The 90,912-nt window shown below is 48.5% G+C and carries 98 protein-coding genes and 5 pseudogenes; 43 read left to right on the top strand and 60 right to left on the bottom strand.

The genetic code is table 11. From position 1 onward, the window contains the following. Positions 1-103 precede the first annotated feature (103 nt). The 9 genes from B5F77_RS08315 to B5F77_RS08270 all read left to right on the top strand — a co-directional run bounded on the left by B5F77_RS08315 (position 104) and on the right by B5F77_RS08270 (position 5,346). Complete coding sequence (locus B5F77_RS08315) at positions 104-868, top strand: Abi family protein (protein ID WP_087329717.1); 765 nt, start codon at positions 104-106, stop codon at positions 866-868. A gap of 940 nt (positions 869-1,808) precedes the next feature. Continuing rightward, positions 1,809-2,102 (top strand): hypothetical protein, encoded by a 294-nt coding sequence (locus B5F77_RS08310; RefSeq protein WP_005807229.1) that lies wholly within the window; start codon positions 1,809-1,811, stop codon positions 2,100-2,102. Between the two features lie 5 nt (positions 2,103-2,107). Further along, positions 2,108-2,290 carry a hypothetical protein gene (locus B5F77_RS08305; RefSeq protein WP_005807227.1) on the top strand — a complete coding sequence of 61 codons (183 nt, stop codon included), beginning with the start codon at positions 2,108-2,110 and terminating at the stop codon, positions 2,288-2,290. A gap of 5 nt (positions 2,291-2,295) precedes the next feature. Further along, positions 2,296-2,628: a hypothetical protein gene (locus tag B5F77_RS08300; RefSeq protein ID WP_005807225.1), complete on the top strand. Its 333-nt coding sequence runs from the start codon at positions 2,296-2,298 to the stop codon at positions 2,626-2,628. A 12-nt stretch (positions 2,629-2,640) separates the two neighbouring features. Continuing rightward, positions 2,641-2,943 carry a hypothetical protein gene (locus tag B5F77_RS08295; RefSeq protein WP_007215944.1) on the top strand — a complete coding sequence of 101 codons (303 nt, stop codon included), beginning with the start codon at positions 2,641-2,643 and terminating at the stop codon, positions 2,941-2,943. Continuing rightward, the gene (locus tag B5F77_RS08290; RefSeq protein ID WP_087329715.1) at positions 2,927-3,184 is read left to right on the top strand and encodes a hypothetical protein; all 258 of its coding nucleotides are present in this window, start codon (positions 2,927-2,929) and stop codon (positions 3,182-3,184) included. The genes B5F77_RS08295 and B5F77_RS08290 overlap by 17 nt, the downstream gene beginning before the upstream one ends. Before the next feature lie 788 nt (positions 3,185-3,972). Continuing rightward, a complete protein-coding gene (locus B5F77_RS08285; protein WP_005807219.1) occupies positions 3,973-4,356 on the top strand; it encodes a single-stranded DNA-binding protein in 384 nt (127 codons plus the stop codon). A 356-nt stretch (positions 4,357-4,712) separates the two neighbouring features. Next, a complete protein-coding gene (locus B5F77_RS08275) occupies positions 4,713-5,027 on the top strand; it encodes a hypothetical protein (protein WP_005807217.1) in 315 nt (104 codons plus the stop codon). 28 nt (positions 5,028-5,055) lie between these two features. Beyond that, the gene (locus tag B5F77_RS08270; protein WP_008781644.1) at positions 5,056-5,346 is read left to right on the top strand and encodes an LPD11 domain-containing protein; all 291 of its coding nucleotides are present in this window, start codon (positions 5,056-5,058) and stop codon (positions 5,344-5,346) included. A 111-nt stretch (positions 5,347-5,457) separates the two neighbouring features. On the opposite strand, the gene B5F77_RS08265 is transcribed toward B5F77_RS08270, so the two are convergent. Together B5F77_RS08265 and B5F77_RS08260 are read right to left on the bottom strand one after the other, a co-directional pair. Beyond that, positions 5,458-5,964: an HXXEE domain-containing protein gene (locus B5F77_RS08265; protein ID WP_087329713.1), complete on the bottom strand. Its 507-nt coding sequence runs from the start codon at positions 5,962-5,964 to the stop codon at positions 5,458-5,460. Positions 5,965-6,284: 320 nt separating this feature from the next. Then, positions 6,285-6,899, bottom strand: a complete 615-nt coding sequence (locus B5F77_RS08260; RefSeq protein ID WP_008781633.1) for a recombinase family protein — start codon at positions 6,897-6,899, stop codon at positions 6,285-6,287. 238 nt (positions 6,900-7,137) lie between these two features. On the opposite strand from B5F77_RS08260, the gene B5F77_RS08250 reads away from it, so the two are divergent. From B5F77_RS08250 to B5F77_RS08220, 7 genes are all read left to right on the top strand, one after another. Continuing rightward, positions 7,138-8,178, top strand: a complete 1,041-nt coding sequence (locus B5F77_RS08250; protein WP_087329709.1) for a hypothetical protein — start codon at positions 7,138-7,140, stop codon at positions 8,176-8,178. Positions 8,179-8,196: 18 nt separating this feature from the next. Further along, positions 8,197-8,643 carry a hypothetical protein gene (locus B5F77_RS08245; RefSeq protein ID WP_005815981.1) on the top strand — a complete coding sequence of 149 codons (447 nt, stop codon included), beginning with the start codon at positions 8,197-8,199 and terminating at the stop codon, positions 8,641-8,643. A gap of 13 nt (positions 8,644-8,656) precedes the next feature. Next, entirely contained in the window at positions 8,657-9,058 is a 402-nt protein-coding gene (locus B5F77_RS08240; RefSeq protein WP_032529415.1) for a hypothetical protein, read from the top strand. A 74-nt stretch (positions 9,059-9,132) separates the two neighbouring features. Then, positions 9,133-9,627 (top strand): hypothetical protein, encoded by a 495-nt coding sequence (locus B5F77_RS08235; protein WP_225678910.1) that lies wholly within the window; start codon positions 9,133-9,135, stop codon positions 9,625-9,627. Position 9,628: 1 nt separating this feature from the next. Then, complete coding sequence (locus B5F77_RS08230; RefSeq protein ID WP_005807210.1) at positions 9,629-10,474, top strand: hypothetical protein; 846 nt, start codon at positions 9,629-9,631, stop codon at positions 10,472-10,474. Between the two features lie 219 nt (positions 10,475-10,693). Next, complete coding sequence (gene mobV, locus B5F77_RS08225; RefSeq protein WP_087329707.1) at positions 10,694-12,151, top strand: MobV family relaxase; 1,458 nt, start codon at positions 10,694-10,696, stop codon at positions 12,149-12,151. Positions 12,152-12,203: 52 nt separating this feature from the next. Further along, positions 12,204-13,628 carry an OmpA family protein gene (locus B5F77_RS08220; RefSeq protein WP_087329705.1) on the top strand — a complete coding sequence of 475 codons (1,425 nt, stop codon included), beginning with the start codon at positions 12,204-12,206 and terminating at the stop codon, positions 13,626-13,628. A gap of 93 nt (positions 13,629-13,721) precedes the next feature. On the opposite strand, the gene B5F77_RS08215 is transcribed toward B5F77_RS08220, so the two are convergent. Continuing rightward, entirely contained in the window at positions 13,722-13,895 is a 174-nt protein-coding gene (locus B5F77_RS08215; RefSeq protein WP_005807207.1) for a histone H1, read from the bottom strand. A 425-nt stretch (positions 13,896-14,320) separates the two neighbouring features. Here B5F77_RS08215 and B5F77_RS08205 point away from each other — a divergent pair, with 425 nt between their 5' ends. Next, positions 14,321-14,902 carry a hypothetical protein gene (locus B5F77_RS08205; RefSeq protein WP_005807206.1) on the top strand — a complete coding sequence of 194 codons (582 nt, stop codon included), beginning with the start codon at positions 14,321-14,323 and terminating at the stop codon, positions 14,900-14,902. 58 nt (positions 14,903-14,960) lie between these two features. Here B5F77_RS08205 and B5F77_RS08200 read toward each other — a convergent pair. The 6 genes and pseudogenes from B5F77_RS08200 to mef(A) all read right to left on the bottom strand — a co-directional run. Continuing rightward, positions 14,961-15,248, bottom strand: a pseudogene (locus B5F77_RS08200) (hypothetical protein); the annotation flags it as partial. After that, positions 15,248-17,173 (bottom strand): tetracycline resistance ribosomal protection protein Tet(Q), encoded by a 1,926-nt coding sequence (tet(Q), locus tag B5F77_RS08195; protein WP_004291466.1) that lies wholly within the window; start codon positions 17,171-17,173, stop codon positions 15,248-15,250. The pseudogene B5F77_RS08200 and the gene tet(Q), both read right to left, overlap by 1 nt. Before the next feature lie 197 nt (positions 17,174-17,370). Beyond that, positions 17,371-17,601: pseudogene (locus B5F77_RS08190) on the bottom strand (methyltransferase domain-containing protein); the annotation flags it as partial. Next, a pseudogene (locus tag B5F77_RS08185) lies at positions 17,582-17,791 on the bottom strand (nucleotidyltransferase domain-containing protein); the annotation flags it as partial. The pseudogenes B5F77_RS08190 and B5F77_RS08185, both read right to left, overlap by 20 nt. Positions 17,792-18,021: 230 nt before the next feature. Next, positions 18,022-18,615 (bottom strand): annotated as a pseudogene (locus B5F77_RS08180) (aminoglycoside adenylyltransferase domain-containing protein); the annotation flags it as partial. A gap of 35 nt (positions 18,616-18,650) precedes the next feature. After that, complete coding sequence (gene mef(A), locus B5F77_RS08175) at positions 18,651-19,868, bottom strand: macrolide efflux MFS transporter Mef(A) (protein ID WP_074560477.1); 1,218 nt, start codon at positions 19,866-19,868, stop codon at positions 18,651-18,653. 127 nt (positions 19,869-19,995) lie between these two features. Here mef(A) and B5F77_RS08170 point away from each other — a divergent pair, with 127 nt between their 5' ends. The 4 genes from B5F77_RS08170 to B5F77_RS08150 all read left to right on the top strand — a co-directional run bounded on the left by B5F77_RS08170 (position 19,996) and on the right by B5F77_RS08150 (position 22,942). After that, positions 19,996-21,297: an IS1380-like element IS612 family transposase gene (locus B5F77_RS08170; protein ID WP_140392842.1), complete on the top strand. Its 1,302-nt coding sequence runs from the start codon at positions 19,996-19,998 to the stop codon at positions 21,295-21,297. A gap of 544 nt (positions 21,298-21,841) precedes the next feature. Further along, positions 21,842-22,327 carry a hypothetical protein gene (locus B5F77_RS08160; protein WP_005807200.1) on the top strand — a complete coding sequence of 162 codons (486 nt, stop codon included), beginning with the start codon at positions 21,842-21,844 and terminating at the stop codon, positions 22,325-22,327. 85 nt (positions 22,328-22,412) lie between these two features. Beyond that, a complete protein-coding gene (locus tag B5F77_RS15980; RefSeq protein WP_008781618.1) occupies positions 22,413-22,607 on the top strand; it encodes a hypothetical protein in 195 nt (64 codons plus the stop codon). A gap of 44 nt (positions 22,608-22,651) precedes the next feature. Next, positions 22,652-22,942, top strand: a complete 291-nt coding sequence (locus tag B5F77_RS08150; protein ID WP_005807198.1) for a hypothetical protein — start codon at positions 22,652-22,654, stop codon at positions 22,940-22,942. 40 nt (positions 22,943-22,982) lie between these two features. Here B5F77_RS08150 and B5F77_RS08145 read toward each other — a convergent pair whose 3' ends face one another. The 16 genes from B5F77_RS08145 to B5F77_RS08070 form a co-directional block, all read right to left on the bottom strand. Beyond that, a complete protein-coding gene (locus B5F77_RS08145) occupies positions 22,983-24,671 on the bottom strand; it encodes a zincin-like metallopeptidase domain-containing protein (RefSeq protein WP_071148965.1) in 1,689 nt (562 codons plus the stop codon). A gap of 5 nt (positions 24,672-24,676) precedes the next feature. Beyond that, a complete protein-coding gene (locus B5F77_RS08140; RefSeq protein ID WP_071148964.1) occupies positions 24,677-25,288 on the bottom strand; it encodes a hypothetical protein in 612 nt (203 codons plus the stop codon). A gap of 79 nt (positions 25,289-25,367) precedes the next feature. Further along, positions 25,368-25,559, bottom strand: a complete 192-nt coding sequence (locus B5F77_RS08135) for a hypothetical protein (RefSeq protein ID WP_005815998.1) — start codon at positions 25,557-25,559, stop codon at positions 25,368-25,370. Further along, on the bottom strand, positions 25,556-27,106 hold the full coding sequence (locus B5F77_RS08130; RefSeq protein ID WP_071148963.1) for a glucosaminidase domain-containing protein: 1,551 nt from the start codon (positions 27,104-27,106) through the stop codon (positions 25,556-25,558). Before B5F77_RS08130 ends, B5F77_RS08135 begins: the two co-directional genes overlap by 4 nt. Positions 27,107-27,110: 4 nt before the next feature. Next, positions 27,111-29,495 carry a zincin-like metallopeptidase domain-containing protein gene (locus B5F77_RS08125; protein ID WP_005816000.1) on the bottom strand — a complete coding sequence of 795 codons (2,385 nt, stop codon included), beginning with the start codon at positions 29,493-29,495 and terminating at the stop codon, positions 27,111-27,113. A gap of 25 nt (positions 29,496-29,520) precedes the next feature. Further along, entirely contained in the window at positions 29,521-31,317 is a 1,797-nt protein-coding gene (locus tag B5F77_RS08120) for a hypothetical protein (RefSeq protein WP_087329702.1), read from the bottom strand. Positions 31,318-31,324: 7 nt separating this feature from the next. After that, positions 31,325-31,609 carry a hypothetical protein gene (locus B5F77_RS08115; RefSeq protein ID WP_025068803.1) on the bottom strand — a complete coding sequence of 95 codons (285 nt, stop codon included), beginning with the start codon at positions 31,607-31,609 and terminating at the stop codon, positions 31,325-31,327. Between the two features lie 23 nt (positions 31,610-31,632). Further along, positions 31,633-32,463: a M23 family metallopeptidase gene (locus B5F77_RS08110; RefSeq protein WP_018666025.1), complete on the bottom strand. Its 831-nt coding sequence runs from the start codon at positions 32,461-32,463 to the stop codon at positions 31,633-31,635. Between the two features lie 24 nt (positions 32,464-32,487). Beyond that, positions 32,488-33,153 (bottom strand): hypothetical protein, encoded by a 666-nt coding sequence (locus tag B5F77_RS08105; RefSeq protein ID WP_087329700.1) that lies wholly within the window; start codon positions 33,151-33,153, stop codon positions 32,488-32,490. Between the two features lie 12 nt (positions 33,154-33,165). After that, positions 33,166-33,849 carry a hypothetical protein gene (locus tag B5F77_RS08100; protein WP_005816003.1) on the bottom strand — a complete coding sequence of 228 codons (684 nt, stop codon included), beginning with the start codon at positions 33,847-33,849 and terminating at the stop codon, positions 33,166-33,168. An 11-nt stretch (positions 33,850-33,860) separates the two neighbouring features. Beyond that, on the bottom strand, positions 33,861-34,556 hold the full coding sequence (locus tag B5F77_RS08095) for a hypothetical protein (RefSeq protein WP_005807186.1): 696 nt from the start codon (positions 34,554-34,556) through the stop codon (positions 33,861-33,863). Then, the gene (locus B5F77_RS08090; protein ID WP_005816004.1) at positions 34,537-35,025 is read right to left on the bottom strand and encodes a PH domain-containing protein; all 489 of its coding nucleotides are present in this window, start codon (positions 35,023-35,025) and stop codon (positions 34,537-34,539) included. The genes B5F77_RS08095 and B5F77_RS08090 overlap by 20 nt, the downstream gene beginning before the upstream one ends. 12 nt (positions 35,026-35,037) lie before the next feature. Continuing rightward, positions 35,038-36,189, bottom strand: a complete 1,152-nt coding sequence (locus B5F77_RS08085) for a toprim domain-containing protein (RefSeq protein WP_087329698.1) — start codon at positions 36,187-36,189, stop codon at positions 35,038-35,040. 4 nt (positions 36,190-36,193) lie between these two features. After that, complete coding sequence (locus tag B5F77_RS08080; protein WP_087329696.1) at positions 36,194-37,693, bottom strand: hypothetical protein; 1,500 nt, start codon at positions 37,691-37,693, stop codon at positions 36,194-36,196. Between the two features lie 25 nt (positions 37,694-37,718). Then, positions 37,719-37,943, bottom strand: a complete 225-nt coding sequence (locus B5F77_RS08075) for a hypothetical protein (RefSeq protein WP_087329693.1) — start codon at positions 37,941-37,943, stop codon at positions 37,719-37,721. 12 nt (positions 37,944-37,955) lie between these two features. Next, positions 37,956-38,714 carry a DUF4099 domain-containing protein gene (locus B5F77_RS08070; protein WP_087329691.1) on the bottom strand — a complete coding sequence of 253 codons (759 nt, stop codon included), beginning with the start codon at positions 38,712-38,714 and terminating at the stop codon, positions 37,956-37,958. 218 nt (positions 38,715-38,932) lie between these two features. Between B5F77_RS08070 and B5F77_RS08065 the strand changes: the two genes are divergently transcribed. Continuing rightward, entirely contained in the window at positions 38,933-39,601 is a 669-nt protein-coding gene (locus tag B5F77_RS08065) for a M23 family metallopeptidase (protein ID WP_185151334.1), read from the top strand. Here the strand turns inward: B5F77_RS08065 and B5F77_RS08060 are convergent. Next, positions 39,596-40,435, bottom strand: a complete 840-nt coding sequence (locus tag B5F77_RS08060; RefSeq protein WP_087329687.1) for a phosphoribosyltransferase family protein — start codon at positions 40,433-40,435, stop codon at positions 39,596-39,598. The genes B5F77_RS08065 and B5F77_RS08060 overlap by 6 nt on opposite strands. 363 nt (positions 40,436-40,798) lie before the next feature. On the opposite strand from B5F77_RS08060, the gene B5F77_RS08055 reads away from it, so the two are divergent. The 18 genes from B5F77_RS08055 to B5F77_RS07955 all read left to right on the top strand — a co-directional run bounded on the left by B5F77_RS08055 (position 40,799) and on the right by B5F77_RS07955 (position 57,370). Continuing rightward, positions 40,799-41,023, top strand: a complete 225-nt coding sequence (locus B5F77_RS08055) for a hypothetical protein (protein WP_005807178.1) — start codon at positions 40,799-40,801, stop codon at positions 41,021-41,023. Positions 41,024-41,122: 99 nt separating this feature from the next. Next, positions 41,123-41,764, top strand: coding sequence for a hypothetical protein (locus B5F77_RS08050; RefSeq protein WP_087329685.1), 642 nt, complete (start codon positions 41,123-41,125; stop codon positions 41,762-41,764). Between the two features lie 425 nt (positions 41,765-42,189). Beyond that, complete coding sequence (locus B5F77_RS08040; RefSeq protein ID WP_087329682.1) at positions 42,190-47,175, top strand: N-6 DNA methylase; 4,986 nt, start codon at positions 42,190-42,192, stop codon at positions 47,173-47,175. A gap of 428 nt (positions 47,176-47,603) precedes the next feature. Further along, positions 47,604-48,017: a DUF4313 domain-containing protein gene (locus B5F77_RS08030; RefSeq protein ID WP_087329680.1), complete on the top strand. Its 414-nt coding sequence runs from the start codon at positions 47,604-47,606 to the stop codon at positions 48,015-48,017. Between the two features lie 125 nt (positions 48,018-48,142). Next, positions 48,143-48,361 (top strand): hypothetical protein, encoded by a 219-nt coding sequence (locus B5F77_RS08025; protein ID WP_140392841.1) that lies wholly within the window; start codon positions 48,143-48,145, stop codon positions 48,359-48,361. A gap of 461 nt (positions 48,362-48,822) precedes the next feature. Continuing rightward, positions 48,823-49,236 (top strand): single-stranded DNA-binding protein, encoded by a 414-nt coding sequence (locus B5F77_RS08020; protein ID WP_087329676.1) that lies wholly within the window; start codon positions 48,823-48,825, stop codon positions 49,234-49,236. 234 nt (positions 49,237-49,470) lie between these two features. Beyond that, positions 49,471-50,226 carry a ParA family protein gene (locus B5F77_RS08015; protein WP_087329674.1) on the top strand — a complete coding sequence of 252 codons (756 nt, stop codon included), beginning with the start codon at positions 49,471-49,473 and terminating at the stop codon, positions 50,224-50,226. Positions 50,227-50,233: 7 nt separating this feature from the next. Continuing rightward, on the top strand, positions 50,234-50,488 hold the full coding sequence (locus B5F77_RS08010; protein WP_007215995.1) for a hypothetical protein: 255 nt from the start codon (positions 50,234-50,236) through the stop codon (positions 50,486-50,488). A gap of 22 nt (positions 50,489-50,510) precedes the next feature. After that, positions 50,511-51,131: a CatA-like O-acetyltransferase, family 2 gene (locus tag B5F77_RS08005; RefSeq protein ID WP_005807135.1), complete on the top strand. Its 621-nt coding sequence runs from the start codon at positions 50,511-50,513 to the stop codon at positions 51,129-51,131. A gap of 2 nt (positions 51,132-51,133) precedes the next feature. Further along, entirely contained in the window at positions 51,134-51,673 is a 540-nt protein-coding gene (locus tag B5F77_RS08000; protein ID WP_005807134.1) for a GNAT family N-acetyltransferase, read from the top strand. 20 nt (positions 51,674-51,693) lie between these two features. After that, positions 51,694-52,092 (top strand): SRPBCC family protein, encoded by a 399-nt coding sequence (locus tag B5F77_RS07995; protein ID WP_007215998.1) that lies wholly within the window; start codon positions 51,694-51,696, stop codon positions 52,090-52,092. Next, positions 52,089-52,586, top strand: a complete 498-nt coding sequence (locus B5F77_RS07990) for a GNAT family N-acetyltransferase (protein ID WP_005807130.1) — start codon at positions 52,089-52,091, stop codon at positions 52,584-52,586. Before B5F77_RS07995 ends, B5F77_RS07990 begins: the two co-directional genes overlap by 4 nt. Before the next feature lie 392 nt (positions 52,587-52,978). Further along, complete coding sequence (locus tag B5F77_RS07980) at positions 52,979-53,236, top strand: hypothetical protein (protein ID WP_005807128.1); 258 nt, start codon at positions 52,979-52,981, stop codon at positions 53,234-53,236. 45 nt (positions 53,237-53,281) lie between these two features. Next, the gene (locus tag B5F77_RS07975) at positions 53,282-55,012 is read left to right on the top strand and encodes a ParB/RepB/Spo0J family partition protein (protein WP_008781600.1); all 1,731 of its coding nucleotides are present in this window, start codon (positions 53,282-53,284) and stop codon (positions 55,010-55,012) included. A gap of 422 nt (positions 55,013-55,434) precedes the next feature. After that, positions 55,435-55,878, top strand: coding sequence for a JAB domain-containing protein (locus tag B5F77_RS07970; RefSeq protein ID WP_005807125.1), 444 nt, complete (start codon positions 55,435-55,437; stop codon positions 55,876-55,878). Positions 55,879-56,409: 531 nt separating this feature from the next. Beyond that, positions 56,410-56,688 carry a hypothetical protein gene (locus tag B5F77_RS07965; protein WP_005807124.1) on the top strand — a complete coding sequence of 93 codons (279 nt, stop codon included), beginning with the start codon at positions 56,410-56,412 and terminating at the stop codon, positions 56,686-56,688. A gap of 7 nt (positions 56,689-56,695) precedes the next feature. After that, the gene (locus tag B5F77_RS07960) at positions 56,696-56,968 is read left to right on the top strand and encodes a hypothetical protein (RefSeq protein ID WP_005807122.1); all 273 of its coding nucleotides are present in this window, start codon (positions 56,696-56,698) and stop codon (positions 56,966-56,968) included. 33 nt (positions 56,969-57,001) lie between these two features. Beyond that, on the top strand, positions 57,002-57,370 hold the full coding sequence (locus tag B5F77_RS07955; RefSeq protein ID WP_005807120.1) for a hypothetical protein: 369 nt from the start codon (positions 57,002-57,004) through the stop codon (positions 57,368-57,370). Between the two features lie 65 nt (positions 57,371-57,435). Here the strand turns inward: B5F77_RS07955 and B5F77_RS07950 are convergent, their stop codons facing one another. The 3 genes from B5F77_RS07950 to B5F77_RS07935 form a co-directional block, all read right to left on the bottom strand. Then, a complete protein-coding gene (locus tag B5F77_RS07950; RefSeq protein ID WP_005807119.1) occupies positions 57,436-57,930 on the bottom strand; it encodes a WG repeat-containing protein in 495 nt (164 codons plus the stop codon). Between the two features lie 214 nt (positions 57,931-58,144). Then, positions 58,145-58,678 carry a hypothetical protein gene (locus tag B5F77_RS07940; protein WP_005807116.1) on the bottom strand — a complete coding sequence of 178 codons (534 nt, stop codon included), beginning with the start codon at positions 58,676-58,678 and terminating at the stop codon, positions 58,145-58,147. Further along, entirely contained in the window at positions 58,675-60,861 is a 2,187-nt protein-coding gene (locus tag B5F77_RS07935) for a type IV secretory system conjugative DNA transfer family protein (protein ID WP_005807115.1), read from the bottom strand. Before B5F77_RS07935 ends, B5F77_RS07940 begins: the two co-directional genes overlap by 4 nt. Before the next feature lie 151 nt (positions 60,862-61,012). Between B5F77_RS07935 and B5F77_RS07930 the strand changes: the two genes are divergently transcribed. Both B5F77_RS07930 and B5F77_RS07925 read left to right on the top strand, forming a co-directional pair. Beyond that, complete coding sequence (locus tag B5F77_RS07930; RefSeq protein ID WP_005816027.1) at positions 61,013-61,732, top strand: DUF6088 family protein; 720 nt, start codon at positions 61,013-61,015, stop codon at positions 61,730-61,732. Further along, positions 61,729-62,721 (top strand): nucleotidyl transferase AbiEii/AbiGii toxin family protein, encoded by a 993-nt coding sequence (locus B5F77_RS07925; RefSeq protein WP_005807111.1) that lies wholly within the window; start codon positions 61,729-61,731, stop codon positions 62,719-62,721. Before B5F77_RS07930 ends, B5F77_RS07925 begins: the two co-directional genes overlap by 4 nt. A 48-nt stretch (positions 62,722-62,769) precedes the next feature. Here the strand turns inward: B5F77_RS07925 and B5F77_RS07920 are convergent, their stop codons facing one another. The 15 genes and pseudogenes from B5F77_RS07920 to B5F77_RS07850 all read right to left on the bottom strand — a co-directional run. Beyond that, a complete protein-coding gene (locus B5F77_RS07920) occupies positions 62,770-63,441 on the bottom strand; it encodes a DUF1566 domain-containing protein (RefSeq protein ID WP_005807109.1) in 672 nt (223 codons plus the stop codon). An 8-nt stretch (positions 63,442-63,449) separates the two neighbouring features. Next, positions 63,450-63,962 (bottom strand): hypothetical protein, encoded by a 513-nt coding sequence (locus B5F77_RS07915; RefSeq protein ID WP_005807106.1) that lies wholly within the window; start codon positions 63,960-63,962, stop codon positions 63,450-63,452. Further along, positions 63,959-64,810, bottom strand: coding sequence for a conjugative transposon protein TraN (gene traN / locus B5F77_RS07910; RefSeq protein WP_032534606.1), 852 nt, complete (start codon positions 64,808-64,810; stop codon positions 63,959-63,961). The genes B5F77_RS07915 and traN overlap by 4 nt, the downstream gene beginning before the upstream one ends. Positions 64,811-64,856: 46 nt before the next feature. Next, positions 64,857-65,636: a site-specific DNA-methyltransferase gene (locus B5F77_RS07905; protein WP_005807102.1), complete on the bottom strand. Its 780-nt coding sequence runs from the start codon at positions 65,634-65,636 to the stop codon at positions 64,857-64,859. After that, on the bottom strand, positions 65,633-65,986 hold the full coding sequence (locus B5F77_RS07900) for a hypothetical protein (RefSeq protein ID WP_008781599.1): 354 nt from the start codon (positions 65,984-65,986) through the stop codon (positions 65,633-65,635). Before B5F77_RS07900 ends, B5F77_RS07905 begins: the two co-directional genes overlap by 4 nt. A 14-nt stretch (positions 65,987-66,000) precedes the next feature. Then, positions 66,001-67,146, bottom strand: coding sequence for a conjugative transposon protein TraM (traM, locus tag B5F77_RS07895; RefSeq protein WP_005807097.1), 1,146 nt, complete (start codon positions 67,144-67,146; stop codon positions 66,001-66,003). Beyond that, positions 67,143-67,532, bottom strand: coding sequence for a hypothetical protein (locus B5F77_RS07890; protein WP_005807095.1), 390 nt, complete (start codon positions 67,530-67,532; stop codon positions 67,143-67,145). Before B5F77_RS07890 ends, traM begins: the two co-directional genes overlap by 4 nt. 12 nt (positions 67,533-67,544) lie before the next feature. Continuing rightward, complete coding sequence (gene traK / locus B5F77_RS07885; protein WP_007216015.1) at positions 67,545-68,159, bottom strand: conjugative transposon protein TraK; 615 nt, start codon at positions 68,157-68,159, stop codon at positions 67,545-67,547. Between the two features lie 6 nt (positions 68,160-68,165). After that, positions 68,166-68,561 (bottom strand): hypothetical protein, encoded by a 396-nt coding sequence (locus tag B5F77_RS07880; protein ID WP_008781598.1) that lies wholly within the window; start codon positions 68,559-68,561, stop codon positions 68,166-68,168. 42 nt (positions 68,562-68,603) lie between these two features. Next, positions 68,604-69,737 carry a hypothetical protein gene (locus tag B5F77_RS07875; protein WP_005807089.1) on the bottom strand — a complete coding sequence of 378 codons (1,134 nt, stop codon included), beginning with the start codon at positions 69,735-69,737 and terminating at the stop codon, positions 68,604-68,606. A 21-nt stretch (positions 69,738-69,758) separates the two neighbouring features. Further along, the gene (locus tag B5F77_RS07870; RefSeq protein ID WP_008781597.1) at positions 69,759-70,517 is read right to left on the bottom strand and encodes a DUF5045 domain-containing protein; all 759 of its coding nucleotides are present in this window, start codon (positions 70,515-70,517) and stop codon (positions 69,759-69,761) included. Positions 70,518-70,535: 18 nt separating this feature from the next. Continuing rightward, entirely contained in the window at positions 70,536-71,261 is a 726-nt protein-coding gene (locus B5F77_RS07865) for a hypothetical protein (RefSeq protein ID WP_005807085.1), read from the bottom strand. Next, positions 71,258-73,789, bottom strand: a complete 2,532-nt coding sequence (locus B5F77_RS07860) for a hypothetical protein (RefSeq protein WP_008781596.1) — start codon at positions 73,787-73,789, stop codon at positions 71,258-71,260. The genes B5F77_RS07865 and B5F77_RS07860 overlap by 4 nt, the downstream gene beginning before the upstream one ends. Positions 73,790-73,800: 11 nt before the next feature. Next, positions 73,801-74,280, bottom strand: a complete 480-nt coding sequence (locus B5F77_RS07855) for a hypothetical protein (protein WP_008781595.1) — start codon at positions 74,278-74,280, stop codon at positions 73,801-73,803. Positions 74,281-74,291: 11 nt separating this feature from the next. Then, positions 74,292-75,638 (bottom strand): annotated as a pseudogene (locus tag B5F77_RS07850) (conjugal transfer protein TraG); the annotation flags it as partial. Between the two features lie 499 nt (positions 75,639-76,137). Here B5F77_RS07850 and B5F77_RS07845 point away from each other — a divergent pair. After that, a complete protein-coding gene (locus B5F77_RS07845) occupies positions 76,138-76,827 on the top strand; it encodes an SIMPL domain-containing protein (RefSeq protein ID WP_087329672.1) in 690 nt (229 codons plus the stop codon). 50 nt (positions 76,828-76,877) lie between these two features. Here the strand turns inward: B5F77_RS07845 and B5F77_RS07840 are convergent, their stop codons facing one another. The 16 genes from B5F77_RS07840 to B5F77_RS07765 form a co-directional block, all read right to left on the bottom strand. Next, entirely contained in the window at positions 76,878-78,404 is a 1,527-nt protein-coding gene (locus B5F77_RS07840; RefSeq protein ID WP_087329670.1) for a mobilization protein, read from the bottom strand. Positions 78,405-78,740: 336 nt separating this feature from the next. Then, a complete protein-coding gene (locus B5F77_RS07835; protein WP_087329668.1) occupies positions 78,741-79,451 on the bottom strand; it encodes a hypothetical protein in 711 nt (236 codons plus the stop codon). 34 nt (positions 79,452-79,485) lie between these two features. Then, positions 79,486-79,833: a hypothetical protein gene (locus B5F77_RS07830; protein WP_087329666.1), complete on the bottom strand. Its 348-nt coding sequence runs from the start codon at positions 79,831-79,833 to the stop codon at positions 79,486-79,488. Then, positions 79,830-80,225 carry a helix-turn-helix domain-containing protein gene (locus B5F77_RS07825; protein WP_087329664.1) on the bottom strand — a complete coding sequence of 132 codons (396 nt, stop codon included), beginning with the start codon at positions 80,223-80,225 and terminating at the stop codon, positions 79,830-79,832. Before B5F77_RS07825 ends, B5F77_RS07830 begins: the two co-directional genes overlap by 4 nt. Before the next feature lie 34 nt (positions 80,226-80,259). Beyond that, positions 80,260-81,366: a site-specific integrase gene (locus B5F77_RS07820; RefSeq protein ID WP_087329662.1), complete on the bottom strand. Its 1,107-nt coding sequence runs from the start codon at positions 81,364-81,366 to the stop codon at positions 80,260-80,262. Positions 81,367-81,399: 33 nt separating this feature from the next. Then, on the bottom strand, positions 81,400-82,221 hold the full coding sequence (locus B5F77_RS07815) for a helix-turn-helix domain-containing protein (protein ID WP_087329719.1): 822 nt from the start codon (positions 82,219-82,221) through the stop codon (positions 81,400-81,402). Positions 82,222-82,389: 168 nt separating this feature from the next. Further along, a complete protein-coding gene (locus B5F77_RS07810) occupies positions 82,390-83,817 on the bottom strand; it encodes an ATPase (RefSeq protein WP_087329660.1) in 1,428 nt (475 codons plus the stop codon). Positions 83,818-83,921: 104 nt separating this feature from the next. Continuing rightward, positions 83,922-84,218 (bottom strand): hypothetical protein, encoded by a 297-nt coding sequence (locus B5F77_RS07805; RefSeq protein ID WP_005807076.1) that lies wholly within the window; start codon positions 84,216-84,218, stop codon positions 83,922-83,924. A gap of 12 nt (positions 84,219-84,230) precedes the next feature. Further along, the gene (locus B5F77_RS07800; RefSeq protein ID WP_005807074.1) at positions 84,231-84,608 is read right to left on the bottom strand and encodes a DUF4134 domain-containing protein; all 378 of its coding nucleotides are present in this window, start codon (positions 84,606-84,608) and stop codon (positions 84,231-84,233) included. Positions 84,609-84,657: 49 nt separating this feature from the next. Further along, positions 84,658-84,981, bottom strand: a complete 324-nt coding sequence (locus B5F77_RS07795) for a DUF4134 domain-containing protein (RefSeq protein WP_005807072.1) — start codon at positions 84,979-84,981, stop codon at positions 84,658-84,660. 1 nt (position 84,982) lies between these two features. Next, positions 84,983-85,438, bottom strand: coding sequence for a hypothetical protein (locus tag B5F77_RS07790; protein ID WP_005807070.1), 456 nt, complete (start codon positions 85,436-85,438; stop codon positions 84,983-84,985). 246 nt (positions 85,439-85,684) lie between these two features. Beyond that, positions 85,685-86,572, bottom strand: coding sequence for a toprim domain-containing protein (locus tag B5F77_RS07785; RefSeq protein WP_005807068.1), 888 nt, complete (start codon positions 86,570-86,572; stop codon positions 85,685-85,687). 105 nt (positions 86,573-86,677) lie between these two features. Continuing rightward, positions 86,678-87,778: an AAA family ATPase gene (locus tag B5F77_RS07780; protein WP_005807066.1), complete on the bottom strand. Its 1,101-nt coding sequence runs from the start codon at positions 87,776-87,778 to the stop codon at positions 86,678-86,680. Beyond that, positions 87,756-88,151, bottom strand: a complete 396-nt coding sequence (locus B5F77_RS07775; RefSeq protein WP_005807064.1) for a helix-turn-helix domain-containing protein — start codon at positions 88,149-88,151, stop codon at positions 87,756-87,758. Before B5F77_RS07775 ends, B5F77_RS07780 begins: the two co-directional genes overlap by 23 nt. Before the next feature lie 179 nt (positions 88,152-88,330). Beyond that, entirely contained in the window at positions 88,331-89,023 is a 693-nt protein-coding gene (locus B5F77_RS07770) for a hypothetical protein (RefSeq protein ID WP_008781591.1), read from the bottom strand. A gap of 205 nt (positions 89,024-89,228) precedes the next feature. Beyond that, on the bottom strand, positions 89,229-90,362 hold the full coding sequence (locus tag B5F77_RS07765; RefSeq protein ID WP_005807062.1) for a site-specific integrase: 1,134 nt from the start codon (positions 90,360-90,362) through the stop codon (positions 89,229-89,231). Positions 90,363-90,912: the final 550 nt, after the last annotated feature.

Below are 90,912 nucleotides of genomic sequence, written 5' to 3'. Positions count from 1 at the left end.
AGTATTCCAATATCTGGGCTGGGAGTACAATACCGGCAAGTATGTTCAAATAATCGTTTTCCATACTGCAAAATAAAGGTTTGTTCTTCATGCTAACAAATTTATCCCCACTAAATTTCTACTGAGCCAAAAGGAGAACCATTCGTTTCGCCCTAATAGCCATTTTGAGGAAGTTGTCCGGTTATATCTATTTGATAAACGATTAAGAAGTTTGATGTTTGCGGCCATTCAAGACTTGGAAGTGGCATTGCGTACTCGCATCATTCAGTCTTTTTCATTTCCATACGGGGCATTTTGGTTTATGGATGATACATTATTTAAAGACAAAGTTATTTATTTGTCGTGTCTTGAATGTATACGCAAAGAAGTTTACCGTTCGAATGAAGACTTTATAAAAGAACATTTTATGCGCTATGATGAACCTTCATTACCTCCCGTGTGGAAAACCATGGAAGTTGTTTCGTTTGGAGTCCTTTCTAAATTGTATTGCAATTTTCGGGATGTGCAATTAAAAAAGTATGTAGCGAGCAGCTTTGGATTACCTCAATATACCTATTTGGAAAGTTGGATGAAATGCGCAACGGTTTTACGCAATTACTGTGCCCATCATGCAAGACTATGGAACAGACGTTTCCCGTGGAAACCGCAATTGCCTGAACGTCTTCCGCTAAAATGGGTTCGGACATTACCACTACGGCCCTACAAGCTCTATGCCCAACTTTGCTATTTGTCCTATTTAGAACAGAATATTACGCCCTGTTCTCGTTTGAATGAAAAATTATCGGCTTTACTTGAAGGCGCGTCGCCTGCCTTTCTAAAAGCGATGGGATTTCCAGAAAGATGGAAAGAGGAAGAGCTGTTTCGTTGAAACATGGTTTCATCCTCCAAACCCTGGGGTTTCGTCCCTGAATCCCCCACTTTCGGATAAGAACTCAAAATTTTTTCTTTAAATCTCTTGCTATTTCATTTTTCCTCCTTACCTTTGCATCGATTCCGCAGTGGAGAGCGTTCCGCCTTTGGGAATCATCGAAATATTGACAAGCATTTTACGAAGATTATTCCTCTTCTGAAATCTGGTAAATTTAATATACAACTATTTAACCATTTGCAAATGAGTAGTTTATAAATTTTGTTTCTGAAACAAGAAACAAATCAGGAACAAAAATGGTTTTTTAGGTAAATCCTCGTTTTTTTGTTTGCATTACTTTTCATTCCTTTCACTTGCTTGCAATCAAAGCACCAATCCAAGCTATTACTATGCTTTCTCATCCTGATTCAATATATGTTTTTTCATATATCCAGGAATTCGCAGCGAAAAGAGAAAAGTATTGTTTTCAATGATCGATATCAATATGTGCAAAGTTAAAAATAATCATCCAAGCAATCAAATATTTGTCTATTTTTAGTTTACTTTAGTTTAGCATATATATAGGCTAATGGACTAAACTAAACTGTTTTTGCTCACTCTGCCACTCCCTTTTTAGACAGCAGAAAGTGGACTCCCTTTGACTCCGTCCTTTCTCTTTTCGCTGCAATATATTCCTTTATAAGTTTACGAGTAAATATTTGTCCCTATAAGCATTCGACTTCGGGCTATTTGATGAATTGTGCCGCAAAGGTATTTGTCATGTCTTTCTTGTATGCAAGGTATCCTTGAGGTTCACAACAAAATCTCCACCTTAGCGGTAGTATTTGGTCGTGAAACCTTGCATAAAGAGCCATGACACCTTATGAAGCGACATAATTAATCAAGCCTGAAGTAGTAAATGCTACATGAGGGAAAAAAAGAAAACTTAAAATAGAATTATATGGCAAATTATGCGACAAACATTTTCTACGCAAGTACGGAAAACCAAAATGACCTCAATAAGATAGAGGCTTTCTTGGATGACAATTTCAGTTGTTATGCAAACAAGTATGGCAATTCTGTTGATGCAGAATTTCCTTCCCGGTGGGAATATCCAGAAAAAGAAATGGACCAATTGGTTGCCTCACTGGAAGCAAAAGATAAAGTCTATATTAAAATTCTAACTTATGAATTTGAAAATGAATATGTGAGTTTTAGAATCTTCTCTCAAGGCAAGTGGGAAATAAAAATATAATAGTGATGAGCAACAGAACATTTGATAACGAAAGCGATATTATAGGTTTATCCTGTACTTTATCCACGGCTTATAAAGGCTACACGGAAGGTGTAATTGTGGACGACTATGGCACTACCATAGTTGTCCGCCTTGAAAGCGGCAAAGAGATTTCAGTATTCCGAGATGAAATTATTATTCATGATTAAGCAATATGGCACAGATAGCAACAAAATTCGTTCAATGGGATGTTCCGGAGCTGGCAACATTACAAGGCAGCCGAGTGTATAAGTTGCGGGAACATCTGAATAATGGCGGCAAACTCAATAGAGAAGACAAGAATTGGATTACTCGCAACGTGAGCGAAAGCACCTATTTCAAACGGGGGATTGCCTTGAGCGGTTATCATTTTGATTTTTCCGATGTTCTCAAGCGGTATTTCGTCAAACAATACGGGCATATCCAAGAATATTATGCCATAGACAAAACCGCATTACGCTCAATACTGTATGGCAGGATTGAGGATATAGTTGAAGTAGTACGTTAGAAGACATGGCTTATGGGAAAATTTGAATTTTATCAAGACTGTAAAGTCACAAGTTGGGAAAGAGACTATTTCACTGTGGAAGCCAACAGTTATGAGGAAGCAGAGGCAATCGTCCGGTCCTGGCGTTGCAAAGATGTTTCGAATATCATTGACAGCCGTCTTTCTCATGGAAGAAGTGAGGCTTTGCGTGATACTTCCGAGCTTTTGTTTCCCGAAGAAAACGATGGTTACTCGACTATTGAGATTTTCAACCAGGAAGGAGAATCTATCATGACTAATGCACTAAACGAAGACAATTATGAACGTAACGATTGAACACCCTTTTTGCCCTTACTGCAGCGAAGTGACAAATCTATATTTCAGAATTATTAACACGCTTCTTTTTTCAAAAGACGAAAACGAACTTCGCACAAGCATGGAGAGTCTAAAGAAAGAGATCCGGCTTGACGAGTATTTCACGTTCGGCTATGGGGCACACCATCTTTGGATATGCCAACGAAAACCGAGCGACAAAAACAAAATCTTTCCACACCGCATCATGATGATCCAATTCTGACATGGAGCCTCTGTACTATACGGACTGGAGTTGAATATTCAGTTTCAGCCCGTAACTTCATTTACCGCAATAACCTTTTATATCCAAAACTTCATTGAGACGCAGATGGCCATTGGCCGGACAATGATTTTTGCCGGATTATCCATTTATATTCTCTTTTGGCTGCGCCATATCCCTTTATAAAATAGAAGCTGAAACTCGCATAACGCGCCCGTTCCGCTTTGTCTCCCAATCGGGCTTCAGCCCTTTTTTCATTTTGCCTTCTTTTCCCTCATTTCTCTTGCCGGATAAAGGCTGCAACACCGATACGCCAGCACCCCTTTGCCAATTCTTCGTCTTACGGCCTTTCCCACGCCGCAGCTTATACGCTTACTGCCAGTACGGCATATCATCCTTGCCGCTTCAAATCATGAGACATGGTGCTGTTTCCCGCCAGAAGCTCTTCTTCCTATGCCAGCCGAGAGTTGAAACCAATTCGTGCCCATTGACAGCACCGTCCGTCTTTATTATTCCTTTAACCAGTTGCCAATTGTTTTTCCTCTTCTTTTTCGTGACTGCTTTCTATTGAAGTCGCCATATCGTTTTTCGTTGCAAAGTTAGTATGCAGCCGGGCGCGACCCATGGTCTTGACCAATGGCGTAACAGTACAAATCTTCCTTTATCAAGCCTCCGGTTTGGGAGAACCCCAAAATAAAGAGTATTTATACGTTATCCTTGGTGCATCCCTTTACTGCACCTACTTTTTATGCACCGTAAAACTGATTTATTAACTTCAAAAAGCAATCGAAATGAAAAAGTACGAGAACAATTTCGCAGTAACCGGTTATGTCGCAAAAGACGCCGAGGTTTATCAATTCACCAACACAAGTGTTGCACGTTTCCCTCTGGCTGTTGCCCGCCAGGAGAAGATCGGCGAAGAAACCAAGCGCATATCCGCTTTCATGAACATTGAAGCGTGGCGCAAGAATGAAAATTCCGGGTCGTTTGACCAGCTTACCAAAGGTACGCTGCTGACCGTGGAAGGCTACTTCAAGCCTGAAGAATGGACTGACAAAGATGGAGTGCAGCACAACCGCATCGTGACGGTTGCAGTCAAATTCTATCCGGCTGTCGAGAAGGAGGAAGAAGTTCCTTCGAAACCGGCAAAAGAAGCGAAAAAGGGCAAGAAGTAATCCCTGTTTTCCTGACAAAGCGGCTTTCGGGCCGCTTTTGTTTTGCTCGAAGCCTTCCGTAATATAGCCTTTTGTATTTCACGTTTTCCCCTTTTATTGCAATGCCTGAAATTCCCTACACGCCTATTTCGAAAGCCCGGTTATTTATTCTGCAAAGTTTGATTGCCGGTTGTTTGTCCTGTCAAGGAACGCTTATGCTTGCTGCTGAAAAATCTTCCTTTCCGACATGTCGGAAAGAGTATTTTTCGCATCCTCCTTGCCTGACAGACCGCCAATCTTGTGGGCAGAAAAATAATCAACCTTCCGATACAGGATGTATCAGAGGGAAATAAAAAACAACTAAAAATTTTAATGATATGACATTCAGAGCATTTATGGCAGAGAACGGGTATAACGTACAGACTACTTTTTGGGAAGATTTTTCAGCGGCCGACATTTTCGGGTTATCGGCTATTCAGGACACTTTCAACCGGGCCTTTGAAGAGTGGAAAGGCAACTGCAAGTACCTTACGGAATTGGTGTTGGTATTGAATCACAAGATATGGCAGCACTATAAAACGAAACCGAATGTGGCGGCGTTGTATGATGCACTCTGGAGACAGGCAGACCAGTATGCGGTTGAGAATCTGAAGGACGAAGAGTTAAGCTATTATTATGACGTAACGGACTGATTGTATAACAAGTTAATGTAAATTGAGTATGAACACGAATAACAAGCCAAGCACAGCAGGAAGGACAACGGCTGATGATATATTGCAACGAGACGCACGGTTCAGATATATGCTGTTAGCCAGGATGCAGTCAGATTGTGAGTATTATTTGGATTACGGAGGCAGAGACCCCAAACGCCTGTGGGCAGGTGATGAAGAACGGCAAATCGATTTAATGATAAAGTTGCACGACAGCTTCAAGGAAGGAGAAAAGCCGCAGTGGCTGACAATGGACAAGATTTTGGAATACAAAAAGGAAATGATGGTGATGGTTGAGTAATTTGCGATATTTTACTTATTGTTATCATTTGAGAGCAAATTACTTTGCTCTCATTCTATTTGCCCCCATTTTAGCATTATGACACCTCAGAATAATTATTTACTTGCTTGATTATTGTCCTTTTTTATACCAATTGAATGCAAATCTATGCATAACCAAAAGATTTACAGCACCGATTATAATGCCTACAACAGCATAGATGAATAATTCCTTAAATGTTAAAATATAACTGGCTTTTTCAATTGCAAATATGCAATAAGGGATACACAGAATGGTCGTTATAATTGCCGGTATGTATTTTTTCCAAATTACAAATTGAAGAAAATGTATGATAAGATGAATGCTAAATGCAGTCAAAATACAGTACCAATAAATAATATTATTGGTCAACACACTTGTTATGGTCAGTATCGACACAATAAAAAACTCTTCTGCAACAATGATAGAAAAATTCCGTGTGTCAATATCCATAAATTTATTCATACGTTGTGCTATCCTTGGAAATCGCCTATCAAAATCGGAACGGTTCTTATTCATCCATTTCTCAATCATGATTATTTCTTCAAATTCATGTATCATGAAAATGATGGGAAAAAGAAGTAGTATAAATTTATCCATAACATAATTTATCCATCACGAAATAGTCCATTATTTTTAGGACCATATCCAGTTTTCATACTTTTTTACTGTTCCCATGCGTGAACAGTTGGCTGCAATGATTATTTATCATGACGGAAGCTGCTTTTGCTGAATCCGCCGAATATGCCCTTCACGATTTTGCAAAAGACATAAAGTACCAATACTACGACTATAATTTCTCCCATATCCTTTTTTATATTTAGCGTTACAAATTTCCAATAAGGGTCAGAGGCTTCCCTAAATATACTTAAACTGACAGGCAAATCCGTCACTAATATGGTATCGGTTGCCTTGACTTCCTATTTCCGATTTCCAGGTACGCGGCCAGGTTTCCTGCTGAGTGCCACATTGTACTTGCCTAAAATTTGGTACACAGTACTTTTGCTCTTGACATTGCAATGCGCCATGATTTCATTGACTGAATACCCGTTGTTGTACATGTCCACAGCTATTTTATCCCGCTCGGTCTTGCTCAACATTTTGCTCGTCTTCACCGGTACACTGATACTCTGTTGCAGGCGTATCACCCGGTCAGATGACTTGCGTAATACAGCCACTTCTTCCGGAAGAGATCCGAACATGGTCAGCACCTCCGCCGCCGTCGTGTCCGGAAACAATTCACCACGGGAGTCAATCTTGTCATGGATGGAAATAATGCGGACCACTTTGATCCGGCATAACTCTATCAATGCGGCCAACTCCCTCAAACCGCGCACGGCGTTACTGAATTTCGAGACAACCAGTTCGTCCCCTCTCTCAAGATTTGTCATGAGCTGTTTCCAGCGAGGTCTGAGCGTCTCGTGCTGGACTGATTCCTCTATCACTTGTACACAACCGTACTGGCACATCCATTCCTTGTCCGCATCATATTCATCATACGAATTTGCCTTAAATATATAACCAACTTTTGCCATGTCAATATCCAATACAAATGATAACAAGTGCAAATATACAAGTTTTATTTGAGTGGCCAAATCAAACCATTATAAAAATCGAACTATTTATTTTTTCGTCCTTTTTCCTTTCACTTGTTTTCATTGATAATCATACTATTAAGTACGATATTGAAAAATGCACAAAATACAGTTCCAATGGTGTTAAGTATAGAAAATTATATATAGTTTTGCGTGAAATAGTACGAAAACATATAGTATGAAAATTCAAAAAACGAACCTTAAAGCATCAAGTTTTTTACACATGATAGCTGCCGCTTCAATCACGGTATGCATGTTCACATCATGTAATGGCGGATTGACTGAACAGTCCGAAAGCGATCCTGCCGGTACATACAGAAATTATCTGCTCGAAGTAAGGAAGATGAAATCTGTTTCATTTGAAGAGCTGTCAGAAAACCTTTGCCAATGGCAAGCCATAAGAGATTCCGTTTTTAACCATGTCCGGCAGGACACGGTTGGGATCCATGGTCAAGACCTTCGTAAGACATGCGAAGGCATACATGATTCCCTACGCCTGGAGTTCTCGCGTCTGGCTTTGTCAAGGCCACGTTCCTATCAGGAGTTATTCCTATTGAAAAGAAAACTTTCATCTAATGACAAAGACAATGGATTAATCCGGACCGTGGAAAAGATCCGTCCATTCTTTGAGTCATTAGATAAACGCCCAATCCATAAGGGAGACAGGAAGCAAATCATTTCGGATTATCGTACTTTGCTGGCCAACACTCTCCGAAATGGCATACACGGGACAGATGACATGACAGAGTTCATCGGAAAAGAGGATGCTATTTTTCGGGCGTTCTTGCCATATCTGTGCAGCATTGGTGATGAAGACATTTCCGATATAACGCGTGATACGGAAAGATGCTGTTTGCAGATTTTGTTTGCCGCCGAACGTAAAGAGATACCTCACCAGGATGCCCTCGTTTACCTGGCCATGCGAACCAATCGCAGACTGATACTTAATACCGGAACCTGCATCAATGACATTCATAATCAAAAGGTCCAAACAAAAGCACAAGCCTACGCATATATCTGGATGCTTATGCGCCCATACGTTTCTATGGACAGTTTCCACCTGTCGATGCTTTCTTCCAAAGACCAGGAACAGCTTGAACGGTTTGCCGTACAGACTCCGGCCATATTTGAGACTTTGTGCCGAATCTTGAACTCGGGAGACAACCGCCTGGATGAATTACCCGGAATGCTTATGGAGATTTACATTCACACGCTATAAACATAAAATCAAATGAATATGCTACGACACTTTCTGAAAGACTTTATGACGTTTGTCCCCCTTCAGTTGCCACAGCTGCTCGATGTAACCACTATGGAGGAGCCGCAGTTTTACGGGGACTATGTCCTGCTGACTTTTCCATTGCATGATCCTTATGACCTGGAAGAAGTGATGGATATGCTGGAGGATGATATGGAACTGATTGTGCTTTATCATCACATTCCTATGCAAGACGAACCGTTCGGCCATAGTACATGCGCTTACTCCAATCCATCTTTCGGCCAAATGTTCAAGGTGAACGCAAAGACTGATTCCGATGGCAAGGTCCATACCGTCCTTGTAACCATATATGATTCACTTGAACAAATGTACGGGGATCTCTGCCTTGACTTGCAACTCCATTCTAAAAGCGGAAAGCTGAAATACCAGAAGAACAAGGAGGACATACTTATTGACTTTTTATAAAAACAACAACATCCTGAGAAATACATTATACAGGCAGATGGTCTATTGGATCAATGCCCACCGAACATGGATAGAGGTCGCAGACGACAACCTCTATAAAGAACATATCATCTCAAGAAGTGACAGGACGGACTACCTTGTCTCCCGAACTTTGGTCCTGCGGGCGTTCAAGACAAACGGAACACACCTCGAAGGTACCACATGGGCCATCCCTGAACATGAACTGAACAAAGCTTTGGCTATCTATCGCAAACAGGACCGGTCATTCAAGCAGCGAATCAAAAAAGCTGCAATGAACCTCACGGCCGTGGATGCCGAAACCATTATCCGCTTGGCAACTTATGATATTGTCCACTTGGAACTCAGAGCAACACCTATACACGTACCCGAAAAACCATATTACTTATGTTACTGAAAATATTGCAACTCATCTTTTGCGTGACCCCTCTTGTACTGTCATTGATATTGTACAAAAAGCCATACCGGTTTATGGCAAAGTTTCACGCTTCCATGAAACAAAACATCAGAGCCCGCAAACTTTATACACGGGTGATTCTGTTCCTGCTACTGCTTTTCCACTATGTCTATGCAAGTGGACATGCTGGTGAATTCGGCATCCTGGTATCAACCGTTATCTGTGCCGCTATGTTCTCGTTCAAGCTGGCGGACAGGTGTCTGAGCCGTTTGCATGATTCCATGGGTCTGTTTGCCGGCATCAGTGCTATAACATTGGTCAGCTGCTTTGAACCGTATCTGTACACTACTACCGTAACTGCGTACTATATTCTTTTGGCAGCCCTGTTCTATCCCTCTGCTCCGGTCACAGCCGAATGCGATGATGAAGAAAAGGCTGAAGGAACGACAACGCATCCTGAAACGATATCCGAAAAGAAACACGATAATCATCACGCGATGGTGTCTTTGAAGCGGACAAAGGCAGCATTTCAGAAACTCCGCACTGTAATAATCATTAAAACAAAGTAAAATGGAAAATAGTCAAGAGAATACGACCTTTATATTGGCAGATGTCAAGGTGTTCGATTTCCTGAAGGAGAAAGCCGGAGACCGTAAAACGAAGACGGAAGCGTATTGGGACTTGCTGGACAGATCAATGGCAGGTTTTGTTTCTCCATTTGTAAGAAAAGTGGAGCGAAAACTTCTTCCCAACCAATGTCATGTGACAATCTCCGATCTTGCGGAATTCTGGCATTGGCATCGTGCCACTGTCCGAACCTTTCTGGATGCTCTGGAATCTTTCGGGCTACTTGAACGCACAAAACTTAATAAAAGCGTCATTATCACCATGACCGTGCAGTCTGGAAAAAATGCAATAGCCGGAACTGAACAGGAAGAGCCGGACTTTGCCACACGAATCGGCAGTATATTGTCCGAATGGGTCATCGGCAAGAAGACATCGGAGGATGCCGGTCATTCATGTGGTCAGGCTCTTTGCCAGGCATTAGCCGCCATTGCCGGTAAAGATAATTCTCAGGCTTCCGGCAATGGCACCGATACGGTATCGGCAGAAGTCGTCAGACAGGAAGAAAAACTAAGGGAAACAATATTAGAGTGTATTGCCAATGCCGCTCTCCAGCGTGTGTTGCGTAAGTCAAGATTCGATAACAGTTCACAACTGTCGCAGTTCTTCACCCTTGACCTCGGCGGTGAATGGGGCGCGTTTATCGAGACCGCCAAAGAGCTTGCGGAGCTTGTATTTAATCCCGAAACATCCGGCGCAGGTGTTGATATGGACAGGAACAAAGAACTCCTTAAATCGTTCCGTATTCCCTTTTTATCGCTTGCGGCAAAAGCCCAGACATTGTCGGACTGAACCGGGAAACGAAAATGAATTGTATAACCAGGAACAATCCATCCCTATCTCAGTCCTGACATCCTTCCAGTTTTATGAGGCAAGTGGGCTTGCCCACATGCCACGAAACAGAGGGAGTGGGTAGCCTAATACCCCTGCCGACTAACGTCGCAGGGAGGCATGTCCGAACAAGCAGCAAGCTGGGACATGATGGATTGTACAAAACAAAACGGAAACAATATGGCAAATGCAAAACAGGTACTTGACGTACATGTATCCAAAGGGATAACAATGGCTCAGAGTAATGAACATATGCGCAATTGGACAGAGAAAGGTTGGAAAAGGGCAACTGACCTTGGTAATTATGACCCGACACGTGAACACCTGAATTTTGAAGTCGTATCAGGAGGTAAGATCCGTCCTATCGACAAAGGCCGGAGCATTCCTGAGCGAATGGCTGAACTGTTGCATAAACGAGGCATAAAGGATCCCAATGAAGGTTTGGAAGAACCGAGATTCCGTACAGTCGTAAATATCATTTTTGGGGGCTCTCGCACACGGATGCAGGAACTCGCATTTGGCAAGCAGGAAGTCGATTTTGAAAAAGGTGCGGACAATAGACACATAAAAAGGAAGAGTGAGATTGAACGTTGGGCAAAGGATGTCTATTCATTTGTCTGCGGCAGATATGGTGAACAGAATATTGCCGCATTCATTGTACATCTGGATGAGTTGAATCCACATGTGCATTGTACTTTGCTGCCAATCAAAGATGGGAAGTTTGCGTACAAGGAGATATTTGCCGGTAAGGACAAATATGAATTCAGCGAGCGCATGAAACAGCTTCATACGGACTTTTATGCAGAAGTCAATAGCAAATGGGGCATGTCCAGAGGCTCAAGTGTTTCCGAAACGGGAAAGAAGCATCGCAGTACAGAAGAATACCGTCGTATGCTGTCAGAGGAATGCTCTACAATAGAAGAGAATATCAGCCGCCATCAGCAAGTCCTTTCCTCTCTCCATTCGGACATCCGGATGGCAGAGCGCAGGGTCAAGGGCTTGACTTCAATGGTGGAAAACTTGAAAAAGGAGCAGGCCGAAAAAGAAGCCCAATTGTCGGCACTCAAAAATGATATGGAAGCCCGGAAAGGTGATGCACAGACTTTATCTGCCGAGAAAGAAAAGCTCGAAAATGAGCTGGCCGCTATCCAGAATAAATTGGCAGACAAACAGGAGAAGCTACAGACCGCTGACCGACAACTTTCCGAGCTCAAGGAAAATATGGATGCCATTCAGGAGCGGACAGAAGAACTGAAGGAAGAAGCATACAAATACTCGCGTGATGTACATTCCAAAGTGGACAGTCTGCTCAAGGATGCCATGTTGGAGAATATGGTCAATGAGTGGCGGGAAATGTCGGCGCAGATGAAGCCTTCCGAACGGCAACAGTTCGATGACACGCTCCTGTGTTCCGTGGCGGAACGGGGGACGGAAGTCATGCGCTGTGCGACAATGCTGTTTCTTGGAATGGTCGATGATGCCACAACATTTGCCGAAACACATGGCGGCGGAGGTGGCGGAAATGACCTCAAGTGGGGACGTGATGAAGACGAGGACAACCGTGCCTGGGCTCTCCGGTGCATGAAGATGGCAAGTCGCATGATGCGTCCTTCCAGTGGCAAAAAAGCCAAACGATAAATGGCAGAAATGTATTACAATCAAAGTTATAACAAATAAAAATCATTTGAATATGACAAAACAAATCATTCTTATCTTTGCCGTTCTCTGCTCCGTGCAGGTACAGGCAAATTCACGATATACAGAAAGAGATACTGTACAACATGAGTTCTTCCATGATGCCACAGAACTGTTCCAACCCCTCCAGCCGGTCTATCTTGACGGTGTGGTAGTGCCAAGGACCGGGAGTGGCAATTGGTTTGTCAGTGTCACCGGAGGGGCAACCGCTTTTCTCGGAACGCCTCTTGGCTGCGAAGATCTGTTCGGACGTGTGAAACCCTCGTACAACCTTGCCGTCGGAAAATGGTTTACTCCTGCCGTTGGCGCCCGCATACATTACAGCGGTTTGCAATTCAAAGATGCCGGGTTATCCACGAAAAATTACCATAGCGTCCATGCAGACCTGCTATGGAACCTGCTTGGTTATCGGTATTCCGGACAGGAGCAGACACGCTGGGGACTTGCCCCATTTGTCGGAGTCGGACTGATACACAATTCCTCCGACAAGACTTCTCCTTTCGCCTTCTCATACGGTATTCAGGGACAATATCGGATTTCAAAACGGGTAAGTGCAGTACTGGAGTTCTCGGGGACAACAACCTCACAAAAATTTGATGGCTATGGCCGAACAAACCGCCTGGGTGATCATATGGTATCACTGACAGCCGGATTCACCTTCCATCTCGGGAAAATAGGTTGGAAACGAGCTGCTGATGTCACGCATTACATCCACAGGAATGAACAGCTCATCGATTATTCCCGTGCCTTGTCCGAGAAGAACAGCCGCTATGCCGGACAACATGACCGCGACAAACGAACGCTTGCTGAACTGAAGAAGATTCTGGAAATCGAAGGTCTGCTTGATACCTACGGGCACTTGCTGGAAGATGAGAAGAATGGACAACAAGGATATCCTGTAAACAATTATAGTGGGTTGAACTCATTGCGTGCAAGACTGAAACACAGACATTGGGACGGAATATCCCCTCTCGATACGGCATTCATTCATAACAACAATAACAACAAGGACAAACAGAATCCGGATTCCCTGGTATCGAATAAATTCATAACGGCTGAAGGGCACAATCCCATGGTTGTGAATCATGTCTCGGATAGCTGTATCGGAGCTCCTGTATATTTCTTTTTCACTCTTAACACGGCCCGCCTGACAGATGTTTCACAGAAACTCAATCTGGATGAATTGGCAAGGGTCGCAAAGAAATATGACTTGCATGTAAGAGTTACTGGGGCTGCGGACAGTTCTACAGGGACATCCGGCATCAATGATTCATTGAGCCAGTCAAGAGCGGACTTTATCGTTTCGGAACTGAAGCAGCGCGGCATTCCTGCAGAAAGGATCATAAAAATCAGCAGAGGTGGAATTGCCGACTATCTGCCGACCGAAGCCAACAGACACACGAAAGTTGAACTGTTTTAGCCATAGAGAATCTATTATTAACCAAAAGCCTCTCCGCTGTGAAGCGCAGAGGCTTTTTACTTGATACCTGGTATGTACGTATTCCGAAAGGAATCATTTGGAGGCTTCCAGTGATTCTTTTCGGAACTGTTTCAGAAGCTTTTCAAGTTCAAGTGACGCTTTACGGGCACGCATTCCTGCTGCCTTATTGCCTTTTTCAATCTGAAGTTTGGCATTCTCTGAAAACTGAGCGAACAATTCGCTGATCTGAGCAAATGAATTTTCCATATTACAATACATTTATATAATACAATACGTTGGCAAAGATATTGAAATATATCATTCTTTTGTCAGAACGCGTTCTGTTATATCATGAATAGCATGATAATGCCATTTTTATACCCATTTCTATATTCAATAAATTGATATTCTCTCTCATCACCGGCTTTCCTTGCCGGAGAGATTTCATATGCAAAGGTACAGCGACGGACGGTCGCCAAGTACCGCTGTGCTAACGGCTCCCGGATCTTCACGGCAGCCTTCCACAAATCGAAGATTTGGGTATTCCGCTTTATCCTGTCACTGTTTACTTGTCTTGTTCGTCCTATGCTCGCTGTCTGTCCTGCATAAAAATCATTCCCCTACAAGAAGCCGGAAGAGCTTCGATAAGAGGGAAAACAAAAACAATGTTCAACAATTAAATTATTACGATTATGCCGAATTGGTGCAGTACTGCGTATGTGATAGATGGCGACGCAAAAGAAGTGAAGCAACTGTATGAGTTGATGAAAGGACTGGAAGAACGTAAGACACCTTCAGTAGAAAACGGATTTGGGACTACTTGGCTGGGATGTCTCGTGGATGCTTTGGGTAAGGATTGGAACGATGTACGTTGCCGTGGCTCTTGGAACGGACTTGAAATGGACGGTGATGTATTGAAGTTTTCCACAGAAACAGCGTGGGCCCCATGCAGTGAGACATTTGACCTTGTGAGGGAAGCGTTCCCCAATCTTCGCTATTACTTTCAGGCGGAAGAGCCAGGCATGGAAGTATATGAAACAAACGATGAATTTGGTACATATTTCAGTGACAGGTTCTTCTTGGACGCATGTTCCCCAGAGGAAGAGTATCTCAGTGAATATTTCGAGACCCAAGAAGATGCGTTCGCTTGGCTTGAAGAAAAATGCGGAGAGCCGATAAAGTCAGCAGAGGATGTCAAGGCACTTGACGAACGCTGGCAAAGCAAGAGCGAAGATGCCTTCTGCTACCTGCATGAATTTCAAATAGTAAACTAATTCAATCCGACATCAGCAAATGATTCCCGAGCATTATTTGTTCGGGAGTCTTTTCTATCTTAAAACCGCACAATATGCTGTCCATCACCATACGTTGGGAGTGGTAGTTCTCCAAATCATTGGCATCCCATTCCAATATGGTTTCCCCAAGCAGAGAAAACTCTATCATTTGAACATATGCAGAATGTAACTGAAGGCGGAACCTATCTATCTGTCGGTTTTCTTCTTCAAGTCCTTCCAGTTTCTGCCATTCATAGAAACTGGTATATGCGATACATCCGACAAGAATGGAGATAAGTATATATCCCAACCGTATTGCCTTATAGAAATTTCCTGACCGCTCCATTATTTTAATGACATTGATTTTTGGAACATGAATAAAAGTTTATCTTTTTCGTTCATGCGGATATTATCAGAATAACCGTCTTTTGTTATTTGATACCCACATGGCTTAACCATAAAAATGCCTAAGCCCTTAGTGTACGAACTTACTTCTGAGGCATAGTCTTTACTTGTATTTAATGGAACTTTCCCTTTAATATGACACCACTCATTATTACAACTGATGTCTTCAATCTCAGACATCAGTTTTTGCAAATCTGTAATAGCTTTGGAACTCGCTACTTGGGGTATCTGCAACTCAAAACAGAGCATCGGTTCGAGAATGTCCACACCTGACTGTTGCAAAGCCAGCCTGAAGACATAAGGGGTCAGCTGTCTGAAATCAGCAGGTGTACTTACCGGGCTATAATACTCGGCTTGAGTAAAAGTTACTTTCAGATCTGTCACTTCCCATCCATGTAAACCAGATTGGCAAGACATACGAATCCCTTCAAAAACGGCATTTTGAAAAGAATGGTTCAGATAACCATAGGAGATGTCACTTTCGATTTGCAACCCTGCCCCTAACGGTAAGGGTTCAAGAGTCAGCCCTATTGTGGCCCAGTAAGGGTTGGGTGGTACTTCGATCTGAATAATCTTATTGACCTTTTTTATAGGTCGTTCTTTGTAGATAGTCTTGATCTCATCAAAATGGACCTTTACGGAAAATCGTTCTTCCAGCAATGTCTGTATGATTTCCTTTTGGGTCAAACCATATAACGAGATTTCCAATTCATCACTATATGAGTTTATGGAAAAGGACAAAGACGGGTCTTCAATCCACAATGTATTCAGAGCGGATATCACCTTGCTTCTCTCTTCGGGCTTATTTGGCCGGACGGAGGATTTGAGAGCGGGATGCTGATGAGATAATCCTTGAATCAAACAAGGTTTAGCACCTAAATAATCTCCGATTCGAAAATCTTCTATATCTTCTACAATCGCGATATCATTGGCACCCACTTCATCAACATTTATCTCTCTGCCCTGATAAATAGTCTTTAGATTTTTAATCTTGATGAATTTTTCCGAATCGTTGATTCTTACAACGTCTCGAAGTCTCAGACTTCCGTCAATTATTTTAAGAAAACTTCTTTTATGCCCTTTGGGGTCATGCTCTATCTTATAGAGATAAGCTGAAAGTCTGTTTGAGACTGATGCCGGAGGAAGTATAAAAGAAGAAATGGCGTCCAACAACTCATTGATACCGATATTGAACATTGCTGATCCATGTAGCACCGGATAGACTTTGGCTTTTGCCACAAGAGCGATTATCGTATTCCAATAATCAGCCGGTGAAATTTCGCTATCCGCCAAATATCGTTCTAATATATCGTCGTCATGGTTGCATACAAATTCTTTGTATTCTTCCTTTATATATGTTTGGGAGCAAACCGGATAAACCGATCCATCGACAACAGTTTGCATAAACAGGACATCTTGCGACAGATTTGTTTTTATATCCATATACAAACGCTCCAAATTCACACCGGCACGGTCAATCTTATTGATAAATATAATTGTCGGGATTTGCAGCTTTTGTAAAGTACTGAACAGCAACTTTGTCTGCGCTTGTATGCCTTCCTTTGCGGATAAGATGAGGACTGCTCCATCAAGCATTTTGAATGTCCGCTCCACTTCCGCAATAAAATCCATGTGTCCCGGAGTGTCAATGATATTGCATTTCACTCCATTCCAGATAATAGATGTCGTAGAAGCCCGGACAGTAATTCCTCTACGTTTCTCTATATCCATAGAGTCCGTTATGGTGTCACCATTATCCACACGGCCGCACTTTTCCGTTGCTCCACTGGCAAACAGCAGATTCTCGGTTACGGAAGTTTTTCCTGCATCAATGTGAGCAAGAATTCCTAAATTTATAATATTCATTTGGATTAAGCAATAATATACTACAGTAGATGCATTGTCGAAACGCACCTTTTAATACCTCCTCGTAGCATATGAGAACTACAGGATTACTAACTCGTATTAATATGTATATTATTACTGCCGCATAACGATTACAAAATTACACAAAAAAATATATCTAACAAAAGTGGGAGGATTTTTTAACTTTTTACCATAGACATTTTATGAGAAATATCAACACCTACAACAGAAGAAGCACCGTGTTCCATCGCATAAATACAGTGCCATCCATAGCCGCATCCTAAATCAAGCACACGCTTATCTTTAAAATCCGGCAGCAGCTTTCTCAATGTTTCCCATTCTCCTGCACCGGCTAGTCCCTGCTGTGAGCGACTCATTTGACTGTATTTTTGAAAAAATATATTATCATCATATTTGTTTTCTTTCATCTGAATTCTCCTCGTTTAAAAAGTTATTTATCTCCGTTGCAATTTTTTTCACTTCTTTATAAAGCTTCTCGGTCATATCGTAGCATTCAAAAAGTGAAAGACCGAGTACTTCAAAAATATGATTAACTCTTTCGGCATATTTTTCAGGTTTATATTCAAAAGTTTCAAGCAGTTTTATAGCTTTCTTTTCGCCCTTTATTTGCTTACCCTTGACATCAAAACTACGCACTCCACGTGGCTCGAGTTGATGGAATTGATGTCTTTGGCTAATTTTAGAGCCCGACGTATGCGGAAACATATCTATCAATTTTTTACTGTTTTTTGAGAAAACGAGGTATGAGGGAACATATCGAAGTAATAAACACCAATAATACGCATTAAAAACTAATCACTGTTGTATTTAAACTATTCGAAAAGGATTTAAATATTAAGGGAAGACTCTATAGATCTTTTCAAATAATTAACGAGTTCAATTATCTCAGTCTCCATTCCTTCCCACTTGTCATCATAATCTCCCAAATAAGCCTTTTTTGCTTTTTCAAGTAAAGTAGCATGCTCTTTGGCTAATTTAGGTATCGCCCATTCAGCAGCCTGATCTTTTGAGCAAATTCTACCGGAAGAGGATGTCAGCCACATTCTGGCTAAAGTTAAAATCACATTGCGTTCGTCACCTTCAATGCTAGCTATCAACCCGGGTAAGGATTCTTTAATCGCCCTTCGAATATCTGTCATTGGTACAGGCTCAATCACTTCTGTTGCCTCTGGTCCGAAAAGGTTAATACTATTTTCTCTTAATTGAGATAAAAGAATTGCTAAATCGGGATCATAAGTTGGCTCAGGAATTGCTCCCTTATCAAACTGCTCCCTTAGCCACTCACCATACATAAATTCATGTTTAGGAGGAAATTTCCAAGGGACAACATCCTTTTGATTTATGACCGTAACTTCAAGTGGTCTAATAGCATTTATGTTTCTATATAAGGCAAAGAGGATAATTTTTCTGTCACTGATTGAATAATATTATCTATCATACGAACACGCCCTTTATTTTATTTTGCATCTAATTTTCTAATCTCAGTTATCATTGGGCAAACTATTGCAATGCAAATAATTAAAATACCTGATAGTAAAAACCAATGATTTACATCGATTCTATCAGCAAAGAATCCAGAAAGAATTAACCCAATTGGCATAACAAGAGACATGATACTTCCAGTTAAAGAAAATACACGTCCTAAATATTCAGGCTTAATTTTCTCCTGAAAAAGAGCTGTTTGCACACCGCTGTAAAACGGAACCGAAAGCCCCATTATTGCACAGCAGACTACAAATATGAAAAATCCACTTTGAGGAAGTAATCCTGAAATGGTTAAGCTTATCCCCATCATAAAAATTGATGCCGTTATTAATAAGATTCGCTTTTGGTAATTCCCAAATAACCCTAATAATAGACCCCCTATCAACATACCAGAGGCATAAGCAATCTCCGTAATAGAAATATGCATCGGTGTACCATTAAAATATTCCATAGTGATTAAAGGATATAATGCATTTATGGGCATATAAACAAACATATATAATGTTCCAACGAGTAATAAAGCAAATAATCCTTTATTTTGCCGTAGTACAGCCATTCCTTCTTTCATTTCTCTTATGAAATTTGGTTTCAAACTTTGCACTTGATCACCTAGCTTAGGAATACGTACAATTGCTACCGTAATAGATGCAATCACAGCCCCCAATACATCGATGGCAATAATAGCATTTAGTTCCCAAACGGAGTATAAGAGTGCTGCAACCGCCGGACTAACAATATAGCTTATAGACTGCAAAGACTGACTATAGCCTGCACATTTCGTAAGCTGTTCTTCTGGTACTAAAAGTGGAGTAACCGCATTGAGAGCCGGGGTATGAAAAGCTGTTCCAATGCTACGGATGAACAATACTACCATAACCATCCAGATAGGTAACTCCATATACAATGCAACAATAGCTAGCACGGCCCCAGCTGCTGCGATAATTAAATCAGCACCAATCATTATCTTCTTCCTATCATGACGATCCACTAATACACCAATGGCTGGTCCAAAGACCGCATAGGGTAAAAAACCTACAAGTGAAGCCATAGACAAGACCATCGCAGATCCTGTTTTTTCTGTAAGGTAAAAAATAATCGCCATTTGCAGGATGGCACTAGTGATTAATGATACTGCCTGCCCTGCCCATATTGTATAAAACTTAAGTTTCCAATTGTTGTATTTTTCCATTTCCTTAATTCCGCAACACTATAATTTAACTTTATTTATAAGTTCCTGAGCAACAAAAAGTTGCCCAGGATTTTGCCATGTCAGAATTTTCACTTATCTTAGTGTTGCAATTAGAAAACAAGCGAAAATCGTAACAAGGCGCAGCAAAGTACAAATAAAATTCGAAAAACTCACACCTTTTGGAGGAATTTTTTCAATCATGGAGAAATTTGACTCCATGCTTTCACCCGTTATCGACTCAACACTGGGTCAGAGATGCAGCAGTATCTTCGGATATCAGTTCAGCGAGATAGTCCGTTCGCTGATGAGCGTTTATTTCTGTGGCGGCTCATGCGTGGAAGATGTAACGTCACAACTGATGCGCCATCTCTCGTATCATCCTACCCTTCGTACATGCAGCTCTGATACCATCCTCAGAGCCATCAAGGAACTGACACAGGAAAACATCTCCTATACTTCCGACCAAGGCAAGACCTATGATTTCAATACTGCAGACAAACTCAACACATTGCTTATAAACGCTTTGGTTTCTACAGGCGAGTTGAAGGAAATTGAGGAATACGATGTTGACTTTGACCATCAGTTCCTTGAAACGGAGAAGTATGATGCAAAACCGACCTACAAAAAGTTCCTCGGCTACAGGCCTGGCGTATATGTTATCGGTGACAAGATAGTCTATATCGAGAACAGCGATGGTAACACGAATGTGCGTTTTCATCAGGCAGACACCCATAAGAGATTCTTCGCTCTTCTGGAATCCCAGAACATCCGTGTAAATCGCTTCAGGGCAGACTGCGGTTCCTGCTCGAAGGAAATCGTCAGTGAGATAGAGAAGCATTGCAAACATTTCTACATCCGTGCCAACCGATGCAGTTCGCTCTACAATGACATCTTTGCTCTGAGAGGATGGAAGACGGAGGAGATTAACGGCATCCAGTTCGAACTCAATTCCATTCTCGTTGAGAAATGGGAAGGCAAGTGCTATCGTCTTGTCATCCAGAGACAAAGACGCAACAGTGGCGACCTTGACCTGTGGGAAGGCGAATACACTTACCGTTGTATTCTGACCAACGATTACAAGTCATCGACAAGGGACATTGTTGAATTCTACAATCTGCGTGGCGGCAAGGAACGTATCTTTGACGACATGAACAACGGATTCGGTTGGAGCAGGCTCCCCAAGTCATTCATGGCGGAGAATACTGTCTTTCTTCTGCTTACTGCATTGATACACAATTTCTACAAGACCATCATGAGCAGGCTTGACACCAAGGCTTTTGGGCTCAAGAAAACGAGTCGCATAAAGGCTTTTGTCTTCAGATTCATCTCCGTACCTGCCAAGTGGATCATGACTGCAAGGCAATACGTGCTGAATATCTACACAGAGAACCGAGCTTATGCAAAACCCTTCAAAACAGAATTCGGATAAGAATCCTTTCTTTCCGGTTTGAATCTGCGTATTACCTCAAGTCGCATCGTGGGGTAAGGGGATGGTGGCTACATATTGATGTTGTGCTGTTGCTTTTTACTGAAAGCTGCTACTAACGACTCATAAATCTACCCTTAATCGTGTATTTGATGATAGTTGCGGATTTTAGGTTCTATGCTTTTATAGACAGCCTGTTTTACAAAACTGCGCTGGAGGTGCATACCCTTTATATTCGGCCAGATTATTCCTCTTGTAAGAAATATATGATTTCCTACCTGCCGGCACTTTCTTGTCGGAGAGATTTTATATGCGAAGGTACAGCGACGGACGGTCGCCAAGTACCGCTATGCTAACGGTTCCCGGATATTCACGGCAGCCTTCCGCAAATCATAGATTTGGGTATTCCGCTTTATCCTGTCCACTGTTTACTTGTCTTGTTCGTCCTATGCTCGCTGTCTGTCCTGCATAAAAATCATTCCCTGACAAGAAGGCCGAAAGGCTTCAAGAAAAGGGAAATAAAAACAACAACTTAAAATTCAGAATTATGCACAGCAGAGTTTTTCAAATTTCAACAACGCAGATAGACAAGGAAAACTATCTGAACGAAGACACCCTCAATCAGGGCGACAACAGTTTTTACGATTATTGTGCCGACATCAGCGATGAAGAGCGCAAGGAAGAGATAACCAATTTAGTCAATTCCATCCTGCCGAAAGGAATGTTCGAACTTGTATCGGAAGACACGATACGTTATACAGGTGATGGCATGGAACAATGGAAAGAGAAGTATGTTGCAGAAATCCGGAAGAAAGCGGACGCCATTACTGTCGAAAATATGTTTGAGTGGAGTTCTACATATTACCTCAAGCAGGCAATAGATAATCCGCTGGATACCGGCTATCATTTTTATCTGAATGGAGACGGATGCCAGTCATTTGCCGAGCCATCCTTTGAGTTCATGCTGTTTGTCAGCTCTCTTGAACCCGGCACTTTGCTCTATGTCGGAGGCGTCATTGATTATCACTTCTGACGGTATATGTCGTATAGCCACCCGCTACCATGCGGGTGGTTTCACCCAACTCATTTAATGAAGTACAGCAATTGAAAGTATTACAATGAAGACAAAAACACTCCATAGTCAGGATGCAAAAAAAGTTGGCATCAGCAGTTTCCCCAATTTTCACAAGTCAGGAAGCATCAGTGGAATGAAAAAAACCTATTATGGACGGGACGCCCTGCTTGTGCGTTGTGGCAGTTATATTTACAATGTGTCAAGTGCCCCTGAAATATACTACAAAGTAGCACATTAGTATTTTAGTAAAGTAGTAAAATAGTAAATAAGTAAAATAGTAACATGAAGACTTGCAGAAAAGATTTTCAAGGCAGGAAAAGCACAACGGTTCTTAAATTGCTTTGCCGTAATATAGCTGCCGGACGTTTTAACTGGCGGAGATACTGTACGCCTCAGACTTATTTCGGTCAGGAGATTTGCGTTACACCATTGCACTGTTCCTATGGCCAAATCGGCTACACCGTGCATTTCCCTTACTCCAACATGCCGGAAGTGGAATATGATTGGGAAATGGGAAAATTGACAGTAGATGAAGAAAACTGGAAAGAATATTTCCGACATAGCGAACAATGACAAGGGGCTGGCATTCACACCAGCCCCAAATCCTTTTCATTCATCGTCGCATTCCACCGCTATATTCGGCCTCCTGCTGTTCCTCCCTGTATTCTTCCAGGTCGTTCAGTTGCTCATTCACGCCCTGGAGATTGGCATCCAGTGTCATGTTGTGGTCATAAGGGTAATGATGCTTCACGGTCATGCCCGCGTTGGTCATCGTCCCCACATCCAGCGAGTCACTGTCCCTGTTGTAATTGACATGCAGCACGTCGCCGTTCGGCATTTCGAAGACCGGCATCTTGTGCCGCGTCATTTCCGCAAACTGTTCTGCAGCCATCTCCCTCGCCAATGCCTTCACATCCTCGCTGGCCCTGTCAACTCCATATCTTCGGATATGGTCTCGAACTTCCTGTTCGGTGTATTTCAGCATCACGTCATAAGTTCCTCCTACACTACCGTTATACACGACAGCGAAATGCTGGTCTTCAATCAGCAGGTCATCGCCACGGTTCTGCAAAGGAGAGGCATAGGTGTACTGTTCATCCATTCCGTTCCCGTCGTAATACTCTTTCGCAAGAGTGAGCAGCCCGTTGTAGTCCCCTTTGTCTTTCAGTGCGTCAAGTCGGTTGGTATCGTCCGCCATTTGCAGATAGGCTACAGAAGCATAATATACCTTTTCCTTCGGGGTTTCCGTCCGTTCCTGATTTTCGGTCTTTTCCCTTTCTATATCCCTGGCTATCTGGTCTATTTTCTGCGTGATCATGGATGATGCCTTCTTCACGTCCATAAGTACGGTCTTAATGTACTGGGGTGACTCCTTCAGGTTATCCAGCCACGATTTCAGATACGGACAACTGTCCTCTTTTATATGTTTGGCCATTCCGTAGCGTTGGGAGATCAATGCACCGCACAATTCGGCCACAAGTTCTTCATCGCTATACTCCTTTGAACCGAAAGAGGTCGGTTGGAAACGGTTTAGCACACCTTCCGCACCAGTTGAATGTCCCATCTCATGGAACAGTGTTCCGTAAAATGCTTCCCCGTCCTTGAACTGCACCTTCTCCGGTACGGTGATTTCATTCTTGCTAATCGAGTAAAAGGCATCATCCTGATGTTTCACGTTGATGGGACATATCCATAGATTGTCGCGTATCATCCTATCCACCGGTTCGAAACTGAACATTTCACCTTCATGGACGAATGGACGGCCGTTTTCCTTTTCCAGCTTCTCCCACAGTTCAGGACGAGCCTCTTTCAGATTCGTCTGGGCGACGTTGAACACGCGGAATACCTGCATCTTGGGATACACGTTATACTCTTTCTTTTCGTCCTCGGACAAGTTTTTGTAATCGTCATACTTGATCTTCTCCTTGGTCTCCTTGTGGATGCAGGTAAATGTGGTCAGCATGACGGGAAACGATTTCTCGCCTTTCAGTACCGATACCCTCGGCAGTTCCTCGCCGTTCTTGCCCGGTTTGTTCAGTCTCTGCACGCAATCAAATGTGCAGAACCTCGGAATAGTGTATCCTTCCTTTTCGCAGTGCAGCATGAGCATAAGCGCATTCATACCGTTGTATTCGCGTCCGGACAGATTGCGTGGCCACTGAAGGCTGCCCTCGGTGAACCAGGGCTTCTTCCAGTCCTTGCTGATAGTCTCCAGCTTTTCAATCATCATTTCCGCAAAGAGGTCGAGAGCCTTGTCTTCGCTGTTCGGCCCGTCTGTATTTTGTCTCCTGTAGCCTGCCATAACCGTTACTGATTGGAGTTAGACGAATCTGCGACACATTGTGTAAGTTCCTCTACACGGCAGGATACATTAGGCTTACCGTTATGGACAGTCAGGCCCATCTCGCCCTTGGCATCGATCTTCACACCAGGCTGGAGCCATTCTTCACGCTGCCTGTTGAAGCAGAAGAAACGTACCCATTGGTACTCAAAGCCGTCAGCGACTTTCTCCGTGCTGAATGCCGAGAACATCGTGTAGGACTGGTCTTTCTTGTCCTTCTTTTCCTCGATGTTCTTTCCGACCTTTCCACAGAAAACCATCTCTCCTTTGAGAGTATTGGCCGCATCGGCAGCCACATCGCGGATCTCGTTTGCGAAAAGGTTGAAATAGGTCCTGTCGCCCCTGTGCTTCAGGTACATCGTACCGTCAATCTCGACACGTGAGCCTTTCCCGTAGCAGGAGGCTTCCTCCTGACCGCCATCTTTGCTCACATCGATCTCGACAGGCTTTTCCTGACCATCAGTTGCAGGAACCATTATCTGGAGAGGGAACGTAAAAAACGGTTTTCCCTCCTTGTTTGTGCGTGTAGTAGCATCGCGGTTGATAATACCGCATACAGTAACATTACATTTAATCATAACTCGTTTTGTTTTTAGAATGGTACATATCATCCGGCAAATGCTGGTTATATTGATGTTGAAGGTCTGAGAGCATATTCTAATCGGGCGCACGGATCATTGCCCAGACAAGCCATCCGGCAACGAGCAGCTGCACTCCCACGATAAGGAATGTTGCCGTCAAGCCAAACAGCTTGTAGCAGGACAGGACATACAAAGCCAGGTAGGATAATCCTGCCAGATACTTGCATAGCTGTATCATCACGCATTTTATCATATCGCCATGCTTCATCTTTTCAGATTTTCCGTTTGTCCTCGCTGCTCGGACATGCCCTGTTCGAAATTCTGTGAAGCCATTTCCGAAAGGATGGCAGTATTCAGCAATCCCGTCACGCGCATCCGCTTGGCTTCATCCGTAAGGGTACTGTTGTTCAGCACGGCCGACAGCCGGCTCAATTCTGCGGAACTCAACTCGCGCGATATATGCTGTTCGCCGTTATCCGCCTGAAGGACGGCTTTCCCGTTCTCTTTCATGGTCAGACTACAGCTTTTCATGTCAGGCAGCAGTGGTTTCAAGTCGATCTTTCCGCTATCCATGGCCCCCGAAACGGCGGCTTTCTGCTCTTCCTCGTTCTTGCTGTCAATCTGAACGGCCAGCACCATCAGTGAGGTAAAGGCCGTCATGGCCATCTCCATGACAGGGTCATTGCATCCGGACATGCCGACGCCACTGTCCTCCGAGGACAGCAGCTTTTTCATCCAGTCTTCGGTAGAAAGAGGTTTCTCGATTTTGGGTTCTTCTGTACTACGGTATTTCGCGAGCAGGTCATTGCCGTTGTACAGCACCTGCTGCTTGATATTGCCTTTCTGCGCAATCTCGGCCAGATATGCAGCCGGGTCGATGTCACGGCGCGTCCCGTCCGAATGGATGTTCACCACCCCGAAATGCAGGTGCTCTCCCGTGGTCCGTGTCCCCGTGTTGCCCGAGGTTCCAAGGCGTTGTCCTGCCTTGACACTGTCTCCCGCCTTGACTGCGATATCGCCAAGGTGCATATAGGTACACTGCACCTTGCTTCCATCCGGGCGGCTGTATTCGACGGTTACACTCTTGCCTCCGGCAGAGTTGGCATTGCCGTTTACCGAAACGACCTTTCCGCCGTTTTCCGTGGCCAGCACCGCATCGCCTTTGCATCGTATGTCAAGCCCCTTGTGCATCTGCTGCTTTTCTTTGTCCATCGGGTCCTGACGCATTCCGAAAGCAGAAGTGACAAAGAGGAATTCCTTGCGTTCCACCGGAAATGAATAGGCTTCTGCCTTTTCTTTCTCCTGGAGAGGATTGCTTTCCAGACCGAACTGCTTGCCCTGCGCGGCCATTTCCTGCATGACCTGATGGTCGTATTTGTCCAGGCCGTTCTGCTCGATGATCTTCTGCAGAGTCCCGGCATAGTTGCCCCCGGTCGCGTAACCGGCTTTGGCTATACCTTCCGTCCATCCCTTGTAGTCATCGGGACGGAGATTGAAACATTCCGCGTAGCGGCTGTTCTCCTTAAGGAACCTCGAATGGTGTTCATAGGAGTCTCCTACGTTATCATAGCTGCAGAATTTCTCGTTCGGCTTGTCATCCGAATACAGGCTGTACCGGCCGCCTTCCGCAATCCATGACTGTGTGGCCTTGATGCCGAAATGATTGTTTTCCTTGCGGGCCAGTTCACTCTGTCCGTTGGAACTCTCAAGGATCCCTTGTGCAAGTGTTACCGAAGCGGGGATGCCATACCGGCGCATCTGCTCCATGGCGTACTCTGCATACTTGTCTGCATATTCTTTATTTTTTCCTGCCATATCATTACCTCCTCATGCTTGAACGCTGTTCATTTTCTTCCGGCTCAATCCTGCGTTCGGACTGTTTCTCCTGTGCCGTATCAAAGAGAGTCCGTGTCTGGCCGTTTCCGGCTGTCCTTTCTGTTATGCCCGTTGTTCTGTTCCGGGCATCCGCGAGTCCTTCTGCATCCCGTATCACCACTCTTGCACCGCTTCTCGCAAGTTTCTGAAGGAAAGTATCGAGCTGGCTGACTGGGAATGTCACGGAAGCCGTAAAGCCTTTTTTCATGTCAGCCTCGTGCTTCTCCATTTTCAAGGCAAGCGTTTCCGTTACCTTGACGGCATCCTCGTTATAAGCCGTATAGTTGTCACCGGTTCTTACAAACTGGATAGCGTCCGGGTGTTTGGCCTTTATCTTGTCCCAAGCCTCTCTCTGCGGACTGACGGATTCAACGGTACGCTCTTCTCCATTCTGTCGGCTGACAGCTTCTCCCTGCCGTATCTCGGTTTCCTTCTCCTGCTTTTCCCCGGCGTGTTCCTCCTGCGACTGTCCCTTTTGCAGTATATCGGCAAACAGCGAGGCAGCCAGGTGCCGTTTGTAGCTGTCACGGTCTTCCGCCACCCACATGCGCTGCCATTGTTGCGGTGATACACTGCGCGGCTGCAGTTTCTGCCCGTCAATCGTTACGGCACACAGTACACCGTCCTGCTTGGTTTTGAATACGGACACACGCTGTATCCGGTTCAGGTCCACGTCCTGTGTCCCGCTGTTGAACAGATCGACTTTCAGGTCGGGCTTGATTTCAGCAAGCGCGTAATATTTATGAGCCAGTTCCATGCGGACCTTGTCTATATTATCCATGGACTGCTTGAGTGTGGAAAAGAAGCGGTTTATGTCTTCCTTATCGGGGTATATGCTATAACCTCTCTGATGCTCCGGCTTTATATAGAGAGCCCATCGGTTCTTGTCGTCCTGAATCATCTGGATCTTGTCAAATCCTACTTCGTTGGCCCGTTTTACTGCAGGGCTCACGTTCAGGGTCGAAAGCACTTCCAGGGCCCAGTTGTTCAACCGTGCCAGAGAGACCTGTTTCTCGGCAAAATACTTGTCATCAGGTCTGTAACCCAAGGCTCCGTCCGGATTGAAGAAACGCACAGTCTCGATGCCTTCCCGACGTAAAGCACGTCCGATACGGGCTTTGTTCATGCCGGGAATCTCGTTGTCCACCTCCGGTGATGCCCCGGCGGGAAGGATCACATCAGCCGACTTTGATACGGGATCTATGACAAGGACAATGGTTTTCTTGTCCTTGTCCGGACGTTTCCGTAACTCATCGGCCACGAAATAATGCTTGGGCAGCTGATCCTGCATGTCAGATGTCTGTTTCCTGTTCCGCAAGGTGGCATATTCGATTTTCTCTCCACGTTCCGCTTTACGGATAACTTCGAGAGCATTGTTCACGTCACTCTCGAGGGCATCTATCATATTCGGGTTCTCTTTGAGTTCCCGGTCCCAATATTCCACCAAACTGAGACTTTCGTCGGACAAGCGGGCTGGCAGTCCCAGCTCCAGCATCTTGATTCCCGATGCTATTTCCACGACCAGCCGTTCCTGTTTGACGGCATCGTCAGAAGGCGGCATACCGTTTTTCATCACCATTCCCTCGCGGGCAAGCCGCTGCTGATGTCCGGTGGCACTTACTATCTGGCGCAGGGTTTCCTGCACATAATCGTTGTAATGGTCAAAGTTCTTTTGGCGGGGCATATAGACGGCATCTTTGTCCGTTTCATAATGGGGCATTCCGCTGCCATCGTAACGGACCGGCACAAGGTTGTCACGCATTTTCAGCAAAAAATCATTGAAGCGGATATGCATACGCCGTGTGTCTGCCTCCGAATATCCTCGTTCCATGGCATTCCCATCCTGTTGCAGAACGGCCCTGTAAGCCTCTTCGTCCACATGGGGAAATGTCGTCTGGTCTATATTGAACAGAGTGCGTATCTCTCTGTTATGTACTCCCTTATATTGTTTCTTCTGCTCATCGTCCAATGTGAGGTAGGTTCCCCGGTTGATGAACTCTTCAGGATTGTTCCTGTGGACATATTTGTTCCAGTTATAGTACAGGAACGGCACACCCTGTTCATGCTCACGTACCGACGTGCCGCGGGCCTTGGCATCACTGAACAAGGTGAACAGGTTCGTATTGCATCCGTTCCGATCGGAATGCAATGCCATGAACAGTGCATTGAACGGGCTGGCCGACACGCCGTGCGGGTATAGCCTCGGATACCTCTTTCCAGAAGCGTTGAGCCAGTAACCATTGGCCTTCGAAGCCTCTCCCAAAGCAGTGGAAAGCAGACTGATTTGCCTTTCCTCTGCATTTTTCTCTATTTTGGATTTTTCTTTCATACAGTATATGTTTTGGGGTTATATGCTACTGGATACCTCGTGTACGCACGATAGTCTCCTGTTGTCCGTTGTCGTAATTGTCCGAGGCCCTTTGACGGAGCTGTTCGCTTCTGGCGAGTACGGCGTTTGCCAGCGTGTTGAGCGGTAAGGCTCCGGCCCGGTAAGCGTCAGTCACGGTCTGCGATAATTGGATAGTACAGGGTACACGGTCAATTGTCGCGACAAGCATGTTGCCTTGAAGTACGGGATTCGTGATGCGGGGATTGAGCGGTTCGTCAGGATAATGGCGGTATTGGGCTGCGCCTCTATTGGCCGTGTTCATTTCGCCTTCTGACCGTTCACGCAGCACTTCATGCCCGGCCTTGTTCAGCAGGTTCGCCCCGCCGAGACCGATAAGGAGCATCTTCAGCAGCGGATTCCGCACAAACATACCGGCCACTATGCTGGCTATAGGCAGCAGGTTGTCCTTGATGTTCAGGGACTGTGTCTTGCCTGTAAATACTCCCAGTAGAATATCCGGCAGCATCGCCATCACATAGCCGAGATTGCCGGCAATGTCTCCCATGCCGCTCAGTCCAAGGGTGCCGAGCAGATCTTCCCATCCGCCCGTGTTGCCGTTGGATGCCGGCGTTTCAGACAGGTCATTCACGGGATGTACCCCTGTTTCCTGCATGACCTCCGGCTCTTTTTCCGGTTGTACCGTTTCCTGATGTACCTGTTCCGGCTCTTCCGCATCCGTTTGTTTCTTTTCTTCCAGACTTTTCAGGTAGACTTCTTCCTGCCCCGGTGCGACGACCAGCGGCACATCCTTGTAGCGTTCCGGCCGTTCCTGTTTCAGCTTGTCCTGCAAACCTTTCAGGAACGGGAACGGCTGCTGCTTCTTCATCCAGTCCGTAAAGTTGAAATTGCAGACCGGTATCTGTTTCTTCAGCTGCTCATTGGCGGTCGCCGTGAAACTGTCCTTGTCTGCGGTCATGGTGGCTGCTTCACGCCGGAAATCTTCAAACACATTGTGTTCGCTGCCGAATACACCCTGGCTGATACATTGTTCGACTGAAATCGACTTGGGGTCTTCCGGCTCCAAATGTGCCATGGTGGCGGAGACGGCAGCATCCACACCGATGAATCTGGCGAATGCCGCCCATGAGCCGGCACCGCCCAGCATGACGGTATCCGCCGAGGCACCCAACAGCCATCCCGCACCCTGCTCGACCTTGCTCGGCCGGTAAGCGGCCTCACCACGCTTCTCGATCTCCTCGGCAAGCGGGGAACGGCTCAACATCTGCGGCAGGCCGAACAGGCTTGATTCCGCGGCCTTGCGGATGATATAATCAGCCGAAGACTTGGGCATACGGTCTTTCACCAGTTTGTCTATCATCTGCTGTTCCAGACGATAGTCCATGTAGGCATAGGCGAGATCGCCGCCAAGCTGTTCCGACAGTTCGTCGTACCGTTCGCGGCCGATTTCCTTCACGACTGCATCACGCCATTGCCCGGCCATATACGCAAGGTCGTGCTGTATGTCTTCCGAAGCGGCGATTTTCTCCTTGCACATCTCTACATAATCTTCCGTTGTCTTGGAGTTCCATTCGCCGGTAACTTTGAGCAGCTGGTACGGGTCGTTCAAAGGTTGGGCTGAAGAAGCCATCATGCTGAGAACCCCGCCAAGGGAGGTGGAATATTCCTTCATTTCCTCACCTTGTTTCCGGGCAAGATAATCTCTTGTCTCATCCATGACGGAAGCAAGGTGGTAACGGAAATAGTCATCCGAAAGACGTTCCAGTTCCGCGAATCGTCTGCTTTGTTTTATAGTTCCGTCCATAAGTATCCTATATCATATTTATCTGTTTCAACAGTTGTTCTTTTGTCTGTTCAATCGCATTGTGGTACACTTCCATCTGTTTGGGGAAGAACTCCTCCAGCCATGCGTCTTTCTCGATGTTGTCATGGATGAAGCGTATCGCCTGTTCACGCTCTATCTCCACGGAGGCTTCACCTTCCTCCCGGTTGTTGAACCATGCCTTTGTCCACCAGCGGACACCAGCCCGGTCCGGATATACGGACACGATACGCGGTATGTCGAAGCTCTGGATGTCGATGTCGAGTTCAGCCAGCGGATCAATGATGCCGCTGTAGCTTACGGCTTCGTCATGGAGTTTTTTTTTATGTCTCCGCTCATGGTGGAGAGGTACACGTTGTGACGCAGGGCCAGGTAATGCAGGAAATCAGCGATGAGCAGGTTCTGTACCTTGCTGACCAGCGGGATGGATTTATGTCCCAGTCCGAGAGGATTGGCCATGCTCGGCATGTTCTCGTAGAAATATTCTCTCATCGCCCCCATGGTGAAGATGTGGCGCAGAGACTGCTCCGTGTGCTCGGGCAACACGTAGGCTCCGCGTTGCAGATCCTCCATGTAGTACGGCAGGAAACGCAGCATCAGTTCCTCGATTTCCCGTTTGTCCTTGTCGTAATCGGTCTTCACGGTCATTTCCAGATCCGGGAATGCCGCCGTTTCATGTCCTCCCGCCTGACGAAGCGCACGGATGTTGCCGTAAAGCATGGTCAGGAACTCCAGCGGATTCAGTTCCTCTCCCTTGAACCGGGCTTCGACGTGCAGCCTGTCACCGCTCAAGGCCACAGTCTGACCGGCTTTCACGCGTTGCCCGAACTGCGCAAAGACATTTGACAGGTGTCCGTATGTCACCTCATATTCCCCGTACCGGATAGTCTGGCATATCCCGTGTACCGGATCATTGCCGACCCCTGACACGATTCCGCTCGCGACGGCAGACAGCCTGTAATATCGGGCGTTGAAGTCAATGCCATGGTGGAAAAACGGCTTGCCCGTTCCCGGGTCGGTCTGTTCGCCGTAACCGAGAGTCATTTCCACCTCCTTGCCCTGGGGCTCCTCGAAAGGCATACAGTAGCCGCTCTCGGAGTGAAGTATCATTTCTTCTGTATATTTCATTTCGTTCTGTATTGGTTCATAATGTTATCTTCTCATTCCTCCGTTATAAGTCTGTTCCTCGCTCTGGCCGGGGAAAGCCTGTATCCTTGCCACGCTCTCCGTGTTCGTGTCACGGAAGACGCCGGCATTGTTGCCGATGAGCATCATGCCGAGGAAAGCCCCGGCGATCTTGCCCAACCACCCGAAACGTCCGAAAATGAGAAAAGCGGCGGCTATAAGGCCCGCGATGCTCAATCCAGATACGTTGCCATGGCCGAGGTTACGGACAAAATTGCCGAGCATGTTCATGCCTCCGCCACTCGAAGCCTGCCGTAGGAAATTGGATACCCCGTCAAGTTTGGAATCTATTCCCGCCACAGCTCCGCTTAACGTGCCGACGGCTTCTCCGGCCTTGTCCGTCAGTCCCCGTACATCCTCGGCGGTATCAGCCAAGGCATCCGTGGCCGGTTCTCCGATGACCGCATCGCTCACGATACGCACCACGCTCTTGTCTGTCGTCAGCTTTTCCCAGCCGACATAACCGATCGCACCTCCGACGGCGGCAGTCTTGACGGCTTGTCCGGCGCCCCGTAACGTCTGCGACGGATGAAGTGCCGCTTCACCCACGTTTTTCCCGGTTGCCAAAACAGCCTTGCCGGTACCTTTGGCCGCCTTGCCGCCATACTTCAATATTGTACTCCATACTCCCATATCTCGTTCTTTTTAAGGTCTTACATTTTTTCCGATCTGCTTCCATCTTCGTTTGGCGGCTTCCACAATGTCGCGTTTGTCCGCAACAGGGCGTGCGCCTTCGTCGATTTCATACCAGATGTCACTCATAGTCGTATATTTCACGGCCTTGGTCAGCCGTTGCAGCTTGGTGTTCATCAGCTTGAGCTTCGGCCTGATCCCGAAGACTATCTCCATGCGTTCCCTTTCCGTCATCTTGTTTTCCGCAAGACAGGCCATTCGTATGTCATTTACTATTTCCACACTGCCAAGCATCAGCTCCCGGTAAATCCTGTTGCGCTCCGTGGAAAGGGCTACTGCCAATGCGTTGGTCGTGCTCCGGCTAACCTGCCTGGTAAAATCTTCCATATTGTCTGTCAGCCTTGAGATTTCGTGATAAAAGCCATAAATCTGTGCGGCGTAGCAGACGATGGACCGGAAAGAATCCAGATACTTGTTGAACTCCCTTTGCAGGTCGGCCGTAGCCTGTACTTCCTCTTTCGTCCATATATGTCCGGTAGTCTGCAGCATCATCACCTTCTCCTGGTTTTTCAGCTCTTTCTGCGCCTTGTCCGTGTAGAGCAGTATCATTCCGGCCAGAACCGGATCGTTCTGTGCCTGTATCTTGCCGATACAGATGCCCGTCAGCAGCATAACTATCAAAATTGTCCGTTTCATCGCGTCATTCTTTATCGTGTCAGGGAGGCTGCCCGGCGCCAGCGTGACATGGCCATGCGGGCCACTTCACCGTTGTTGCGGTCAAGCATACCTGCCGTCACATTTCTCCATACATCATTGAAAGTATAGTACCGGATGCTCAGGTAGAGCAGATGCAGCTTCCGGCTGAAAGCCGACAGCCTGTCATTCAGCGCCCATAGCGTAGTGCTGCGCTCCGCACCGGTCAGCATATTCTCTTCACCGCCTTTGGCAACGGCATCGTTCAGCAGTGTATATACGGAGACCAGTTCCGTGGCCGTCTCGATATAAAGGTTGTTCATGCCCATACTGGCAACGATACCCTGCGGGTTGTCCTTTATCGCTTTGCCCAGTTTACCCAGAGTCAGGAAGATCCGGACCCCGTCGTTATAGAGATGCGTACAGGCTTTCAGTGACGAAGCGTATCCGTTCACCGTCTTCAGGTAGCCGTTGTACTGTTTCTGCCATTCATGGATGCGGTTGAATTCGGCGGCGATGCTGTTCTGCAGGAGTGCCGTCTGCGTCTGTCCCTTGATCTGTTTTTCAATCTGGCCGTTTATCAGCTCGTTGCCCTCCGCCAGAGCAATCCACTCCAGCGGATTGGAAGCCGCTATCTGGGCTTTGGACACCTGCGGCAGAAGCAGGACGGCAACGAGGGCCAGACTCCAGTTAATGATTCGTGATCTCATATATTCCCTTTTTTCTTTTGTTGTATTCCACCCGTTCGCGGACAAGTGTTACTATGTCATCCCTGCGCCGGATACCGGTCAGATCAAGCCTGGGGGTATTCCGGTCCATCGAGAAAATGCTCACCGTCTTCAGCCCGCAAAGCTGCTGCAGCAGGCTTTGATTTTCCGTGAAGTCCACGATACGGTATAATTCCATATAATCTGTCTTACGCCAGATGATGCCATGCTCGCACACGAGCTGTTCGGACCCGATGCGATAGCGTATGCGTCGTAGATAGATGAACCTGTACACCAGGAACAGGGAAAGCAGAAGGGCGACCCACATGGACAGAGTCGTGAACGGCAAGCCGTCAATCCCGCCAAAGACCCATCCTGCACAGCATAACACAAGAATGGGCAGCTCGTTGATGACGAACTGTCCGGTGTGGGGCACAAACACATGAGTGCGGAATAAACGGTCTGTCTGCATGATGTTTTCTTTTTATCTGTGATAACTGGTCTGCCGTTCTTCCTCGTCCTGTCCTGAATGCCGTACTTCAATCGGATTGACCAGCCCCTCGGTCTCTTTGAGGTACTCGGGATTGGTCTTGCCAAGCAACGCATCGTTCCAGTCCTTGTAGCAAGGCAGAATGGGAAATTCTCTGATATTTTCCGGGGAAATGTTCATCTGTCCGGCTATTGCCTTGAACTTTTCCACGAACAGCCGTCCGGCGGCATCATTGTCGAAACAGAGGTAATGGTGTGCCTCCGGTGTGGCGGCAAGCATACCCTTGATCTGACCCTCTGTAGGGGTACCGCCGGTAGATACATACACGCTCTTCCTGGATAGGTCCGGGTTGTTCTTGATCTGTTCCCGGTTGAGCTGATAGAAGGCCATCGCGTCATAGGCACTTTCAAACCATGCCACTCCGCCGACGGAATCCAGGTCACCCTTAAGGTTGGCTATCCACAGCCCCTCGCTCGAATTGCTGCCCTCAGCCTTGCCCTTGTAACTGCCGCTGCCGTCCGGACGCGGGCGGCCTCGTTCCTCAAGGCCGACAACCGTCCCCGGGTCTTTGGGCAAAGACATCGGAAAGGCAAGGTTCGTGTATCGGGTCCCGTCTTCACGGACTTTTGTCGCCAGGTAGAAATCACGGTGGAAGGCATACTGCGTGTAGAGGTCGATTCCACGGTGTTTGAAGAAAGGATAGAACTTCTTCTGCGTATCCCTGTCCTGAGGGTTGAACCTGTGAATCTCGTAATCCGTTATGTCGAACGGTTTCACGTCCCGTTTCGGCTGGATAATCCGTGTACTGCGTTCCTCGATGGGATGGTTCAGCAACCGGTTGCACACGAGATTGACAAGCCGGTCCGGAGATACTCCTGCCCGGTATTCCGCGAAAAACTGCGGGTATTCCTTGATGAAGGATATGATGTTATAGACTTTCTGTTCCTGTGCCTTGAAACAGCACTTGCCGTTCGGCATCACGATGAACTTGTCGCCACGGATACGACGGCCTTCGCTGTCCATCCGCACATACGACGGATAACGCAGACCGTCACGCTTGTTCAGATGATAGCCCGCGTCAATGAGTATGTCCTGAATGTTCAGTCTCTGTAGAAAATCATCGTATGTAAGGTCTCCGTTCCTCATAAGTTTACCTCCCCATTCTCATATCACCGATTTCCCGGTTCATCTGTGCCTCGAAATTCCGGATGGCAACATCCCTCGGAGTGTCAACACCGGGTTTGAAATAAGGACGCGGCCCATGGTAATGTTCCTCATAACACTCCGGCCCGTGATGGCATCTGAGATTATGCACGACCTCGGAAACCACCACGGCACCTGCTGAAAGGGCCGCAAGAATCTTTATGCCCAGTCCTTTGCTTGTTTCCGGACGGGGGCGCAGGTCTGCCTCGCTGAAGATCTTCGCGAAAAGTTTCGTCCGATGGTAATCGTCCGTGGCGAGAAACTTGTCGTATTCCTTCTGGGTAATCTCGTGGCTGTAGGTCTGCCCGTCGATGACGGCGGTCATCCTATACTTTCCCTCTTCCGGTCCGGGTTCCACGGCAATCCGGCTTATCTCGGTTCCATGCCCGCCGATCTCATCCGACAGCTGCAGGCTGTTGCCATAGTCTTCCGTCTGCCCGTTCGCCTGTGCGTATTCCTGGTAATGTCTTGCGGCCAGTTCCTCGTGCACTTCAGGATGGAGGCCGATGGCGATATGCCTGTCACTGTTCAGATCATCCAAGGTCACTTTATCCGCGAAATCTCCGGCAATGACCCCGTTCAGGAGCTCCAGACGTTGCTCAATGGAATGCTCTTCAAGAGAATTCGATGTAAGCGTTTTGATTTCCTCTTCCGTCAGGTCATAGACCATGTCCGCGTTGACATTCTCGGACTGCACGGTGAGGGTTCTGTTCTCCGCATCGACAATAAGCCCGTGCGAAGCAAGGCACTCCGACCATTTTTCGTTCGAGAAATAGACTGGCGAAGCGACAAGCTCCCTGTACGGGCGGGCAGGTTCCTGGCTGCGGGGACGGCTGACCATCGGTGTAATGGCAGCCTGCAAGTCCTGCAGGACATCACGGGGCTGTACGGGTTGTTCCGGCTGTCCTCCCTTGTAATAAAAGCCGTAGCCTCCGGACTGCAGCTCGCCGGGCTTCATGCGCCCGTCAGGACGTTCGGGGACAATGGGCGCTCCGGGGAAAAAGAGCTGTCCGCCGACCCTGCGCAGATGAAAACCGCCCTGCTGGCGCGGTGTCCATCCGAGTATGGGAGGAAACAGCCCCCAACGGCCTGTACGCCCGTATTCACCCATTCCGATACGGTAGCCGTGCAGACCCATCGCCACACGTCCGTTGGCATTGCGGGCATGGACAAAGTTCTTGGGCAGATAGAAATCCTTTGCAAGGATGCTCGTGAGCACATTGTAGGCTTTCTTGTTGGCGGTGTTCGTTCCCCAGTCCGTAAGCGCCAACAGTTGTTTCTCGGTAATCGGATAGGTCAGCAGCGGCGAATCGTGTCCCTGTACGATCAGCTTGTAGCCGCCACTGTCAAATGCGATATGGGCTTGAAGCCCGTTGCGCATCAGTATGTCGCGCATTTCAGGCTGCAAGTCCATCGCTCTGGGGTTTGTATTGGTTCGTATTGCCATAGTCTGATGTTATGATTGTTATCCGCTATGCGTTTCCTTCCTCCATCGCCGCTTCCAGCTGTTCGTCCTTGTAGCGGACAAATTCGGCGGCAGAATCATTCCCGATAACGAGGTCGCGTTCCTCACAGTAACGGGCATATTCCTCCTGCCACTCCGCGGAAAAATGGTTCACATAGTCGAGCCAGCCGTATTCGCCGCTCTGCATTTTCTCTATCAATACCTCTTCGGGATAATACTGGTGCTGTGCCATATCAATCAGTTTTTATTTGTGAATAGCTGCCGAGCGGTTGCGTTCCCCGGCTTTTTTCTGTTCGTTCCACAACTCTTCGGTATATTCCTCTTCCGGAACATAGTCGAGGTTTCCGTCATCATCCATGACCCAGCAACCGTAACAGCCGAACGTGTATTTGTCCCATTCACGCTTGGACTGTTCCCTCCATCGCTGCTCGTCGCCGGAACAGAAACGGATACCGGTCTTGGAATAAAGGTCAATACCTACCGTGACGGGCTCGTCGTCCACGACCAGCGTCAGCGGATCTCCGTGCTGCATTCCGTTCACCTCTGTTGCACCGAGATGCAGCTCCTCGGCCAGCACCTGCAGATTGCGCCCGATGATGGGCGTGGGAACATACATGACCTGCTTCGTCCCCGTGTCAATCTGGACGAAAGCCTTGTTGTGCCTGCCGTCAGCGGTTTCCACATCCGCGATGATGGCCTTGCCCTCAAGCAACTGTTTCTGCTGCGTTTCGTCAAAGCGTTCCAGTGGCGAAGATTTCAATGCCGGATAGAAGACCACGTCCGTCTGGCCACCCTCCATGCGGATAAGAGCGAATCGGGTACGGCTTTCCACCGTTTCTCCGTGCTCGTCGGTGACACGCACGGGAAGAACGGGCGAATGGCGTCCGTTGTAAATATCATCAAGGACGTGCATCGGCAGATCCTCGATCATCTCCTGCGTGAGCCCGAATCGGGCAAGCGTTGAAAAGGGAATCTCTTCAAATTCAAAATGCGCCTTTTTCATACTATATCAAGTTTGTAAAATTATGTTCGGCAAATATAGTATGACCTTGTAAATTCAAACAAAAACACAGATATATAAATGATTATAATATACCATTTTTATAACATTAGTACGATTTTCTTTGAATAATCGTACTAATTGCGATAAAATATGCAAACTAATAGCAGAATGCATGGCCGTTCATGTCGAACATAAACAGACCATGCTAATTTTGCAGCATGAGAAAAATTTTATGGATGATTATATCAGGCATTTCGCTCAGTCTGATACCGGCAATGGCACAATTCAATACAGTTTCCTCCGCTTCCGATTACTATCGGGAGGAAAGTGTGCAGGCGGCCACCAAGGACAAGGAAACAGCTTCAGACAATACGGGTTCCGGGAAAGGTGTATCGGAAAACACCGGCAAATCCGGGGCTCGCGGCGATGTGCAAAGGAAGATTGTGGTTGAGCGTTACCTGAGTGTCAGTTATCCGTTACCGAGAATCAAGGTGACTTCTCCATACGGTTACAGGAAAGACCCCTTTACCGGCAAGCGTAAATTTCATGGAGGAATCGATTTGCAGGCACGTGGCGACAAGGTGCTGGCGATGATGGCGGGAACTGTCGTAAAGGTCGGCCAGGACAAGACTTCCGGCAAGTATGTTACGCTGCAGCACGGGAACTGCATGATCAGCTATTGCCACCTTTCAAAGATTCTCGTAGCCAGGGGAACAGCCGTCCGGCCGCGTGATGCGGTCGGTATTACCGGCTCTACAGGGCGCAGCACGGGAGAACACCTGCATATCACCTGCCGCCTCAATGGCAAGAGTGTCGATCCCGCAATCCTTTTTGAACATGTCAGGAGAGTACAGCAGGAATGTGTTTCGGCACTGGCCGAACTATGACTTTTTTCTCCCTTTGATTGCATGGCTGATACTGTCGCCCCATACCGACATCCGGACGACGGACATCGGCGGCATGGAAAACGTCTTTCCATAGAAAATGGCGGCCACCACCTTGCCGCCGTGCCTTTCTATTTCCTCCTTGTAGTCGGACACACTCTGTCCGGTCGTCAGCACATCGTCAATGATAATGATTTCTTTTCCCTTTATATCACCGGTAATCTCGTAATTCCGCTCAAGGACACGGCTGTCCGCTCCGTCCGCTTCATGTAGGCTTTCCCGGGCATCGCAGATCACCGTATCGTACAGTCCTGATGTCAGATCCGGCCTGTGCTTGCCCATATACCAGTTCAGCCGCTTAAACCGCTGTTCATACTTTATCCAGTTGCTGCACGGCATGAACATGATATGATAAGGCTTGCCGTCCTCCTGTATGGCGGTCATACATGCCTTGAAGAACTCGATGCCGTGTATCTCTCCCTGCTTGAACCGGTAGATGGTACGGCAGAATGTCCGTTGTGCTTCATTGAGAAAATCATTGTACCGTGACGGATAGTAATAGCCGTAAAATGCAATCCGGATTCCACGGAACTTGAACGGTTTGAGCGGATGCCTGTCGTCGAACCGGTCGGGATACATGCAGCAGAACATACGGCAGGCGTCTCGATGTCCGGCCATTACTGCCATACGGCAATAGCGGTCCCTTTCGTCTTCCCGGCTTGCGCTCCGTGCGGCTGCATACGCCGCTTCACCGGCTTTCCGCCGCCAGAAAGCGATGCCATGCAACAGCCCGGCCACTATGCCGAGCAACACCAGGAGCACAAGTCTCTCACTCATATTGAACCTTTTTACTTTTGCAAAGTAAGCAAATTATCGGTGCTGGCCTTGAAATGGAACCGGTAATTTGTTCGATCCCATTATATATCCTACTTACCGTCCCCTTTTACAAGTCTCTTCCTTTTTCCTATGGGGCTTCCTTTCTCTTTTCGTCGGCGAATATAGGACGAAGCGTATCAATGCCAAACCGCATTCCATTCGGATGACGAAAACAGACTGCTGCACAATCGGTTTTCTATCCGGATTTGGCTTATGATACCAGCTGCTTCATCCTCCTTATGCCTCAAAAAGTTGAAAATACAGCCCTCAGTTCAAAAAGAGGGAAATAAAAAACAGATTTTCAAACAATTAAAACGGAAAGAAATGAAAGAAGAAATCAGACAGGACGGCAGGACAATACTGTCAAGCGAAGACGGATTCAGCATCCGAATGTTTTTCAACAACCTGAGCGGAAAGAACTTTTCCGGAAAGGAGTACCGGGACTATGTCAGAAACATAGCCTTCGGCGAAATGGGATTCAGACCGGGAACAATCGAACTCTATTGCGACGGGAAGAAAGTCAGGACAGGCACACTTCCCGAACTCTGAACAGCAGTCAGGGGCAAAAGTCAAATTTCGTGAGGATAACTTATAAACGGGAGCCCAAGCGGTTCCGGCTAAAAGAATGAACAACTAAAAAATACAGGTATGGACACAACAGCAGCAACAATGCATCCGGCAGAAGAATATCTCCGTAACGAACAGAACCCACCGGTCTTGTATGTCAGGATTTACGGGGAGCGCAGGAAATTGTTTATCAACCGAGGCAGGGAGAACGTCGTCGGTATTATTGCGAAAGGAAAACGCAAGCATGGCTACATTTTTTCAGATTGGAGCCACATCGAAAAAATCTATTATCCGTCACAGGAAAAGGAAGACGAAAAGGATATGGACAGGAAAATGATTCTCAAATACCAGAAGCTCGCACGCCTTGCCACGCATACCAATGACTGGCTCCGCAAGATTGCAGCAGCAGACCTTGAGAAGTCCCTGTACGAAAACCGTATCACCACGGGAACGGCTATTGACGGAAAGTGCATCCGGCTCTCCACGATTGAGAAGTATTGCGGAAGCTGGGACATGCAGCGGTTCCGCCAGGCCATGAAGAATAAGGAGAAATTCTCGACGCTTCGTTTCGACTTTTGCGGTTATGACGGTACGCTTTGGTGCGAGCCGCGGGAAAACGGTGACATGGCTGCCGGTTTCAGCAAGGAGTACCGGAATTGCGGCAACGGCTATTACTATCTGCTTATCAATGACGAGTTTGTGATTGGTTACGATATTGACTGATAATCCACGGACAGACCTTACCGGGGCCCGGCAGGGTCTGTTCCGGCTTCGGTCTGCCGACGGCAAAGTCCCTTTTTATCGACGGCATGGCCATGCGCTGTCCCTTTTTACCTCAGATCTTCCTTTTCTATCTTTCCATCCGCCTGTTTTCAATCCTTTTCTATCCATCCCTCTTGTAGCTGCTCTTCCGTTCTCCGCCGTGCGACCTCGGGGGATTGGATTTTTCAGCAAAGGTAACCGCCGGTTTCCATTCCTGCCAATGCCGGCATTCTGCCCGTGGGGTCTCGGAAAAATCTTCCTCTCCGGCTGTCGAGCGTATTTTTCCTTACCGGCCATGGCGGATGTCCACCGCCACCTTTCAAGGCAGAAAAATAATCCCTGCGGCCGCAAACGGGCCGAAAAAAGGGAAAAAAATAGGTTAAATCATGGGTTACAACAAATTGACATCATTATCGGCCAACATCAAGGCCATAGAGACAGCAGTAGCTATCCACTCGCAGGGCAGGACAGCCACGCAAGAGGAAAAACAGGTATTGGCGCAGTATTCAGGTTTCGGCGGTATCAAGGATGTACTGGACTTGGGTACGGACAAGCCGCTTGACAAAGGGGTTGCCGGGCTTTTGAACCGTCTGCTGGATGCGTTAAGGACACTTGCAGGGGGTGACGAGGCAGCTTGCCGTTCACTTGTTGAAAGCATCAAGTCATCTGTATTGACAGCGTTCTATACGCCGCAATTCCTGATTGACGCAGTGGCGGCACAGATACACAAGACATTTTCTGCCAACGGCTTGCAGATGCAAAGTTTTCTTGAACCGAGCGCAGGCATCGGCGGTTTCCTGCCTGTAGCCATGCCCGGCACACGCAGCTATGCTTTTGAGAAAGACACCATTACAGGACTTGTACTTTCGCTGCTGCATGAGGACGCAACCACCGTAACGGCAGGCTTTGAAACGATAGGCACACAGGAGCTGGAGCATCGGAAATTCGATGTCATTGCGTCAAACATTCCTTTCGGCAACTTCCGTGTCTTCGATGCCGACCTGTGGAAAAAGGGCGGTATCTACGAACAGGCCACAAAGACCATTCACAACTATTTTTTTGTCAAGGCTATGGAACTGCTTTCCGAGGGCGGTCTGCTTGCCTTTGTCACTTCAAGAGGTGTGGCCGACACGGCAGGAAATAAGTTTGTACGTGAGTATCTGGTGAACCATGCCGACCTTATCAGCGCAGTACGTTTGCCTGACGCTCTTTTCATGCAGACAAGCGGTATCGAGGTGGGCAGCGACCTGCTCATATTCCAGAAACATACCAATAAGACGGCACTCTCCGCACGTGAACAGATGTTTTTGCAGGTAGCCAAGGAAATGTACGACATGAACGGAACGATGACTGAAAACGCCAACAGGCTGTTTTCCATGCCGAAGACCGTACTGGCGACCGACAGCCGTATCGTGATGAACCAGCACGGCAAATATGTACGCAAACACCAGTGGCTCGGCTCTGATGCGGCCATGGCACAATACCTTTCCGCTTTGCTCAAATACGACTTTGACCGGTATTTCCGCAAAATACTTTTCGGACAGCAGGGCGAAGCGTCCGTGCAGATGTCGCTGTTCGGGATGCAGGAGACGACCGCACTCTCCGTAAACAGAGGACGGAGAGCCTACACGGAAAAACTCGAGGACTGGATGAAAAGCGGTACATTGGTAATGTTCGAGGGGCAGATTGGTACGGTCGTGTTCCGCAAGTCAAGCCACTATACCGATGTGGCCGTGGATTTCGTTCCGGTGGACGAGGGAAAGGTCAATATGGAGCGTGCAGCCGACTATTTCCCTGTCCGTGAAGCGTATTTCATGCTTTCTACGAAAGAAAGGGATTTGCAGACTGAACAGACTGCCATACGTGAGCGGCTAAACACCCTCTATGATGCCTTTGTAGCCAAATGGGGATTTTTCCATGAGAACGACAACAAGGAGTTTATCATGCTTGACAGCCTCGGTGTCGAGGTGTTCACTATCGAAATGCAGCTTGGCGGAGATATAGTCAAGGCCGACATCATGCGTGAGCCAGTGGCTTTCACTAAGATTGCGACTGACCGTATTCTACAGCCGTCGGAAGCGCTGGCAAGCAGCCTCAATTTCTACGGCAAGGTGGAAATGGACTACATCATGCGCTCTACCGGCCTGTCTGATGAAGATGTAATCGCAGCGTTGCAGGGCGAGATATTCTACAATCCTGTTACGGATGAATGGGAACACAAAGGCAAGTTCATTGCCGGAAATGTGGTTGACAAGTACAAGGAACTCACATCCTGCCTTGATGACCTGTCCGGCAGGGAAAGGGATTGGACGGAAATCTCCGCAAGGGCACTGGAGAACGCAACGCCCGAAACAATTCCCTATGAAGAGCTGGATATAAACATGGGCGAGCGTTGGATTGACCCGCAGCTTTACGCCGACTTTGCGGCAGAACTTTTCGGGGTGGAAGCCGAAGTGATGTACTTTGATGTCAACGATACCTATGTAGTTCGTCTGAAAGGTTACTCCCCGGCAGCATACAACACCTATTCCGTGCGCAATTTCAACGGTGAAGACCTGTTTGTCCATGCCTTGCATGACACAGTGCCGGAGATAACCAAAGAAGTGTATCGCAACGGCGACAAGGTACGTGTGCCCGACGAGGAAGCCATTCAGGAAGCGGCCACCAAAATACAGGAAATCCGCAGCAATTTCAACCAGTGGCTCGATGCCCGTCCTCTGGAAGTCAGGGATGAACTGGTACGCACATACAACGAGCGTTTCAACTGCTATGTCCGTCCGGCCTATGACGGTTCGGCACAGACCTTTCCGCAGCTTTCCTTTGAGCAGTTCCCGTACAACGAACTCTACCCGTCGCAGAAAGACGCAATCTGGATGATTAAGCAGAACGGTGGTGGTATCTGCTGGCACGAAGTAGGCACAGGCAAAACCATGATTATGTGCGTCTCGGCCTATGAAATGAAGCGTCTGGGATTGGTACAGAAGCCTCTGATTATCGGCCTGAAAGCGAATGTACACGAAATTGCCGACACGTTCCGCAAGGCATACCCGAACGCAAAAGTCCTGTACCCGGGCAAGGAAGATTTCACACCGGCCAACCGCAAAGAGGTGTTTTCCAAAATCAAGAACAACAACTGGGATTGCATCATCCTGACACACGACCAGTTCGCCAAGATACCGCAGTCCGAGGAAACCATGATAGAGATATTCACAGAAGAGCTTTACGATGTGGAGCGAAGCCTTGAAGTGTTGGAACAGTCCACCATGCGCTACCGCAGCCGCAAGATGCAGAAAGGGCTGGAAGTGAGACAGGAAAATCTGAAAGCGAAGCTGTCAGAACTCCGTACAAAACTGGACGACCGCAAGGATGATACCGTGGACTTTCATTCAATGGGTATAGACCACATCTTTGTCGATGAATGCCACATGTTCAAGAACCTCATGTTCCAGACACGCCACAACAGGGTGGCAGGTATCGGCAATACAAAAGGCTCGCAAAGGGCGATGAACCTGCTGTTTGCCATCCGTGACATCCAGCACCGCACAGGCCGTGACCTTGGGGCGACTTTTTTGTCCGGTACGGTGGTGGTAAATGCGCTGACAGAGCTTTATGTGATGTTCAAGTATTTGCGCCCACGTGAACTCAAGCGTCAGCAGATTAGCTGTTTCGATGCCTGGGCGGCCATATTTACCAAAAAGACAGCCGACTATGAGCTGAACGTGACAGGGGCAATCAAACGCAAGGAGCGTTTCCGCACTTATATCAAAGTGCCGGAACTGGCGATGTTCCTGCGTGAAATCACCGACTACCGTACAGCCGACATGATACATCTTGATGTGCCGGAGAAAAATGTCCGCTTCCTCTCTCATGCGCCGACAATCGAGCAGGAAGAAATGATCGGACGTCTCGTTTCCTTTGCAGGTAGTGGAAACTGGGAAGACCTCGGGCTTGACACAATCGAGCCGGACAACCTCGACAAGGCAAAGATGCTCATTGCTACCAATGTGGCACGCAAGATGGCTCTCGACATGCGCCTTTTGGGTAACAAATTCCACGACGATGCGGACAACAAGGCTTCCATCTGCGCCCGGACCATCTATGACTATTATGTACGCTCGGCGGCCAATAAGGGTACGCAGTTTGTCTTCAGTGACCTTTCCACTTACAAGCCGAACGAGTGGAACATCTATACCGACATCAAGGAGAAACTGGCACGGCTCGGCATCCCGGCTGACGAAATCCAGTTTATCCAGTGCGCTACCACGGAGAGAGCGAGAAAACGGCTGTTTGAGGATATGAACAGCGGCAGGGTGCGTGTTCTCTTCGGCTCTACATCCATGCTCGGTACAGGAGTGAACGCCCAGCAGCGGGCTGTGGCGGTGCATCATCTGGAGATACCATGGAGACCTGCCGACATGGAGCAGCGCAACGGTCGTGCGGTACGCAAGGGCAACACCGTGAAACTCTGGGGCGGTAACGTGGTGGACATAATCATCTATGGAACAGAGAAGACTTTGGATGCCTACAAGTTCAACCTGCTCAAAAACAAGCAGATGTTTATCAACCAGATAAACAACGGCACTATTGCCGTGCGCCGCATCGACGAGGACTGCATGGACGAGGACAGCGGAATGAACTTTGCCGAGTTCGTGGCTATCCTTTCAGGAAATACTGACCTTTTGAACAAGGCCAAGCTCGACAACAAAATCATGCAGCTGGAGAAAGAACAGGCCATATTCAAGAAAGAGCGCATCCGTGCGGAGCGTAAGATTGCGGCCAACACGGAAGCTGTCGGCAAGGCAGAGCGCATCGTGGCGCAGGTTGGGCAGGATATGGAGTATATCGCATCCTATAGCGGCAACAGGGAAACGCTGTTGCTCAATCTGCAGCAGGCTACCCGGGAAGAGACAGGCCGTGAACTGCACCGCATAGCCAAGACATACAGGGGCGAGGCTTACCGTACCATTGGCAGCTATATGGGGCTGAACCTGCTTGTCCGCAGCGAGTACACCCTTTCCGGTTCGTTCGACCGTAACGCTTTCTTTGTAGAGGGCGTAAGCGGACTGAAATACCGCTGTGGCGTGTCGGGAGCCCTGCCGTTGGGATTTGCCGAATCGGCACGATACCCGCAGGCCGCACTTGAAAGGATGCCGTCTTTGATAGAGAAGCAGCAGAAACAGATAGCCATGCTGCAGCACGAAATACCGACCTTGCAGGAAATCACCGCCCGGAAGTGGAGCAAGGCGGAAGAACTGGAGCGGTTGAAACAGGGATGTAAGGAATTGCAGCAGCGGATTGACGAGGCACTCAAGGAAGCCGAGCGTCCGCAGTCCGAAGTTCCCGAAGAAGAACACACTGTCAGGGCTGCCTGACCGTGATTCATTGATTTAACCTTTTGCCTGTCCGGTCGTGATGATCGGGCAGGTTTTCCTGTGTTTCGTCCTGCCGGGGCCGGCTGGCTTTTGTAGGCTGGCATCTGCCTTTTTTATCCTCCTTTTCCCTTTTTATCGCCTCCCTTTATATCTGTCTTTCAATCCTTTTATATCTTTGTCCTTGCAGTCCGTCCTGACCTTCCGGCTTATTGTTCCGCGAAAGTAACGGATAACAGCTGCACCTTGCAAATCCTCACGGCCTGCGGTGGCCGACGGAAATCTTCCTTCTCGGGGAGAAGCGTATTTCTGTCGCCAGATTTGTCCGGTTGCCGTTATCACTTTCGTGATGCGGAAAAATAAATCCGGCGAAGGTCTTTAAGGACCGAAAGCAGGGAAAGAAAAAAGTAAACTTAAAAAATGATAGCATTATGGAAAATGAAATCAGAGAAAGGGAAGTGGTTGTTGACGGCAAGACTTTGACGTTGTTACGCAAGGACGGAAAATGGGTTTTTCCGTTTGTCACGTATTATCAGCATGGACTCGGAACACCACTTTGTCTGGCATTGTTGGCGTATGTAGAAGACAGTAACGAATTTGAGTCGGAAGCTGTCATCACGGTCAATCTGCCTGGTGCGGAACGCAGTGCCGGGTGTCAGTTCATCGACACGAACAACAACGGGGAAGAAGTTCTCGACTGGCTCATGCTTTACGGTTTATGTACCCCTACCGGCAGATACGCCGTTTCCGGTTTCTGCAAGTACCCCGAGGTGGATTTTTATCAGAGCGAACGCTTCATGAAGCAGAAAGAGCTTTGCGACAGGTATTTCAACTTTGTTGATTGACAGGCAGGAGAAGGCGGTCATACGGGACTGCCTTCATGGCCTTGCCTGCCAGTGTCCTTTTATATGGATACCTTTCCTGTATTTTCTTCCTTTTATATGCGGCTTTCCCTACCCGAAATTAAGGTATGATGTCTGTGCCGCGGTCCGCCCTCCACTCCAAGGTACGGAAGGCTGTGCCCGATCAACGGCAGTCTGCTTCATACCGCTTCATGCCGGAGCTTCGACCTGTCGAAACAACCGGTATTCCGCTATATGGGCATCCTGCCTGGTTGTTGCTCCGGCACATTCCGCCTTTTGTCCGCAGCTTTCCTTTCCGGGCCGACGGCGTCATGGGCAAACGGTGACACATTCTGCTTGTGCTGTCCGTCGTGTCTCCGGCATGTCACAAGCAGAAAGAGTCCCCATTTTGTTTGCTCGGCAGACCGTTTTTTACCCACCCAAGCCGTCATTCATCACTTTTATAAACATCCCCTTATATATACGGGACGATTCTGCCTTTTATATCTGTATCGGGATTACCTTCTCTCGTCATTCCTTGCCTGCCGCCGCGTAGGCTTTATCAGGTGCGAATGTAGGCTGTCGCGCCTGATTCTTCCGTTTTGAAGTGCATTTTGAAGGAAAATCTTCCTTGCCGGGCAAGAGTATTTTGCTTCAAAAAACGTCGAATGGGCTGTACCGACATCCTTGTCATGCACCATAAAACCCCAAGGCGGTCCGGCAGAAAGGATCCGACCAGAGGGAAGAAAAAAACAAAGTCACAGGTAATGGCAGGACTAACCACCTTGCCGCAAAACATTTTCAAATTATGCTATACATTCACACTATCGGTCGCATCGGAAAGGATTGTCAGGTTATCGAGGGTACACACGGTTCGTTTATTGCTTTTGACATGGCAGTAGATGACTTCTCGCACGGAAACGCCGTTACCACATGGGTAAGGGTACGCAGCAACAAGGAAAACCATATCCGCCTCTCCGAATACCTCACCAAAGGGCGCATGGTCCTTGTCGGGGGAACATTGTCAACTTCACTGTGGAAGGACAAAAACGGCGACAGCCAGATCCAGCTCTCCATCACGGCGGATGCCCTGGAGTTCATCAATACCGGTAAGCGGGAAGGTACAACCTCCGAAGCCGACTGCCAAGCCGCAGCTGCCGATAACGCACCAGTTCCTCCGGCGGACATGCCACAGGACGGGGAGGAAGACCTTCCGTTCTGACATCTTCCGGAAAACGGTCACGGATGTAGTATTTACTAATTGTAGTAATTTAGGAGATTAGTAAATCCCGGGTTACGAAAAATAGTAGATACTACATTTAGTGGCTAAGTCTTTTAGTAGAGTAGTAAATACTACGATACTAAAATATGTTATAGTAGTAAAATAGTAAATACTAATTGTAGTGAAGACTAAAAATAGTATTATCTTTGTACCAGAACATTAAGACTCTGAATCATGACAAAAATTATAGCAGTTCTGAATCATAAAGGTGGGGTCGGAAAGACAACCACTACCATAAATCTCGCTGCCGCACTGCAGCTGAAGAAAAAACGTGTGCTCCTGATCGACATGGACGGTCAGGCAAACCTCACGGAATCCTGCGGCCTGTCCATCGAGGAAGAACAGACCGTGTACGGGGCGATGAAGGGCGAATACCCTTTGCCGCTGGTCGAACTGAACAACGGCCTTGCCATTGTTCCCTCATGCCTTGACCTGTCGGCTGCCGAATCGGAACTTATCAACGAACCTGGCCGGGAACTGATACTGAAAGGGCTGATTGCGAAGCTGCTTGACAGCCGGAAATTCGACTATATACTGATTGACTGTCCGCCATCGCTGGGACTGCTCACGCTCAATGCTCTTACCGCGGCGGACTTCCTGATTATCCCGGTCCAGGCACAGTTCCTCGCCATGCGCGGTATGGCAAAGATTACTAATGTGGTTGAAATCGTCAGGCAACGCCTGAATCCGGGACTGAGCATCGGAGGTATCGTGATCACCCAGTTCGACAAGCGCAAGACGCTTAACAAAAGCGTGTCCGAGCTCATCAACGATTCTTTCTGCGACAAGGTGTTCAAGACCGTCATCCGGGACAACGTGGCTCTGGCGGAAGCCCCTATCAAGGGTCTGAACATTTTCGAGTATAACAAAAACAGCAACGGGGCCAAGGATTATATGGACTTGGCGCTGGAGGTACTGAAACTAAAGTAAAAACAATATGGGCAAAAGCGATTTATTGAAAGACGGTATGAAAAGCGGCCTTGACGGGCTGCTTTCATCAACCAAAAAATCCCCGCAGAAAAAAGAAACGGCTCCGGCCAAGGCGGAAAAGGAACCAGCGGTGCATTGCAACTTCGTCATTAACAAGAGCATTCATACCAGGATGAAATACCTGGCCATCGAAAAGAACATGTCTCTCCGTGACATCGTCAACGAGGCCATGAGAGAATATCTGGAGAAGCATGAAAAATGATTGAAAATTTGAAAGACGCACTATGAGAGAAATAAATCCCAAAGAAACCACCCGTGCATACGCATTTGAGCTTTGGATGAAAGCCCCGATGCCGATGGTTACATTTTTCAAGACTTTGGATGTCAGTCGTCTTGTCAAAATCAGCAAAAAGTCAGGTATGAAATTCAATATGCTGATGTGCTGGTGCATCGGCAAGGCGGCAAGCGGTATCAAGGAATTTTATATGCTGCCTGTCGGAGACAAATTGATGCAATATGATGCCATTGCGGTTAATACCATTGTTATGAACAAGGACAATGAGGTCAGTTCATGCGATGTGCCCTTTTCTGATGATTTGCAGCTATTCAATGAAGATTATCTGAAATTGACAACGGAAGTAGCACAAAGCTGTGAGAACCACGACTTGACTGAAAGCATGGTAATAGGAACTTCCGCACTGGCCCAATATGAAATTGACGGTGCGGTAGGTATGTACAGCGGTATCTTCAACAATCCGTTTATAATATGGGGCAAGTACCGTAAGGGGTTCTTCAGGACGACACTGACGGTTTCATTCCAATTCCATCACACTCAAATGGATGGGGCACATGCTGCAAAGTTCCTGGATCGCTTGCAGCAGGAAATCAATAAATTACTTGTATAGCGATGAATATGGAAACACAAAGATTGATACTTCGTCCCTGGACAGAAAACGATGCAGAGTCTCTTTATAATTATGCCAAAGATCCTGCTATCGGCCCCATTGCCGGGTGGCCTCCTCATACATCTGTGGAAAACAGCAGAGAAATAATACGCGATATCCTTTCTGCACCCGAGACATACGCTGTAGTATTGAAAGAAACCAATGAACCGATAGGCAGTGTCGGAATTATGTTCGCTGATGGCGTACACAGTGCGGATATGCAGGATGGAGATGCAGAAATAGGATATTGGATAGGTGTTCCTTATTGGGGACAGGGACTTATACCGGAAGCCGTACAACGTTTGTTGAAGCGTTGCTTCGTCGAACTTGATGTGAAACGGGTCTGGTGTGGACATTATGACGGAAACATCAAATCCCGCAGGGTAATGGAAAAATGTGGATTCAAGTACCATCACACAGAAGAAGGAAAGACTTCTCCGTTAGGAGATATCCGTACAGAACATTTTACTTTGCTTACCAGAGAGGACTGGAAAAAACGGTAAGAGAAATATAAAAATGTCCCATGATAAGAACTACGATAAAATCATTTATACAGGCTGATTTGGAATCTGTCTGGCATTCTGTCACTTCACTTTACGACTATTCATGGCGAAGTGACATAAAGGACATAGAAGTTTCCGACGAGCGCCATTTCAGGGAGATAAGTAATGAAGGCTATGTCACCTGTTTTACTGTTACTGTTATAGAGCCTTTTCTAAAATATTCATTTCTTATGGATAATGTGAACTTTTCCGGGGAGTGGACGGGACATTTCAGACAGGCTGAAAATGGAACGGAAGTGATTTTTACAGAGTCAATTAACCTAAAGAAATGGTGGTTATATCCTTTTGCATTGTTGTATTTGAAATTACAGCAGAAACGGTATATAGCTGACCTGAAAAGAAAATGTGAACAAGAATGAACGGATCGGCCAAGTATATAATACGCCATTTGCAAGGTAGTGAGAACCATTTGCTAAGAGAATTTCTTTACGAAGCGATTTATATCCCTGAAGGAGTCAAACCGCCCTCAAAGGACGTGGTGGATTTACCTGAACTGAAACTGTATATTGAGGACTTCGGAAAGAAAAAAGATGACTTTTGTCTGGTCGCAGACTGTGAAGGGAAAGTGGTCGGTGCAGTATGGGTACGTATTATGAATGATTACGGACATGTGGATGACAGGACCCCATCGCTCTCCATATCCCTATATAAGGAATACAGGAGTAAAGGCATAGGAAGCCATCTTATGCGTGAAATGTTTCGATTACTTGAGAGCAAAGGATATAGTCGCGTCTCTCTGTCCGTACAAAAGGCGAACTATGCCGTCCGAATGTATCTAAAACTTGGATTTAAGATCATCCATGAGACTGAAGAGGAGTTTGTCATGCTTAAAGATCTCTCACTATCCTACTAAAGACGGACAACCTCTTATATATGTCATCTTCTTCAAGAAGACATCTCCCTATTATATTATAGATTACCGGTAAATTATCGGTAATCTTTTTCTTTTATAGTTCCATAGAACATTTCTTTTATAATTCATCTTTTACCGCTTTCCGGCTTCATTCCCGCCGCACCGGCCTTGGTTTTATCAGATGCAAAGGTCTGCTGTCGCGCTTGATCCTCCGGCTTGAAGTGCATTTCCTGCAAATTCTTCCTTTCTGTGAAAGAGTAATTGGCAGGAAAAGCCGTCGTATGAAGCTGTACCGACAGCTGTAAACCGCATCCATAAAACCCCAAGGCGGTTCAAACGGGAAAAGAACCGACCAGAGGGAAATAAAAAAACAATTCAAAATTGACATCGACATGGATAAAATAAGATTGGTAGTTTACAACGAATATGCACTGGGCTATATCATGCCCCAACAACCCGACAAGGTTTGCACATTGGCAGACAGGACTACGCTCGGCGCACCGTTCCGGACAATGCTTGAACCCTATTTCATCGGAAAGAACGATACCGTAAGGCTGGCCGGCAGGAAAGACTTCGACACGTTCCGGCTATCGTTCGGGGGGTACGACAATACGCAAATGTACGAGTATGACACCAACCAACAGGAATAGCAGTAATCAGAAAATCAATGTATAACAAATCAAAATTTATGAATTATGGAAACAATGAACATTCAATCAGTAGCAGAGAAGAACATCGTATCAGTAGTTTTGGCAGATATTCAGCCGAGTAACTATAACCCACGCAAGAATTTTGATGTAGCAAGCCTTGCGGAATTGGCGGAAAGCATCCGTCAGCAGGGCGTCCTCCAGCCTATCGGGGTGCGTCCCATTGCGGAGAACCGCTTTGAAATCATATTCGGGGAACGCAGGTATCGTGCCTCACTCATGGCAGGACTGGAAGAAATTCCGGCAATCGTTCTGAATGTTTCGGACGAGACCGCCGAAGAAATGGCGGTGACGGAAAACCTGCAACGCAAGGATGTAACCCCTATCGAGGAAGCAAACGCCTATCAGAGGCTGATAGAAAGCGGACGGCACGACATTCAGTCTTTGGCCATGCAGTTCGGCAAGAACGAGACCTATATCCGCACCCGACTGAAGTTCGTCTCCCTTATCCCCGAAATAGCAGAATTGTTGGAAAAGGATGAAATCACTATCAGCGTGGCAAGCGAAATTTGCCGATATGGCGAGGACATCCAGAGAGAGGTTTTCGACAAGCACTTGAAAGAGGGTATCATGTTTGGCAGTTGGCGAGGCATGAAAGCGACCGAGGTGGCAAAGAACATCGAGCGCCACTTCACGACAGACCTTGAACGCTACAACTTTGACAAGACCCTTTGCCTGTCATGCCCCCATAATACCAACAACATGACATTGTTCTGTGAGGGAACATGCGGAAAATGCGCCAACAAAGGCTGTCTTGATGAAATGAATGCCGCATTTTTGACGGAAAAGGCAATAGAGACCATTAAGGCTTATCCTGCACTATCTCTAAGCCATGACGCATATTGCTATAATGCGGATGCGGTTAATCGCCTCAAGGAAATGGGCTATGAGGTTGTGGCACTGCAATGCAGATACAAAGACTACCCGACACTTCCCGAAGAGCCTGAAGCCGGAGAATATGATACGGAAGACGAATATAAGGAAGCCAAGGTTGAGTATGAGCAGGATATGAACGATTATATGGAAGAGGGCAAGGAACTTGTACGCAGGGCAGAAGTAGGCGAAATATCGCTCTTCGCACGGATTGGGAACGAAGACATTGTCAAATGTTATGTGGAGAATTCCATGATGAATGCCGTCAGTGGACAACAGGCAGGACAGGAACAGCTTTCCCCGATTGAAAAACTGGACAAGCAGGACAAGCGAAACAAGGAGATTGCCAGGGAAAAGACCGTGGAAGATACCAAAAAACAGATTTTGGAAGTGGATATGACCGAAACCAAGTTCGGGGCTGACGAAGAAAAGATGATTTATTTCTTCCTGCTTTCATCGTTGAGAAAGGAACACTTTGCCGCCGTTGGCATAGAGGGAGAACATTCGCCCTATCTGTCCAACGAGGACAAGACAAATATTGTGGCCAATCTTACCCCAAAGGCAAAAGCCGTCATCCGCAGGGATTTCCTGATTGAGAATTTCAAGAACGCATACGGAAGCAACGCCATAGCCGACATGTTGCTTGAATTTGCAGGAAAACACATGCCGGAAAGACTTGCCGACATCGAGAACGGACATAATGAAGTTTACGAAAAAAGACATCAGCGCATCGAAGAAAAGAAAGCCGTCCTTTTGGTGCAGGAACAGGCCAAACAGGAAGCAGAGCAGACTGAAACCGATGCGGACAACGAAAAACAACCTCAATCCCAAGAGGTTGCTGCTTGACCATAATTCATAGTTGATTTCAGATGCAGGGCGGAGAAATCCGTCCTGCTTTTCTGTTGAGTGCCGGAGGCAGACCGGCGCCGCCTGACCTTTTTTATACACCTCCCTGTCTTTCGGCAGTCTCCGTCTGCTGAAACAGTACGGACCGGGTTCTGGCTGATTCCTACAGGCCGCACGGGCGGTCTTCCGTCATCGGCCGGCCCGGATAACCTTTATAGCCGGACCTCTTATAATACCCCGGTAGTCTCAACATTTGTTTTCAGCGAAGTTACAGCATCTTTCCGGACAAACGCAAGATCCGGGTGAATTTGGGAAACAATCTCCAATCCTGCGGATAGTATTCTTTCCCAAAATCTTGCACGAAGTCCAGACAGAGCTGTGCACGGGCGAAAAAAATTGTTTCACCTTAAATCTTCGTTATTATGAATACATTTTCTTTCCCTCAGATTTCAGTAAATTACAAGGATGCCGATGCTGCAAAACGTACCTTGGTAAACTCCTCCAGAGTGAGCTACGACATCTTCAAGGAGGCATACGATGAATGTATGCAGCATCATGAGGAATGCTGGGTGATGTTCCTCAATCAAGCCAACAGGCTTCTCGGACTCTCCTGCATATCAAAATGCGGCATCAGCCAGACCGTTGTGGATGTCCGTATCATCCTGCAGACGGCTCTTCTGGCCCATGCCTCGGGCATAATCCTCAGCCACAACCACCCGTCAGGCAACATGGTGGCCAGCTCCAGTGACAATGCCATCACAAGCAAACTCAAGAAAGCCTGCGAAATCCTTGACATCACTCTCCTTGACCATATCATCCTCTCGGATACAGGCTATCTGAGCTACGCGGACGAAGGGATGCTTTGACAGCATCTCTTTTCACGGCAAATCCCGTTATACTGCCGCCCTCATGTGCGCCAGGCGGAGACTGTTATAAAACCTTCATGCACGACGGCAGCCCTGGGCTGCTGTAAGCACTCCGGTCCGGATCTGTGGCTGATGACGGAATCCGGCACGGGCCGTATTCTGCCATCGGCCGCTCCGGGAACCTTTATAGCGGCACCTGTTTTAACGCCGTCCGTCATAAGCCCCCGCCACCACCCTTATCCCTTTCTATTTTCCCTCTTGTATTGACATGAGAGTCATTTCTTCTTTCGTCGTCCTTCCCGTCGCCGCGTGGACTTTACTGGTGCGAATGTAGGCGGTCGAGCCTGTTCCCTCCGTTTTGAAGTGCATTTCCTGCAAATTCTTCCTTTCTCTGAAAGAGTAATTGGCAGGAAAAAACATCGGGAGAGGCTTTGACGACCGTCTCTCGATGCACCGTAAATCCCGAAGCGGCTCCTCCGAAAAGGAGGCCGAACAGAGGGAAGAAAAACAAAATCGTTAAATATCAGAATTATGGACAAGGACATCAAAGAAAGCAGAGAGTACCGTCTCGCTAAAGACTGGGAAATGGCAGTCAACAATTACAGTTTCAATCCGGCTCGATTTGCAGCAGCAATACCGACCATGCACCCGACACTGCAGCAAAGCCTGTATAGGTTGATTAAAGAGTGCATCAAGGTTATGGCGGATGACAGCCGCAGGTACGACGAACGCAATATGGCTTCGCACGAGGAAGCGAAATGTATCATGGAGTACCTGAAAGAACACGGGAGAAACATACCATTAAAGTGATAGACCGATGAAAAAGAAAGAGGTGGAATTTGCCGGCAGAACTTATTCTTGCCGTGTGGTGAAATCAAATGAAGGTGAAGAACTCCTTATCGGCTCAACAGGTTTGCTTGACGCACTCCAGCCCGGTAGTTTCGACAGCGAGAACGAGGGCTTTGCGAGTAAGGAGGCTGAGAAATTATACGATGAGATTTTTTTCTTCACCGATGCCGGAAGTCTTGAGCTGCCGGATGACGAGCTGGTTGAGATGCTGAAAGAAGACAACCCGGAATGGTTTGAATAAAATGAATATATAAATCTATTAAAAATCAAGATTATGGATAAAGAGTATGTAATGAGAGTGGCTGCGACAATTCGCGAACAGCTGGTAACGATGACCGACACGCCGGTCCTTATGTCATGGGGCATCGGGGAGTTTATGGCAACAGTATTCAATGACCTGCCGGGACTGAAATTCCATGTAAACGGAAGACTCTTCCAAGGGGAAGTGCTGATCTGTCTGAACGGCTCGGACTATTATGAAGTATATCTCCGGAACGGGACAGACATAGAGTGCCTCAGTGACGAAGTCTGCTTCGATGAACTGGGAGAACTGATAGACCGCCATATTGAAAGCGGAACTGACAAAGAGGAATATGCACGCTTCTGTGAACAGGCAGCCATGTCATTCGGATTTGGCAATTGAGGAAGTACTGTACTTATAGGCTAACCCCGAAGGCTCGCATCTGAACCTCCGGGGTTATTGCTGTGTTATGGATGTGTTTTGTCCTTGTCTGTATCTTGATTCTCACACCGGTTCCCTTGTTTGTCAATGTAGTACCAGTCATCACTTTCCCAATACCAGTGCTCGCTGCCGGAGCCTGCCACCTCTTTCCGTTCCCCCGAATCGGTGACTTTCGCCTTGCCACCCTCGAATGGATAGCCGAAGGCAAAACGAGGACGGATGACGGTCTTGCCTGTCTCGTCTGCGTAACCGATACGCCCTTTCCGGTCCACTATGCGGTACAGTCCTTCACTTACATAGTCGTCTCCGTTGTCATATTGAAACGCTGCATAATGTCTTGCACTGCCGCAACTGCACAGCAGCAATACGGCACTCAGATAAATGATAATCTTGTTCATGATGCGGGTTGTTTTCATTTGATAATCTGTATTTGTTAATGTCAAGGCAGCAGGAACTGCATGTTGAAACGGCAGAACAGCATCCTTCTTTCCCTGATTATATTCATGTCTTCTTTTCTCCATATTCCATTCAATGATACCAAGTAAAAAGCCAGAAGATTAAACACAAATCAATCAGCCACAGACCAAGCGGCAATAGTAACTGAAGCCAGAAATATTTTTTATCCTTTTTTTCAGGATATCGGCGGTAATAGGCTTGTTCTCTCGCTTTTGTGAAATATTTCTTTTCTATCCTGGAAAATTGACGGAAATACACCGAAAGATTCTCCCTTCTTTTTTACTCTTCAAAAAGCAGCAGATATTCCACCTTCCTTCTCCGCTCGATGCTCGGAACTACCTTGCCTTTATAGCAGCGGAAGGAAATGTACTCCTTGTAAATATCCCTGTTTCCGGCTTCCAGTTTTTGTATCAGCTTGCTTTTGGGAAAGTCTTTGCTACCTAAAAGCCGGTACGGGCCTACCTGGTAGGCAAGACACGAGAGCAACGTAGAATCACGCCCGAATCTGCTGAACAGACGGCAAAGTTTCATCATGTCCGCTCGCAGGATGGAGTCTCCCTGAGCTTTTGTGATGTCGTTGGTAAAACTCTCTCCGGGAAGAACCTTATGACCCCATCCCACATAGGGCCAATGTTTTTTCTCACCATGCCAACCCTCATAGTATTTCGTGCATCTGATTGCCCTCTCCAGCGGTGGCAGCTTGTATATGGACAGTTGGGCAGTTCCCGTTTCTGTCCCATGCCTTTCCTTCCCATAGACTGTTGCCACTGCAGATACCAGCAGTATGATGACAAACATCCTTACGTGCTTCATTTCGCACCCCGTTTGTTCAACACATCCTTGATCATCTCCTTCACGTCCTGACCCACCTGCACGAAGTTCTTGTACAGGATGCGTTCCCGTTCCTCCCTCGATTTGAAGGTGTAGAATCTCGGCAGCGGCACATACGCGGCTTCCTCTTTCTTTATCTCTCCCATATCGAAGTCCGTCTTGCAGAAAAACTTTGTGGTCTTGAACTCTTCCGACTCCTGAATGTTCATCGAGCCGCCTACGCCGGTCTTGGTTTTCACGAAGTCCCTCGCTGTCTGCCCGCATATCCATCCCGTTGCCATATCGGAAATCTTTGATGCCGGCACCAGACTGTCCATGTTCTCGTTCAGGTTAATGCTGGTCTTGTCACGGTCAATGGTCACGCCCTTCTTCACTTGCACGACCTTACCGAAAATGTCATTCGACAGCCATTCCAGTGTCTCTTTCGAGCGGGCCGAACCGCTGACCACGTTACCCACGGTCGTGATGATCTTCTGCATACCTACCTTGCCGTAGTCGGCCTCCAGCTGCGGCAGCTCCTGGAATCCCAAGGTCACGCTCACCTTGTTGCTTCGGGCAGTTCCTATCAGTCGGTCTATCTTGTGGAAATACAGCGTCGGCAGCTCGTCCACGATGATGCTCACCGGGATGTTCTTCCCTTGGCCCGTATTCACTCGGGTGACAAGACGGTTCAGGATAAGGGCGTTCAGCGCACCGATAATGCTCTCCATCTCCGGGTCGTTGGCGATGAGCAGGTAGCTCGGGTTCTTCGGATCGCTCACCTTCAGGTCAAAGTCATCCCCGTCACGGTGGAATATCCAGTACGATTCCTTGGTCGCCAGACGGGACGTATAGACACGCAGCGTACCGATCATACCTTCCAACTGCTCCATGGCCTTGTTCCTGAAGGCAGTCTGGAACGGCCCGAGCAGCGGTGCCACCTCGTTGTCAGTCTCCAGTACCTCAAAGATGGTCTGATAACTTTCGTTCAGGAACGATAATATGTGCGGCATGTCCGAATACTTTCCCAGCCAGTAGGCCGGCTCCACGATGTTGCCGCCCTCTTTGTCACGCACGACTCCGGTCGGCTTCCAGAATTTGGTTTCCGGGTCCTGACGTTTCTCCGCATACAGCATGTTTCCGTCCTTGTCATACGGCTCCCGTTCGTAATTGACAAAGAAATAGATGCAGGCAGCAAGGAAGTTCACAGCGGATGTCTGGAAAAACTGGTCGCTTCCGCCGCCACCTTCCTTCTTGCCCTTCTGCAATGACTCGAGCAGGGTTTCCGCCGTCTCACTGGCTGCCGCCAGGTTGTTGATGTATTTTGCCTGAATAGGATTGACACGACGGCTGTATTCCACGTCCACGAAGTTGATCATGTTGAACTTGCACCCCTTGGGAACTCTTCCAAGTTTCTCGTTCAGCTTGTAATGGTAGTAAAGTTTCGTGGCAAGTGTCGGGAATTTATAGTCATATACAACCATGGCAAACCCCTTGGCACTGTGCTGACGGATGAACGGTTCAATGATACTGAATGTTTTACCCGAGCCGGGAGTTCCCACGACCCACGTCCCGCGGAAAGGGTTGCTGATACTGACCCATCCCTTGCGGAACTTCCCCTTGTAATAGTAGCGCATCGGGATATTCACGCTGTATTTGTTCTCCTGAATCTCTTCGCTCTGCTCGAAACTCTCGTTCTCGAAGTTGAAGCGGTCCTTCATCAGGCCCTCCTTGATGAACTTGGAGATATTGTCCAGGGCTATATGTACCAGTATCACTCCCACGAGCGAAGCCGCCATGTATAGGATACGGTTCAGCGGCAGCGTATAGAGCCGCATTTCCATCGGATGTCCGAACAGCCATACGGACAGGACAAGCAGAAGCAGTCCGCCGGTCAGGGGAAAAATCACCTGCTTGCGGGCGTTGAACTCCAGATGCTTCTTGTTCCTCGTACCGATACAGGTGATGCAGATCAGCAGTATCGTGGCTATCTTGCTGTACACGAGATGGCCGTCCTGATAGATCGTCCATCGCTTGATACGTCCGTGGATGTCAGTCAGTATGCCGCCCCACTGGTCGAATACTGCCGGGTCAATGGCATACTCGAAGAACTCCAGCAGAACCGACACATAGACGACTGCACGGAATATCTTGTAGAATCCTTGTAACTCTTTGCTTTCTTCCATTTTTTATAGCTTTTTTATTGGGTTGTGGTTCTGATCGCCTCGGATATTGTTGGACTTGATTATTTTGATTCAGACGAAAATAAATGTCATGTTTTTGCAGTAAAAAACAAGACTTTTCTTATATTTGCATCCGGAACAAAACGATTCGATTATGGTGATTACTAAACAGGTACAGGAAATACTGGACGCCACGCCTCCGGGCAAGGTGCTTACCATTGCCGATTTCAATGTGCTGCCGGAGTACCAGCCTGCGTTGGTCAAGGCACTCAGCCGTCTGGTGGCAGAAGGCTCTATCTGCAAGATTGCCAAAGGACGGTACTACAAGCCTAAACAGACGGTGTTCGGCACATTGAAGCCTCCGGTGGCAGAGGTGGTCAAGGACCTTCTGGAACGTAACGGCAAGCCAATCGGCTATATGACCGGTACGGCAGCATTTGCGCAGTTGGGGTTGACGACACAGATCACATCGGCCATTACGATAGGCACGAACAAATACCGCCGGCCTATGAAACGGGGCGAATACAGCGTGTCCTTCCTTGTACAGCCTAATGCAATCACACGGGAGAACATTCCTCTGCTGCTGATCCTTGACGCGCTCAAATTGCTCCGTGAGATTCCGGCAACATCACCTGACGATTGTGTGCGGGGCGTTGCTCGGCTGATAGCCGCTCTGTCCGAAGGCGATCTGGAGAAACTGGCGGACCTGGCCGAAAATTACCAGCCGTATGTCCGGGCATTGCTGGGTGCCATTCTGGACAGTCTTGGAGCTGACACCCGACAATTGCGTGCGACACTCAATGGGGTCACGACCTACAAACTTCCTGTCACCGCACAGGCTTTACCCACCAAATTAAAATGGAACATCGTATGAGACTACACGAGAATCAGCAACTGTTTGCCGATGCCATAGAAGCGGCTGCACGTCCGGTACAGGACGGCGGACTCGGCATCAAGAGTATCTTTATCGAGAAAGACTATTGGATCTGTCGTTCGCTGTCGCTTATGGCTACCGGAGACAAGGATAATCGTGCCATTTTCAAGGGCGGAACTTCCCTGACCAAGGCCTACGGCATCGGGGCACGTTTCTCCGAGGACATTGACGTGGCCATCGCCGAAGCATGGACACTGAGCGGAAACCAGCTAAAGAACCTCATACGCCGTACATCGAAGAATATGACAGCCGGACTGGAGGAACTGGTCATCCCCGGCATGACAAGCAAGGGATCGCATTACCACAAGGCGTTTTACACCTATCCACGGGCCATAGATACGGAACAGGTCGGAGCAATCCGGGCTGGGCAACTCCTGGTAGAAATCAACAGTTTTGCCAATCCATATCCTTTCGAGCGGCGTTCTCTCTGCAGTTTCCTGACAGAGTTCCTGCAGGCTACCGGCAACAACCGTATGATAGAGGAATACGGGATGCAGCCGTTCGAGGTCAATGTGCTTGACCGTCGCCGCACGCTGACCGAGAAATTGGTGTCACTCATCCGATGCTCGCTGGCCAATCTGTATATGCCGCAGTTGACGGCCAAAATCCGTCATTTCTACGATCTGCATCATCTGCTGAAAGATGAAGAGTGCCTCACGTATCTTCATAGCGATGCTTTCCCCGAAGATTTCAGGTCACTGCTCGAACACGACCGGCAGAGCTTTGACAAGCCCGAAGGCTGGCGTGACCGGCGACTGGAGGAGTCCCCGTTGATGACAGATCTGCCGCAGGTTTGGGGCAACTTGCAGACAGTTTACATGGGTGAACTCCCGGATTTGGCATATCGTGCCATTCCGGCCCCCTCGGATGTCGAGGAAAGCATACGTCGCTTGATGGCATTACTGCGTGAATTCGGCTCTGGTTTGTAATCGTATGTTGTCCAACAATGTCAAAGAACGCAATCGTATATCTCTGGTTTACCGGTTGATGGTTATAATCGGGCGTACCTTGTGCGCCTGTGTCTTGGGTGTTTCCTGTATGGCTCCGCTGCCCATCGAGTAAAGCCAGGCTTTTGCCGTTTCCTGTTCGGCCACTTCCGTGGATGTCCAGTACCAGCAGTCGCCGTCGGTCAGGGGCAACGGATCGCCCCCGCACTGTTCGATGACAGGATTTACCGTTTCCCGGATAGTATATAGCAGACGCATCTGTGCCACCGACGGAACGTATGCGCTCTGCCCGTAACACCAGAGGTCAAAGACCGCTTCCGCCATCGGCGAAGCCGTTTCCTTCGTTTCATATAGAGCGAATGTATTGGCATTGCCGTCATGTGCCGCGAGGTCCGCAGATGTGCCTTGGGCAATACCGAGGCTGTCGGCAAATGCCTGCGGGGTGATGTCCCACAGGTAAACCGCGTAGCCGTTTCCTTCCGCACCCTCATGCTGCCGGGTGTCGAACACGACGGCCACAGCCTTTTTCCCGGATTGCTGGTATTCCGTGTAGGACAAGGCCGTTCCGTCCTCGCACAGGACATGTCCCGGGCGGACAGCCGTGTCCGGTACGTCTATATGCGCGTCACAACCTGTCACGGCGACTGCTGCGACAAGTACCGGTACGAACCGGCTCACCTTTCTGAAAATGTTCTGTTTCATCTTTTCCCTTATTTTATCGGTAGTTTCACACCAAGGGCTACACCTACCCGAAGCAGATCCGCGCCCTTTATCATCAAATCACTCTTCGCCTGCCAGTACAGCGTCCATCCGGACCGCAGCACGTAATTGTGCTCGTAACCGAAATGCAGGCCGCCCAGGAACTTCTTCGTGTCGCTTCCTGCCGAAGCTCCTATACGCAGGTTGCCGTAATGATTGCGGCCCCGTACCACGCAAGGCTTGTATGCCACGCCAAAGCCATAGGTGCGGTAGTTGCGCCAGAAGGATTCCGGACAGATATGGCCGCACGGGCCGCATTCGGCCCACTGCAGGTAGCCGTTGGCAAAGAACTCCCACGCGTGCCGGTAGTTCATTTCATGTTCGTATGAAAACGTCACGTCCATACCGTTCCTGTAAAGCAGCCCGACCCCCAGTGAAAGACGGCCGCTGTTGCGTTGTGCGTTCGCGCTGAAGGCAAGGCACATGCAGGCAAACATCAGAATCAGAGTCTTTCTCATAATCATTCCTCCTCCAGCAGGTCAGCGTTAAACGAATCGGCAGACAACACATCCTCATAATCGATGTTCAGGCTGATATTGCGGCCGCTGATTTGCTTTTCCGTCATTTCGACAGTCAGCAGCTTGTCGTTCGGGAAGGTCATCTTCTTGATGACAAGCACATTCCTGTAACCATGTCGGAATGTCTTTCCCGGTTCCAGTATCATCGCCGGAGTAAGCTCGATAGTCTGGGCGTTGGTGGCCTTGGCGAGTTTCTTGTCAACGAGCTTTACCCTGATCTCATCGATGTCGAAACGGATGTTCGTCTTGTTCTCTATGGAAAAGTCTATGAAGAAGTAGTCCCCGACAGAGTATATGTTGTTCAGGCGCATCACCATACGGTGTGCCTTGGTGGCCACATTCCTGATTCTCGCCGGAGAGTTCCAGATCCGTCTGGCAAAGCGTGTCATCTCGGCGGTTGACATCGATACTGCCGGGTTGTTGTAGGCGTTGCGCTCGTGAGGGAGTATCTCCTTGTCCGTTACGGCTTCCTTAAGCCGTGTGGTGTAAACCAGCGCGTATTGCGTGCGGTAGCGTTCCGTGATGACGGTCACGATGGCAATCACCTCGCCGTCCTCGTGTCCGGCTTCCTTGGGTTTCAGCCGTACAATGTTGTCCAAAGGCTGGTCGCCAACCACCTTGTCGGTGGAAATGTCCACCATGCGTACCGGCTCCGATGCCGTGATGACGGTCGTCACCTGTTCGTTGACCGTCAGTTGTTCCATTTCCTCGTAGGTCGTCTGCGCCTGTGCATTCCGCGTTCCCAGCAGTCCGGCTGTCAGAAGAAATACCGTTCCGATTTTCTTGAGATTCATATTCATGTCGTTGATTGTTTATATTCCATTTGTTTTTCTTTTACCCTTATGTCGTCGTATGTATTCGCTCCAGTTCTTCCCGGATACGGAGTTCGGCGATGTCGCAGTACTCCTTCACGGTCTCGAATCCGATATAGTGCCGTCCCGAACGGATTGCGGCAATGGCAGTCGTTCCGGACCCGATGCAGTTGTCCAGCACGGTGTCCCCCTCGTCGGTGTAGGTGCGTATCAGGTACTCGACCAGTGCCACAGGCTTCTGGGTCGGATGATAGAATGCCCCTGTCTTGTGTTCTTTCGGGATGAAAATGACCGATGTCGGATATTTGTTGTCCGCCATGCGTACCGGTACCAGCTTCATCTCCCCGTAGCACCGGTTCGTGAAACTGCCTTCCGTCATGCTGCGTCCATGGTTTCTCCTTTCGGGAGGGCACGGTGTCATCTGCGGATGATACACGGGCTGCTTCATGTAGAACACCAGAATGTCCTCATGCTGGCGCAACGGCATCCGGTTGGCATTGAGATGGCCCGTAACACGGTCCTTCTGCCATACGAGGTTATAACGCCAGATTCCCGGTTGGGAAAGCATGAGATGCGCGGAGAAGATTCCCTGGGCGAACAGGATGATCGGACTGTCCGGCTTGATAATCCTACGGTACTGCTCCCACAGCGGACCAAGGGGTATCTGCCTGTCCCAACATGCTGACCGGTTGCCGCGGTTCAATACACCGTAAGGCAGGTCGGCGATGATGGCATCGACGCTTCCCTCCGGCATACGGCTCATGCCTTCCAGGCAGTCCATGTTGTATATCTTGTCCGTCTCTATCATATCGCGTTGTTTTTCGGCCCTCCAAGCTGCAGGGCACTCGCCCAAGTACAACGTCCCTTCCGGTTTTCCCGGACCTCACACTCCCAGAAGGTATTCATCTCCGCGTGCTTGAAATTGACCGCACCGTCTCCCGGCCCGTAAAAGCCAGTGTATTTCTGGAAGGCGAACAAGGCGATTCTCCGCCCGTCCTCTGCCAGAAAGTTGCATATCAGGGCGAAGCGTCCACCTTTCTGCCACCATTGGGTACTCACGAGTTGCCCGACGAATGTTTCGGCCTTGTCGGGAGCGAGGAAGTCATCGTAGTAAAAGCCGTCCGTTCCCTCATGTAGTTTTGAAATATCTGTTTCCATTGTCTCGAACCTTTTTATTTCCTTTTTTCCTGACCATTGACCAGATAGACGAAAGTCCCGTATTTCAGCTTGACCTTGTTTTTCTTGATGGCCTTGCTGATGGCGTTGCTCGTCTTCTGGTAAGCGTTGTTCACCGCCTGCATTCCCCATTGGGCGAGGCTGTTTCCTGTAGTTCCGGTACTCATGCTCATGTTGCCCGACATGGCACTGCTGGCCACATCCTTGCTCGTTTCCCGGAACTGGCTGTTCGGTACATACAGGCCCTCCATACCGTCCGTGTCATAAAGCGCGAGACTGACCTTCACAAGCTCGTCGTCCACAAGGATGCTGTTGATGTTTCCCTTGACACGTCCGGACGAGAAGCCGCTTACCGTGGCGTACAGGTACGTACCCCGTTTCACCACGCACTCGTCTATTTCCACGTCATCCAGCAGGCGCAGCCTGATGCGCGAGCCGTCCACAGCCTTGATGTCCTCGTCTATGATGGCCTGGATCAGCTTCGGTTCACGGGCATCCTTCGCCAGCGTGTTGAAATAGTCCGAGGTGGTCTTCACCTTGCGGACTACCGCGCTGGGCGGTTCGTCTGCCGACGGTGCTTGCACCGGACGTTTCTCCTCGTCGATGGTGCCGGCCTCCGGTACATTCTGCGGCGGAACGGTGTCCGTGGTATCCGCCTCTTCAGGGGGCATCACCATGTTCTGTCCTTTCAGCCGTGCTTCGGCAAGGGCCTTTTCCAACTCCGCGAGTGCTTCCTGTTCACGCTCTTTGGCGGCGGCAATTTCCGCTGCCGCTGCTTTTTCCTGCTGTTGCTCATCGAGCAGGGCGATGTCATCCTGCGTGTATTGTGATTCATATTCTTCCTTGTTTTCATCAGGTTCGTCTCTTTCTATGTTGCCGACCGCCGAGTAGTCCTGTATCTTGCCCCACGATTTCTCCATGTTCTCGTATTTGCTGCCAATGCCGTCATCCTTGATCTGCGCTTCCGGCAGTTCCGGATTCAGGAATTCTGTTGTCTGCAGCGTCTTGTCCGGTATATCCGCCGTTTCGGTATGAAACAGGTCGAATATGAAGTAGGACGCACCGAGCAGAGGGATATAAAGAATGGCAGGGAGCATGTACTTCGGCTGTCTGAAATTGATTTTCTCAAATATCTTTTTCATGGCAAGTCTGTTTTGCTACGGTTTGTATTTCCTGTCCCGGTTTCCCTCAGTTCCTCTTCCTGCAACATCCTGTGTCGCTCCCTCAATACCGAATCCTGCATCTCTGTCGCTGTCCTCTCCGCAGGCTGGTGACGATATACCACTGTTATACGGTAGATGTTCCATGCCAGCCCGCCCAGCACGAAAGCGAACACGATGACCAGAAAAAGAGTACGGTGCACGTTGGCAAAGCCCTGTACCTTGGCTGCCGCCTTGTCTATACGGGTCGCCTTGGCAAACTTGCGTCCGGCTTCCACATCACGCTCATAGCGTTCCTTGTACTTCGGATCATTCCTGTCAGGCATCTTTTCGCCCAGCAGCATCCGTCTGAATCCCTTGATGTTCATATCCTTGATTGTTTAATAGTTGCTCTTGCTTTTCTGTTCTATATCCTTGTTAAGGAGAGTGCGCCAGTTCACTATCAGCAGACCGTGAGGGTTGTTCTCCGTTCTCGGTACACGCTTGAGCTGACCGGCAGTCACCAGCTCACGCATCAGGATGTTGCTTCTGCGTTCGATTCGCTGGCGGCCGTAGTAGGTGAACTCCATGGTGCTCTTGTCAAAGCGGATGCTGTCACAATAAATCGAGAACACGGCACTCGTGCCGAGGATGTTGGAATAAAAACCTTTCTCCTTAAGAGTGTTATATTGCGCCAGACCTGTTTCGTCCACCAGGTACATCGCCTTTTCCATCGTGTATTTGATGTATTTGTCATCAGGCGGCAAGGTGAAGAAATAGTGGTGGAACATCTCCACATGGCTTTTGGCTTCCACGTCAAGCGTTTCATCCATCGTGGTACGGTTGACAAGAATGGGCACGTTGCCGTCCAGCACGTACACCTTTTTCTGTGCATCCGACACCATTGTCCTGGCTGTCCAGATGCTCGATACGCTGATGATGACACATCCCACGAGAAAGGCCGTGCAGATAATGCCCACCAGCCGTATCTTGTTTTCCAGATGCTTGATAATCATATCGGTTTATTGTCTTTTCCCGTTCAACATCATTACATATTCATCGTGCAGCATCGGCATGACTGTTTCCTGCAGTTCCGCAGCGAGAGCCCCGAACTCATCGGAAAAGACATGCACGTAATGGCCCAGCGTCATGACCTGCACGAATACCCACCAGATACCGCGTTTGCGCACTTTCGCCTTTTTCTGCAACTTGGCCATTTGCAGACGGTAGGTCAGGTAAGCGGCCAGCGGCGCTGCATAACGGTCGTCATACTCGAAGCCTTCGTCAAGGGCTTCATACTCCGGGGTAACTACATGGTTTTCCGGAACTTCGGTAATCTCTTTTCTCATGCGTTCATTCGCGTAGAGCAGGAAGCGTCCGTCCTTGCACCATTCTTTGATTTGTTCTTGTACGTTCATACTTTTTTATTTTTAAGGATTGTTGTTTATATGTTTTTTATCTTATCTCATGATTGCCCCGATACCGCCTGTCGCTGTCATCTTGGCCTGCTGTGCCACGCCTTCTCCAAAATTTCTCGTACTGAAGGCCGTGTCGCCCTCCGGTATCATCCACGCCGCAAGGTCAGGTACAAGGTTCAGACATTTCAAGGCTACAATGCTTGCCGCCATCAGATAACCGGCGGAGAAGAAACTGTTCTGCAGGTAGGCCGCCATTGTCTGCTCGCTGGCCGTGATTGCGGTCAGGTTTTCCACCTGGATGCACAGCACGATGTCGAAAAGGAGCAATACATAGAAGCCCACGAAGTAGAGCATGGCCCCGTAGAAATGTACCGTCAGGTAACGCGTCAGCCATTTTGCCCAGGAACCTTCCCATTTCGGCAGCAGAGAGAACGCCCATTGCAACGGGCCGAATATCGTCAGCATACCGAGCAATATCTGCTGGCAGTAGATCGTTGCCCACCAGCCTATGCGGAACACGACAAGGGCAATCAGCATGATGATTTTGTCTATTCCCACGACGACACCGGCCGTCAAGGAGGTGAACCACAGTTCCGCGGCATCCTTTTCCATGCTGGTCACTTCATCCACACCGGTCTGCTCCATGGTCGCCTCGATAAGGTTGGGGTCTGATGTTCCCGTGTGGGCGACATCCGCCTGTGCCTGCAGGCTGTGGTACATCGTGTCCCTTACGTGGATGAGCTGCTGCACTTCCTCGAACTTGTCCGCTATCTGTGTGGCTTCCGCCTCGTACAGGTCATGCGTGTACGAACCGATGCAGTTCGGGATGTAGGAAAGGAAGTCCAGAAAACACCAGTTGCTTCCGCTGCCGGCCATACCCGTGTCTGCAGGCGGATACCACCAGCAGAGAACGATGGAAACAGCCAGCGGCCTGAACAGCTTCATCACATCCAGCGGCTCATGCTTCACCATCATCTTGTAGGCCATGCCTGCCGCCATGACAAGTGAGAACAAGGCGGCCAGAGCCATGCACATCTGCAGTATCCACCAGAACGGCCCCTGCGAACCCGTAAACGTCGCGTCCGTGAGGAACTCGTTCGTTTGAAAAATCACATCGTCAATCTCCTCCTCAAGAAGATTGATACCAAAATCAGTGAGTATATTTCCGTCTGCCATTTGCCGTCTGTCTTTTTAGTTTCACCTGTTTACACTCTCTTCACCGTCACCCCCGGAACTGCCGCCCGACTGTGAGCCACGCACCGCGAGACGCGATTCGTTCCAGCGGCTCATGGCTTCCCTGATGACGCTGCCTTTGTCCAAGGTACGGTCCGAGGTCGCGTTCAGCAGGTTGCTCGTCAGGGTGGCATTCTGCCGTTTGGCGAGATAGCTGACAAGAATCTCATTCTGCTGCACCACGTCGTCGTAGATTCGCAGATACTCTTTCTTCCGCTGCGCATTGGGCATATAGGCATCCCTGGTAGCATCAATGGCGCACTGGAAAACATGGTAGTATTCCGTCCAGCGTTCCCTGTCCTCCGGGGTACCTCCCGCAGGAAGGATACGGTCGATGTTACGCTTCATCCTTTCCATCTGGCCGTTGATCTTGTCACCTTCGGCAAGCCAGGCGATATCAGCCTGTCGGTCTGCCACGTTCAGGGCCTCTATTTTCGCGCGGCTCACCAATGCCGAATCGATGGATTCGGCTTCGTCCGTCTGGTTATAGAGGTTGATGCCGGCTGTCGTGCGGAACGCCAGTTTGTTCTTTGCCGCCGCCGATTTCTTGTATTTGTTGTGTAATGCCCAGTAGTACAGTTCCGGCGTGAGGGAGCCCGCACCGGTTTCCATGACCGTAATCTGGTTCTGCTTCGGCGAGTCGTGGTTATAGGTCACATACTGCGCCTGTGCCGTTGCTGTTGCAATGATCGCAACCGTCATGAGCATGAGTTTTCTGTTCATCTTTTTTCCCTTTTATCGTTAGTAATCCAGCCTTCCGGAGTTGCGCCAACGTCCGAAGGCTCCTTCAATTATCTCCTGTTTGGTATGTTCACGGTATATCTTCGACTTCCAGTAGCCGATTCTTACCTGTATGTATCGCCAGGTCTCCATATAGGCCCGGTTCAGATGCCGTTCGATGTCGTCCAGAGACCTGTTCACGGCCTCCAGCACCATCAGCAGATCCGAAGTGGAGCAGGCCGCCGCTCCCGTGGCATACAGCGCCAGGTCGCTGACCGACTTGTAGAGTTGCTCCCCGTCATGGGCTATATCCCGTATGGCTTTCTCGTTGATGGTGATGAGCAGGGCGTCGGAGGGTTCGATGCGTCCGCGTTTCAGCACCTTCTCGTGAAATGCCTCCAGCATGGACTTGTAGTCCGCTATCCGGTCACTTACCGTATTGTAGGTGTTCTTTGCGTTCAATACCGTGCGTAACGACTGGTACATCACATCAATGACATCAAAGGCACGGGTGTACCGGTCAAGGTCGATATTCAGCTCCTTGTATTCGCCGACCTCCTTGCGGCTGTATTCGTGCAGCAGCTGGTTGCTGTACTCAAGGGTACTTCGGGCCAGCAACAAGCTACGCTGCTTCTTATGGTCATTGATATAGGCTTCAACGGACACCACGTCGAATGTCCATTGTGCTTTGACGACATCAGGCAGGAGTGCAAGCAGCACTATGGTTATCAGCAAGGCCCGTTTCATGGTCTTTCCTCCTTTCTCCCGCTTCGCAGGCTACGGGCGTTTTCCACCCAACGGTCATGGCATTCTTCCACGAGAGTGAGGCGTCGCCCTTCGTCCATATTCAGATCCGGAAGGACATCCTTCAGCACGTCGATGATGCTACGCTTGTAATGCATCATCTTTTCCAGGGATACCAGGTCGGCGTATATCTGCGTAATCCGGGAATCCACTTCACGCGCGATTTCAAGACGGTCACTTGACCACAGCAGGTGGTACACCTCTCCGGTAGAGGTATCTTCCATCGGGGTGGTACGGGCATATTCCGTCGTGATCTTGCATGACGGATGCTCCCGGGCAATTTCCGCGATACGTTCATTCACGATCCGCTCTTTTTCTTCTTCCGGAAGGTCCGGGTCGAATGTCAGCACGTCGGCCACATACGTGTCGGTGTATTGCGAGGTCAGTTCCCAGCTGATCTGTACAATGGCACGGTGAATCTTGATGCCGAGGAAGTATTTCGGCTTGCGTGCTATGCTGATGGTTGCCTTGAAAGTTATCTCGCCGTCTATATTCGGCATGGTCGCCTTGCGGACGAACGTGTATCCGTTCCACGAACCGCCGTCCTGCCACGACAGACTGTAGGCAGTCTTGCAGTCCTGCATGATGGCCGGGATACGGTAGTAGTCGTCCGTCGGCACGTCATTGTCGTTTGCCGCTTCCTGCTTCGCATCCGCGTATTCCTTCTGTTTCTTCTGCCACTCGGCCAGTTCTGCCTTCAACTCTCCGATACGCGTCAGGTTGGCGTTGTACTGCTGCCTGTAAACGGCAGCATCCTCTACACTGGCCTCGGATATTTTCTTCAGCAGCTCCTTGTTCTCATCCTCCAGTGCCTTGATCTGTGATTGAAGCATGGCTACCTGGTTGTCTGCCTCCCGTATCAGCTCATCCAATTCCGAAAAGTCAAGTTCATTTTCCGTCACGGAGGTCTGCATGGAGCAATCCTTGGTATGGGCATTGGGTGAACCGCCGCATTTCCTGCATTTGTACTGGGTCGAACCTTGGCCCAGGGTGGCCCCGTCCGAGCAGGTGACGCTGATGGTCACGCTCTCGCATCCTTTAAGTTTGGCGGCATCCGTTGCCTGATAGTAGTTCCGTGCGTCGGAAGCTATGTAATAGACATAGCCGTCCTCGTTCTCGTTGAATTCCGACAGACGGGCATTGAGCTGCGCCTTGAAGGTCTCCAGATCCATAGTGTAGGAATCGAATATCTCTTCATACACGATTTCCTCATGGTTCCAGCTTTTCTTGACATGTATCTCGTAGGCGTAAGCCTTCTTTGTCTGCTTGCCGCCGCGGCTGATGATGTAGGCGTTCTGCCAGTAGTTGATGCTGTAAGTGTTGCCGTCATTCTGGTTGTTGAGCTGCTGTACACGGTTTCTCGACCATCCGGCATATCGTTCCGAGTTGGAGAGAGCCTGTTCCCGCTGCGAGGCATTGGGATAAAAACCGGGGTCGCTCGTTTCGAAACGGGTCCACTCACCGCCGTTCAGGATGCTGTTGTCGTCCGTGGGCGGGTAATAGTCACACAATGACACGCTGCCCTGGTCACGTCTGGCGATGTACCAGCGCTGCGTGTAATAAGTCCCGGCTTCGTCGTCTATATAGTCACTGATCCAGCCGGCAAGGTCGTAATCCCCGAACTCGAACAGGCCGGCCACGTTGTCAGGACCACCGATCTTGTCCAGCAGCAGGTTCCCGATACCTTGTTCCGCTTCCTCGAACAGACCGGAGTAATGGTCGTACAGGTTGGCAATCTCGCTGACCTTGCCCGAAAGCAGGTTATGGAACATACTTTCAGGCAGCAGGGCATCGCCGAGATTACTCGCACCGGCCGTTGCCAGACCGACACCCAGATTGTAGAGATTGTCAAGGTCGCTTTGCAGGTTCTCCCGTGTAAAGCGGTCAGGAATCCGGGAAAAATCGTCCAGCATCCGCTGCCAGTCTATACCGCCCAGTTCCGAAAGTTTCAGCAGAGGCACGACCTCGCTGTTGATCTCCAGAAAAGCGATGTCCGAGAACGAAAGTGTACTGTTTGTCACAACGCTTTCGAACTGCATACACAGGCTCTTCGTCTCATCGCACACCTTCATCAGGTAGCTGCCCCAGTGGATCGCTGTCTGCGGGGAGTGAAGCATCTGCTTTGCCACCACCCAGATTTTCGGTATGATCTTGTCGGCCACCATGTGGTAGATGCGGCGGTAATAATAATTCTCTGTGCTGCTGCACCAGATACCGAGGTCCGAGAGTGCTTTGTGTTCCAGAAATTTGGAAGAGAAAATTCCGGCTGCCGCCACCTCCGCCGCCGTATAGTGCTTCAGGATGTCATCGACCTGCTCACGGTAGTAGCTTTCAGCCACGACCTCCGTACCGAACGCGGCTGCCATTGCCGCCACGGTACGTGCGTCATAGTTCACGCTGTAATACTGGGCGTGGACATGCTGCGTGAAGGCAAGCAGCAGAACTGCAAAGACAAGTGACAGTCGCTTCATGTTCATTCTGTTCAACGGTTGAAAATATTACCTCTCCGCTTGCTGCGGTTGTTCTTCTCAGGTACTCCCTGCAGGGCCAGTATCAGCTTCTCTGCTTCCTCCATAGCCTCGTATGGGGACAGACCCCTGTATCTGACATACAGGTCTCTGGCTACTTCATACCGGCGCTGGTCCCACTTGACCGCCTCCGATTCCTCGAAACGCATGATAGCCGCGACGGCTTTGTCCTCGTCTGACTCAAGTCCCATATATACGTCCAGTTCCTTTTCAGTCATGCCCAGACGCAATCCGAAATTGCCCAGCATTTCTTCCATGTGCGCGATGCTCCTTTCCCCCAAATGGCGGAAATGAATCAAGTCCCAGTTGCTGTGCAGGCACAGTTCCCGGATGGTGGCAATATCGTGGCTGTTGCACACGTTGCGGATGCGGAGAGCGTAAGGCTCAACACTGAACAGTTCCGCTATAGGTCGGTTTATGTCAATCTTTCCCATTGTATGTGATTTTATTGTTTTGCTTTCAGGTTCAGTACCCGTCCGGCCTCGTTGACCTTCTGGGCGAATGTCAGGGACTTGCTGATGCCGCTGGCATCCCAGTCCCGGCAATAGGCTTCGATGGCTTCCTGATGGCTGCACCGGAGCTCCCTCTTGTAGAGTTTCAGGGCTTCCTTCTCAGCACGTTCGGTCGTGTAGGTCATGTAGCATTCATGCGGCTCTTCCACGCCATACACGCCGCTTGTCGTTCCCCTTCGTATGAATACCTCCCGGAAGAACGAACGGCCGTCCTTGTTGTCCAGACGGTTGATCGTGAATATCTTCTTGCAGTCAACATCGGTGAGCCCGAGAATGGCCTTGATGGTGTCGAAACGCTCCTTGAACTTGCTCTGGTCAAGCAGCATCACCACGTCGCTGTTGTTGATGATGGCCTCTTTCACGATTTCACTGCCGATAATGTCCTGTATCTCCTGTGTCACAACGCCCACGCTGGCCCAGAACTTACGGGCCGTCTTGTACATGAACTTGATGTACTCGGCCATCAGCGGACTGGCAATGGCTTTCCAGGCTTCCTCGATGACAAGCACCTTGCGGTTCTTCTTGATTCGCATCTTCTGCAGGAACACGTCCATGATTATCAGCGTGACAAGCGGGAACAGCAGCGGATCATCCTTTATACTGTCAATCTCGAACACCACGAAGGTCTCGTCGAACAGCGAACTGTCCATGTTCTCGTTCAGGGTCTTTTCATGGTTGCCGCCCCTGTAGAAGTCCTTCATCATGTAGCGGTAAGTCGAGAGGTCTATGCCCGAAATGTGGTTCTCGTGACAGATGTCCGGAATACGCTGGACGGAGTATTCGTAAAATGAATTGAACGAGAGTTCTTCCACCTTCAACTCCTTGCGCCTGCGTTCCATTTCGTCTATCATGCACTCGATACGGCTGTTCCGTTCCTGCTCGCTTTCCTCACGGTTCCCGTCACGGTTGCGTTCGTCTATGGCGAGGCTTTTTCTCAGGTCTTCCCGCTGCATGGGCGTGAAGCCGTCGAAGCCGTTGAAATACGCGTCGTAATAATCGGTGATTACATTTTCCACCAGACGGTCTTCCGTCTTCGTGACTGTTCCCTGCGTGCCCTTCCAGATCAGCAGGACAAGATTCTTCAGGAAGCCGGTCTTTTCCACGTTCATCTCTTCCTTGTGGATACGGAACGGGTTCATCGTAATGGGGCGTTCCTCCGTGTAGCTGATGTACTTGCCTCCCAGATACTCGCACAATCCCTCGTAGGAGTTTCCGGTATCGACCATTACGATGTCTGTACCCTGTTCGTGCAGCTGGCGCACGACAGAGTTCATGTGGAATACATATGAGAGAGTATTTGTTGTTGATTATCAGCAATATAAGAAAATATCGGTACAAAAATAATCGCTGTAAGAAATAGGGTGAAAAAGCCGTTTTGGGGAGAAGCAAAGAGGAAAAGAAAAAGGTTGGTTTAAGATGAAGATTTAACATAAACTTAACAAACGGCAGGCATTTTTATACTTTGCCGATGGCCGTTCGGAATGAGGTCAAAACCCACAAAGGAATTGTCGTGGAATTGATTACAACTATTGATTTTCAATATCTTCTATACTTTAAGAGCCAACAAGGGTACAAATAGTGTATGAAATAAGTCTTAAAACTCTGATTTTCGCTCTACATAGAAGTTCATTTAACAGTAAATTCACTACCTTTGTATTTGGATTGTGGATTGGAGCAACTCTATATAGGATAGGACATTCGAAATAAAAAGTTGCATCCATGGTGCAATGTTTTTACTGTTCTTGCATTTTTATAATAGCAACAATAAAAAAAAGAAAAATGAAAACAAGATTATCAGTATTAATTATCAGCCTATTGGCAACCTTTTCCTTGCAAGCGCAAACCAACGACCGTTACATTGAAGTGACAGGTACATCGGAAATCGAAATCGTACCCGACAAAATCCATTATCTGATTGAAATCCGCGAATACTTCGAGGAGGAATTTGACGGAAAGTCTAAGCCCGAAGAATACCGTACCAAAGTACCTTTATCAGAGATAGAGCAAGGACTCCGTAAGAATCTTGCCGAAGCAGGTATTAAGCAGGATGCCATCCGTACACAGGAAATCGGTGACTATTGGCGGCAGCAAGGGCAGGACTTTTTGGTTTCCAAGAAATTCGACATTACCTTGACTGACTTCAATCAGATAAACGAAATAGTTGAACGTATCGACACAAAAGGCATACATACCATGCGCATAGGAGAACTGGAAAACAAAGACATGCTTACCTATCATCAAAAGGGGAAAATTGAAGCATTGAAAGCCGCCCAACGGAAAGCAACCTATTTGGTGGAGGCATTAGGTAAGAAATTAGGTGATGTGATACGTATTGTGGAAGAAGGGAACAGTAATATTTTTCCATTCGCGCAAAGCAATGTCCTGTCATCCGATGCAGCTTCTTTCGATAACTTCCGCACCATTAAGAAGAACTATTCTATGCTTGTACGTTTTGAAATCATAGATTAAATGATTTCGCCTTGTAAATAGAAGGTTTCTAACTCATTGAGTAAGATATATCATCTTTGCAATCCTTGTTGCTTCTGAATTTTCCAATCATACATACCCTCTGCCACATCGCCAACCTCTTTGAGTGTATGGCGATGTTTTATTTCATCAAATGGCTGTCGGCTCTCCGCATAGTCACAGAGCCATGCACCGACCATATTCTGCTGTTCGGTCGTTTCCCCGTACTCCTGCATCACGCTCTTGATGTCGGCGGCTTCGGAAGGGGCGAAGAATGACTTGTGCTGCTCCGTGCCGAAATGGGTAATCGCATCTATGGCTCGCCGGAAAACCTCGCTTGCCTTGTAGAGCATATCCGCAAACAAGCTTAGGATATGCCTGCTCGCTTTCAGCGTATTCTGCAACAGACGGATGGTCTTGTCTTTCTCCGCCGTGGCTTGGCTCACCGCTTGGCTGATGCGCTGCCGCTCGCCGTCTTTCTGCTCCTGAAGCTGCCGTACCGCCTTGTCCCTTTCAATGGCAAATGAACGGCTCTGCACCAAAGCCCTGTCACGTTCCGCTTCGGCTTTCTGTTTTTCTGCTACCAATGCCTTTGTCCGTTCCTCCGCCTTTTCCTTTACGGCTTCGGCAAAGGCTTTCTTCATGCGTTCGTTCTCGGCTTTGAGTTTGGCGTTTTCCTTTCCAACCGCAGCGGATTTGCCGACCCCCACAAGACTGCCGACGCTATCCAGTATGCTGTCCACTTTCGACTTTCGCTCGTCTTTGAGCTGCTGCTCCCTTTCGGCAATCTCGCTGTCGAGGGAACGGCGGTACTGCTCTTTCGCCTTGTTCTCGTTCTCTACAAACATGAGTTCCGCTTCGACTTCTTCCTTGGCGGCGACGGCGGCTTGCCTTGCGGCTTTCGCCTGTTCCGCTTCCTGCTTCTGCTTGGCGATGATGAAGTCCGTTCGCTCCAGATGCTCCTTGCCCGTTACCTCCTTTGAGGTGCCCCTTTCCATATCAAGACACTCAGCCAAAACCGTCTGCATCTCACTCATGGCTTTCTCGTCCAGCTTGCAGGACTTGCCCGTGTCGTGGTTCATCCAGTCCCATACGATGTGGGCGTGGAGGTTAGGCTTCCATGTGGCATTGTCGCCGGGTATTCCGTAATGCCCCTCGTCACGGTGGATGAACACCTGCAAGGCTGTGATTCCCCAACGCTGCTTGCACACCTCACAGAACTTCCGCAGCTGCTCCATCGTGGTGTCGTCCTTGATGACGACCACGCCCTCCTTGAGCGGAGTGCTGCCACGGACTATGGTCACCTTACCAGTCTTCTTGTTCACCCTTTCCCGGTCTTTGGTCTGCATCGCCCGTCCTGTCTTTTCCTTGACCATAGCGGCTATCAAATTATAACGCTCGGTGAGCGTGGCTTCACCGAAATCAGGTGATACCCATACCTCGTTTCCTGCCATGAGGTCGGTACGGATGTAGAACTTCTCCTTGGGGATATTGGCGAGGTATTCCGCTGTCCGCTTGTTATGCGCTTCGCTGCTGCCGATGTTGCACGGCTTGATGTTGATGGATGTCTTCTGTGCCATAGGCTTGTCTGTATTTTGAGTTTCACTTCGGGTTATTAGGGCAGAGCCTTAATCGGAGGGTGCAGGGAGAGGGTCACTTCCTGCTCCGGGTTCTTAGGGATGGAAGCCACTAAGCGGAGTTTCCAAAGAGGGGGTCACTCTTTGGTCGGGTTGCACAGGGCTGAAAGTCCTTGCCGGGTTCTTAGGGCAGCGTCCTAAGCCCCTCGGGAGAGCCCACAACTTCGGAGCGCAGCGGAGAAGTTATAGTGGGCTATATCTGGGCAAGCCCAGTCAGTTACGCCACGCCAATGGAGTACCGCTGAAATCCTGCGCTGTGCGCCCTTCAGTTTCTCCTGCCTATGTCGGGTCATCCACGCCGCCAATCGTGCCGTCATGCGCTTCTTTCAGGCTTTCTACGGGGTTATTGCCGTGCTGCCCGTTGTCCTTGTCTTTAACATGGGAATTGTCTGTTTCGTCTTCCGCATCCGCTCTGTCATCCGACCTGTCGGAAACCACAGGCGAACAAAGGGAAGAAGAAAGGGCGGCTGCTCTGCCTGCCATGCTGTCCGCTTCCTGCCTTGAGCATTGGCAACCGTCCGGCACGGTACACGGCTTATCCTCCAACGGCATATCATTAGAGTATGGTGTCCGCACTCCGTCTGCCTGTCCTTTGGAAACTGCCGCAGGCTTGACATAATGGGGATTGGTCAGCAGGACACCATCCACATACCAACCTGTCAGGAAATGCAGGGTGTGTACGGAAGTGCGGTTGTTGGTTCGGGTGGTCAGCATGCCGAGCCTGTTGAAGCAGTCGATGAGCTTTCCGATGGTCTTTCGGTTGCAGCCCATGTACTCCGCAAGTTCCACATCGGAAGCTGCCGCCTGTCCCACCTCCAACTCAATCTCAACTCCCTTGATACGGAAGGCGGTCTTTGTCCGCACGGCATGGGTCATCAGCCTGTGCAGGCATCTTTGCCTCTGGACGGAAAATCTGCCCTCCAAAATAAAATCCCATTGCTCGTCCGAAAGGATGGTGCAGTAGTGTATCTTCTGTTTGTCTTTATCCATAATCTATGATATTTATAGGTGTTACGATGGTCGGTTACCGGCCCATGCCTTGCTGCTGTTCGGGCATGTAATACTCCCTGTCCGCCGCTATGTGGTTCAGCACATTTTGCAAACGGTTCAGTTGGTCGTGGTCAAGCACACGGATAGCATTGATGGTTATCTTCTGCGTGGCAATCCTGCGGTGGGCGATGTTGCTCTCGCTCATAGTTCCGTCACCGTCCGCATGGACGGAACGGAGGTAGGCATTGACCGCTTCCGTCTGTTCCTTTGAGGGGTACGGTGCTGCCCACCTGTCCTGAATATAGCCGACCATTTTGCCGACCGCATCCGCCAAGAGCGGGTCATGCCGTGCGATGGCGGCTGTCAAATCTTCTGTCTTCATAAGGCTTCTTGTTTGTTGTCCGTCCGTAAAGAGCCCGGCTTGCGTTTCTTGCCGCTGCGCAACGCTTCGAGCCGTTTGTTGAAATCCTCCTCGCTGCCTGTCCCCGATGTTCCGCCCTGTTCAATCCACTGCATGATTTCATCCTCGAAGAAATAGAGCCTGTTGCCACGCTTTCGGTACGGTATGCGCTTTTCGGAAGTCATGGCATAGATGGTGGAAGCCGATTTGCCGAGCAGGTCGGCGACTTCTTCAAGGGAAAGCAGGCTGCGCTTGCCCGTGTCTTTTCCTGCCGCCTTGCCCAGTACCTCGTCCACCTTTCTGGCAAGCTGCTCCACCCGTTCTATCAGGGTGGAAACAGCCTGCGGCAGTTGTTCAAATGTGATGTTACCCATATTCAATCTTTTTACTTTGGTTGTCCTGTTCCGGTTATTTGAGTGTTATCTGTTCCGAAGCCTTGCGCTTCAGGTCGTTCACCACATCCGCATAGACCTGCGTTGTCGCCACGGTGCTATGTGTAAGCATTTTTGATATGGTGTAAAGGTCTGTCCCTGCGGCAAGTTGCAGGGTTGCGTAGGTATGCCGGAAGCAATGAAAGGTTATGTGCTTCGTAATCCCGGCAGACCTAATCCAGTCCTTGAGGTACAAGGGGAGCAGGGCTTGTGTCATTCCCTTGAACACCTGCCCCGTGGAACGCTCGCCACAAAGTGCGAGGGCTTCATCGGACAGCGGCAAGACGGCTTCCGTCCTTGTCTTTTTGGTGACGATGTGCATACACCAACCGCCGTCCGCACCCCTGATGATGTTCTCCCACTGCAGGCGTATGATGTCGCTGATGCGCAGTCCCGTAAGGCAGGAGAAAAGAGCCGCCGACTTTACAACAGGCTTCTCGCATGGCGTGTTGGCAAGCATCTTCACTTCCTCCAGTGTCAGGAACTCACGGCGTGTATTGGCTTCCTTGGCGTGTTTCAGCCGTGTGGCGATATTGTCCTTGATGCGCCTTTCCTCGTATGCCTGCCGCAGTACGCATTTCAGCTTGTTCAGGTTGTTGTTGGCTGTGGACGCCATCATCTTGGTGCGGTTGTGCGTGGTGAGCGACAGCATGTAGGTAAGGAAGCCTTGGCAGTATTCCACCGTCAGGTCGTCAAAGGTGCAGCAGCCGCCGCAATACTTCTCGAAATGTTTGTAGGCAACATTCCAGTTCCTGAAATTGTCATCGTCCGCCATTTTGGAGCGGAAATACTCCAAGAAGCTCTCCTTGCCCCTGTTACGGTCGAGGAAACCGAACTCTTCGTTGATGATGGCTTCCGTCCGCTTGCACTTGATTAGCTCCGCATTGCGCAGCATGGTCTTGTTGAACTCCGCTTCAAACTTCTCTGTCGGGTTGGCATAGATGTAAATGCCGAGGTACTCCCTCCGTGTCAGCCTGCCCGTTTTCGGGTGCCGGACAGGTGGGTAGAAGTCCAGATAAAGCGATAACTGTCCGTTCTTGATGGGTCGTTTCCTGACCGTCACTTTCGTACAAATGTTCGTCATATAGCTAATGTATTTTGAATGTTTGAAAATATCTTATTCTTCCCGTTTGGCTTTCGTGCTTGCGCTTTTCCGCTCGGCTTCCTTCCGTGCCGCATCCCAGTCGGCTTTCAGGTAGTACAGGCGGTTGCCGTGTATGCGCTTTGTCCGTACCCCGTGGGTGAGGGCAAACCTGCGCACCTGTGTTTTGCCCAGTCCGAACAGGCGCATGATGTCGAAGCACGAGTACCAATGCTCCGAAAGGTTGTTACCCAACCGTTCCGCTTCCTCCGCCATAGCCTTGTCCACCTCCGCTTTCGGAAAGCACTTGGTGGCGTTGGCTTTGATGCAGGGTATCGAATAGCGCATACGGAGGTTGTAGAAACGCCCGTAGGTGTAATTGAACTTTTGGCATATCTCCGCCATCGTGTAAAGGTCGCCTGCGACACTCTCACTGTCCGTGAACGTATCACGCACGGACTGCTTGTAGTTAGCCGCCGGAATGAGCCGCCGTTTTGCCGAGCTGCCCTTTGCTTTCTTCTTTCCCTCCTGTCGTGTGAGGGCTGTTTCCTCTGTCGTTTGCATATCTTCTTTCATCTTCCCTTTTTTCTTTTTCCCCTGCTTGGCGAATACTGAAACGCTCCGCTTGCAGTAGGTCGATTCCTTAATCATCAGGAAGAAATCCTCCTTGGTGATTAGCGTAATGTGGTATGTAATCCTGCAAGCCCGGAGCGTGCCGCTGTATATCAGGTTGTACACGGTACGGCTGCTCACTTGCAGCAGGCTCGCCACCTCCCCAATGGTGAGGAACGGCTTGTCTGGCATGACCCGTCCGAAATCGGGCTGACCTGTTAATTTCTGTTCATTTTGACGGTCCATCATCGAAGAAATTTATTTGCACACTGTTGAAAGCTGTTGCACGCTGCTGAAAGGAAATCGAACCGTGCGACCCCTCCGGCGAGGTACAACTGTGGTACAAATTTACTCCAATAAGGACTAAACGCCAATAGCCGGTTTCTCCGTTTGTTAAAACATATTAGCTGTAAATCAAGTATTTATAACAATCAATTTTGCAATCGCTTGCCGCCGTTTTGTACTGTTTTTCTCCATGTGGAAGGATTTCCCGGAACCGCTCGGCCCGAGGGCAAAAAAGTTCGAGTTGTCCGTCAGCTTCTGTCTGCCTTCCTTGCCGGTGATGTCGATGGCGACAGGCACTCCCTGGCGGTCAGTGTAATAGACTTTCACCGGGGTGTCTTCGCTGTGCTGCACACGTTCCTTGTACATCAGGCACATCGCCGCGTCCGATAGGGTCAGGAACCGGTCATACTCTTCATTCAGGCTGTAGCAGTTGCCCGGGAACGAGCCGACGAACAGCTCCAGCTGGTTGTAGGCTCGTTTGGAGATATGGATTCCCATTCTACCGAAAGCGTTCTCCAGATGATTCGTACACTTCTGCAGGTCCGTATCGCCGGACACGGCCACTATAAGGTTGAAATGGCTGTACACGAGCTGCTTGCTCTCGCGGGCAATTACCTCCTGTACACGTTTTATGTCTTCGACCGCTGCCTGGTTGCTCGGGTTGGGAATGCTCGCGTGCCGGTTCTTCTTCTTGTCCAGCAGCGATAGTTCACGCTTCTGGTTGGGAAGGAAGATGACCTGGTTATAGACCACTGTATCGGCATTCGGAATGCTGTCAATGGCCGAGACAAGATCCACGGGCATTTCCGTGTTGTTCACTTCTATATTGGTATAGGGTCTGATCATCGAAGGCAGCGAGATGCAGTCCACGTCCACGAGACTGTACACCTTGCAGCGCTTGTCACCCATCGAGACGCTCTCGTCGTCCGACTTGAAGTTCGTCATCGAGATAATACGGTCCTTGAAGTTCATGGCGAAATACCGGTCCACGTAATCGCTTGCCTCGGATTTGTTCAGGAAACGCGCCTGCACGCCGCTGTCCCGCAACTGGTCCTGTACCTTGCGGATCTTGACAAGGAAATCACGCCATTTCTTGTTGTCGAACGAGAAAAGGCGGCTTTTCCTGGCTTCCTGCGTGATGGTCAGGTAACACATGCTGTCCGTGTACGCCCTTCCCTTGAAATACCGGAAATACGATTCAGAAAGGAACTCCTGCTTCCCGGTATCCTCGTTGACAAAACGCTTCCTCACGAAGATGTCCTGCTTGTGAATGGCATAACCTTCTCCCAAGGTCAGGGCAAGGGCGGAGAACAGATGCGTGAAATCGTAGTAGCTGTCTATGTTCGCCGAATACTTCTGTACCGGATTCTCGATCTTCAGCATGGCGGAATATTCGCCCGTCTTGGTGTACAGGACACCCACGCCTTCCGTGTCTTCCACCGAGAAATAGATGTCCTGGAAGATACGCTTGCGCTTGCCTCCGGTACCGAACGCATGGACGGATATGGCCATACCCGCGCATAAGGCAACGAAAATCAGGATAATGTATAGGGTCATTTCAATATACGTTCAATTAAATAGGGGTAGGCCCGTATCTCATACGAACCTACCCGCGTTCAACATTCAATATAGCCACACATTGCTGTGATGGTTTAATTTTGTCAGACCTTACGCGAGTAGGCATAGACGAACACGCCTCGGTCCGTTCTCTTGCTGTGCAGACCTTTCCGCTGCTTGAAGATGATTAGCACGATGCCCACCGACAGAATGACTGTCAGCGCGGCCAGTCCGGCCACGAATCCGGCAAGGCAGTAAGCGGCTATGAAGCCCGCGATGGCTCCGCCTGCCGTTCCTGCCGCCCAATAGATGTAGCGGCCCTGCAATCCCATCACTTCAAGAGGACGTTGCAGCCCCTTGAACAGCGGATAGTCCGGATAACGTGTTTCCTTGCTTTTCATCCCTCGGTACTTTTATGCGTCAATGCCGAAAAACAAAGGAAGAGCCTGTGCTGCTGCAATCAGGAAAAGACATGCACCAACCACCATCATGATCTTCTTTTTGACATCCTGCTCTTCGTTGTTCATGGCGATGTAAACGGAGATGGCGCCGATAATGGCGACTACACCGGCGATGGCATAGCAGAGCTTGACCATGACTGGTACATACTTGACAATTTCCTCCGCCACGGTAGATAGTGCGGTAGTACCGGCTGAATAGTCGCCGGCCGTACTCTGGGCCATTGCCGTGGTACCAGAGAACAAAGTGAGTGCAAGCATCTTCACTTTGGTGGAAACACCTTGGATGAATCCTTTTGCCTTTCGGCACATTTGTTTTACTTTCTGAAACATACTTGATCGTTTTTGAGTTAATATTTATGTATTGGATTGTTAAACAGCCTTATATGCGATAACCGAAAAATGCCGGAAGTACGATGGAGGCCCCGATGATGAACAGGCACGCGCCAAGCAGCGATAAAAAGGATTTGACGATGCCGTCCTCTCCAGTGTTCATCTTGATGTAGATCTGGAAGGCGGACACGATGACCAGAACGGATGCGATGGAGTAGCATATATACAGGACATACAGCATCATCGTGACCACGAAGTCGTGCATCGTGGCCAGCGCATCCGCTCCCCAGCTGTAGTTCACGCTGCCGCTCTTGGCGAAAGCCGCATAGGGTACAAGAATTAACAGGCATACTATCTTTTGCTTAATCGACATGCTACAATTTGTCTTTAATTGGTTTCCAGGCCATCTCCGGACGATTTTCCAGTTTGCCCCTGGAAAGCATCGCCTTGTACATTTCATCTGCACTGAAGCCATCAGACAGGTAGGGCGTGGTTTCCTCCATCTTTTCCTCCGCCTTGGCTTTGAGACGCTCCAGTCTTTCTTCCGGGGTCTCCTTTGTCTCCGGCTTTTTGTCCGCCGGCTTCTGGTCGGTGGCAGAATCGCCGCCTGATGCTGTTTCAGTATCGTATTGCTCGTTGCCGACACGGAACCCGGTTTCACTCTCGCTCACGGCAACACTCTCTTCGTCCTCCAGTGTGCCGAGGTCGAAAACTTCCTCCTCTGTCTTGCCGGTTCTCCTTTTTCCATAGAGATCCTGCATAATGATGACCGCGTAATAAATGAGGTACGCGACCGTCAGAACAATGGCAAAAATGAAATATGATCTCATATCTTTTAGTATGGATATTGAATTTTGTATTAGTTTGATTTCACAAATAAAAAAGGAGAATTTCGAACTACGAAATAATTGTGTATTAAACGGATGTTTTCTTTACAAGATTTATATCGATTTTGAAAATCGTACTATAAAATCGTACTATATCGCCTTAATGAACGGGAAAAATGAAGAAGTCAGGGCATAAAAAAAGCCCTCCGTTCAGGAGGGCTTCCATTGGCAGATTCGCTTTTTTTTAGGTCAGCGTTTCTTGCCTCGCAAGCAATCATTCAGATCCTTGTATTCGCTATATCGGACAGCTTCGTTGCTGACCCGTTCGCCGTATAGTCCGGCTATGGTTTCCACGGTCTTTTGCCCGGCAAGGTCGTTGTCGAGATAACAATGTATATGCAGGTATCTCTGCAGGTACATCAATGCCTTTTTCAGGTTGTTTACGGAGTTCATGACAAGGTAGTCGCAAGGCTGGTCTATACAAATGGTCCAGTTGCATGACTGCTTCAATGTCAGGTAAGACAGAAAGTCCATGAACCCCTCGAACACGCAGACCCGTTCCTGTATCTCTCCGCACTGATGTCCGATCAGGGAGATGTCCTTGTTCTTGATACATCCTTTATAATAGGCGTTGCGCATTTCATATCCGCCCGAAACATTACCGAACGCGAGGGCAAAATAATGCCGGTCACGCAATTCATAATGGATTTCCTTGCAGAACATACGTCCTATGTCAGCATCTATTTTCCGGGACTGAAGGTAAGAGTATAACGCGTGATGCCGTAACGGGACGACAATCAGATTTTTCATATCCGATTCCACGGGACGGGGCGGAAGAGCCTGGAAACGGACTTTCGGCAAAGGCATATCGCTGGAATGCCGCCCGATGTATGCCAGTACCTCGCTTACACTTTCAGTCTGGTAAAGGTATTTACCCAATTCCACGAGGTCGCCTCCGGTGGCCGCCCCAAAATCATACCATTCGTTCAACCGGTCATTGACCTTGAACGACGGCGACTGCTCATCCCTTAACGGCGAGAGATACCAGTACTGATCCGATTTAACGTATTGCGCATGGTGGCCGAGCTGCGCCAGAAAGTCCACTATGCGTACCTGTTTTGCTTCTTCTATAGTCATGGCTGTTTTCTTTCACTTGTTCACACGGAAATGGTTTAGTTTAGTTTTATTCCCTATATATATACATACTAAAGTAAACTGAAATATATATGCCCGCGCCCGGCTTCATTCTTCATCAAAAAGCCTTGCTTCCGCGGGGGTCATGTCATAGTAGAACAGCTTGTCCTGCTTGACAACAAGTTTAAGGTTGTCCGTCAGGTACTGCAGCAGTTTTATCATGACACTGCGGCCACGTTTGAAGCCTATGTTTTCATAAGAGGCGATCAGACGTTGCAGTACATTCTCAAAGCCCCTGATGGGTTTGCCGTCAAAGGCAGCGGAAAGGGCTTCCCGGTGCTGCTCGATGCTCAGCTCCGTAAAGCTTGTCCGTTGCCTGGGCTTCGGGGTGTCACCGAACGTGTGCCCTTCGGCGATGACCGGGAGCCCGTTGTCGTCCACGGTGAACGCGAAGGGTTTGAACTCCTTTTCCCGGATATGCAGGGCATGGACTTCACTGACAGACGGATTCTCGTTGCATTTGCTGATGACCAGTACTGTTTCCGCCTTGTTGCTCATCTCCGTACCGATATGGCCTCGTACATTGTTGTCCCCTTTGTTCAGGTGCAGCACGCAATGGATATGCAGGTCGTAACGAGAGGACCATTCCATCATTTTGTTGATTACCTCCACCGATTCGCTGGTGCTGTTGATGTCCAGCATAAGGTCGCGGATACCGTCAATGATAACCAGCCCGTAACCTTTACCCTGACGAAGGGCATAGTCTATCACACTTATACGGACTGTCGGAGAATACTCCCGCAGGCAGATGAAATCAAGGTTCTCGCTGTCTGCTGTGGTAGGAAGCCCGGCCAGACGCAGAATACGTTCCAGCACCGTGTGACAATGATAGCGGCTCTGCTCGGTATCGACATACAGGATCCGGCGTTTGCCTTCCGGCAGATGCGCCCGGTAGTTCAGCACCTGCTTACCTGCCAGGGAAGCGGCGACAAGGGCGGAGACATTGAATGTCTTCTTGGATTTTGCCTTGCCGGTCGATGCACTGAAATTGCCGAGAGTCGCTATGGTCGAATTGTCAATCCAGATAATTTGCGGCGGGGTCTCGTATGTATCCGTCGCCTTGATTTGGGAAGCTGAAAGAATATCTGACAGACGGGTCTCTTCCAATCCCATTCCCGTCTTCTGGTCAGTTCTTCTTTCGTTTTCCATGGCGTTTCTCATTTAAGAAGGGTTGTACTGCTGCCGCCTCGTGTGCCATCCGCGTGGCATCATCGACGGCAAGTTCATGATTCTGCAGGAGCCATTCGTCCAGTTCCTCCTTGGCAAAGTAGATCATCTTGCCGCGAGGCTTGTAGTGAGGAATCTCCTTGTTGGCCGTAAGTTTATACAGCATACTTTCTGATACCCCGATGTACATGCAGGCTTCCGAAAAAGTAAAGACCTTTTTGGTCGCGTAAATGTTCTTTTCCAGCAATTCCACCCGTTCCAGAAAGCTCTCGACCGGTTCCAATTTCCGGATAATCGCTTCAAGGGCCGTGAGCCGTTCGCTCAACCTTTCCATGAATGTCAATCTGTTGGACATATTATTCGTGATTAAATTAGACAATAAGAGATGCACCTCTGTTTGTAACGCGTTGTATACAGAGGCAAAGGTAGAGTGTGAATATCTAAAAGCATTGGATGACAGTATGATACCGGTTTGGTAGCATATCAGTTATCATACTTTTGCTTTTCACATGGTTGACTTCTTAGCACTTCCTTTCATTCCTTCAGTTGGCTTACAAACTTTCTGATATTGTAAGCGGTTGAAGTCATTTTGTTCCTGACCAACGAAAGCGTGGTGGATATGCTCGTTGCGGATATGAAGTGCGAGCCGTCCTTGGATTGCAGGAAACGCCCTCTTTCGAGGACTGATTGCCAGTAAGGCTGAATGAATGAATTCTCAAGAAGGGCATCGAACAGGATAGCCACACGGCGCACGCTGTTCACCCGAAGACAGAAACCTATCTTGCAGGAGAAGAGAGATTCCATGTCGTCAATAGTTACGGGAGAACAGAACAGATGATAAGTATTGGCGCAAGAAACGATACCGGCCAGTTGTTTGCGCGAAAGACTGCAGTCAAAAGAAAGAAATGAAAACTTTGCCGGATTACAATCGGAAGATGCCAGTTCCGATGTGTCATACTTCCGCTTTAGTTCCATGCACTCCTCGAAAGAGAGGCTCGGGGCGGAAAAAAGCGGTTGGATAAGGTAGGGGCAGTCGGTCAGCAGTCCCTTGACGATGTGGATGTTCATTTCGTGGCAGTTCCGACAGACCGCGTTATCGCAGTCAATATACCGGTGACTGTTCACAAAATCCTCCACATAACGGCGATACTGTTTGCCGTGGATTTTGACCTCCTGGAGATAAACTGTTTTTGCTTCGGTAAGCAGGGCGAAAAGTTCTTCCGCCACGTCCTGTGCCGATTCAATGTGATGCGGGTGTTTGCTCCCCTCAAAAAGAGAGAAGGCCTTTGTCAGCTCTTGTCATGTCGATTTACATTTTATTGGTTTATAATAATATATCATCATAAAGGTATCGTTTTTCGATTGTATCTGCAATCGATGACGCCCTTAAAATATCTACTTGTAAATTTGACATGATATGGTATATCATTGGTCACTCAAACAATCCGTTGACCAGGTTGACCGCATCATCCTTTTTCTGGTTGATGATTTTGGCGTACACCTGTGTCATTTTCACGTCAGCATGGCCGAGCAGCTTGGATGTCGTATATAAGTCTGCTCCGAGTGTCAGCATCATCGTCGCGAACGTGTGCCGCGCCGTATGGAATGTAAAACGCTTGTTTATTCCCGCCGCTTTTGCCCATGGTTTGATAAGAATATTGACCATTGCTGGGGACGGCAGGTCAAACACATGGTCATCAGGAGTTTTGTCTCCACGCGCAGGCATCCACTTCAACGCTTCCGGGGAAAGCGGAAGATAAATCGGTTCCTTGGTTTTCTGCATTGAAACCGACAGACGGTATTGTCCACGATCAACGAATACATCTTTCCATTGCAACTTGATTATATCACTGATTCGCAGACCGCAGAAACAAGAGAACAGATAGGCACCTTTCACGGATTCATTTTTCATCGGGGTTGCGATCAATGCACGCACCTCTTCAATGGTCATGTATGACCGTTTGCTTTCAGGCAGACGGATCTTTTCCGACTTGCTGATTTTCGTGAAAGGATTGGACTTGATGATCTCGGCCCTGACAGCCGCATTCAAGGCTCCGTTCAATACCCGGTAATAAGTATGCAGTGTGTAATTCGACACTCGTTTGCCTCTGGAACGGTATTCGGACTGAAGGTAGTCAAGATAATTCTGGCAGAATGTCTTGTCTATTTGATCCATCAACATACGTTCTCCCGCATAATCCTTCAAGATGCGTATAGTGATGTCAATTTGATAACCGTCCTTTTTGCCACGCTTGGCCTGGTTCTCCTTGTAGGTATTCATCCAGTCAAGCAGGTAAACTCTCTCTTTGGTTTCTATACCGGCCTCGCCGTTGGTCAGCTCGATAATACGTTTGGACTTGATGGCATTGGCGGCATTCATAGTCGCCTGATTCTGCCGACGGGCATTGTTATCCGTTTCCGGAATGAGATACAACTTAAGATATTCGTATGTTCGTTTTCCGAAACGGTATATATCAAGATACAGACTTTGGCTTCCATCTGCCAGCTTCTTTGTCCGAAGGCGGACAGGCTCTTTTACTTTTGTAGGCTTCTTTACTCGTGGCATATCGATCCCTTCATAATTTTGTTTCTGTTGCAAAGATATGAATAAAGGTCGATATTGAGAAACAAACGAGAAACAAAATTGTACCGAAAAAGAACCAATCAACTGAAAAGAAAGAAAACAACTGAAAACATCAAGTACACTATAATCAATTGTAAATAAGCGGTTTTATTTGCACTTGTTTAGCTCTTGTTTTCATTTTAGGGCTTTACTTTATAAATCTGGTAAATTTTAAAAGTGACGGAATAATGGACAGTAAATGCTTGCGTGTAGTACAGATTATTTGTGGGGTTTCCTATACCATATTATGTTATGGTCAGATGGAGATTAAGAATATAATCGTATAAAGCGCGGGCTGTTGTTCTATTATTGTCACGTGGGTTTACCAGAACCTCAGAAGAAATAATAAACAACAAGCCCGCTTTTTTTATGTTCGCTCATAACCAAAGCCGGGTGCGTTGTACTAACCTTCGTAAGATTTAATCAAGAACTTATTAATCAAACATTTTTGTATAATTAAAATTTTAAATCTTATGAACAAAAAAGTACTTAC

It is taken from the genome of Parabacteroides sp. An277, from assembly GCF_002159645.1.
In the GTDB taxonomy this organism is placed as follows: Bacteria; Bacteroidota; Bacteroidia; order Bacteroidales; family Tannerellaceae; genus Parabacteroides.
This window is presented reverse-complemented; position numbering and strand designations above follow the sequence as displayed.

Coding starts and splice junctions, on each gene's coding strand:
- B5F77_RS08310 (WP_005807229.1), top strand. CDS start 1,809: ATGGCAAATTATGCGACAAACATTTTCTACGCAAGTACGGAAAACCAA.
- B5F77_RS08305 (WP_005807227.1), top strand. CDS start 2,108: ATGAGCAACAGAACATTTGATAACGAAAGCGATATTATAGGTTTATCC.
- B5F77_RS08300 (WP_005807225.1), top strand. CDS start 2,296: ATGGCACAGATAGCAACAAAATTCGTTCAATGGGATGTTCCGGAGCTG.
- B5F77_RS08295 (WP_007215944.1), top strand. CDS start 2,641: ATGGGAAAATTTGAATTTTATCAAGACTGTAAAGTCACAAGTTGGGAA.
- B5F77_RS08290 (WP_087329715.1), top strand. CDS start 2,927: ATGAACGTAACGATTGAACACCCTTTTTGCCCTTACTGCAGCGAAGTG.
- B5F77_RS08285 (WP_005807219.1), top strand. CDS start 3,973: ATGAAAAAGTACGAGAACAATTTCGCAGTAACCGGTTATGTCGCAAAA.
- B5F77_RS08275 (WP_005807217.1), top strand. CDS start 4,713: ATGACATTCAGAGCATTTATGGCAGAGAACGGGTATAACGTACAGACT.
- B5F77_RS08270 (WP_008781644.1), top strand. CDS start 5,056: ATGAACACGAATAACAAGCCAAGCACAGCAGGAAGGACAACGGCTGAT.
- B5F77_RS08265 (WP_087329713.1), bottom strand. CDS start 5,964: ATGGATAAATTTATACTACTTCTTTTTCCCATCATTTTCATGATACAT.
- B5F77_RS08260 (WP_008781633.1), bottom strand. CDS start 6,899: ATGGCAAAAGTTGGTTATATATTTAAGGCAAATTCGTATGATGAATAT.
- B5F77_RS08250 (WP_087329709.1), top strand. CDS start 7,138: ATGAAAATTCAAAAAACGAACCTTAAAGCATCAAGTTTTTTACACATG.
- B5F77_RS08245 (WP_005815981.1), top strand. CDS start 8,197: ATGCTACGACACTTTCTGAAAGACTTTATGACGTTTGTCCCCCTTCAG.
- B5F77_RS08235 (WP_225678910.1), top strand. CDS start 9,133: ATGGCAAAGTTTCACGCTTCCATGAAACAAAACATCAGAGCCCGCAAA.
- B5F77_RS08230 (WP_005807210.1), top strand. CDS start 9,629: ATGGAAAATAGTCAAGAGAATACGACCTTTATATTGGCAGATGTCAAG.
- mobV (WP_087329707.1), top strand. CDS start 10,694: ATGGCAAATGCAAAACAGGTACTTGACGTACATGTATCCAAAGGGATA.
- B5F77_RS08220 (WP_087329705.1), top strand. CDS start 12,204: ATGACAAAACAAATCATTCTTATCTTTGCCGTTCTCTGCTCCGTGCAG.
- B5F77_RS08215 (WP_005807207.1), bottom strand. CDS start 13,895: ATGGAAAATTCATTTGCTCAGATCAGCGAATTGTTCGCTCAGTTTTCA.
- B5F77_RS08205 (WP_005807206.1), top strand. CDS start 14,321: ATGCCGAATTGGTGCAGTACTGCGTATGTGATAGATGGCGACGCAAAA.
- B5F77_RS08160 (WP_005807200.1), top strand. CDS start 21,842: ATGCACAGCAGAGTTTTTCAAATTTCAACAACGCAGATAGACAAGGAA.
- B5F77_RS15980 (WP_008781618.1), top strand. CDS start 22,413: ATGAAGACAAAAACACTCCATAGTCAGGATGCAAAAAAAGTTGGCATC.
- B5F77_RS08150 (WP_005807198.1), top strand. CDS start 22,652: ATGAAGACTTGCAGAAAAGATTTTCAAGGCAGGAAAAGCACAACGGTT.
- B5F77_RS08145 (WP_071148965.1), bottom strand. CDS start 24,671: ATGGCAGGCTACAGGAGACAAAATACAGACGGGCCGAACAGCGAAGAC.
- B5F77_RS08140 (WP_071148964.1), bottom strand. CDS start 25,288: ATGATTAAATGTAATGTTACTGTATGCGGTATTATCAACCGCGATGCT.
- B5F77_RS08135 (WP_005815998.1), bottom strand. CDS start 25,559: ATGAAGCATGGCGATATGATAAAATGCGTGATGATACAGCTATGCAAG.
- B5F77_RS08130 (WP_071148963.1), bottom strand. CDS start 27,106: ATGGCAGGAAAAAATAAAGAATATGCAGACAAGTATGCAGAGTACGCC.
- B5F77_RS08125 (WP_005816000.1), bottom strand. CDS start 29,495: ATGAAAGAAAAATCCAAAATAGAGAAAAATGCAGAGGAAAGGCAAATC.
- B5F77_RS08120 (WP_087329702.1), bottom strand. CDS start 31,317: ATGGACGGAACTATAAAACAAAGCAGACGATTCGCGGAACTGGAACGT.
- B5F77_RS08110 (WP_018666025.1), bottom strand. CDS start 32,463: ATGAAATATACAGAAGAAATGATACTTCACTCCGAGAGCGGCTACTGT.
- B5F77_RS08105 (WP_087329700.1), bottom strand. CDS start 33,153: ATGGGAGTATGGAGTACAATATTGAAGTATGGCGGCAAGGCGGCCAAA.
- B5F77_RS08100 (WP_005816003.1), bottom strand. CDS start 33,849: ATGAAACGGACAATTTTGATAGTTATGCTGCTGACGGGCATCTGTATC.
- B5F77_RS08095 (WP_005807186.1), bottom strand. CDS start 34,556: ATGAGATCACGAATCATTAACTGGAGTCTGGCCCTCGTTGCCGTCCTG.
- B5F77_RS08090 (WP_005816004.1), bottom strand. CDS start 35,025: ATGCAGACAGACCGTTTATTCCGCACTCATGTGTTTGTGCCCCACACC.
- B5F77_RS08085 (WP_087329698.1), bottom strand. CDS start 36,189: ATGAGGAACGGAGACCTTACATACGATGATTTTCTACAGAGACTGAAC.
- B5F77_RS08080 (WP_087329696.1), bottom strand. CDS start 37,693: ATGGCAATACGAACCAATACAAACCCCAGAGCGATGGACTTGCAGCCT.
- B5F77_RS08075 (WP_087329693.1), bottom strand. CDS start 37,943: ATGGCACAGCACCAGTATTATCCCGAAGAGGTATTGATAGAGAAAATG.
- B5F77_RS08070 (WP_087329691.1), bottom strand. CDS start 38,714: ATGAAAAAGGCGCATTTTGAATTTGAAGAGATTCCCTTTTCAACGCTT.
- B5F77_RS08065 (WP_185151334.1), top strand. CDS start 38,933: ATGAGAAAAATTTTATGGATGATTATATCAGGCATTTCGCTCAGTCTG.
- B5F77_RS08060 (WP_087329687.1), bottom strand. CDS start 40,435: ATGAGTGAGAGACTTGTGCTCCTGGTGTTGCTCGGCATAGTGGCCGGG.
- B5F77_RS08055 (WP_005807178.1), top strand. CDS start 40,799: ATGAAAGAAGAAATCAGACAGGACGGCAGGACAATACTGTCAAGCGAA.
- B5F77_RS08050 (WP_087329685.1), top strand. CDS start 41,123: ATGGACACAACAGCAGCAACAATGCATCCGGCAGAAGAATATCTCCGT.
- B5F77_RS08040 (WP_087329682.1), top strand. CDS start 42,190: ATGGGTTACAACAAATTGACATCATTATCGGCCAACATCAAGGCCATA.
- B5F77_RS08030 (WP_087329680.1), top strand. CDS start 47,604: ATGGAAAATGAAATCAGAGAAAGGGAAGTGGTTGTTGACGGCAAGACT.
- B5F77_RS08025 (WP_140392841.1), top strand. CDS start 48,143: ATGATGTCTGTGCCGCGGTCCGCCCTCCACTCCAAGGTACGGAAGGCT.
- B5F77_RS08020 (WP_087329676.1), top strand. CDS start 48,823: ATGCTATACATTCACACTATCGGTCGCATCGGAAAGGATTGTCAGGTT.
- B5F77_RS08015 (WP_087329674.1), top strand. CDS start 49,471: ATGACAAAAATTATAGCAGTTCTGAATCATAAAGGTGGGGTCGGAAAG.
- B5F77_RS08010 (WP_007215995.1), top strand. CDS start 50,234: ATGGGCAAAAGCGATTTATTGAAAGACGGTATGAAAAGCGGCCTTGAC.
- B5F77_RS08005 (WP_005807135.1), top strand. CDS start 50,511: ATGAGAGAAATAAATCCCAAAGAAACCACCCGTGCATACGCATTTGAG.
- B5F77_RS08000 (WP_005807134.1), top strand. CDS start 51,134: ATGAATATGGAAACACAAAGATTGATACTTCGTCCCTGGACAGAAAAC.
- B5F77_RS07995 (WP_007215998.1), top strand. CDS start 51,694: ATGATAAGAACTACGATAAAATCATTTATACAGGCTGATTTGGAATCT.
- B5F77_RS07990 (WP_005807130.1), top strand. CDS start 52,089: ATGAACGGATCGGCCAAGTATATAATACGCCATTTGCAAGGTAGTGAG.
- B5F77_RS07980 (WP_005807128.1), top strand. CDS start 52,979: ATGGATAAAATAAGATTGGTAGTTTACAACGAATATGCACTGGGCTAT.
- B5F77_RS07975 (WP_008781600.1), top strand. CDS start 53,282: ATGGAAACAATGAACATTCAATCAGTAGCAGAGAAGAACATCGTATCA.
- B5F77_RS07970 (WP_005807125.1), top strand. CDS start 55,435: ATGAATACATTTTCTTTCCCTCAGATTTCAGTAAATTACAAGGATGCC.
- B5F77_RS07965 (WP_005807124.1), top strand. CDS start 56,410: ATGGACAAGGACATCAAAGAAAGCAGAGAGTACCGTCTCGCTAAAGAC.
- B5F77_RS07960 (WP_005807122.1), top strand. CDS start 56,696: ATGAAAAAGAAAGAGGTGGAATTTGCCGGCAGAACTTATTCTTGCCGT.
- B5F77_RS07955 (WP_005807120.1), top strand. CDS start 57,002: ATGGATAAAGAGTATGTAATGAGAGTGGCTGCGACAATTCGCGAACAG.
- B5F77_RS07950 (WP_005807119.1), bottom strand. CDS start 57,930: ATGGAGAAAAGAAGACATGAATATAATCAGGGAAAGAAGGATGCTGTT.
- B5F77_RS07940 (WP_005807116.1), bottom strand. CDS start 58,678: ATGAAGCACGTAAGGATGTTTGTCATCATACTGCTGGTATCTGCAGTG.
- B5F77_RS07935 (WP_005807115.1), bottom strand. CDS start 60,861: ATGGAAGAAAGCAAAGAGTTACAAGGATTCTACAAGATATTCCGTGCA.
- B5F77_RS07930 (WP_005816027.1), top strand. CDS start 61,013: ATGGTGATTACTAAACAGGTACAGGAAATACTGGACGCCACGCCTCCG.
- B5F77_RS07925 (WP_005807111.1), top strand. CDS start 61,729: ATGAGACTACACGAGAATCAGCAACTGTTTGCCGATGCCATAGAAGCG.
- B5F77_RS07920 (WP_005807109.1), bottom strand. CDS start 63,441: ATGAAACAGAACATTTTCAGAAAGGTGAGCCGGTTCGTACCGGTACTT.
- B5F77_RS07915 (WP_005807106.1), bottom strand. CDS start 63,962: ATGATTATGAGAAAGACTCTGATTCTGATGTTTGCCTGCATGTGCCTT.
- traN (WP_032534606.1), bottom strand. CDS start 64,810: ATGAATCTCAAGAAAATCGGAACGGTATTTCTTCTGACAGCCGGACTG.
- B5F77_RS07905 (WP_005807102.1), bottom strand. CDS start 65,636: ATGATAGAGACGGACAAGATATACAACATGGACTGCCTGGAAGGCATG.
- B5F77_RS07900 (WP_008781599.1), bottom strand. CDS start 65,986: ATGGAAACAGATATTTCAAAACTACATGAGGGAACGGACGGCTTTTAC.
- traM (WP_005807097.1), bottom strand. CDS start 67,146: ATGAAAAAGATATTTGAGAAAATCAATTTCAGACAGCCGAAGTACATG.
- B5F77_RS07890 (WP_005807095.1), bottom strand. CDS start 67,532: ATGAACATCAAGGGATTCAGACGGATGCTGCTGGGCGAAAAGATGCCT.
- traK (WP_007216015.1), bottom strand. CDS start 68,159: ATGATTATCAAGCATCTGGAAAACAAGATACGGCTGGTGGGCATTATC.
- B5F77_RS07880 (WP_008781598.1), bottom strand. CDS start 68,561: ATGAACGTACAAGAACAAATCAAAGAATGGTGCAAGGACGGACGCTTC.
- B5F77_RS07875 (WP_005807089.1), bottom strand. CDS start 69,737: ATGGCAGACGGAAATATACTCACTGATTTTGGTATCAATCTTCTTGAG.
- B5F77_RS07870 (WP_008781597.1), bottom strand. CDS start 70,517: ATGAACAGAAAACTCATGCTCATGACGGTTGCGATCATTGCAACAGCA.
- B5F77_RS07865 (WP_005807085.1), bottom strand. CDS start 71,261: ATGAAACGGGCCTTGCTGATAACCATAGTGCTGCTTGCACTCCTGCCT.
- B5F77_RS07860 (WP_008781596.1), bottom strand. CDS start 73,789: ATGAAGCGACTGTCACTTGTCTTTGCAGTTCTGCTGCTTGCCTTCACG.
- B5F77_RS07855 (WP_008781595.1), bottom strand. CDS start 74,280: ATGGGAAAGATTGACATAAACCGACCTATAGCGGAACTGTTCAGTGTT.
- B5F77_RS07845 (WP_087329672.1), top strand. CDS start 76,138: ATGAAAACAAGATTATCAGTATTAATTATCAGCCTATTGGCAACCTTT.
- B5F77_RS07840 (WP_087329670.1), bottom strand. CDS start 78,404: ATGGCACAGAAGACATCCATCAACATCAAGCCGTGCAACATCGGCAGC.
- B5F77_RS07835 (WP_087329668.1), bottom strand. CDS start 79,451: ATGGATAAAGACAAACAGAAGATACACTACTGCACCATCCTTTCGGAC.
- B5F77_RS07830 (WP_087329666.1), bottom strand. CDS start 79,833: ATGAAGACAGAAGATTTGACAGCCGCCATCGCACGGCATGACCCGCTC.
- B5F77_RS07825 (WP_087329664.1), bottom strand. CDS start 80,225: ATGGGTAACATCACATTTGAACAACTGCCGCAGGCTGTTTCCACCCTG.
- B5F77_RS07820 (WP_087329662.1), bottom strand. CDS start 81,366: ATGACGAACATTTGTACGAAAGTGACGGTCAGGAAACGACCCATCAAG.
- B5F77_RS07815 (WP_087329719.1), bottom strand. CDS start 82,221: ATGGACCGTCAAAATGAACAGAAATTAACAGGTCAGCCCGATTTCGGA.
- B5F77_RS07810 (WP_087329660.1), bottom strand. CDS start 83,817: ATGACCCTATACATTATCCTGATTTTCGTTGCCTTATGCGCGGGTATG.
- B5F77_RS07805 (WP_005807076.1), bottom strand. CDS start 84,218: ATGAAAAGCAAGGAAACACGTTATCCGGACTATCCGCTGTTCAAGGGG.
- B5F77_RS07800 (WP_005807074.1), bottom strand. CDS start 84,608: ATGTTTCAGAAAGTAAAACAAATGTGCCGAAAGGCAAAAGGATTCATC.
- B5F77_RS07795 (WP_005807072.1), bottom strand. CDS start 84,981: ATGTCGATTAAGCAAAAGATAGTATGCCTGTTAATTCTTGTACCCTAT.
- B5F77_RS07790 (WP_005807070.1), bottom strand. CDS start 85,438: ATGAGATCATATTTCATTTTTGCCATTGTTCTGACGGTCGCGTACCTC.
- B5F77_RS07785 (WP_005807068.1), bottom strand. CDS start 86,572: ATGACTATAGAAGAAGCAAAACAGGTACGCATAGTGGACTTTCTGGCG.
- B5F77_RS07780 (WP_005807066.1), bottom strand. CDS start 87,778: ATGGAAAACGAAAGAAGAACTGACCAGAAGACGGGAATGGGATTGGAA.
- B5F77_RS07775 (WP_005807064.1), bottom strand. CDS start 88,151: ATGTCCAACAGATTGACATTCATGGAAAGGTTGAGCGAACGGCTCACG.
- B5F77_RS07765 (WP_005807062.1), bottom strand. CDS start 90,362: ATGCCACGAGTAAAGAAGCCTACAAAAGTAAAAGAGCCTGTCCGCCTT.